Annotated in this window: 87 protein-coding genes (1 of these 87 only partly in view); 41 read left to right on the forward strand and 46 right to left on the reverse strand. The window is 45.7% G+C overall.

Annotated elements, in window-relative coordinates; translation table 11 throughout:
* On the reverse strand, positions 1-869 hold the 5' portion of the coding sequence (locus BT112_RS12665) for a Glu/Leu/Phe/Val family dehydrogenase (protein ID WP_072317757.1). 439 nt of this gene lie to the left of the window's left edge; only the first 869 of its 1,308 coding nucleotides appear in the window; its start codon is at positions 867-869; the stop codon falls past the left edge of the window.
* 296 nt (positions 870-1,165) lie between these two features.
* On the opposite strand from BT112_RS12665, the gene BT112_RS12670 reads away from it, so the two are divergent.
* Genes BT112_RS12670 through BT112_RS12680 form a run of 3 tightly spaced genes read left to right on the forward strand, consistent with a single transcriptional unit; the run spans position 1,166 to position 3,596 of the window.
* Positions 1,166-1,924, forward strand: coding sequence for an alpha/beta fold hydrolase (locus BT112_RS12670; protein WP_072317758.1), 759 nt, complete (start codon positions 1,166-1,168; stop codon positions 1,922-1,924).
* A gap of 12 nt (positions 1,925-1,936) precedes the next feature.
* The gene (locus tag BT112_RS12675; RefSeq protein WP_072317759.1) at positions 1,937-3,184 is read left to right on the forward strand and encodes a sterol desaturase family protein; all 1,248 of its coding nucleotides are present in this window, start codon (positions 1,937-1,939) and stop codon (positions 3,182-3,184) included.
* Between the two features lie 10 nt (positions 3,185-3,194).
* Positions 3,195-3,596 carry an RrF2 family transcriptional regulator gene (locus tag BT112_RS12680; protein WP_072317760.1) on the forward strand — a complete coding sequence of 134 codons (402 nt, stop codon included), beginning with the start codon at positions 3,195-3,197 and terminating at the stop codon, positions 3,594-3,596.
* 274 nt (positions 3,597-3,870) lie between these two features.
* Here the strand turns inward: BT112_RS12680 and BT112_RS12685 are convergent, their stop codons facing one another.
* From BT112_RS12685 to ccsA, 8 genes are all read right to left on the reverse strand, one after another.
* Positions 3,871-5,037, reverse strand: a complete 1,167-nt coding sequence (locus BT112_RS12685) for a formylglycine-generating enzyme family protein (RefSeq protein ID WP_072317761.1) — start codon at positions 5,035-5,037, stop codon at positions 3,871-3,873.
* Entirely contained in the window at positions 5,034-6,758 is a 1,725-nt protein-coding gene (locus BT112_RS12690) for a sulfatase family protein (RefSeq protein ID WP_072317762.1), read from the reverse strand. The genes BT112_RS12685 and BT112_RS12690 overlap by 4 nt, the downstream gene beginning before the upstream one ends.
* Before the next feature lie 51 nt (positions 6,759-6,809).
* Positions 6,810-8,189 carry a sulfatase family protein gene (locus tag BT112_RS12695; protein ID WP_083564924.1) on the reverse strand — a complete coding sequence of 460 codons (1,380 nt, stop codon included), beginning with the start codon at positions 8,187-8,189 and terminating at the stop codon, positions 6,810-6,812.
* A 26-nt stretch (positions 8,190-8,215) separates the two neighbouring features.
* Positions 8,216-9,640: a RagB/SusD family nutrient uptake outer membrane protein gene (locus BT112_RS12700; protein ID WP_175545796.1), complete on the reverse strand. Its 1,425-nt coding sequence runs from the start codon at positions 9,638-9,640 to the stop codon at positions 8,216-8,218.
* 23 nt (positions 9,641-9,663) lie between these two features.
* The gene (locus BT112_RS12705; protein ID WP_072317765.1) at positions 9,664-12,735 is read right to left on the reverse strand and encodes a SusC/RagA family TonB-linked outer membrane protein; all 3,072 of its coding nucleotides are present in this window, start codon (positions 12,733-12,735) and stop codon (positions 9,664-9,666) included.
* A 782-nt stretch (positions 12,736-13,517) separates the two neighbouring features.
* A complete protein-coding gene (locus tag BT112_RS22230; RefSeq protein WP_217652392.1) occupies positions 13,518-13,718 on the reverse strand; it encodes a winged helix-turn-helix transcriptional regulator in 201 nt (66 codons plus the stop codon).
* A gap of 167 nt (positions 13,719-13,885) precedes the next feature.
* Positions 13,886-18,373 (reverse strand): AAA family ATPase, encoded by a 4,488-nt coding sequence (locus tag BT112_RS12715; RefSeq protein WP_072317840.1) that lies wholly within the window; start codon positions 18,371-18,373, stop codon positions 13,886-13,888.
* 223 nt (positions 18,374-18,596) lie between these two features.
* Positions 18,597-21,773 (reverse strand): cytochrome c biogenesis protein, encoded by a 3,177-nt coding sequence (gene ccsA / locus BT112_RS12720; RefSeq protein ID WP_072317766.1) that lies wholly within the window; start codon positions 21,771-21,773, stop codon positions 18,597-18,599.
* A 568-nt stretch (positions 21,774-22,341) separates the two neighbouring features.
* Between ccsA and BT112_RS12725 the strand changes: the two genes are divergently transcribed.
* Positions 22,342-23,181: an SDR family NAD(P)-dependent oxidoreductase gene (locus BT112_RS12725; protein ID WP_072317767.1), complete on the forward strand. Its 840-nt coding sequence runs from the start codon at positions 22,342-22,344 to the stop codon at positions 23,179-23,181.
* A gap of 7 nt (positions 23,182-23,188) precedes the next feature.
* Positions 23,189-24,100, forward strand: coding sequence for a helix-turn-helix domain-containing protein (locus tag BT112_RS12730; RefSeq protein WP_072317768.1), 912 nt, complete (start codon positions 23,189-23,191; stop codon positions 24,098-24,100).
* A 178-nt stretch (positions 24,101-24,278) separates the two neighbouring features.
* Here the strand turns inward: BT112_RS12730 and BT112_RS12735 are convergent, their stop codons facing one another.
* The 3 genes from BT112_RS12735 to BT112_RS12745 all read right to left on the reverse strand — a co-directional run bounded on the left by BT112_RS12735 (position 24,279) and on the right by BT112_RS12745 (position 26,492).
* Complete coding sequence (locus BT112_RS12735; RefSeq protein ID WP_072317769.1) at positions 24,279-25,154, reverse strand: alpha/beta fold hydrolase; 876 nt, start codon at positions 25,152-25,154, stop codon at positions 24,279-24,281.
* A gap of 10 nt (positions 25,155-25,164) precedes the next feature.
* Entirely contained in the window at positions 25,165-25,722 is a 558-nt protein-coding gene (locus BT112_RS12740) for a TetR/AcrR family transcriptional regulator (protein WP_072317770.1), read from the reverse strand.
* A 155-nt stretch (positions 25,723-25,877) separates the two neighbouring features.
* Complete coding sequence (locus tag BT112_RS12745) at positions 25,878-26,492, reverse strand: RNA polymerase sigma factor (protein WP_072317771.1); 615 nt, start codon at positions 26,490-26,492, stop codon at positions 25,878-25,880.
* A gap of 113 nt (positions 26,493-26,605) precedes the next feature.
* On the opposite strand from BT112_RS12745, the gene BT112_RS12750 reads away from it, so the two are divergent.
* From BT112_RS12750 to BT112_RS12765, 4 genes are all read left to right on the forward strand, one after another.
* Positions 26,606-27,769, forward strand: coding sequence for a FecR family protein (locus tag BT112_RS12750; RefSeq protein WP_072317772.1), 1,164 nt, complete (start codon positions 26,606-26,608; stop codon positions 27,767-27,769).
* Positions 27,770-27,933: 164 nt separating this feature from the next.
* Positions 27,934-31,278 (forward strand): SusC/RagA family TonB-linked outer membrane protein, encoded by a 3,345-nt coding sequence (locus tag BT112_RS12755; protein WP_072317773.1) that lies wholly within the window; start codon positions 27,934-27,936, stop codon positions 31,276-31,278.
* A gap of 16 nt (positions 31,279-31,294) precedes the next feature.
* Positions 31,295-32,677, forward strand: coding sequence for a RagB/SusD family nutrient uptake outer membrane protein (locus BT112_RS12760; protein ID WP_072317774.1), 1,383 nt, complete (start codon positions 31,295-31,297; stop codon positions 32,675-32,677).
* Positions 32,678-32,970: 293 nt separating this feature from the next.
* The gene (locus BT112_RS12765; RefSeq protein ID WP_072317775.1) at positions 32,971-35,748 is read left to right on the forward strand and encodes an MGH1-like glycoside hydrolase domain-containing protein; all 2,778 of its coding nucleotides are present in this window, start codon (positions 32,971-32,973) and stop codon (positions 35,746-35,748) included.
* A gap of 148 nt (positions 35,749-35,896) precedes the next feature.
* Here BT112_RS12765 and BT112_RS12770 read toward each other — a convergent pair whose 3' ends face one another.
* Positions 35,897-39,244, reverse strand: coding sequence for a polysaccharide lyase family 8 super-sandwich domain-containing protein (locus BT112_RS12770; protein ID WP_072317776.1), 3,348 nt, complete (start codon positions 39,242-39,244; stop codon positions 35,897-35,899).
* A 329-nt stretch (positions 39,245-39,573) separates the two neighbouring features.
* Between BT112_RS12770 and BT112_RS12775 the strand changes: the two genes are divergently transcribed.
* Both BT112_RS12775 and BT112_RS12780 read left to right on the forward strand, forming a co-directional pair.
* Positions 39,574-39,879 (forward strand): hypothetical protein, encoded by a 306-nt coding sequence (locus BT112_RS12775; protein ID WP_072317777.1) that lies wholly within the window; start codon positions 39,574-39,576, stop codon positions 39,877-39,879.
* Between the two features lie 10 nt (positions 39,880-39,889).
* Positions 39,890-40,180, forward strand: coding sequence for a hypothetical protein (locus tag BT112_RS12780; RefSeq protein WP_139276186.1), 291 nt, complete (start codon positions 39,890-39,892; stop codon positions 40,178-40,180).
* Here the strand turns inward: BT112_RS12780 and BT112_RS12785 are convergent.
* From BT112_RS12785 to BT112_RS12805, 5 genes are all read right to left on the reverse strand, one after another.
* On the reverse strand, positions 40,177-41,067 hold the full coding sequence (locus tag BT112_RS12785; RefSeq protein ID WP_072317779.1) for a diacylglycerol/lipid kinase family protein: 891 nt from the start codon (positions 41,065-41,067) through the stop codon (positions 40,177-40,179). The two genes, BT112_RS12780 and BT112_RS12785, sit on opposite strands and share 4 nt — an antisense overlap.
* The gene (locus tag BT112_RS12790) at positions 41,067-43,046 is read right to left on the reverse strand and encodes an LTA synthase family protein (RefSeq protein ID WP_072317780.1); all 1,980 of its coding nucleotides are present in this window, start codon (positions 43,044-43,046) and stop codon (positions 41,067-41,069) included. Before BT112_RS12790 ends, BT112_RS12785 begins: the two co-directional genes overlap by 1 nt.
* Before the next feature lie 54 nt (positions 43,047-43,100).
* Entirely contained in the window at positions 43,101-44,402 is a 1,302-nt protein-coding gene (locus tag BT112_RS12795; protein WP_217652394.1) for a sensor histidine kinase, read from the reverse strand.
* Positions 44,403-45,080 carry a response regulator transcription factor gene (locus tag BT112_RS12800; protein ID WP_072317781.1) on the reverse strand — a complete coding sequence of 226 codons (678 nt, stop codon included), beginning with the start codon at positions 45,078-45,080 and terminating at the stop codon, positions 44,403-44,405. It lies immediately after the preceding gene.
* Positions 45,081-45,158: 78 nt separating this feature from the next.
* Positions 45,159-45,956, reverse strand: coding sequence for a phosphatase PAP2 family protein (locus BT112_RS12805; protein WP_072317782.1), 798 nt, complete (start codon positions 45,954-45,956; stop codon positions 45,159-45,161).
* A 144-nt stretch (positions 45,957-46,100) separates the two neighbouring features.
* Here BT112_RS12805 and BT112_RS12810 point away from each other — a divergent pair, with 144 nt between their 5' ends.
* The 3 genes from BT112_RS12810 (at position 46,101) to BT112_RS12820 (ending at position 49,676) form a co-directional block, all read left to right on the forward strand.
* Entirely contained in the window at positions 46,101-46,496 is a 396-nt protein-coding gene (locus BT112_RS12810) for a barstar family protein (protein WP_245777040.1), read from the forward strand.
* Between the two features lie 101 nt (positions 46,497-46,597).
* Positions 46,598-46,873, forward strand: a complete 276-nt coding sequence (locus BT112_RS12815) for a hypothetical protein (RefSeq protein WP_072317783.1) — start codon at positions 46,598-46,600, stop codon at positions 46,871-46,873.
* Positions 46,874-46,991: 118 nt separating this feature from the next.
* Positions 46,992-49,676: an alpha-L-rhamnosidase gene (locus tag BT112_RS12820; RefSeq protein ID WP_083564916.1), complete on the forward strand. Its 2,685-nt coding sequence runs from the start codon at positions 46,992-46,994 to the stop codon at positions 49,674-49,676.
* A gap of 24 nt (positions 49,677-49,700) precedes the next feature.
* On the opposite strand, the gene BT112_RS12825 is transcribed toward BT112_RS12820, so the two are convergent.
* From BT112_RS12825 to BT112_RS12845, 5 genes are all read right to left on the reverse strand, one after another.
* Positions 49,701-50,072 carry a DMT family protein gene (locus BT112_RS12825; protein ID WP_072317784.1) on the reverse strand — a complete coding sequence of 124 codons (372 nt, stop codon included), beginning with the start codon at positions 50,070-50,072 and terminating at the stop codon, positions 49,701-49,703.
* Between the two features lie 285 nt (positions 50,073-50,357).
* Positions 50,358-51,494 carry an efflux RND transporter periplasmic adaptor subunit gene (locus BT112_RS12830; RefSeq protein WP_072317844.1) on the reverse strand — a complete coding sequence of 379 codons (1,137 nt, stop codon included), beginning with the start codon at positions 51,492-51,494 and terminating at the stop codon, positions 50,358-50,360.
* 75 nt (positions 51,495-51,569) lie between these two features.
* On the reverse strand, positions 51,570-55,949 hold the full coding sequence (locus BT112_RS12835) for a CusA/CzcA family heavy metal efflux RND transporter (protein WP_072317785.1): 4,380 nt from the start codon (positions 55,947-55,949) through the stop codon (positions 51,570-51,572).
* 89 nt (positions 55,950-56,038) lie between these two features.
* A complete protein-coding gene (locus BT112_RS12840) occupies positions 56,039-56,440 on the reverse strand; it encodes a hypothetical protein (RefSeq protein WP_083564917.1) in 402 nt (133 codons plus the stop codon).
* Positions 56,441-56,636: 196 nt separating this feature from the next.
* Positions 56,637-58,658: a DUF3857 domain-containing protein gene (locus BT112_RS12845; protein ID WP_083564918.1), complete on the reverse strand. Its 2,022-nt coding sequence runs from the start codon at positions 58,656-58,658 to the stop codon at positions 56,637-56,639.
* A gap of 361 nt (positions 58,659-59,019) precedes the next feature.
* Here BT112_RS12845 and BT112_RS12850 point away from each other — a divergent pair, with 361 nt between their 5' ends.
* The 5 genes from BT112_RS12850 to BT112_RS12870 all read left to right on the forward strand — a co-directional run bounded on the left by BT112_RS12850 (position 59,020) and on the right by BT112_RS12870 (position 62,958).
* Positions 59,020-59,952 carry a helix-turn-helix domain-containing protein gene (locus tag BT112_RS12850; RefSeq protein WP_072317786.1) on the forward strand — a complete coding sequence of 311 codons (933 nt, stop codon included), beginning with the start codon at positions 59,020-59,022 and terminating at the stop codon, positions 59,950-59,952.
* A 98-nt stretch (positions 59,953-60,050) separates the two neighbouring features.
* Complete coding sequence (locus BT112_RS12855) at positions 60,051-60,812, forward strand: SDR family NAD(P)-dependent oxidoreductase (protein WP_072317787.1); 762 nt, start codon at positions 60,051-60,053, stop codon at positions 60,810-60,812.
* A gap of 192 nt (positions 60,813-61,004) precedes the next feature.
* Positions 61,005-61,352 carry a YciI family protein gene (locus BT112_RS12860; protein ID WP_072317788.1) on the forward strand — a complete coding sequence of 116 codons (348 nt, stop codon included), beginning with the start codon at positions 61,005-61,007 and terminating at the stop codon, positions 61,350-61,352.
* The gene (locus tag BT112_RS12865; protein WP_072317789.1) at positions 61,342-62,568 is read left to right on the forward strand and encodes a DUF6596 domain-containing protein; all 1,227 of its coding nucleotides are present in this window, start codon (positions 61,342-61,344) and stop codon (positions 62,566-62,568) included. Before BT112_RS12860 ends, BT112_RS12865 begins: the two co-directional genes overlap by 11 nt.
* A 45-nt stretch (positions 62,569-62,613) precedes the next feature.
* Complete coding sequence (locus BT112_RS12870) at positions 62,614-62,958, forward strand: cupin domain-containing protein (protein ID WP_072317790.1); 345 nt, start codon at positions 62,614-62,616, stop codon at positions 62,956-62,958.
* Between the two features lie 47 nt (positions 62,959-63,005).
* Here BT112_RS12870 and BT112_RS12875 read toward each other — a convergent pair whose 3' ends face one another.
* A complete protein-coding gene (locus BT112_RS12875; protein WP_072317791.1) occupies positions 63,006-63,572 on the reverse strand; it encodes an RNA polymerase sigma-70 factor in 567 nt (188 codons plus the stop codon).
* 219 nt (positions 63,573-63,791) lie between these two features.
* Between BT112_RS12875 and BT112_RS12880 the strand changes: the two genes are divergently transcribed.
* From BT112_RS12880 to BT112_RS12910, 6 genes are all read left to right on the forward strand, one after another.
* Positions 63,792-64,934 carry a FecR family protein gene (locus BT112_RS12880; protein WP_072317792.1) on the forward strand — a complete coding sequence of 381 codons (1,143 nt, stop codon included), beginning with the start codon at positions 63,792-63,794 and terminating at the stop codon, positions 64,932-64,934.
* Between the two features lie 176 nt (positions 64,935-65,110).
* Positions 65,111-68,749, forward strand: coding sequence for a SusC/RagA family TonB-linked outer membrane protein (locus BT112_RS12885; protein ID WP_083564919.1), 3,639 nt, complete (start codon positions 65,111-65,113; stop codon positions 68,747-68,749).
* Between the two features lie 10 nt (positions 68,750-68,759).
* Positions 68,760-70,262 carry a RagB/SusD family nutrient uptake outer membrane protein gene (locus BT112_RS12890; RefSeq protein ID WP_072317848.1) on the forward strand — a complete coding sequence of 501 codons (1,503 nt, stop codon included), beginning with the start codon at positions 68,760-68,762 and terminating at the stop codon, positions 70,260-70,262.
* 37 nt (positions 70,263-70,299) lie between these two features.
* Positions 70,300-71,283 (forward strand): zinc-binding metallopeptidase, encoded by a 984-nt coding sequence (locus BT112_RS12895; protein WP_072317793.1) that lies wholly within the window; start codon positions 70,300-70,302, stop codon positions 71,281-71,283.
* A complete protein-coding gene (locus tag BT112_RS12900; protein WP_072317794.1) occupies positions 71,280-72,656 on the forward strand; it encodes a DUF4302 domain-containing protein in 1,377 nt (458 codons plus the stop codon). The genes BT112_RS12895 and BT112_RS12900 overlap by 4 nt, the downstream gene beginning before the upstream one ends.
* Before the next feature lie 283 nt (positions 72,657-72,939).
* A complete protein-coding gene (locus tag BT112_RS12910; RefSeq protein ID WP_072317796.1) occupies positions 72,940-73,380 on the forward strand; it encodes a hypothetical protein in 441 nt (146 codons plus the stop codon).
* A 123-nt stretch (positions 73,381-73,503) separates the two neighbouring features.
* Here the strand turns inward: BT112_RS12910 and BT112_RS12915 are convergent, their stop codons facing one another.
* The 3 genes from BT112_RS12915 to BT112_RS12925 all read right to left on the reverse strand — a co-directional run bounded on the left by BT112_RS12915 (position 73,504) and on the right by BT112_RS12925 (position 76,019).
* Positions 73,504-74,076, reverse strand: a complete 573-nt coding sequence (locus BT112_RS12915) for an NAD(P)H-dependent oxidoreductase (protein WP_072317797.1) — start codon at positions 74,074-74,076, stop codon at positions 73,504-73,506.
* A gap of 94 nt (positions 74,077-74,170) precedes the next feature.
* Positions 74,171-74,986, reverse strand: coding sequence for an AraC family transcriptional regulator (locus BT112_RS12920; protein WP_072317849.1), 816 nt, complete (start codon positions 74,984-74,986; stop codon positions 74,171-74,173).
* Between the two features lie 184 nt (positions 74,987-75,170).
* A complete protein-coding gene (locus tag BT112_RS12925; RefSeq protein WP_072317798.1) occupies positions 75,171-76,019 on the reverse strand; it encodes a DUF2911 domain-containing protein in 849 nt (282 codons plus the stop codon).
* Between the two features lie 220 nt (positions 76,020-76,239).
* Here BT112_RS12925 and BT112_RS12930 point away from each other — a divergent pair, with 220 nt between their 5' ends.
* Together BT112_RS12930 and BT112_RS12935 are read left to right on the forward strand one after the other, a co-directional pair.
* Entirely contained in the window at positions 76,240-76,662 is a 423-nt protein-coding gene (locus BT112_RS12930) for a thiol-disulfide oxidoreductase DCC family protein (RefSeq protein WP_072317799.1), read from the forward strand.
* Positions 76,663-76,716: 54 nt separating this feature from the next.
* Complete coding sequence (locus BT112_RS12935) at positions 76,717-78,153, forward strand: arylsulfatase (RefSeq protein ID WP_139276188.1); 1,437 nt, start codon at positions 76,717-76,719, stop codon at positions 78,151-78,153.
* Here the strand turns inward: BT112_RS12935 and BT112_RS12940 are convergent.
* From BT112_RS12940 to glmM, 3 genes are read right to left on the reverse strand one after another with little or no spacing between them, the layout of a single operon-like run.
* A complete protein-coding gene (locus tag BT112_RS12940; protein ID WP_072317801.1) occupies positions 78,150-79,652 on the reverse strand; it encodes an aminotransferase class V-fold PLP-dependent enzyme in 1,503 nt (500 codons plus the stop codon). The two genes, BT112_RS12935 and BT112_RS12940, sit on opposite strands and share 4 nt — an antisense overlap.
* Before the next feature lie 11 nt (positions 79,653-79,663).
* The gene (locus tag BT112_RS12945) at positions 79,664-80,140 is read right to left on the reverse strand and encodes a GNAT family N-acetyltransferase (protein WP_072317802.1); all 477 of its coding nucleotides are present in this window, start codon (positions 80,138-80,140) and stop codon (positions 79,664-79,666) included.
* A 12-nt stretch (positions 80,141-80,152) separates the two neighbouring features.
* Entirely contained in the window at positions 80,153-81,550 is a 1,398-nt protein-coding gene (glmM, locus tag BT112_RS12950; protein WP_072317803.1) for a phosphoglucosamine mutase, read from the reverse strand.
* Between the two features lie 297 nt (positions 81,551-81,847).
* On the opposite strand from glmM, the gene BT112_RS12955 reads away from it, so the two are divergent.
* The 4 genes from BT112_RS12955 (at position 81,848) to BT112_RS12970 (ending at position 88,469) form a co-directional block, all read left to right on the forward strand.
* On the forward strand, positions 81,848-82,438 hold the full coding sequence (locus BT112_RS12955) for an acyl carrier protein phosphodiesterase (protein WP_072317850.1): 591 nt from the start codon (positions 81,848-81,850) through the stop codon (positions 82,436-82,438).
* A 70-nt stretch (positions 82,439-82,508) separates the two neighbouring features.
* Positions 82,509-84,203, forward strand: a complete 1,695-nt coding sequence (gene ggt / locus BT112_RS12960) for a gamma-glutamyltransferase (RefSeq protein WP_072317804.1) — start codon at positions 82,509-82,511, stop codon at positions 84,201-84,203.
* Positions 84,204-84,434: 231 nt separating this feature from the next.
* A complete protein-coding gene (locus BT112_RS12965; protein ID WP_072317805.1) occupies positions 84,435-87,236 on the forward strand; it encodes an outer membrane beta-barrel protein in 2,802 nt (933 codons plus the stop codon).
* Between the two features lie 276 nt (positions 87,237-87,512).
* Positions 87,513-88,469, forward strand: a complete 957-nt coding sequence (locus BT112_RS12970) for a Fic family protein (protein WP_072317806.1) — start codon at positions 87,513-87,515, stop codon at positions 88,467-88,469.
* 45 nt (positions 88,470-88,514) lie between these two features.
* On the opposite strand, the gene BT112_RS12975 is transcribed toward BT112_RS12970, so the two are convergent.
* Positions 88,515-88,865 carry a 4Fe-4S dicluster domain-containing protein gene (locus BT112_RS12975; protein ID WP_072317807.1) on the reverse strand — a complete coding sequence of 117 codons (351 nt, stop codon included), beginning with the start codon at positions 88,863-88,865 and terminating at the stop codon, positions 88,515-88,517.
* A 167-nt stretch (positions 88,866-89,032) separates the two neighbouring features.
* Here BT112_RS12975 and BT112_RS12980 point away from each other — a divergent pair, with 167 nt between their 5' ends.
* From BT112_RS12980 to BT112_RS13005, 6 genes are all read left to right on the forward strand, one after another.
* Positions 89,033-90,094, forward strand: a complete 1,062-nt coding sequence (locus tag BT112_RS12980) for an acyl-CoA reductase (protein ID WP_072317808.1) — start codon at positions 89,033-89,035, stop codon at positions 90,092-90,094.
* Positions 90,095-90,183: 89 nt separating this feature from the next.
* Positions 90,184-91,251 carry a 3-phosphoserine/phosphohydroxythreonine transaminase gene (serC, locus tag BT112_RS12985; protein WP_072317809.1) on the forward strand — a complete coding sequence of 356 codons (1,068 nt, stop codon included), beginning with the start codon at positions 90,184-90,186 and terminating at the stop codon, positions 91,249-91,251.
* A 65-nt stretch (positions 91,252-91,316) separates the two neighbouring features.
* Positions 91,317-92,279, forward strand: coding sequence for a D-2-hydroxyacid dehydrogenase (locus BT112_RS12990; RefSeq protein WP_072317810.1), 963 nt, complete (start codon positions 91,317-91,319; stop codon positions 92,277-92,279).
* A 101-nt stretch (positions 92,280-92,380) separates the two neighbouring features.
* Positions 92,381-93,004: a DUF937 domain-containing protein gene (locus tag BT112_RS12995; protein ID WP_072317811.1), complete on the forward strand. Its 624-nt coding sequence runs from the start codon at positions 92,381-92,383 to the stop codon at positions 93,002-93,004.
* A gap of 127 nt (positions 93,005-93,131) precedes the next feature.
* Complete coding sequence (locus BT112_RS13000) at positions 93,132-93,839, forward strand: SDR family oxidoreductase (protein ID WP_072317812.1); 708 nt, start codon at positions 93,132-93,134, stop codon at positions 93,837-93,839.
* A gap of 140 nt (positions 93,840-93,979) precedes the next feature.
* Positions 93,980-95,194 (forward strand): RsmB/NOP family class I SAM-dependent RNA methyltransferase, encoded by a 1,215-nt coding sequence (locus tag BT112_RS13005; RefSeq protein ID WP_072317813.1) that lies wholly within the window; start codon positions 93,980-93,982, stop codon positions 95,192-95,194.
* Here BT112_RS13005 and BT112_RS13010 read toward each other — a convergent pair.
* Positions 95,191-95,604: an acyl-CoA thioesterase gene (locus BT112_RS13010; RefSeq protein WP_072317814.1), complete on the reverse strand. Its 414-nt coding sequence runs from the start codon at positions 95,602-95,604 to the stop codon at positions 95,191-95,193. The genes BT112_RS13005 and BT112_RS13010 overlap by 4 nt on opposite strands.
* Before the next feature lie 204 nt (positions 95,605-95,808).
* Between BT112_RS13010 and dnaA the strand changes: the two genes are divergently transcribed.
* The 3 genes from dnaA to BT112_RS13025 all read left to right on the forward strand — a co-directional run bounded on the left by dnaA (position 95,809) and on the right by BT112_RS13025 (position 98,523).
* Entirely contained in the window at positions 95,809-97,236 is a 1,428-nt protein-coding gene (gene dnaA, locus BT112_RS13015; protein ID WP_072317815.1) for a chromosomal replication initiator protein DnaA, read from the forward strand.
* Positions 97,237-97,315: 79 nt separating this feature from the next.
* Positions 97,316-97,780 carry a low molecular weight protein-tyrosine-phosphatase gene (locus BT112_RS13020; RefSeq protein ID WP_072317816.1) on the forward strand — a complete coding sequence of 155 codons (465 nt, stop codon included), beginning with the start codon at positions 97,316-97,318 and terminating at the stop codon, positions 97,778-97,780.
* A 17-nt stretch (positions 97,781-97,797) separates the two neighbouring features.
* Positions 97,798-98,523, forward strand: coding sequence for an SAM-dependent methyltransferase (locus BT112_RS13025; RefSeq protein WP_072317817.1), 726 nt, complete (start codon positions 97,798-97,800; stop codon positions 98,521-98,523).
* A 179-nt stretch (positions 98,524-98,702) separates the two neighbouring features.
* Here the strand turns inward: BT112_RS13025 and BT112_RS13030 are convergent, their stop codons facing one another.
* The 4 genes from BT112_RS13030 to dapF all read right to left on the reverse strand — a co-directional run bounded on the left by BT112_RS13030 (position 98,703) and on the right by dapF (position 101,962).
* Positions 98,703-99,329 (reverse strand): peptidoglycan-binding protein LysM, encoded by a 627-nt coding sequence (locus BT112_RS13030; RefSeq protein ID WP_072317818.1) that lies wholly within the window; start codon positions 99,327-99,329, stop codon positions 98,703-98,705.
* A gap of 214 nt (positions 99,330-99,543) precedes the next feature.
* Positions 99,544-100,587: an endolytic transglycosylase MltG gene (gene mltG, locus BT112_RS13035; protein WP_072317819.1), complete on the reverse strand. Its 1,044-nt coding sequence runs from the start codon at positions 100,585-100,587 to the stop codon at positions 99,544-99,546.
* 39 nt (positions 100,588-100,626) lie between these two features.
* A complete protein-coding gene (locus BT112_RS13040) occupies positions 100,627-101,151 on the reverse strand; it encodes a GNAT family N-acetyltransferase (protein ID WP_072317820.1) in 525 nt (174 codons plus the stop codon).
* 34 nt (positions 101,152-101,185) lie between these two features.
* A complete protein-coding gene (gene dapF / locus BT112_RS13045) occupies positions 101,186-101,962 on the reverse strand; it encodes a diaminopimelate epimerase (RefSeq protein ID WP_072317821.1) in 777 nt (258 codons plus the stop codon).
* A gap of 311 nt (positions 101,963-102,273) precedes the next feature.
* Between dapF and BT112_RS13050 the strand changes: the two genes are divergently transcribed.
* Complete coding sequence (locus BT112_RS13050; RefSeq protein ID WP_072317822.1) at positions 102,274-103,659, forward strand: trypsin-like peptidase domain-containing protein; 1,386 nt, start codon at positions 102,274-102,276, stop codon at positions 103,657-103,659.
* Positions 103,660-103,767: 108 nt separating this feature from the next.
* On the opposite strand, the gene BT112_RS13055 is transcribed toward BT112_RS13050, so the two are convergent.
* From BT112_RS13055 to BT112_RS13100, 10 genes are all read right to left on the reverse strand, one after another.
* Entirely contained in the window at positions 103,768-106,098 is a 2,331-nt protein-coding gene (locus BT112_RS13055; protein WP_072317823.1) for an ATP-dependent helicase, read from the reverse strand.
* 241 nt (positions 106,099-106,339) lie between these two features.
* A complete protein-coding gene (locus tag BT112_RS13060; protein ID WP_072317824.1) occupies positions 106,340-106,780 on the reverse strand; it encodes a molybdenum cofactor biosynthesis protein MoaE in 441 nt (146 codons plus the stop codon).
* A gap of 51 nt (positions 106,781-106,831) precedes the next feature.
* Positions 106,832-107,059: a MoaD/ThiS family protein gene (locus BT112_RS13065; RefSeq protein WP_072317825.1), complete on the reverse strand. Its 228-nt coding sequence runs from the start codon at positions 107,057-107,059 to the stop codon at positions 106,832-106,834.
* A gap of 39 nt (positions 107,060-107,098) precedes the next feature.
* A complete protein-coding gene (locus tag BT112_RS13070; protein WP_072317826.1) occupies positions 107,099-108,289 on the reverse strand; it encodes a molybdopterin molybdotransferase MoeA in 1,191 nt (396 codons plus the stop codon).
* Between the two features lie 11 nt (positions 108,290-108,300).
* The gene (gene moaA / locus BT112_RS13075; RefSeq protein ID WP_072317827.1) at positions 108,301-109,281 is read right to left on the reverse strand and encodes a GTP 3',8-cyclase MoaA; all 981 of its coding nucleotides are present in this window, start codon (positions 109,279-109,281) and stop codon (positions 108,301-108,303) included.
* 9 nt (positions 109,282-109,290) lie between these two features.
* Positions 109,291-109,890 (reverse strand): nucleotidyltransferase family protein, encoded by a 600-nt coding sequence (locus BT112_RS13080; RefSeq protein ID WP_072317828.1) that lies wholly within the window; start codon positions 109,888-109,890, stop codon positions 109,291-109,293.
* A 41-nt stretch (positions 109,891-109,931) separates the two neighbouring features.
* The gene (locus BT112_RS13085; RefSeq protein ID WP_217652395.1) at positions 109,932-111,089 is read right to left on the reverse strand and encodes an XdhC family protein; all 1,158 of its coding nucleotides are present in this window, start codon (positions 111,087-111,089) and stop codon (positions 109,932-109,934) included.
* A 24-nt stretch (positions 111,090-111,113) separates the two neighbouring features.
* Entirely contained in the window at positions 111,114-112,280 is a 1,167-nt protein-coding gene (locus BT112_RS13090) for a cysteine desulfurase family protein (protein ID WP_072317829.1), read from the reverse strand.
* A 176-nt stretch (positions 112,281-112,456) separates the two neighbouring features.
* The gene (locus BT112_RS13095; protein ID WP_072317830.1) at positions 112,457-114,307 is read right to left on the reverse strand and encodes a monovalent cation:proton antiporter-2 (CPA2) family protein; all 1,851 of its coding nucleotides are present in this window, start codon (positions 114,305-114,307) and stop codon (positions 112,457-112,459) included.
* 236 nt (positions 114,308-114,543) lie between these two features.
* Positions 114,544-115,245, reverse strand: coding sequence for a helix-turn-helix domain-containing protein (locus BT112_RS13100; protein WP_072317831.1), 702 nt, complete (start codon positions 115,243-115,245; stop codon positions 114,544-114,546).
* Between the last annotated feature and the right edge of the window lie 98 nt (positions 115,246-115,343).

The following is a 115,343-nucleotide window of genomic DNA, read 5'->3' on the forward strand; positions in this document are numbered from 1 at the left end:
AGCTCGCTATGGTCAATCTCCTGCGCCCCCGGAAAGCCGGACAATGTTTCATGTTGACGAACATGCTCCAAAGCATTGTCTATATCTATACCATCCTCGTGATAGTAAGCCGCGGACAGATCTGAGATCCCCAGTATCCTCACCCCCTGGTCCCGCAGCCATAAAGCAGTATGCTTTCCTACGTTTCCGAATCCCTGGATAACGGCAGTGGCCCCTTCGGGTTCGATACCCAACCTTTTAAAAACTTCGAGCACCGTAATCATCACCCCCCTTCCCGTAGCAGACTTTCTTCCTCTGGAACCTCCGAGAATAACAGGTTTTCCCGTTATCACTCCCAACGCACTATTCCCGGTGATCTTATTGTATTCATCCAGTATCCACGCCATTTCCCGTTCTCCCGTTCCCATTTCAGGTGAAGGTATATCGGTTTCTACCCCGAATACCTGGCTCATCGCAGCTGCATATCCCCTGGAAAGCTGTTCTTTCTCATTGTCCTTTAACGAACCCGGATTGCATTTTATACCCCCCTTGGCTCCGCCAAAGGGAAGATCTGCCAAAGCCGTTTTGAAAGTCATCCAGGCTGCCAGGGCTTCGAGTTTGTCTTCATCGATATCCGCATCATAGCGTATACCACCGATCGACGGGCCGAGTATATTGGAATGGATAACACGATACCCCTCATACACCCTTATACTCCCGTTATTCAGCGCTACGGGCACGGTAACGTGGACTTTCTTGACAGGCCGGGTCAATATGTCCCGTAATTCATCGGAAGCCTTGATGGCCGTCAGCGATTCCTCTATACTATCTGCAATGACATCGAACAGTTTACTGTCTGTACTGACGTATGTGTTCTCTTTTCTGTTCATGGTATGATATATTTGATGGTTACTACGAATACTTAAAAAAAATCCCCGTCCTGAGAACGGGGATTCTGAAATTAACACCAACACTTTAGTTACATAATCGTGCATGGCACTCTCCCCTCTCCAAAACTGAGATAGCGCATACAACACATTATATAAGTAAAGACAAATAGCATAATGGATTACCTTTTCTGGTACAAATATAAAACTATATTTTAAATCTACAAATCCTATAGAATAAATATGAAATACTTTTTTTTAATATATTTGTTCTGTGTTTCATTTCTAAAAACTATATCATGAAAAAAAAGGAATTCATTAAACCGCTGAAAATAAACAGGAAGAAGGATGTCGTTTTGCTTCATGGCCTTTTCGGGGAGCTGAGCAACTGGGAATCTGTCAAAAATCATCTTCTGGACAATTACAATATATACGTACCCGAACTTCCCCTGTTTACGTCCCTTACCGGCAAAAACAACCTCCGTAATCTGGTTTTGTTCCTCGAAGATTATATTGAACAATCCGGTATCCACTGCCCGGTACTGGCCGGAAATTCATTAGGCGGCCATGTCGCGCTGCTATATACCCTTAAACATCCGGAAAAAGTAAGTTCGCTGGTGCTTACCGGCAGTTCCGGGCTATATGAAAACACCTTCGGGGATACTTTTCCGAGGGTCAATGATTACCGCTATATCCGCAACAAGGTTCTGGATGTTTTTCACAGAAAGGAAGTTGCCGACGACCTCCTGGTTCAGAAAGTATTCAACACCATACAGGATAAAAGAAAGGCATTAGCCATCATAGCGCTGGCAAGGGATGCCAAAAGACAAAATCTCAGGGACCGGTTGCGGAATATCGAATTGCCCGTACTCCTTATATGGGGAATGCAGGATATCGTAACCCCCATCTCCGTGGCCGAGGAATTCTATCTTTCCTTTCCCAAGGCCAGCCTTCATCTCATCAACGAATGCGGTCATGTGCCCATGATGGAACAACCTCAGGCATTTAACGACATCCTGCGCGAATTCCTGGAAAACAGAACGGTAAAATCTGCCTAAACCCGAAATGTGATGAAAGAACTGAACTATGCCGCCTTATTCATACCGTTGTTCTTCCTGTTTGTCTGGCTGGAACGACTGTGTATCTCCCATGCCATGAAAAAGAAGAATGCCGTGCTGGAATCTTCGGTTTCCAATATCAGTATAGGGGTGGCGGAACGACTTATCAACCTGTTTACCGGCATATTATTTTACAACCTGTTTCACTATATCTATCACCATTTTGCCATATATTCCATTCCTTCCTCCTGGTGGGTATGGGTACTGTTGCTGCTTACCGCAGACCTGGTATGGTACTGGTATCACAGGCTGGGACATCGTATCAACCTCTTCTGGGCCGCTCATATTGTACACCACCAGAGTGAGAATTTCAACTTTACCGCGGCGGCCCGTATCACCACCTTTCAGGCATTCATAAGATATGGTTTCTGGGCCGCTTTGCCACTTATAGGGTTTCATCCGGATATGGTGATCTCCATATTACTGGTACACGGAATATACTCCTTCTTTACACACACCGAGGCCATCCCTTCGCCGAAATGGATGGAATATGTCTTTATCACTCCCTCCCTACACGGCGTGCACCACGCCTCCAACAAAAAATACCTGGACAAGAATTTCGGGGACGTCTTTGTGTTCTGGGACAAGATATTCGGCACCTTTCAGCAAGAAGAGGAAAAACCGGTTTACGGACTCACACACCCGTTGAACAGTTACAGCTTTCTCTGGCAGCACTTCCATTATTTTATGGAGATCGGCGAAGCCTTTCGAAGGGGAAAGAACACCAGGGAAAAATGGGATGCCCTGTTCGGGGGGCCTGAAAAGATGGACCAGGACATACGACCCTACCTGGAAACCCGGTTTATGCAACATAAGGTACGTTCCACTCAAGCGCTCCACGAATCGCTCAGGATATACCTTATCCTGCAAATACTCAGTTGTGTAGTGCTCCTTACCCTGACCACCTTCTACTTTGATTTCCTCGGAATAACCTCTAAAGTGTTTATACTGTTCCTTACGCTCCTCACACTGATCAACTGCGGGGCTTTAATGGAACAGCGGAAATGGATCTTCTATCTCGAAATAGCCAGGCTTCATGCCTTTTTACTATTCTTGTTCCATATCAATGACCAGTTGGATATTTACCCGGTAATGGCCATATCCATGATATTGGCACAGTATATCCTGCAGGTCAAGAAAAGATATTACCGCTGGTTATATTCCGGCCGCACTTCCTTACGCAATTTTTTTAACCCTTAACCATTTTTATATGTTATCACGAAAAGCCAAATATGCCCTTAAAGCCGTAGTATACCTGTCGGATTGCCCCAGGGAGTTACCTGTTACCACAAAGGAAATAGCAGAATCTGAAGGGATTCCCTTAAAATTTCTGGAAGCCATACTCACCATACTCACAAGAAATAATATCCTGAGAAGCTATCGCGGCATACGGGGAGGTTATACCCTGGCCAGGTCTCCCGAAGATATTACCGTACTGACCATAATGCGTATCATAGACGGCCCTGTCGCCCTGACAAGCTGTAGTTCTGAAAATTACTATCAGACCTGTGAAGAATGTGTCGATGAGGCAAATTGCAAAATAAAAAAAATGTTCAAGGAACTCCGGGAATCCATGCTGCCCATCCTGGAAATGTCCATTGCCAAAGTCTGATCGCTTGCTTTCCGAGGAGAACCCATAATATCTGAAGCTTTAAGGGCAGGATCACTGCCTGAAAAGAAATAAAAATATTAAGCGTATGTTTGATCCATTAAAATACTATATACATCATAGCATAATAATATCTATTCAATTTCCGTACATACTTAAAACTTTCCCCCAGGTATAATTTTTGGAAATCACATCGAAGATAAGTCTCCGGTATCCTGCAGACCGATCTGTTATATGATATGAAACATGCTTTAGATTTATCACTCACGTTACACGCTTACAGATCTTTTATATCCGCTACACACCGGAACCCGGTATTTTCCAATCCGGTATCGGGAGAGGACATCATTCTTGCCGACACCCTATAACCGGAACAATAAGACGCGTTACACATAAAAGATCCGCCACGAACTACTTTGAGATTCTTATGTGGTTGGTATGATGAAAAGCTCTCAGATGGCCCTTTGGGGTTATAAGACAGCCTGTCTGCAACCGAGTAATAATACTCTTCACCATAATTATCCTCACACCATTCCCAAACATTTCCGGCCATATCGTATAAACCAAACCCATTCGGTTCGAAAGACTTCACCGGTGCCAGTGCAGGATAACCGTCGTATTCAGTATTGTGATAAGGAAACACTCCGTCCCAAATATTGGCTTTAGGCTCTCCTTGATAAGGTTCCTCGTTGCCCCAGGGATATATATTCCCTTCCATACCTCCGCGGGCTGCGTATTCCCATTCCGCTTCGGTAGGTAACCGTTTACCTGCCCATTTGGCATAAGCCTTTGCGTCGTGCCAGGATATCTGAACTACCGGGTAGTTTTCTTTACCTTCAATCGAACTTTCCGGTCCCTGTGGATGTTTCCAATTTGCACCCCTTTTCCAATCCCACCATTTTGAAGGGTTGTCCAGAGGTACCGGTACCTCTGTTTTTTTGAAAACAAGAGCTGCGGCCAGGAGTAAACTATCTGCTGGTTTAGGTGTTCCTAACGGAAGTTGTTGCTTTATTTCATCCCATGATACATCCCTTTCTGCTGTAGTTATATATCCGGTTGCTTCTACAAATTTTTGAAACTGAGCATTAGTAACTTGTGTTTTATCCATATAAAAGGAAGATATCTTTACCTTATGCACAGGATATTCGTCTGCTCTTCCTTTATTGTCTCTGGCTCCCATCAAGAAAGTTCCTCCTTCTATGCGAACCATTTCTTTTGACAATTTCCCGAGATCAGGGCTATCATAGACCTCAATACCTTTTTGTTCGGGAAAACCGGAAAACCTATCGGATAGGTTTATGTGACATCCGGTAATCTGCCCAACCTTCTCTGAAAGCCCTGAATCTTCTGTATTTCCTTTATTCGTCTCTTTATACCCAATACTACAGGATTGTATCAGCATTGTAACAAAACACAGCATTAGTACTAATTTTTCTTCCTTCATTTTAAGTGATATTCTGTTAAAAAGGGAGTATATCCTATACGCATTGCATTAATTTCTAAAATATCTCCTTTATGGAGAAGGATATATTCTCCCTGATACACATTCCAACTCCCGGAAAATTCCTGTTTTACTCCCATCTTTGTATATCCGAAGACCAAGGGCATATCCCAGGAATTTAACCTATGTAATTCCTGTCTTGGTTTTTCTCCGACCTTCACTATTCTATATCCTATTGAAGTTCCTTTAGTGGGGGCCCATAAAAGCACGCCTTTCTCTGTTTCTATTATTTGAACAGGTTTTGTTTCCGGAGCTTTGTCCAATCCATTCCACATATAATGACTCACCATCTCTATTTCGGGAATAGAGGACAAATCGCCTATGTGGGCTGTCCACTCCCAAAAAGCCTGCCTTAACTCCAATAATTTATCCCTGTATTGCGACACTGCGGCAAGATTTTGCAACTCGTCCTTATCCTCCGTAACATGATACAATTCTTCCTTTACTCTCGGTGTTTGGAACCAATCGGAAAGATATGGGTTCTGTAGGATTCCTGCTTTATTCCTATCTAAAATCTCCTTCATCATAGGAATACCTTTACGATATTTAAGATCCTGATACTTGGGACGATCTGTATAATAATTATAGACATACCTATACGCGGTATCGCGTACGGATCTTACACGATCCACTTCGGAATCCATACGATCTCTAGCCGCATAAACATACTTCCGCTTCGGGCTATTGTTGTTCGCTCCCAAAAACGGACGTCCCTGTAGATATTCCGGGAGCTCCACACCGGCCAAGGATAATACCGTTGGAGCAAAATCTACAGAACTTACGAGCTCTTCCTCTACCGTACCGGCATTACTGGATTTAGGAAATTTAACAATTAGTGGTATATGAGTTCCCCTTTCGAGAACCTCCCGCTTCGTCCATGGCAAATTGCCTCCGTGATCGCTGAAGAAAAAGATATACGAGTCTTCATAAACTCCATCTTGTTTTAACTGTTCTATGAGCTCACCTACATGTTCATCCAGGGTTTCTACACGAGTAAACAAATTAGCTATGTCCTTACGTACAGTTGGAGTATCTTCATAATATTTTGGTATATATTGTGCTACTTCCTTAACAAGAAAATGTAAACTATCGGGATAATGCATTAATTGGGATTCATGAGTAATAAAAAAATTATAAACACTAAAGAAAGCCTGTCCCGGTCCTCTATTTCGATAGGATGCTGCCGGGCTACTTTCGTCCCAAACGGTTACCGGTGCTTTAAACTGGTAGTCTTCTTTCATATTATTACTGCTGTAATAACCTTTTCTACGCAGATACTCCGGAAAAGCCTTTACTTCCTCCGGAAGGACAGCATCGTACATTGGAATCCCTTGTGGCATAAACCTGGCCTTTATGGCACGGGTTCTCATATGCTGTGTTCCTATGGAAACCGGGTGCATACCGGTAATAATTCCGGAGCGGCTGGGCGCGCATACCCCAGCAACCGTATAGGCTCTGGTAAATAAAACACCATCTGCTGCCAGTTGGTCTATGTGAGGTGTTTTCACCAGCTCATTTCCGTAAACGGATAGGTGCTCCGGAGATAAATCCTCAAAAGTTATCCAGATGATATTAGGAAGATCAGAGGTCTGTGCCCCTATACAAATACTGATATTTGTAAGTAGCAAAGCACTAATTAATAAAGCCTTCGATATTTGTTTCATTTTTTATAAGAGTTGGCAGTATCAAAGATCCCAAAACTCCATATTTCGGATCTATTTCTCCAGTTGATTTTCTACAGGTTTTACAGTTCGCTTATGTTTTTCCAGTAAGCTCTCGAATTCTGCTATAAGTTCAGGATGTTTTGCTGCAACATTAACTCTTTCAGACGGATCATGACTGATATTGAACAATAATGGGGGATTGTGTATGGTCTTATCCTTATTACGGGCATACGCTTCTCGGGTAATAAAATGTACTTTATAATCCCCTTTGCGAACGGCGTACACCTCTTCATCCCTGTAATAGAATGTGACATCTCTCGGACTTTTACCTTTACCGAACAAGGCGCCGGATATATCAAAACCATCGTATAAACGATCGTCTGGCAACGCTATGCCGGCAAGCGCGGAAAAGGTAGGGAAAAAGTCCAGAGTACTTCCCTGACCCTGTACTACGGAAGGCTGAATTTTTCCAGGCCACCAGAAGATGGCCGGTTCCCGCATTCCCCCTTCATAGGTTCCGCCTTTACCTCCTTTTAATAATCCGGCGCTTCCCCCCTGTTCTTCAAAAATCAGCCAGGGGCCGTTATCGGACGTGAAAATAACAAGTGTGTTTTCGTCCAGCCTATTCTTTTTCAAAGACCGTATGACTTCGCCCACACTCCAGTCTATTTCTTCAACGACATCGCCATATACCCCCCTGCTGCTCTTTCCTTCGAATTCTTCAGAAGGGAAAAGAGGTACATGTGGCATCGAATGTGCGAGATACAGAAAGAAAGGTTCCTTTTTATGGTTTTCAATAAATTTCACAGCCTCCTCAGTATATCTTTTGGTAATCGTTCTCTGATTCGCAGGGCGTTCAATCTCTTCCGTATTCCGGATTAACGGCACATTAAAATATTCCGGTTCCGCCTCCTTGACCGTGGAGAAATACTCTCCATCTTTGATCCTGTCCATATCATTGCTGTATGGGATCCCGAAATAATAGTCAAATCCGTGGGCTATAGGTGTATGTTCCGGTAAATGCCCGAGATGCCACTTACCAATGATGCCCGTAGCATAGCCTCCTTTTTTCAATTGCCGGGCTATGGATATCTCCTCCTGAGGCAATCCTCCGCCGGAGTCGGGGAACAAAACCCTGCGATTTTCACTCGCCATACCACTGCGTACGGCCAATCTCCCCGTAACAAGTCCGGCCCTGCTGGGTGTACAAACGGGAGCAGAAGCATAAAAACTTGTCCATTTCTGGCCTTCGAAAGCCAACCGGTCCAGATTGGGAGTGGCAATGGTCGGATGTCCGTATACCCCGAGGTCTCCGTATCCCAGGTCATCGCAAAATATCAGTACGATATTCGGCTTTTTGCCTTTCTGGGCAAATCCGGAAATTCCGGAAGCAAGCAGCAGTGCCAACAGGAAATATTTTATATTTTTCATATTGTTTATCATTTAGCGTTTATAATTCAGTAACCTTCGTTTTGTCTTAAATTGGGATTTGCGCTGATCTCTGTCTGAGGGATAGGGAAAACCACGTGATGCGCATCTGCTCTCTTACCCCTGGCCACTGCCTTTGAGACAAAAGTTCCCATTCGTATCTGATCTTCCCTTCGTTTGGCTTCGGAAAAAAACTCCCATTCCCGTTCCTGATAGATCCGCGCTCTCAAGGATTCTTTGGTAAAACCTCCCAGTGTTACGGGGGCGGCCTGATCCTGGTTGGCCCGTTGCCAAACCTGGTTCAACAAATCGACAGATTCCTGGTTGGGACCGTGAAGTTCATTGAGAGCTTCCGCCAGTGACAGTAAAATGTCGGAATAACGGATCACGGGAATGTCGTTGCCCATACCGGGCCCTGAAGCCCCGGGGTCGAATTCATATTTCAGGCTCAGGGTTTTATCACTGCCGAAAAGCTGAATATGCTCTCCGGAAGTATTGGTGTATTCTTTAACAAAAAGATCTTTACGCCTGTCGGTTTCCAGATATGAATCCACAAAATCATCAAAAAAATAGGTTCTGGCAGCATACACACTCTGATTGGCAGCCAGCGGATAATCGGTTGGAAAAGAAAGAGCATTAATAAACTGCGCACCATTCAGGGCATGACGCGGAAAAGTCCATAACAACTCATTATTTCCTTCGTTATCCAGCCGGAAAACATCGTTGTAATCAGGTAGCAATTCATACGGTCTTTCCAACTGAATAATTTCCCTGGCTACCTCAACGGTCTTCTCCCATTGCCTGGTATTGAGATAGAACTTACACAACGCCCCGAGAGCCGCTCCTCTGGTGGCCCTCCCATAGTCGTCCTGTCTTTCGGGTAACTGACCGGCTGCTGCCCGAAGGTCATTTTCGATAAAAGCTCTTACCGCTTCATCCGTAGCTCTCCCGGGATAATAATCCCCGGCAGTCTCGGGGGTTACCAGCGGAACGGGTCCGAACCAGTTATACAACAGGGCGTAACTGAACCCGCGAATAAAGGTAGCTTCTGCAACTATATTTGTTTTCAGACCTTCCTCCAAATCTGTTTCAGGGATACCTGCTATCAGGAGATTGGCATCCCTGATGGCTTCATAGGGAACACTCCAGCACTGATTAAAATAATTGAGGTTGGCATCCCAGGTAAAATTCGTCAGGGGATTGAGCTGCGCTTCAACATTACCTCCTTTGTTCCAGGCTTCTCCCGAGGGCATCGTAGAGGTAAAATAATATCCTACCCCTCCGAGCCCCATGGCCAGTAAAGACCCCTCTCCGTAGGCCGAATGAAGAACAGCATTCGCCCCTTCTTCCGAATTAAGGGCATCCGAACCGAGCTCCGAATACACTTTTTCATCAAGGGCAGATTCACAACTGACAACAAATAAAACGGCGGTCAAATATGTTAAACGGATCATTTTCATTGCTTGTATTATTATAGTTAAAAACTGAGATTAACCCCGAACATCCATGTTCTGGCGAGCGGGTAACTGCTATAGTCTACTCGTGCGTTGCTCCTTCCGAAAGAATTGGCCTCGGGATCAAACCCGGTGTAATCGGTCCGGGTAAACAAGTTCTGCCCGGCAATATAAAATCTCGCGGAATCAACTATTTTTTCAGGACGGAGCGTATAACTCAGCTGAATGTTCTTCAGCCGGAAATAAGTGGCGTCCTGCAACACCAGTGTATTGACTTTACCTCCTCCATAAGAAGACGGTTCCACGCCCGAGGGCCATCTGGCGGAAGGGTTTTCCGGTGTCCAGCGGTCCAGCACCTGTCCGGCCAGCCGGTTTCTCCGGAAATTCCCGGGATACATACTTTCAATGACATTGATATTCAACAGATCTCCTCCATGTTGCCCCTGAAAAAAAACATCCAGCTGAAAGTCTTTGTAATTTAATGAGGAATGAATGCCATAGGTGAAATCGGGGTAAGGATCGCCGATAATAGTCTGATCGGCCGTGGTAATGGAACCGTCGCCATTTATGTCCCTGAATACGGGATATCCGGGTTGCGAATTAGGCTGGGGAGACTGGGCAATATCATCATTTTCCTGGAAGATCCCCGTGACCACATAACCGTAATAAGAGAAAGCCGGATGTCCCTCTTTCAAAATAGAAGTATTGCCCACATTAGCCACACTTCCCGTATAGATGTCCCCGATCTCTCCCAGATCGGTTACCTTATTTCGTATCCGGGAAAAATTGACCGAAGTATTCCAGGTAAAATCATCGCTCTCCACCAATACGGCACTTAGCTGGGCTTCGATCCCGGAGTTCCTTACCTCACCGATATTGGACAGTATGGTACTATATCCGGTAGACTGTGGCAAAGGCTGGTTTAATAAAACATCCGAGGTGTTTTTTACAAAATAGTCCAGCGCTCCTGTCAGCCTCCCTTTCCACAATCCGGCATCGACCCCTATATTATACTGTTCGGTAGTCTCCCACTTCAAATCGGGATTAGCGATGCGGGAAGGCCTTAACGAGGTAACTGCTCCGTCGTTGATAATGGCAGTCGTAGAAGACTCGTAAGTAGAAAGCGCCGCATAGTTACTGATCTCCTGATTACCGGTCTGCCCCCAGCTGGCCCTTAATTTCAGATTGCTGAAGACCTCCGGGACAAATTCTTCTTCGGTGAGTTTCCATGCCAGTGCCAGGGAAGGAAAATAACCGAACTTGTTATTGTCTCCGAAGCGGGAAGAACCATCGGCCCTCAGAGTGGCCGTAAAGAGGTACTTGCCGTAAAGCTGGTAATTGATCCGCCCGAGATAGGATATCAGGCTGTTTTCTTCATGATTACTGTACAGGTTATCATTATTCGTATCGCCGAGTGAAAGATTATCGGTCCCCAGATCATCCGAAGGAAAACCGGTAATATTCCCGCTGAAAGAACGGGTATTAAACTTTTGATAGGTAACCCCTCCCAAAGCATCTATACTGTGATTTTCATTGAATGCACGGGTATAACTGACCGTGTATTCAAGTAACACGTTCGATCGCTCCAGAGTGGAAATATTGGCTATCCCTCCGGCGGCATCTCCCCGAAAAGTGAGTGTCGAATTGTATAAATCCCTTCTGGATGTCTGCCTGTCCGAACCGAAATTGAGCCTTGTTTTGAGCGCATCCGTAATCTTATATTCGAAAAACACATTACCAAAGGTCCGGTTCGTTTTACTTTTACTGGACACCCCTTTAATAAGGCTTACCGGGTTGTTAATGGTAAGATTGGAAGACTGGTTGAACGAACCGTCATCGTTATAAACAGGTGCTGTAGGATCATATAACAATGCGGTATAAATAGGTCCCGCATCTTCATTCGTACTCATTCCGTCCACACTGTTATTGTCATCCACCAGGCTCGTGGTCAGGTTAATGCCAAAATCAATTTTGTCGTGTAATTTACGGGTAAGGTTTATTCTGCCTATATATTTTTGTATTCCCGAATTATCGATGATGCCCTGTTGGTCGAAATAATTAAAAGAGGTATAAAAGGTAGTTTTGTCATCGCCCCCGCTAACAGAAAGGTTCTGGCTATGTACCGGGGCAGACCGGTATATCTTATCCTGCCAGTCCACTCCATTTCCGATCGCCTCCCTGTCCTCATCCGTAAATATGATCGTTCCGCCACCATCCTGTGAAATACCGTTAATCCCATGCATATATTGTCCGGCAGAGAGCAGATCCATTTTTTTAGCGACAGATTGTACTCCTATATAAGCATCATAGTTTACAGAAATGCGCTGCGCACTTCCCCGTTTTGTGGTGATCAGGATTACACCATTTGCTCCACGGGATCCGTATATTGCCGTAGCCGAGGCATCCTTCAGGATCTCTATAGACTCTATATCATTAGGATTTAATGAATTAAGAGGATTTCTGGGATTGTTATTTACAGCCGTCCCTGCAGCCCCGCCACCGGCCAGCATTGGGCTGTTATCTATAGGAAAACCGTCAATCACATACAGCGGCTCATTACCGGCATTTACCGAACTCGCTCCTCTTATTCTTATCGACATGCCCCCTCCCGGTTCCGAACTCGTCTGCGACACTTGTACCCCTGATACCCGGCCCTGTATCATCTGATCCACGGAAACATTCGACCCGGGATTAAAATCTTTTGCTTTAAGAGATGATACTGCTCCTGTTAGATCACTTTTTTTCTGGGTACCATACCCCACGACGACCACTTCGCTGAGCTGTTCCACATCTTCCTCCAGGGTTACATCAAGAACAGATTGCCCCGAAACCTCCTTTTCCACCGTCTCAAAACCAAGGCTGGAAAAAACCAGGAAATCCCCCGCCTGTGCCCTAATGGTGTAGTTACCGTCGAAATCGGTGACCGTCCCTACGCTCTTTCCTTTAATACTTACGTTGACCGCCGGTAAGGGCATACCATCCGAAGCCCTTACGGTACCCCTGATCTCCGCAGGGGACTGCGACCAGGCCTGCCCTATGACCGATACACAAAAAATTATGGTGTACAGGGCCTGAAATACTTTTTTAGAATACATTTTGAATATTTTGATTTATGGTTTCCGAATGGGAAAATCCGGACAATAGTTACCCTGAGCGATAAAAAATCACTCTTTAAACATACAGGCACTTTTTCCGGAACAGTGCCCTTCAGATATTGTGAAAAATGATAAATCCGGATTTCGGCTTCGTTAAAATCCGTAGGAAAATACGATCAACACATCCACATGCCGTATAACCCTTTTGCGAAGTACATTTTAACAGGTCGGACGAACTTACGGATAAAACCACTGACATAGGTCCTGATACGGAGTAGAGAATCTGTTTTCATAGCAATTGTTTTCTTGTAAAGAATAGAATGTGTCAAATGTACAATATTTTTTAATTATCACATATATCCTATAGAATAAATAGGATAATTTGATAAACTCTTTTTGTTATATTTTTAACAGCCAAATAAATGGACCTTTATATACCTGAAAAACTGCAAATTATGTAGTTTAGTATTTTAATTAAACTACACATATCCCTATTTTAGCCTGCCGGAATCAGGATCTTTCGGGCGTACCATATCCCTAAAAGACATTTTTTCCATTAGAAGAGCCAGTCTCCCGGAGAAATATCTCTGCGCAGGCCTGATGAAAATGGACGAGACCCGGTCGATCCTGAAAGATTTTAGCCCGGACCGACATGGCTGGATTATAACTTTTAAAGATATGATTAAAAAATCGGGATTGTTGTAAACCGCAAATATCATGATCAGATGTCAGGTTCCAAGAACTATCTCACGATGATATAATCCCCAAGTAATACAGTTCTCTCAACACTTTTTCCAATGACATGCCATGTGCGGGGTAATGCAAGACTCTATTTTGGGAGGGAAACTGGCATACACCTTCCTGCTGACCGATAGATTTGCTTTCGGAAATTTTAATTCTTTGGACAGTGTTTTATCAGTAATCCCGGGCACCTCGCGGGAAACGCATCGGCCCGCCGGAAAGTGCAGCACTGTTTTGCTCATGGTCTCTTCAACCGTATTTCATATTTCCCGGGATGATACCGCGGATATCGGGATCAATATATTCGTCCTTACCCTGGCAGGTTTTGTAGCCCGCGTAAGATCACCAAACAGCGGTAAATACTGCGTTTTGAGGCTTACGAAAGAGCATCTGTATTCATCAGGCTACATCACTCCAGTACCAGGCCCACACCTATTTTCTCCAACAAATAAGGGTTGTGGTCTATTACGATAAGGTCATTCTCCGCACTGAGTTGCTGCAATACCCCGTATAGCAGATCTATATCAGTATAATGCAGTCCTATACTCGGTTCGTCCAGTATCAGTAACTGATCTTTCGTCCTGTCCTTTAACCACCGGAGCAGCAACAAACGTTGCTTTTCTCCGGACGACAGTGATTTTACCGTCTGGTCGAGCCGTATATGAGAAAGTCCTATACCGCACAAAGTCTGCAATTGCCGTACTACTGCGGCCGTACCGGGATAAGGAGCCATCCATGCGGACAATTCGGCAATATTCATCGCCAGGATAGCTGCAATGTGTTTTCCGTCTATGGTATATTCCAGAACAGCATCCCGATAGCGTTTTCCTTTACATACATCACAGGTTTCCACTTGCCTGGCGGCTACATCCAGACTTGTTTCCACGATACCGCTTCCGAGACAATGGGGGCACTGGCTGGTTTTGGTTTTATACGAAAAGTACGCGGCCTTACTGCCTGTTTCCTTTGCAAATACTTTGGTGATGACTTTTAGTATATCCAGGTAATCAACCAGTAATGTACTGTTATAGGCTTGTAGTTTTTTAGGTTCAAAATAATGTACACCCCGGTACGGTTTGGGAAAGTCTATACGCTTGCAGTGTACGGGACGATGCTGTTGCAATCCCGGCATGACGACCTCTTTGAGCAAAGTAGTCTTCCCGATACCCGACTTTCCCGTCAGGGCTGTAATACCGCCTACGGGGATGTCTATCCGTGCTTTTTGGAGACGGTGACGTGCGATGCCTTCTATATGAATATACGCTTTGCCTGGCTGTAAACGTACTGCACTGCTTTTTGTTTTTATATAAGGGTGACATACTTCGGAAGCCAGGTATCCGGCGACACTTCCCTGAAAAACAATTTCACCTCCCATGCTCCCTGCTTCCGGGCCGATATGCACGAGGTGATCGGCTGCCTTGATAATGGCTTTATGATGCTCGATAACGATAACCGTATTCCCTTTGTCCACGAGTGTTTTCAGCAATGCAATAAGGTCCGGGATGTTGTCTTGCGATAAACCTGCCGAAGGTTCGTCCAGCAGATAGGTAATACCGTGTAACGGACTGTTCAGCTGTTTGATCAGGGAAACCCGCTGCTGTTCGCCCCCACTTAACGTATCGGACTTCCGACCGAGTTGCAAATGATTGATATGCAATTGCCGTGCCCGCTCCAGGATATGTTGCAGGTGTTCCTGTAACTTCGCTGTTAACTCCGCATCTACAGTATCGCCCGGGCGGATATGCAGCCATGCTTCGAACTCCTGCAGGCTCATCGCCTTGATATCCCGCATAGACCGGCCGCCCAGGGTTATTACCAGACGTTCGGGCTGTAATCCGCTACCCTGGCAGTGACTACAGATCTCCGGGGTCAATAAAGCTTGTAAGTGCCGGATGTTTTTGTTCTTACGGGTGAGAACGTACTCATCCGACAAATACGTAAACAAACCTTTCCACACCATTTTTACCTGTTGGGTCCCCGATCGTGATTTGGTTTTAAAAGTCCAGTCTGCTTCCCAGGTTTTATCCGGAATTCCGTGAAATATTATCCTGCGTTGCTCCGGGGTCCAGACCTTAAAAGGCGTGTGCAGACTAAAACCGTATACCTTTCCTATTTCGCTGACGATCGCCATATACTGTCCGCCTGCCTGCCCGTAGTAATACAGGGCTTTGTTGTGCTCAAAGAGCCCGTCGGCAATGCTCAGGTTTTCATCCCATACTATTTTGGACAAATCGGGAAGCAACTCTTGTCCCATGCCGTCACAAACACCACATTTTCCGAGTTCGTGTGCATTGGAAAAATGACTGGCCGACCATGGCTTGCCTTCGTATTGTGCCTTACGCGAAAAAGCGAAGCGCAAACTCTTATCGATATCTGTCTGCCGGGATACATCCGAACGTCCGGAAAATTGCCGGTCTTTCCGGGTGATACAGATCGTCGGGGTCAGTCCCGAGATATGGTCTGCCTCAAACTGATAGTCTACCCCGACACGGTTTTGCTGATAACTCGAAAACTGTTTGCTCATCTCCTGCAATCCGTAACCGTGCAGGGTATCGATCACCAAAGAAGATTTCCCCGAGCCCGATATTCCCGTAACCACCGTGAGTCGCTGTTTGGGTAACGAAACATCGATGTCTTTCAGCGCATGGGTCCGTGCTCCTTCGATATGGATGGTAGCAGTAGCCGAGCGTTCGGGAACACGCTCATCCGACGTTGTTACGGTTTCCGCATTGGGCACCCATATATCACAACCCGATTGAAACAAGGGATGATTTTCGAAACATACGATGCCTGAAGTTTCCTGTTTTAACTGATGTAAAGCCTTTAGCAGTTGTACCACATTTTGCTGGTGCAAGCCTACACTGGGCTCTTCCAGTAACAAGATGGTTTGCCGGGCAGGCTTCGCAAAGTGCCTGGTAAGTTTAATACGCTGTGCTTCTCCTCCGCTTAAGGTATTGGACGGTTGCCCGAGTTTGATGTATCCCAGTCCCAAACGCTGCATCAAAGCCAGAATGCCGGATAACTTCTTTTCGTGCCGAAAGAAATCATAAGCTTCTGTGATACTGAGATGATAAATCTCCGCAATATTCTTGTTGTTCCAATGTACCTGAAGCACTTCCGGCTTAAAGCGTTTTCCGTTACATTCCGGACAGGTCTGGTTGATCGTTCCCATGACGCTCATGGAAAGGGTTATGACACCCGCTCCTTCACAACGGGGGCAGCGTCCTGCCTTGTTGTTAAAGGAAAAGGCACTTTTCTTCAGCTCCAAGGCCCCGGCTTCGTCCGTTTTGGCCAGCAGATCCCGGATCTTGTCCGCCATACCGGTATAGGTCGCCGGATTACTGCGCGGGGTTTTGCCTATGGGCTGATCGGATACGGTGAGTAGCTGCAACGCTTTTTCTTTGCTGTATGCTCGTATGGTCTCTGCTATAGTTGCCGTTTTCCTACTGACTACGGATAGCTGCTTTGCTTCGGGGCGAAATGCCGTTTCCGAAAGTTGCTGTCGTTTGCTATGGATACCAGTGGTGGGAGAACGCAATTCGGCCAATGTCGGGCTTTCTATGTCCTTTGCATTCAGAAAATCTGTTCGCTTGCCGTTAAAGATCACTTCCCCGCCTTCTACCCCGGCTTTTGGGCCCAATTCTACGATCCAGTCGGCTTTCCGGATGAGATCCAGATCGTGCTCTACGACCATGACGGTATTTCCCCGGCTGATCAGGCGCCGTAAAATACTGTACAAATGCTGCTGATAGGCGGGTGATAGCCCGATGGAGGGTTCGTCAAACACATAAAGGATGCCTTGCAAGCTACTGTTTACCTGCTTGATGAGCTTAATGCGCTGCCCGTCTCCACTGGAGATGTCCATACTGGGCGTGCCTAAACAGTAGTGGTCCATCCCTAAACGGATCTGATCGTATAATGACGTACACAATTTGTGGACCAAAACCTGCTCTCCGGCCTGATGTTGTGCATTGCGGAGCCGATGGTAGAGTGATGGTAAGGGCAACTCCATCCACTCCCGGAAATTCAGTCCTTTCCACCGATATTTAAGATGTTCGGCCTTGATACGTGCCCCATGGCAACCGGGACAGGTCTTTGCACTGGTAAACCGGAGAATACTCGGATTTCTATCGAGCCGGAGTATATCGCTCATCACGGGTAAGATACCTTTGTAATAACCGACCTCCCGGGGTTTTGCTTTAAAACCTTCCCAACGCAAACGCGATTCCAGGCTGTGTTTGCCATAGTACACCTGTATGCGCTCGCTTCCGTTCCAGATCACCTCCTGCTGTTCTGGGGTCAGGTCTTTCCACGGAATATCTACATTAAATCCATGTGCTTCACACACCTTGTTCAACTCTTCTACGGTAACCTGAGAATACACAATATACCCGTTGGGCAAAGTGGTTACCAGGGCTCCTTCCCGCAGCGTTTTGGTTTCGTCTCCTACCAGTTTACGGGTATCGATATATTCGGCCTCACCGATTCCCCGGCATACTTCACAGGCGCCCCGGGGATGGTTGAACGAAAACAGGGATTTGCTCATACTTTCTTCCCCGGAATAACGGGCGAATAAAATACGGAAGAGGGGTGTCAGTTCCGACAACGTACCGAATGTAGCATTGATCGACTGAAAACGCCTGGATTGTTCTACCTTGATCACCGGGGGTAACCCGGCGATATCATCGACTGACGCTGTGGGTATCGAAATTGCGTTTTGATGATTGTACGCGGGCAGACTCTCTAAAAAATACCGATAGCCTTCATTGCCTATCACCCCCATAGCCAGGGAGGATTTTCCCGAACCGGAAAGCCCGGTAACCACGATTAAACGGTTTTCAGGAATGGTTAAGGAAATGTTTTTAAGGTTGTTCTGATAGGCGTTACGAATGCGCATGTAGAAAGTTCTTTTGCTGTGGAAGTCTACAAAGGTAGTAAGATTTTGAGAGTTGAAAAGGATATGAACCGGGATCGTAAGGATTGACTTGGAATAAGGCCAGTAAAATCTTTTCAGAATCCTGTATGAAAATCCGGGTATCGCGGAGATGCCGGATATGGAGCGTAGCCTTTCTAAACCGGACATTACACAGGCTTACAGTTTTTATACTATCAGGAAGATTTTACACTGTTTTTTTATAAACTGTCCGGTATCTCCAATAACTGATGCCTCCAAGTATCAGTAATCCGAAAACAATATATTTTACATAATCCGGTGTAATCGCGGCAGCACCCGATTGAGCATAGCTATGAAGACCAACCAGGTAGAAATTAACACCGAAATAAGTCATCATAATACTGCCATAGGCCGCTACACTCATAAAATTATAAATCCACCTTCCCCTTAAGCCAGGTACTAATCGCATGTGTAATATAAAAGCATAAACCATAATGGATACTAATGCCCAGGTTTCTTTGGGGTCCCATCCCCAATAACGCCCCCAACTCTCATTGGCCCATTGTCCTCCCAAAAAATTACCAATAGTGAGCATTATTAAACCTACCGTCAGGGCCAGTTCATTGATAATGGTCAACTCCTTCAGGTTAATTTCCATTCGTTTTTTGTTCTTTTTGGTCGTCAGTATAATGAGAATTAATGAAACTACGCCCAGGATCATACTCACGGTAAAGGGACCGTAACTGCCTACTATGATAGGTACATGGATCATCACCCAATAACTATCCAATACAGGCACCAGATTGGCAATGGAAGGATCCACCCAACTCTGGTGCCCCACCCAAAGCAGCATGGAAGCCACAAAAGCGCTTGCAGCCAGGGTTAAATCACTTTTTCTGGTAAATAGTAATCCCATCCCCAATGTGGCCCAGGAAACGTACAAAATACTTTCGTAAGCATTACTCCAGGGGGCATGGCCCGAAATATACCAGCGTAATACCAGGCCTGCTGTATGCGAAATAAAAAATAAGATGATCAACCCTTTCAGGAGGTAGGTTGAGCCCCTCCAGATTTTCCCGTCCTTAAAAATCCTGAAAATGAGAATTAAGAACAAAAGCCCCCCAACCATCATGTAGTATTTGTACAGACGGTTGAAGATATCCAACTTGTTGTGAATGATTTCGGCTTTTATCTTTTTCTCAGACAGCATCACTTCTGAACCATGATTTCTTTGATTTTGTTTAATGGATTCCAGCAGTTTATCAGGTTCCGAATAATCTCCTGTTACAATGGCACTCCGTAAAGTATTTATATAATACGGCAGGCTATTTGTCATAAAACCGGCATACAGGGAATCTTGCACCGGATATTGACCGGAACGGAATTCTAAAGCAGAAATCCATTTGTTGTTCTCATCATTAACCAATGGAAATATTTTCAATATAGCTCCGCTCAATGCCATTTCCAACAAGGAGAGGCGTTCATGGACTTTGATAAAGTCCTTTTGGAATTCATTAGGATTTGTCGTAGAACTGGCATCGTCAAGGTAAGGTCCTAATTTGTACATGCCTGTAGCATCGAACAAATCAACCGGTTTAATGTATTTTTTCGTTTTCTCTACGCCCAATACCTGGCGAATACTATCATTTTGCCATTGACCGACTTTGATAAATTCGGTATGGTACCAAAGGGCCGGATTTATCATCATGGAAAGGAATACCTGATCGGAATTCATATCCCTGAATTTGTCATTACCACTGAGCTTACGCAACAATTCCGAAGTAAACGTATGCAAAGGCTTCATACGCCCTCCTTCATCCTGGATGACCAGTTCTCCAAATTTATCGGCATGCTCCTTAGTCACGGTGGTGGCCCGGATAAGCGAATCTATTTGTACCTGAGTGGGTAAGGTGTTATGGTTTTCCTCATGTGCCGGTTGTGCAAATCCCTGAAAACATCCCATCAGTAATAATATCACTGCTGCCATTTCTGCCTTTTTCTTTTTTACGTTTTCCAATGCTCTGCCCAGGTCCTTGAATCGGGTGTTACCGAAAAACATAATTCCCATCAATCCGGCATAAAGTAAAAAGTAACCTATATAAGTAATCCATGTTCCCCAGAAATCGTGATTAACACTCAGGATCGTCCCCTTTTCATCCGGCATAAAACTGGATTGAAAAAAGCGGTATCCACCATGATCGAGAATGTGGTTCATATAAATATCATAAGCAAAGGAATGCTCATCCTCGATAGTCACTTTGCTCATAAAGGATTTGTAAGCATTGACCGTCCCCGGATACTTTTCCGCGATAAAGTCATTGAGTTTTACACCAAAAGGTAATTGATACAGTTTAGAACCGAATCGCAACGAAAATTGCAGATCTCCTAAAGTAAACGGAGCGGCAAAATCTGAAAATCCCTTACTCCCCAGTAATTTCTTTTCTACGGTTTGTCCGTTGGCCGTTACGGCAACTACCAGCGCATCCTGAGTCTGATCTGTAATTTCATTATCGGCGACTTTCACCACACCATAGTGTCCTTTGCGTAATGGTTCCGGTAATACAAATTGCATTCCGGCCATTGTATAGAGCGAACGTAACTGTACTTCCTGAAGGCTGTCCTTTAGCACTTTTCCCTGCCACTGATCAGCCATTCTTATAAAATCACCTTCAAAGGGAGATTCTATAAAATATCCTCCCTCCCCGCTGTACAGGTTAATAGCGCCCTTGGTCTTTTTATTAAGAGCAAAAAGCACATTATGGATGCTGACGACGGTTCCGTTCTCTAAAAAATGTTCATGTCGTTGCCCGTTTCCTGCCTCGACAATTTTTAGATATTCCTGACCATTTTCGTCGGGAATAAGATCTTCCTTAGCACCTTTGATAAAATCGACATATTCAATTCTGAATTCCTTCCCGTTGAAATCATCATTCCAGGGCAAACTTGACCTTTTCCCTTCCGGGGAAACCAGAATATGGTCTTCTAAAATCTTACGCCTGGGCTGTCCCTCAATCTCGCCTTCGATATAGGCTGTGAGGTATGTTTTATCCGAAAAAAATACATGTTCCGTTTGGCCCTCCCTAATGGGCATCATGCCCTCGTAACTGATATATCGTGTTACAAAAGCTCCCGCAATAATCAGTATCCAGGAAAGGTGTAAGATCAAAACAGGCCATTTTTTCCATTGCAGAAGATTGTACCTGTAAATGTTTCCTAAAAAATTAATGACAAAAAACACCATTATGGCCTCGAACCAGGTCGCATTGTAAATATAAATACGGGCAGTTTCGATGCTGTACCAGGTTTCTATAAAAGTTGCCGTGGCCATTGCAAAAGCAAAAAGAAGAAATAGAACGGCCATTAATGTAGTGGAGAACAAGGTTTTCTTAAGTAAATCGCGCATGAGGTCCATTTTATCAGATTGTAAAATTACGTCATAGAATGCACTTCTGACAAGAATGAGCCTTACAATTTAATCTGTGAAATCCTCCTGAAGTTCCGCCTTATTACCGCCGGACTACTACATTTCACTGCGAATACCCCATAGATTCGGATTAGGTATTTTCCCGTGGAAAGCTCTAAAACGGCCATTAAAGCAATCCCTTGAACACCGGAAGGATTTCGGTTATCGTATAACCATATTAGGTTGATAGCCAAAGGAAATAATATTGCCATTTAAGAGAATAGTTTAGCCGCTAACCCATTCCCTTAAATAGCTCTATTCAGGCTTACCCGGACATCCATAATCCCGTAGTTTCCTTCATCGTTCCGAGAAATACCGATAGGCTAATACTTGCGGATTATCGCACCAGTGCTAACCCGGTCGAAGGGTAATCTATCCGAAATATGCTTGTACAAAACGTTTGCAGTGATTACACAAAAAACTATAATCCTGAATTCAAATACGTTTACCCTCGATTTGAATACTTTATAATGGGGTACGCCCGGTAATTTTGTAAAAAACAAATAATATGAATACTCAGAAAGAGAACGTATGGTTTATCACAGGAGCTTCCCAAGGAATGGGGCTTGCAATAACAAGAGCAGCTTTAGAAAGCGGGGGGAAAGTCATTGCAACTTCCCGGAATACCGATGCGCTTTTGGAAAAAATCGTAAATCACCGGGATAATATACTTCCCCTAACGTTAGATATTACCAATGAAAAAGATGTGCAAAAGGCCATTTCCAAAGGTGTAGAACATTTCGGACGAATAGATATAGTGATAAATAACGCAGGTTATAATCTATTAGGAAATATCGAAGAGCTGAATGATTTTGAATTCCGGAAAACCATGGATGTAAATCTTTTTGCTGTGACCCATATCATTCGAAATGTTCTCCCGGTTATGTGCAAACAAAAGTCGGGACATATCATTAATACAGCATCAATTATGGGCTATATGAGTTATCCCGGAAACGGAAGTTATAGTGCTTCCAAATATGCGGTTATCGGATTGTCTGAGGCACTTGCGCAGGAGGTCTCGCCTTTCGGTATAAAAGTGACGATCCTGGCACCAGGAACATTTCGCACAAATTTTATGAGTGAGGACTCCCTCAACGTTGCGAAAAATAAAATCGATGTCTATAATTTAGAGGAACAGACAGCACAGTTTACACGTTTTGACGGTAAACAATTAGGTGATCCTGAAAAATTAGCGGAAGTCGTACTTAAAATTACTGAAATGGCTATTCCTCCTTTACACCTTCCATTAGGTTCGGATAGTTACCATGCCATCTTAGAAATACGTAAAAATGAAAAAAAAGAAATGGAAAAATGGAAATCCTTATCTTTATCTACCGATTTTAAATAATTAAAGTGTGAAGAAAGCTGCTCCATATAGAATTGAGTCTATTTCAAAACTTCACCGTTTATTCGGTTTACCTAAGCCTGATCATCCCCTGATCAGTGTAATTGACTTTGAGCTTCTGAAATTTGATGACAATAAGATCTGGAGCAGCTTTTATTATGATTTTTATTGTGTAGCCATTAAAAAAGGAACTTCGGGAAAATTCAGGTATGGGCAAAGTTCTTATGATTTCGATGAGGGCGTAATGAGTTTTACCAAACCAGGTCAGATTTTTTCCGTTACCAATCCTACGGATGATCCGGTATCAGGGTATATGATGATTTTTAAAGCCGACCTGATCAGGCATTACACTTTGGGAAAAGTAATCGGAGATTATGGTTTCTTCTCCTATTCCACCACCGAAGCCCTGCACCTTTCTGAAAAAGAAGATAACATCATAATATCCCTGCTTCATCAAATGCAGGATGAACTCAAAAACAACATCGACCATTACAGCCAGGACTTAATTGTTTCTCATATTGACCTGCTCCTTCATTATGCAAAGCGCTTTCACAACAGGCAGTTTATCACACGAAGTACCGTCCATAACGATCTTGTAGTAAAAATGGAAGAATTGATTGATGCCTACTTAAAAAACGATACCACACTCTCGGGCCTGCCGACGGTGAACTTTTTCGCTGAAAAGTTAAACGTTTCCCCAAGTTATTTGAGTGATTTATTAAAAAATGCCACAGGTAAAAGCGCTCAAACACACATTCAGGAATCCATTATTGACAGAGCCAAAGAACTACTTTCCACGACCCGGTTAAGCGTCAGGGAAATCGCTTATGAACTCGGGTTTGAATATCCCCAGTCATTCAGTACCATGTTCAAGAAAAAAACGCAACAAACTCCCCTGGAATTCCGAGCACTGTTTACTTGAGCAAAGTACTACTTTTAACATCAGATGGTGTTTAAAAGCTTAATCTGTCTTAGAGATGTTCCAGGATCGGATGCTTATTGTCCGGAACCGGGCTTTTTTGGTATCGGAAGCTTATAGTACAAGACCTTCCCGGATTTATACCTGTCGGATTACTCCCGGTACATCGGTATCCTTCGGTTCATTCCAGGAAATCTGAGATTGCCTTCGCTATTTGTACGGGTTTTTCTTCGTGAAGAAAATGTCCGGTTCCTTCTACTTCCATCATTTGATATGATAAAAAATAGTGAGACAGAAAATCGTCCAGTATCCCGAAATTGGATGATGATGCAATCCCCAGGGTCGGATTCGCGATTTTCGGATAGGTTTTCTGATCGGAAATATCCTGACCAAAGGCCTGATACCAGGCATTGGATGCCCTTATGTTTTCTTTGCGGTTATAATGTTGCATATACACCGCACGGTCAAAATCACCGATAGCTTCCGGGTTAATGAGTAACTTATCGAGAAGGTGATCCAGCAACAATCCGAAACGGCCTTCCAGCAATTGTTCAGGCAGGTCTTTTACCTGGTTAAAGGCTACCCACCAGGGATATACCGGGGTTCCTACGGGTAGCATGGGAAGCCTGTACATGTTTTCATCGGGCGGTGGCGTATCCAGAAGAATCAGTTTGCCTGTCCTTTCCGGATAATTGGCCGCAAAGGCATAGGCTACATTGGCCCCGATATCATGTCCGGCTATATGAACCCTATCATATCCTAAAGCTATGACTAACTCCTTGATATCGCCCGCCATATCCTTCTTGGAATATCCTCCCGGGGGCTTATCGCTATCTCCCATCCCACGCAGGTCTACAGCAATTACCGTATATTTTTCAGCCAGGACAGGCATTATATGACGGAAAGACCACCAGGTCTGAGGCCAGCCCGGTAACAAAACCAATGGCGCTCCGTTTCCTCCGATGACACCGTGAAGGTTTACACCATTCACTTTTTGAGTATGGCTGTAAAAACCCGGCATTTTTTTGATCAGATGTGCTGTGGTATATAGATTCATAGGAATATGTTTATTCTTTTAATCCGATAGCTCCTTTAAAGGATATCCAGGCAAACTTTTTACAATCATTTCTGGCCACATCTCCGGCCTCTACAGCATAAATTGCAGTTTCGATAATAGCCCCGAACAAATTAAAAATCCAGGGGATCGTCAATGCATTCGTCACGCGTTGTTCCTCCCGGAGTTCTGCAATGATTTTTAACCATTTTGCTTTAACGTCATCGGATTCAAATTCCTTTTGGCGCTCCAACTCCGAAAAGTTACTGCGTTCATAGCTCCTTTTTATAAAAGCATAATGGATTCCCTGCTCTATCGCAGCAAAAAGCATATTTCTCACTTTCTTCACGGGGTCCTTATCACTTTCATAAGCTTCCGTCATAGCCTTATTGCAATTATCAAGCATCTCCTTTTTGCAGCATGCCATCAAATCCTGGCGGTTTTTAAAATACCGATGCAGCGTTCTCCGGGAAACACCGGCTACTTGGGCCACTTTCTCCAGATTTTCCGACCCGTTGTTCAGAAAGCACTTTACTGCCGCAGCTATAATTTTTGTTTTCGTATCTGGCATGGCGCAAATATATGTAATATGTCACAAAAATGTGATATTTAATGTTAGAAATAAATTATTGATAGCAATAACTGACTTAATATGCCTTAAGAGAAACGTAGTAAAAGAATTTAAAATTGCGGCCAAAGCCCCCCTATACCGACAAAACAGCCGTGTTACACGGTCTTCAGCGTAAGCCCCGTATTTAAATTTCCGGTATGGAGTAAAAACATAAAAATATGATGTACCGTATTTCCGAGAGCCTTTCTCAATATGGAAAATGCCTTGGTGATATGTCCTTCTACAGACTTGATAGAAATATTGAGGTATTCCGCTATTTCCATATTGGTCAACCCCTCCTGTTTACTCAACAAGAAGGCTTCCCTACACTTCGGGGGCAGGTTATCTATTTCTCTTTTCACTATGGCAATCAGTGCTTCCATCGCATTATCCGGCTCTTCGTGGATGTAATCCCGCAGAGAATCGATATGTATTTTTTCCAGGGCGAATGCAGGCCTCATTTTACGGTAGTGATCTATAAAGTTGTTGTAAACACTTTTGTATAAATAATTTTTCAGGTCGAGATCATCTTTCAGTTCTTTTCTCTTCTTCCAGACCCTGATCAGTACATTCTGCACAATATCTTCCGCGGAGTCATGATCTCCTACCAGGGTAAAAGCATAGGTACACAGGGTATGATGATACTTGTTCACTAAAAACGAATAGGCTTCGGACGTGCCGTTTTTCAGCCCCCGTACCAGGTGTTCCGTATTGTTAAGATCATGTTCCATTGACAAAAAATTACATATCTGCCTGCAAATATTATAAAAATATCAAAAAAAAATATCAAAAAAGCAAGGGTTCTTCCGAAATGATACGTTTCACTAATGAAATCTGATACGATATGGCTATTCAGGCACTGAGATTAATAGTAAAATACTTTACCCGTCAGGCCTCCCTTTCCGAACTTGACAAACTTTCGGAAAAAATGAAGGACCCGCATACCCGGGAGGAATTTGAGAATTATGCAAAAATCAATTTTATCATTGACTATAATATCAAAAAATTTAATACTGCGAAATCCAGGGAGCAGCTCCTGGCATTTATAGACCGTGAAAAGCAGGCATCCCGATTGCGCCGCGCTGTTCACCTTATGAAATATGCGGCAGTTTTGCTTCTCTTCTGCGGGGGAGCTTACCTCGTATACGAAGGTTTTTACGAAAAAACTTCCGGGAGCATTACGACAACGACCATCGAAGTCAGCAACATTAAACCCGGCTCAGACAAAGCCATCCTTACCCTGCAGGACGGATCGCATGTGGACCTGACAACAGAAAACATAACCACAGCAACGCTTAAAAACAACGGTAAAACCCTTTCGTATAACGATAGATACGCAGACGATACTACCCCTGTCTATAATTATATCACTATTCCCCGGGGAGGACAGTTTCAGATAAAACTCTCCGACGGTACCAGGGTATGGCTGAATTCGGAGACCAAACTGAAATATCCGGAGGCTTTTATCAAAGGCGAAACAAGAAGCGTTGAATTGCTCTACGGAGAAGCCTATTTTGATGTGGCTCCTGCGTCGCGGCACACGGGAACAAAATTCAGGGTAATCCACCCATCACAGGAGATCGAGGTACTGGGTACGGAATTTAACGTAAGGGCCTACCGGGACGAATCTCATATCGCTACTACCCTGGTAGCGGGTAAAGTAGCCATCAGTACGGGAGACATCCATTATATCCTCAGCCCGAACGAAAAGGCCAGTCTTGACCTCAGGGACCATAAAATGGATATTTCAGTCACCGACGTTTCCGATGAAATATCCTGGAAGAAAGGGATATTCAGTTTTACGGGCATGTCCCTCGAAGCTATAGCGAAAGTGCTGAACCGGTGGTATGACATTCAAATTATTTTCACCAATCCCGAACTCAGGAACGTAAAGTTTAACGGGATGATCAGTAAAAAAGAAAACATCGAGGAAATTCTCAATCTAATCGTATCAACCAATTCCATCAATGCCTATGAGATAAAGAACAAACACGTGTACATTAAATAAGCAGAGGGAACAAAGTCTATACCTGGACAGTAGTGCGCTTTGGTTCCCCCCGTTGCTTCAATCGGTCAAAATAATATTAACCCATCAAAAACATAGTCAAATTTATGAAAAATAGGTTAACTATAATCCTTATTCCCTATGGGAAAAGATTACTTACATGCGTAATGAGAACACTAATACTTCTCCTGTGCTGTTCTGTATTCGGCTTTACACCAGGCAAATCGTTATCACAGCACAAATTCATACACATACAAAACGACCAGGTCGTCGCTATCGATGTGGTATTTGATATGCTGAAGGACCAGACGGACCTTACGTTTATATACCCGGAAGATTTCTTTAAAAATGTTCCGGAGGTACATTTGAAAAAAGGAAAGATACGTGTCCATAAGCTTCTTGAAGATCTTTTTCTGAACTCCGGTTTTGAACTTCGTTTCAAAGGAAACAAAATTATAATTACGGCCGGAAACATTCCCGGCGCACAGCAAAATCACCCGGTCAGCGGAACCGTCCTGGATACCGGGGGGATACCGCTGGCCGGGGCCAACATCCTGGAAAAAGGGACAACCAACGGGACCCAGGCCGATTTTGACGGTAATTTTTCACTGGACGTATCCGGCAAAAATGCCATACTTGTCGTGTCCTATATAGGGTTTACCTCCCGGGAAATCAACGTAAACGACAGATCCGTCATTACCATAACCCTATCCGAGAGTGTAGCCAGCCTGGACGAGGTACTGGTCGTGGGCTATGGTACACAGACCAAACGGAAAGTGACAAACGCCATTTCCTCCATCACCGCAGAAGAGCTGGGAGAAACATCGAACGATGCTTTTTCGAGGGCACTCACCGGGAAAATGCCTGGGGTACAGGTACAGCAGACCACCGGGGCACCGGGAGGAAATATTGTGGTTCGTGTCAGGGGCGGCGGTTCTTTATCGGCAAGTAACGACCCACTTTATGTCATCGACGGATTTCCGGTAGAACAGACCAACATCGGAGGGTCCGATCAGGGTTTTAACCCGCTCTCTTCCATTAACCCCAATGATATCGAATCCATACAGGTACTCAAAGATGCTTCGGCATCGGCCATCTACGGATCACGGGGAGCCAATGGGGTGGTCATTATTACGACCAAGAGAGGAAAATCGGGAAAAAACAGTTTGGATTTCAGTGTCACCACCGGCGTACAATCGGTTATTAACAAAATGGACCTGCTCAATGGCGACCAGCTTCTGGACCTGGTTCGGGAGGCCTATGTGAATGCCGATACTTCAACCTCTCCCGGAATACCATTTCCCCGGTTCCTCGATAACGAAAGTCAATACCGGGGGATCAATACCGACTGGCAGGACCAGATCTTCAGAAATGCGATCGTCCAGGATTATCAACTCTCCGCTTCCGGAGGAAGTGAGGATTTTAAATATTTTGTCTCCGGGGCCTATCACGATGAAGACGGCGTCGTATTGTCTTCCGGCTTCAAACGCTTCACCCTGCGAACCAATTTTGACGTCAACATTACCGATCGTCTGAGACTCGGAACGAGCATTACCCCGAGTTATTCCATCATGGACGAAGTGAATGCCGAAGGACACTGGGCAGACAACGCGGTCATCAACGAAGCCGTCATTTATTACCCCTTTCTCAAACCTGACGAAAGCGCCGAAGAGTTTGTAAATAACGATCCTAATTTTACCTGTTGCGGCACGCCAAATCCCGTGCTTACGGCCAAAGAATACGATGCCGAAAGCAGTCAGTTGAGACTTTTGGCCAACACCTATCTCGAAGTAGACCTTGCAGACGGACTAAAAGCTAAAACAAGCTTCGGGGTAGACTTTTTCGACTTTGAAAGAAACGAGTTCAACCCGGCCATCATTAAGCGAAATAATGATGATAACTCTGCAAATTCACGGAAATTATCCCAGCGGAACTGGCTTACGGAAAACACCTTGACCTATGCCAAATCCTTTGGCAAACACAGTTTTGATGTCCTCGGCGGGTTTACATACCAGGAAGAAAGGGAACAGAACAATTATATTGCGGCAAACGGTATCCTCGGAGATGCCATACGGACCATCAACGATTTCAATACGGTAACGGAAGCTTCGTCTTTTGTTCAGAAATGGAGCCTTGTGTCTTTGTTGGGGCGGATGAATTACGCGTATAACGACAGGTATTTTGTCTCTGCCGCCATACGACGTGACGGCTCTTCGAGGTTCGGTGCCAACAGGAAATATGCGACTTTCCCCTCCGTATCTTTGGGATGGCTGATTTCCGAGGAAAATTTCCTTGCAGATTCCCAAACCCTGAATATGCTCAAATTACGGGCGAGTTACGGACAAACAGGAAATAACCGGATAGGAAACTATTCTTCTTTCGGCCTGGTGAGCAGTTCCAATTACGTCCTGGGTGCCGGTAACGGCGTCGGGGTAACCGGGCTGAACCTGTCGACGATCAACAACCCTAACCTCACCTGGGAAACCACGGAGCAATACGATATCGGGGCGGAAATCGGGCTCTTTCAAAACCGGATCTTTGTCGTGGCAGATTATTTCAACAGCGAAACATCGGCCCTGTTGCTCAATGTGCCCATACCGAGGATCACCGGCTTTGGCTCTGCGCTTCAGAACCTGGGAAGGGTTAAAAATACAGGATGGGAATTTGGCGTGAACACCAGGAACTTCGTAGATACGTTTACGTGGAGTACCGATTTTAATATTTCCTTCAGCGATAACAAAGTCCTGGAACTGGGCCCCGAAGGCGATCCCATACGCTCGGGCAGCGGCGCAGGCAGTATCTACATTACGGAAGTAGGCGGACAGATCGCCTCGTTTTCCGTATATGAACAGATCGGTATCTTCCAGACCCGGGAAGAAATAGAAAACAGTGCCACCTGGGCCACGGGTAACGGCACTTACCCCGGCGACGTCAAGTACAAGGACCAGAATGGCGACGGGGTGATCAACAGTGACGACCGGGTAGTCATCGGCAGCAATAACCCGGATTTCGTATGGGGGCTTACCAATAGCTTCTCCTATAAGAATTTCGATTTGCGGGTCGTGATCAATGGCGTATCGGGGAACCTCGTACACAATGTGGCGAGAAGGTTCTACAACAACCTCGAAGGAAACCAGAACCAGACCGTCGAAGCCCTGAACCGATGGAAATCCCCGAGCGAACCGGGAGACGGTACCACCCCGCGGGCAAACCGTTCCACCAGTGGTAACAACAACGTAGCTGAATCTTCCCGATGGGTGGAAGACGGGTCCTTTACGCGGATACAGAACGTAACACTCGGCTATACTTTTCCGGGCAGCTTTACGCAAAAAATACATATAAGTTCTCTACGGATTTTTGCCGACATCGCCAACCTGGCTTATTTCACCAAGTATACCGGGTATAACCCCGAAGTCAGCCTCAGCGGGGGAAATCCGCTGAACATGGGTTCCGATTACGGTACCTATCCCCTGTCCCGAAGAGTCAGCATCGGCGTAAAAATCGGACTATAACCATAAAAACACCAAAATGAAAACAATAAAGATACTAATAGTGTTTGCCATGTCCGTGTCTATTGCCGGATGTGATGACAAGCTGGATCTGGCCCCGGAGTCACAACGCAGTTCCGGGAATTTTTACCAGACCCCTACAGATTTCGAACAGGCCATATTAGGGGCCTATAGCAGCCTGCGCGGAGAATTCGGAGATATCGTGCTTTACGGAGATATTCGGTCGGATAATACCAAACCTTTTATCTCGGGTTCCGTAACCACCAGAGCTGATTTTGACAATTTCTCCATTTTACCTGCCAACGGCGCTATCGAAAGCAGGTGGAATAACAGTTATAATGCCATCAGCAGGGTCAATGCCATCCTCGACAGGATTGATGCCATTGAAATGGAAGAGCCAACCAAAAACAGGATCAAAGGGGAAGCCCTGTTTATACGGGCACTGGTATATTTTAACCTCGTGAGGATCTATGGTAATGTTCCGCTTGTTTTACACGAAATACAAGGCCCTGAAGCCCTTGAGTTTCCACAGAGCAATCCTGCGGAAATATATATACAGATTGTGGAAGACCTGGACCGGGCGGTGGAGTTTCTCCCGGTGGAATTACAGGGAGCCGATGTCGGCAGAACGACCAGCACGGCTGCCAATGCACTTCTGGGTAGGGTCTACCTGACTACCGGTAATTTTGAAGAAGCGGAAACCGCCCTCAGAAAAGTAACTGCCCTCGAAGGAAGTGTCGTAGATTTGCTGGAACACTACGCCGATGTCTTTGACATTACCAACGAATATAACAAAGAAATCATTTTTGCCGTCCGCTGGACAAACGACGGCGTCAACGGGAATGGGTTTAATTTCGCCTATACCTACATCAACGAACCGGATAACAGAGCCACTACAGACCTCTATAACGCTTATGAGGCTGACGATGTACGCAGAGAACAGACCATCAATGCCACGGTCTCCCTGACCGATACCCTGATCTATAAATACGGGCCCGCACCCAGCGGACTGGGAGAAAGCGACTGGCCCGTCATCCGCTATTCCGATGTGCTTCTGATGTTGTCGGAGTCCCTGAACGAGCAGGGTTATGTGCCCGACGGTGAAGCCTTCTCCCTGCTGAACAGGACCAGGAAACGTGCGGGACTGGACGAACTGACTACCGAAGAAGTTCCGGGTCAGACGGAATTCCGCCTGGCCATAGCGCAGGAACGCCGGGTAGAGTTTGCCTCCGAGGGCCTGAGATGGTTCGACCTGGTGAGAACAAACAGGTATGTTACGGTAATGACAGCCAAGGGATTTAAGGTAGAAGAACACCACAATCTCTTTCCTATACCCGAAACGGAAATACTCAAGGTAAACAATGAAAATATCCTGAAACAGAATCCCGGGTATCAGCAATAGTTTGCCGAAATGACCTCGGATTTATAAAAAAGGATAGGGACCGGGAAATTTATCTTCCCCCTATCCTTTTTTTGTTCGGCAAATACGTTCATTTTTCGACCAGGCGTGTCATATCCTTATTGATGCGTAAGATCCCCGTAAAAAACGTATGCCAATAAACAGAAAAACATATATTTTGCGAAAAAACAGGAAAAACAGATGTCGGGGACTTGTCCTGAAATCTGTTTTTTTACGGTGACCCAAACCGGATATCAGCACGGGAATCCGAAACTCTTAAACTACGATCACCTCCTATGAAAACCACACCACTACTCCTTGTAACCGTTATATTACTGCTTGCCCCCGTCCTCTTACACGCACAATCCGGAGGAGAGACCGCAATACCGGCATTCTCCCGGCAGCACGATCTGAACCTTCCTCCATGGGGACCTTATACCAAAAACTACATCGGCCTTTCCCATATTCCCGATGCGGATCGGGGAGTACGTTTTGACCTGAGTGTTTTTCCGGGCTTTTACCGGCGTAAGGTAGAAGTGCCCAATGTGATGTTCGAGACCAACTACCACCCGTGGGAAGCCACGGCAGCCCTGGATTTTTTCTCGTTCCGTCATGAACTGGAATGGAAAGACAGGGTCTACGCGGATATCTCATACCTGAAAATTTCCGATGACAGTTCCAGGCTGGTCCGGATGGAATTGGTCAATAATACCGATATAGATCAGAATCTTACCATGAATTTTATGGCTTCGGTTCATTTTCCTTCTTTGCGGGAATACCAGCCCGATACCCCGCTGTACCATGCGGAGGTTGTCCTCCCTCCTGCGGGAGTATGGATCGATGCTACCGACTACAGCCAGATACATTTTACCCGGAAGACACCACAGGACAACCTGGTTTATAACGGTATGCTTAAAGGTGAGATCAGGGCCAACAGACTGGTCTCCGGAAGCGGTATAGGCCACGGTTTTGGAAAGGCAAAAGGCGATAAAATACGATTTGAAATCGCGGATCTAAAAGTACCGGACAACGACGTAGTGTTCAGGTACCGCATCGGGAAAGATGAAAAAGTACGTGTCGTATTATCGGGAGTATTAAACGATACCATAGCGATGACAGGTACCGGAGCATTTGAATTGCTATCCGTGCCCCTACACCAAAAGGGGGTTAAAAACACTTCTTTGACGATCACATCCCTGGGAGGGGCAGAAATTCAGTGGGACGGCATTGCTATCGTCCCCAAGGGAAGTAGGGCACAATTAAAATTCAGGGACCACCAATGGAACAGCACCCCGGAAATTATAATACCCTCCGTAAAAAATACCGTTATACTCAAATATAAAGACATCGATCAGTATTACGGGATACACTGGACGTATGACGATTATGTCCTTCGGGAAGTATTGGACAATGATCTCGATGTGTATTTCCGGAGAGCGACGAACAATCATGTCGCCACCAAACTTCGCGGGGATAATAAAGGACATTACACCAACGTATTTATGAAGCCTGTCTTGCTTAAACCCCGCTCCGGGAAGATCCTCTACGGGCGGGTGTATACCGGAAATCTGCAGGAGGTGACGAATGCGCTCCGGGCCGGGCAGTGGGATAAGGACCGTCTGGAACAACATTACCGGGAATTAAAGTCGAAAACCCGGAGCGCAAATTTGCTACCGGATGGAAAACCTTACCTGTTCGGCGATCAGCTCATGCGGGCTACTATCGCCACCAATGTCGTTTACCCCGTGTACACCCAAAAAAGTTACATCAGGCACCGTACCCCGGGACGGTGGTGGGACAGCCTGTACACCTGGGATTCCGGTTTTATAGGGCTGGGACTCCTGGACATGGATACCGGACAGGCTATAGATAACCTCAGGGCCTACCTGATGGATACGGACAATCCGTCTGCTTTTTTACACCACGGAACCCCACTTCCGGTACAGCATTATCTGTACCGGGAAATCTGGAACCGGACGCAATCCCTGGAATTTCTCAAAACCTTCTATCCTCAGTTAAAAAGATATCACGACTTCCTGGCCGGACATGAAGGTAGTTCTACAACAGATATACTGCATTCCGGATTGCTGAAAACATGGGACTACTTTTACAATTCCGGAGGCTGGGACGATTATCCCCCGCAAGCGTTTGTGCATAAGAATAAATTGCAAAGCTCCACATCTCCTGTGATCAATACGGCCCATGCCATACGTACAGCCAAAATCATGAAACAGGCTGCTATACTCCTGGGGCTGGATAAAGACGTTAAAGCATACGACAGGGATATACAACGGTTTTCCCGGGCCCTGCAATCTTTTTCATGGGACGAAACTTCCGGCTATTTCGGTTATGTAACCCATACGGAGCACCATACACCTGCCGGAATATTAAAAACAGCAGAAGGCGAGAACCTCAATATGGGATTGGGTGGGGCTTCTCCCCTCATCTCCGGGATTTGTACGGAAAAACAGCAAGAACAGTTACTTCAAAAACTCCGCAGCGATCAACACCTGTGGAGTAAGGCCGGGCTGTCCGCGGTAGACCAATCCGCTTCTTATTACCGTAACGACGGCTACTGGAACGGTACCGTATGGATGCCCCACCAATGGTTTTTCTTTAAAGCAATGCTCGATATGGGAGAAGCAGATTTTGCTTACCGGATAGCAAAAACCGCACTGGAGACCTGGAAACGCGAAACCGAAGCTACCTATAATTGTATGGAGCACTTTATCATCGATACGGGCAGAGGAGCCGGATGGCATCAGTTCGGTGCACTCTCCAGCCCGGTGGTCAACTGGTTTTCGGCCTATTATAAAAAAGGGATCATTACTACGGGTTATGACTTCTGGATCAGGGAAAAAAAGTTTGCCCCCGATCATTCGTCCCTGCATGCCAAACTGATACGGGCCGAAAAAAAAGACGGGTATTCTGCGGTTATAGTAACCATGCAGGAAGATAGAAAATACCAGGTAAAGGTGAATGGCAAGGTGGTCTCTTATGACATGCCCCATAACGGATGCCTGGTCATCCGGGTTCCCAACAGATCAAAAGAAGTATCCCTGGAAATATTATAGAAGAGGGCGTTCGGTTTTAATTTTTAATGTAGGGGCGAATACACGAGGATTTTTGTTACCGGGAACACCGGATCTTCCCGGTTGATCAGGAAAAACGAAGACCGTACATCTCCTGTAAAAGTACGATGCACGGTCTTCGGATACTTCTTTAAGGCTTTACGACCTTCTTTGTGACTTCGGTCGTATCTCCCGATATTACCACGAAATAGAATCCCGGGGCGAAACCGGTCAGATCCAGCTCATATCCGGTCGTATTCAGCCGATCCGTCTGCTGAACGAGCCGACCGTCCTTGCTGTAGACCTTAACAGACCGGATAATCACATCCGAACTGATCGTGCCTTTTCCGAAAGACAGCGGATTCGGGAAGAGTACGGTGTTTTCTTCCGTCGTCTGCAGCTCCTGCACCTCCGGCAGCATAGAAACCCTGGCAGAAGTATCCGGAAGACTTTCATAAGTACAGATAATCTCCGGATGTTGCGCGGCAGACAGTGCTTCGGAGGAAACAAAACCGGCATCTGTAGTTTGCCCACCAACGGTCGATACCAGTACCAGCGACAGCAATCCGCCCGACGACAGGCTATTCACCGCCGTGGTGATATCCCAATCCGTATACCCCGGGGTCGCCGTACCCGGACGGGTATCCAGTACGGTCGTTCCGGCCGGCTTGTTGTTCCAGGTAATACCGCTCTCCGTCCAACTGTTATCCGGGACGAGACTCAGCTGCCATTGCGAACTCTCGGCAGTAGTGTTACCGTAACTGCAATACAAACGGAGCACTGCATTACTTACGGGGAGTTGTGCACTGTCCAGATCGAATTGCAGGTACACTTCTCTCGAATATCCCGTACCGTCCTTTTTAAGTATAAGGCTTGTATTTCCCCCGTAATTGGTATCTGCATAGCTCCCGTCTCTCACAAAAGCATCGCCTACAGCTCCGTAAGTTGCCGTCGCCATATCCATGTACCCGAAGATATCCACCTCGGTAATACTGTTCCAGTCGTTGGAGGAATTGCCATGCCCGATAATACGCACATACCTTCCGGAAGTATCCGGAAGGTCATAATTTTCCTGTGCAGTCGTATTTCCTGCCGATGTTCCGCTATAGATATCCGTCCAGCCGGTGCCATCTGCCGAGACCTCCACATCAAAAGAAGACGATCGCTGGTCTCCGAGATACCAGCCGACCCCCAGCCCGGTTATGGTGTGTACAGTGCCGAGATCGAAACGTATCCACTGGCCGTCGCCTTCTGCGGACCAACGGGTTCCCAGGTTATCATCGATGGTATTCGCGGGAACATTCCCGTCGTCTGCACTGGCCGTAACCTGTATGATGGGCAGCCCGGTAAGGATCTCCCCGGCTTCGGGCGTGTTTTCATCTATGACAACGTATGCGGTTGCACCGCTGTGGGGGGCAGCCGGAAGGGGACATTCCAGTTGCCGGGTTCCTGGTATACCCGGTACGTCTGCAAAAAGGGTTACGGTACTCTGCTGCTGAGCCGGATCGGCTATATACACCTTTACCTCTTCTTCTTCCAATCCCTTCAGCATCACCGTACAGGGACGGTCGACAGTGAGGGAGACATCGCCGTCCGAAAGCGTTCCTGCCTGGTAAAAAACGACCTGCATCATATCGGCATCTTCATATTTCACCGCCTGCACTGCCGGTGTGTTCTCCACGATACGGATACGCGAGAGGTCGTACGACTGCATATCTGCCCCGGAAGCCATCCCCGGAACAACGATATAAGCATACGTAGCATCGGAAGGTGCCGTGCCGTGATCTACCCACATCTTAAACACATCTCCAGATACCATATCGTCCGGATAGCTATGGTTGATGCCATACCAGCTCCCGCTTTGTTCACGGTTACTGACCCGTACGTTCCCACCCTCCGGTATGAAATAGCCGATGCTATCGTGCAGTATCCATTGCGGATCGGTATAAAACACCTCGGTCTGCGAGGTTTGTACCCCGGGGCTTCCCCCCGTGCCGGAGACCAGGACATCGCCGCTGAGCCAGCACTGATTGATCGTCGTGGTAATATCGGCAGTGCCGGAACCGTTGATTCCCGCTCCGAGACACACTACGGCATCATCGAGAAAAAACCAGGCCTTTCTTGCTGTGGTATTCTTAAAGTTCAGATGATAAGCCGTGATGCCATACACACTGTCCGTGACACCCCCTGCAAAAGCCGTACTTCCCGCTTCTCCCCAGGTAGCCGTAGGCGGTACCTCGGTATAAGCTGCCGAAGTCGTACCCGGAATCTTATCCCATTCCCAGACAGGCATAATATTGTAGTACTCTCCGCCTCTGCGCTGAATATTGGTAGCGCCATCCGGCAGAAAAACACCTTTGAGATTTTCCTCATTACCGCTCTCCGTCCTGATGGTCCGGGATGATACCGTACGGACATTAAAGAGATAGCCCGGTCTTTGATGTACGGTGTAATCGCCCCTGTAAAAATGTTTATGCCAGGGGACTACCATATAACCGGGGGCCGCGGCTCCGGATGTTCTGGCAATAGCGGCATTCCAGGCGGCATTATTCGCAGGATCGACTTTTTTAGCCCTCTCCAGACGGCCTTTTTCGCCACTTTTCCGAAGTATGTTCGGCCGACTTATCCCCCGGCCTTCCGTACTGAAGTCGATATAACTTCCGCGGATAGTGCGCAGATACGTGTCCTTGTAATACCCGGAGAGCAATTGTTTCTTTTGGGGGGACAACGCATAGGGCGTATCCCGTACCCAGTCGGCTATACGGTATTCCCCGTCGAGAAAGACCGAACCGTAACTGGATATCATGAGCTGGGCACCATGCTGCATATAGGAATTATCGTGCTGAAGCCCTTCTCCGGTGGTCAGCACAATCGGGTAAAATGCTTCATCTATGGCTACCTGCATGATGTCATCATCTTCGAGCAGACAGGCACGGTAGAGGTAATGTATCGCAATATCCAATTTGTTTGCTCCGGTCCAGGAAGCCGGGTTACCCCGGTTCATCTGTGCTATAAGACCGGCTTCCAACGCAGAAGGAACGGGCGTGCTCCCGGCTCTTAACAAGAGTAATATTTGTCCCAGACCCTGCGGACTCGAAATCTGGTTATACCACCAGTTATCGCTCTGCGGATCGGTGGTATCCCAAAAATCCAGAGCATTGACGATAGCGGTATGCAAAGTACCGCTTCCGTAATGACTACTCGCCGGAATGGTATAGGCCCTCGCCATATCCTTTAACCGGACAAGATGCACATTCGCGGGCCACATGGTCCGTGCGTCGCTCTGATAATCGATATCCGTCCAGGAACCATCGGCCTGAACCGTATTCAGGTAGTCGCTGACAGTGGCATCCAGCGAACTCACAGCCCCTGTAAGCAGTAACTCGCTCCGGATGCGGCCGGAAATACTGTCATAAACCGCTTGTGAAAATGCCTCTTCGTGAATTCCGTACCACAACAAAAATGTAAAGAATACTTTTAGCGTAATTGTTTTTCTCATAGTAAAAGTTTTGGTTATCGGTTATAATTTCAGGTAAATGAATACCCCTGGTGTTTGTACCATTTCCGGGCTTGAACGCCGTAGCAGAGCCCGATATGTTATCGAGCACATTTTTAAAGGTTATCAACGCCTGATAAATGATTTTATAAATATATCAATTTTTTTGCTAACAAAGTGTCTTATACTTTCCGATATCCCTGACTACGGGAAACCCGGTATTTTTGATACTGTTTCAGGTCCCCTGATACTTTTTCGGTTACTTTGGCACTGTAAAATAAAGTACAGGGCTGTAAAAGTTTTCGTAAGTGTCCTGCCTTACCTCTGTTTTTATGCAAAAGACTGCTTATGAACAACGTTTTCTCGTAATACTCATCGCGGCACTGTGTATAGGAGCTGCTACGGGTATCTATGTATTGCTGTCGGATGATTTCGGGAATATGGAATTGAAGATCACGTTAACCACCCTGGCACTCATCGGGTACAGCCTGTCCGGGCTCTGCGTTTCCTCCTTATATGAAAAAGAAAGGTACCGCGTTTTTGCACTTGCCGGCATCGCAACAGCGGTAAGCGGCTACCTGCTCAACCTGTTGGCCGTGTGGGAAACGATCGACATAGACCACACAAGGGAGTACTGATTATGATGGTTTGGCTACCGTCTTTGCTCATATCGCATTGCTCCTGCACCTGAAACCCGTGAACAATGTTGTGATGTCCCTTCTCTTCATTACTATAGTCTTTATTATCCTCGTAGGTATCATGCTGATTCTTCCCATTACAGATAACTTCGGACGCATAGACGAATACTACCGGTTCCTCGGTGTTTTCGGGATCCTTGATGTATTGGGCACCATCATCACGCCTGTGGTCAATACAATAGTTGCAAAGCCGGAAACCAGAAAAACGGACTATCCATCCGGAAAAGACATGGCTTCCTAAACCGATCCGCTAATCACAGACAGAGCGGCGTGCAGTAATTCTATGGTAATAACCCCGGTGGGCAATATTTTGTATTCTCCGTCCATCTGTAAACCGAAAAAGCTGTGATCATTTCGATTCAGCCTCAGTTGCCGGGTCTGATAATTGACAACACCTTTCAGGCTTACATGTTTTTTGAACAACATCAATATGCCAAACAATAAAAACCTGATCTTATTCATATTGGGAACTATAAGAACATCGAGAAGACCATCCTGTAACGAGGCTCCCGGGGTAAGGCTGAAACTATATCCCATTTCGTTGGAGTTGGATATAAAGATGAGATAAGGGTCCTTGTAATACTTGCCGCCGTCTACGGAAACTTCGAGAGGACACGCTTTCTCACGGCCGAAAAAAGCCTTGATGCAGGCTTTGGTATAGGCTGTTAATTTACGGCTACCGGCTCCTTCATAATTCCGTATGACCTCTGCATCAAAACCCACTCCTGTATTACTGAAAAAATAGGCGCCGTTACAACATCCCACATCGATCCGTGCGGACAGTTGCTTTTTTATAATGTCCAGGGCCAGGGCCTGGTCGGCCGGGATCCTCAAATGAGAAGCGAGTCCGTTTCCCGACCCCAAGGGGATTATTCCGAGGGGGATATCAGTATTTACGAGTACCGAAGCCACCTCATTTACTGTTCCGTCTCCACCGCAGGCCACAATAACCGAGGCCCCTTCTTTGAGGGAAGCTATTGCCAGGGCTATCGCATGTTTTTTACGTTCCGAATACTTCACCACCACGAGATATGCATCCCCCGGAAAATAGGTATCCAGCAAGGCATTGTCCAGGCCGTTGTTTCCCCGGCCCGCTATCGGGTTGACTATAAAATGGATGTTTTTCATTATTCCTGATTTTTCATATCGAGTTTTCCTCCGGTATAGAGCGACTCGGCAACCTGATAGAACGAAATGGTCTCCAGTAGAAAATCCGGGTCCGGCTCCTGTTTCAGCAGGGCATCGGTATGCGGGTCCCACCGATAAAAATTAGCCGTTTTCCGGTCGCCCAATACCATAATCCGGTCGCCTTTGAGCAATCCCAGTTTTCTGTAATTTCCCACAAAAGCACGCTCCTGTCCCGAAGGTACAGTATGTATATCCTCCCCGAAAAATGACGAGGTGTACGACCAGTTGAGGTATCCGAACAAGGTCGGGAACAGATCGATCTGCGAACACAAGCCCGACTGTCTGGCGGGCGTACTTCCCGGAAGGTTGTAAATAAGTGCCGGAATATGATAATTGTCCACATCCAGTTCCCAACGCCCTGCACTGCTTGCACAATGGTCGCTCATAATCACCAGGACCGTATGTTCGAACCAGGGTTTCTTCCGGGCCTCTCTGACGAATTCTCCTATGGCATAATCGGTATATTTCACGGCCCCTTCTCTGCCCGTCCCGGAAGGGATATCTATTTTTCCTTCGGGATAGGTATAAGGTTTATGGTTGGAAGTCGTCATGATAAAATCGAAAAAAGGCTTTCCCTGTGCCTCCTGTATATCGGCTTGCCGTATCACTTTCCTGAAAATATCCTCATCACAAACCCCCCAGGCATTTTCGAAAGTTACTTCTTCATCGTTTATATTGGTGCGGTTTGTACGGATGCCGTCCCCCATCAGAAACCCGCGTCCCCGGTCTACGATATCAAATCCGTTTCCGCTGAAAAAAGCATTCATATTATCGAAATACCCGTCACCTCCATAGAAAAAATGCCTGGTATATCCCTGCTGCCTGAAGACCTCTCCTATGGTAAACATATCCGTATGATGTGCCCTCTTTACAATACTCCTTCCGGGTGTCGGCGGGATGGAGAGCGTTATGGCTTCCATGCCTCTTACGGTTCTCGTTCCCGTGGCGTACAGGTTTGTAAAAAGTATACCCTCGGCTGCGAGTGTATCCAGATTTGGGGTCAGGTTTTTCCGGTTTCCGAAACTCCCCAGAAACCGGGCACTGAGACTTTCCACGCAAATAAAAATAACATTGGGTTTTAGTGGGGCCTTGGCGCTATCGGGACGGTTGATATAACGGTAAACCGGGTTACTCCCGGCGTCTGTAATACGGTCCCGGTCTTTATATCGGTTTGCTACTTCTTCAAAAGCCTGTTTTTCGGGGAGCGTCCGGTAAAATTCCGGGTAAGAGAGTTCGTTGTTACGAAAGGCAGCAAAGAACGAAAAGATACCCGCTTTGGACAACTCGTTATCGTACCTGTTCGAAGACCATTCGGCATCTTCGTTAGAAACAAATATGCCAAAAAGCAACAGCAATACCAACCATGGCGCCCCGTTCATAGCTCTTTTCCCGAGGGTATCGGCCGATAAAAACACCTGATGGAAAACAGAAAAGCGATATACCGTAAACAGCGTGGAGGCCATAAGAATGAGCATAGCGCATATCAGTACCGGTATGGGATAAGATTCGTTAATATTCTTTACCACCTCGTAGGTGTAAATGAGGTAATCTACCGCGATAAAATTAAACCTCCTGTGAAATTCGTCCCAAAAGGTAAATTCGGCAAAAAAAGAAAAGTAAAGCAGTAATACGCCCAGGCCGAATCCCGTATAGGTCATGATCCGGTCCGGCAGACTTCCCGTCCATTTTGCAGGCATCAGGATAAGGTACAACGCGTAGGGTACGGCGAAAAAAGAAACCGTGCCGAGATCAAAAAACAGACCGGTACCGAATATTCTGAACAGATCGATGATCCCGGTATCGGTCTCCCGGAAGTCCCATATCAGAAGACTACATCGTACGATAAAGGAAAGTAACAGGAAGAATACGACAAAGACACGCAACAGTGCAAAGCGGCCCGTAAAAAAATAGTGTTTCATACTTTACAAACTCAGAATTCGGTTGTAAAAGTAGAAGAGGAATCTAAAGAAAAATTAAAGTTTTGCCTTCGGGGTTTTCACACTTAGGAGTACCGGATCTCCCGGGACCGTGACGGTGAAGACATGCATATTTTTTACAAATGCATATGCAATATCAAATTGATATAGGTCGCATATTTTCTTTACGATAGCCAGCCCCAGCCCGGTAGACCTGACACTGTTATTCTCCCGGTAAAACCGCTCGAATACCTGATCGGCATGCACTATGGCCCGATCTCCGGGATTGATCACCGTTAAAGTTAAAAACGTTGTTTCCACACGAATGTTCCCGGTATCCGAGCAATGTTTGATAGCGTTGGATATAAGGTTATTACACAATATTTCAGCGAGATGATAATCCATCTTCACCACGAGCGTGTCCCTGCAGACCAGCTCAATCTTATCGTTAGAAAGGCCTTCGAAATCCGCAATTTTATCGCGTATCATTTCGGAAAGATCGATCTCTCTTACAAGGTTAAACTGATTATTCTCTATTTTGGTGAGTAAGGTGAGCCCTTTATTCATCTGGGTAACCCGCTTGATGTCTTTCTGTATGGAGGTGAGTTGTTTATACTGTTCGTCACTTAACGGGGCCGAATTAATGATATTGTCCACCTTCATCTGTATAATGCTCAGCGGGGTCTGTAATTCGTGCGATACGTCTTCCGTAAATTGCTTCAGGTTGCGGTAATCGTCCCGTACTTTCTCGGTGAGTGTTTTAACCTGTTTGTTGAGCTGACTGAATTCGCGTATATCCGGATCTTGCAGTTTCAGCGGTTCTTTATCAATAAGTGAAAAATTCCCGATCTTTTCCAGAGTCTCAAAAAAAGGCCGCCAAAGGTAAGCGTTCCCTGCCCTGTTCAGGTAAAACAAGAGTATAAATACCAGGGCAATAATCAATACATACGAAAAAATTATAGCTGCCAGTATCTTTTGGGACTCCAGTACGTAATCCCGTACGGTGATCCGGTAGGTCCTGTTTCCTGCGGTCCTGAAACTCACAAGCTCGCGAAACAGTTCCATTTTGCCCTGGGTATCGTCGTAAAGCAAGGTATCCCGGAGTATTTTTTGTCCGGTTGCGGCAGCTTCGACTACTTCGATCACCGGAGGCATGGAATAAGGAGCTTCTCCTTGCTGTAGCGAAGTTTCAATACGGTCGGTAATCGCATATAACTCTTCTTCGATCTCCTGCTGCAATATATGCCGTACGTAAAAGTAAAGCACTACTGTACTGCAACACATCAGTAAAAAACTGAGCATGACGAAAATTCGCGATGTTTTTTGAAGAAGTCCTGTTTTTTTCCTGGCTTTATCCATCTAATCGTCCATAAATTTATATCCGCTGCCATAAGCCGTCCTGATATATTTTGCCCCGGCCCCGGTCATTTTTTTTCTCAGGTTATTGACGTGTACATAAATGAAATCGAAATTATCGGCCAGGTCACTGTTATCCCCCCATAGGTGTTCGGCGATGATTTCTTTGGAAAGCACCCTGTTCTTATTGGTCATAAAAAAGAGCAGCAGGTCATATTCTTTCCTGGTGAGGATAATTTCTTTTGCCTCCACCCAAACCTGCCTGGCTGCCGTATCTACCGAAATTTCATTAAAATTAAGGACATGTCCACCGTCAAATTTCCGTCGCCGGAGTACAGCCCTCATCCGGGAATTCAGTTCGGCCAGGTGAAAGGGTTTGGTCAGGTAATCATCGGCACCGAGGTCCAGCCCTTCCAGCTTATCGTCGAGAGCATTGTTTGCCGAGATGATGACAACCGCTGTACCGTGTTCTCCGCTTGCTTTCAAAGCTTTCAGCACATCGATCCCACTGCCTGTTACCAGATTGATATCGAGGACGACAATATCGTATGTGTACAGGGAAAGCCTGTAAGACGCTTCGTCGTAATCTGCTGCAACCTCACATACATACCCTTCTTTACGCAAGTATGCAGCAACCGACTCCCGAAGCGACAATTCATCTTCTGCTATGAGTACTTTCATATCACTAAAATTACTATTTCTTTTTGATACAAGGACCGGGACCGCAAACCCGGACCGGAAAAACTGCTCCCTGTTGCGCTAAAACCGAATGACAATTCCCACTCCGGCTTCCCTGCCATTATAAAAAGGGAAAAAGGTAGAGTCGTACCTCTTTTCTTCCGCTACCTCCTTACCTGCTTTTTTTTGGAATAACGGATGTATCCAATACGCTATTTTTGTGCTTAGTATGCCTATGCCCGCCCCCGCTACAACATCGCTGAACCAGTGTCGGTCATTGTAAATCCGGAAGAAACCGGTACCCGCAGCCACGGCATACCCGGCAATACCATACCATACCGACCTGTACTTATACTCCTGCCACAAAAACTCCGCTCCCATAAAGGCCGTCGCCGTATGCCCGGACGGAAACGAATTACGCGTCGTGCCATCGGGTCTCTTAACACGCATTACTGTCTTCAGACCAAACACGGAAGCCCCCATAATGGCATAGGCTGTAGCGAGTATTACGGTCCTGTCTTTAAAATCATGCCTTCCGTGAATTCCGGAAAGATTGAGTCCGTAAACGGCAAGGGCCGGGGAATACTGGGAAATATCGTCTATGGTAAACTTCTCATCGATATGTTCATTGATCTCTTCCTTGATCCCTCCGTTGATAGTCATGAGTGTATGACTCTCGGTAGCAACGAGTCCGTAACCTATCATAACCGCCGGGACTACAACTGCCTTATACTTAAATTTTAGTGCTGTGCTGTCCCTGTCTATAGCCCCGGAAACCGATAAAACATTACCCTGGGCCCGGGTTTGTACATACATCATCCCCATACAGATCGTAAGAAACCAAAGGAAATTCCCGGTACCGTATTTTAATCCTTTCATATTTGTTTTTTTCGGTCGCACCCCGCACCACCCGTTTATAAAGATCGCCGTGTAAATGTAACCGTGAATTCTAAAGAGAATATAAAGCGGGACTTTAGGAAGCAGACTTTTTTATAAATTGGCCCTTAAAAATACACTACCGGAGTGCACATCAAAAACATAGATATACAAGGGCGGCATATACACGACATTCCTTCTTTTTACGAGGAGATAAACCGGGTATTTATGGCCGGGGAAGACTGGAAGATCGGCGAAAGTCTCGATGCGCTCGATGACATCCTCTACGGAGGTACGGGGAAGATATCGGGGAACGAACCCGTAAAACTGACCTGGTATGATTTCGACAAAAGCAGGTTGGCGCTGGGTATGGACACTACCGTTACCTGGTACAGGGAAAAACTCAGATATCCGGAAAAATTCAACTCCACCCTGATCCGGGAAAGACTCACAGCCCTCGAAAACGGACAGGGTCAAACCTTTTTCGATATCGTTATGGAAATCATCGCGTTGCATACCAACATCACGCTCCACAAACATTAATCTCCCTGAAAACCGTTATTTTAGACGCTATACCCTGCAAATCCGTGAAAAGATCATGGTTTTCTCCCCCGGGAGTTCTATTTTTACCCGAAAATCAGCGTATGATTATCTTCAGAGGATGGGGTATATTAGCCCTTCTTATTCCTGTTTTTTCCATAATCGCAGGCCTGCTTCTTTTTAGCAATGACGGTAATGCCTCCCGGAAACTTCTGATGGGCAGTATTATTTTTTCGGGGATATTGACCCTGATCTCCGGGATACTGCTGAAGCAAAAAACGAACAGGAAGCACGACCTCTATTACATCCCGCTGAATATATGGGGGATCATCTGGCTTGTGCTGGGCGTTGTCGGAATGATATATACCTACATGGCATAAACCTCGCCTGTGCTATAGAAAAAGATCTTCCGTCTTTACCATATTCCGCCCCCGTGTTTTTGTGTATATTTACAGGGTGTGCCTCCGGGCAGTATATAACACTGTTAAACCCGATCTCATGAATCTCCGTAGGAATATCCTCTTTTTTCTTTTTGTACCGGTATTACTGTCCTGTAACCATAAGGAGCCTGCCCGCCCGGTGAACCTTCGTACCGAACATCTCAGTACTCCCCTGGGTATAGACAATCCGAACCCGCGTTTTACCTGGCAAATAGCACAGGGAGCGCGTTCCGTATTACAGGAATCCTATACTATTTATGTAGGTACAGACTCGGCCGATGTAGCCCGGCGTAAGGGAAATTACTGGAAAACCTCAAGTCGGGACGGGGTATGCCATACGGTGTATGACGGCAAGCCCCTGCAACCTTTTACCAAATATTACTGGGGAGTGGAAATCACCGATAATCACGGTGTCCCCGGAGTGTTATCCGTGTCCGGTTTTGAAACGGGAATGATGGACACTTCCGGCTGGAAAGGACAGTGGATCACGGATACCACGGATATTTCGCTCAAACCGGCTCCTTATTTCCGCAAAGCATACAGGCTGCCCAAAAAAGTAAAAAAAGCACGCGCCTATATCGCAGCCGGAGGGCTTTATGAATTGTACATCAACGGCCAAAAAACAGGTGATCACCTGCTCGACCCGGTCTATACCAGGTTCGACAAGAGAAACCTATATGTCACTTACGATGTTACGTCCTCGTTCCGGGATGAAGATATAGTCATCGGTGTCTTACTCGGAAACGGATGGTACAATCACCAGTCTACTGCCGTATGGGATTTTGACAAGGCCGGTTGGCGGGCCAGACCGAGGTTTTGCCTGAATATCCGTCTGACCTATGAGGACGGCAGTACGGAGACCCTCACTACCGATACTTCCTGGAAAACATCACTCAGCCCTGTAGTATTTAATAGTATTTATACCGCAGAACACTACGATGCCCGTAAAGAACAACCCGGCTGGGACCGCCCCGGATTTGACGATGCTTCTTGGGATGCGGCCATAGCCGTAGCCGCGCCGTCAGACAAGATCACGGCACAGGCTCTTCCCCCGGTAAGAAATATTTTGGAAATAACCCCGGTACGTATGGATAAGCGGGACGATAAAACCTATATTTTCGACCTGGGCCGGAATATTTCAGGGATTACCAGGGTCAGGGTACGGGGAGAGAAAGGCACACGGGTATGGGTAACCCATGCGGAGCAACTGGACAGCACGGGCCATATCGACCTGTCCAATATCGATGTCCACTACAGGCCCAAAGATACTCTCGACCCTTTTCAGACCGATATCTATACACTCCGTGGTAACGGAGAGGAGGTTTTTACGCCGCGTTTCAATTACAAAGGCTTTCAATATGTAGCGGTAAAGAGCGACCATCCCATAGTACTGGAACCGGGCAGCCTTACAGGTATTTTTATGCATACCGATGTGGCCCCCGCAGGAGAGATCAGAACTTCCGATACCCTCGTTCGCAAAATATGGGAAGCCACCAATGCCTCTTACCTCTCCAATCTCTTCGGTTATCCTACCGATTGTCCGCAACGCGAAAAAAACGGCTGGACCGGTGATGCCCATATCAATATACAGACCGGCCTTTATAACTTCGATGCCATAACCGTCTATGAAAAGTGGATGGCAGATCATCGCGATGAACAACAACCCGACGGGGTGCTCCCCGCTATCATCCCCACCTGGGGCGGATGGGGTTACGACTGGGGTAACGGCCCCGACTGGACCAGTACCATAGCTATTATCCCCTGGGAACTCTATCGTTTTTACGGTGATGACCATATCTTGCGCGACATGTACGAACCGATAAAAAAATACGTAGACCATATCACTGCGATCAGCGATAAGAACGGCCTGACAGACTGGGGACTCGGAGACTGGGTGCCTGTAAAATCCGTAACCCCCAAAGAACTGACTTCCTCGATCTACTACTACATCGATGCGCACATTCTTGCCATGGCGGCCAAACATTTTAAAAACGATAGAGACCACCAGAAATATTCTGCGCTCGCCGAGCGTATTAAAAATGCGATTAACGACAAATATCTCGACCCCGAAACGGGTATCTACGGAAGTGGTTATCAGACCGAACTCAGTGCCCCGCTGTACTGGGGTGTCGTACCCGATGCACTACGGCAGAAGGTAGCAGACAGGCTGGCGGAAGCGGTGCACCGGGCTGACGATCATATCGATGTGGGGCTGCTCGGAACCCGTACCATACTCGGAGCCCTCAGCCAGAACGGTTATGCCGATCTGGCCTTTACGGTAGCCACACAGGAGACATTCCCTTCCTGGGGATGGTGGATAAGAAACGGGGCTACTACCCTCTATGAAAACTGGGATATCCACGCGGCTTCGGACCTTTCCCGGAACCATATCATGTTCGGGGCCATCAGCGGCTGGTTTTATACCGGACTGGGTGGGATTTTCCCGGATGAGGAAGAACCGGGGTTCCGGAATATCATACTGTCACCCCATTTCGTAAAAGACCTTCCGGACTTCGAAGCCCGGCATGAAAGTCCTTACGGAACCATTATTTCCTCGTGGAAAAGAGAAGGAAATACGATACGATATACCTGTAGTATTCCTAATGGAAGTACGGCCCGGGTAACACTGAACGGCCGAAAGGTAACCCTTGACGGAAACAGGATCGCCCCCGATCCAAATTCGGAGTCGTCATGCTCTATGTCCCTAAGGCCCGGTACGTATACGTTCGTTATAAAAGAATAGCGAAGATACCGAGGCAACGGGCTTTTATTTTTTGAAGATAAAATATACGGCCAGTACCAGGAAAACGCCACCTATAAAATGGTTCCAGCGCAGGGTTTCGCCTTTAAACGCAATGACGGAAAAAACGGCAAAAACCACCAGCGTAATAACTTCCTGCATTACCTTGAGTTGCCATAAGCTGTATGGCCCGCCGTTTTCGGAAAATCCCATCTTATTGGCCGGTACCTGGAAACAATACTCAAAAAAGGCCAGGCCCCAGCTGATAACGATTATACTGAACATCCCCAGTTTGGAAAACCACTTCCACTCCGAAAACTTCAGATGTCCGTACCAGGCTATGATCATAAAGATATTGGAGACAATAAGCAGAAGTGCAGGTAAAAGATATCTCTTCATTTTTAAAAATTTATTCGAAAGTACATTTTAGTTTTATATCACGTTACGCTTTTTTTCAACCGCATAAAAAAAATCAGGAAGATCAGCCTTATTTACAGCTCCTGTAAAGTATGCGCTCCGGATTCCTACCCGGTGCTAATGAAAAAGAGGCTGTCTAAAAAGTCAAGGCAGCCTCATTTTTATTCGGGTAGGTATCCGAGAAAAATCTCAAATACGCAAATCTCAGGGGGTTGAAAAAACTTTTTAGACGCCCTCGCTGTGTAAACCTTTTTTTGACGGCCTGTTTTATTCTTCTTCGCTGTTCATCGCTTTCATCAGCAATGTATACGCATTTTTTACCACGAGCTTCGAAGTGAGTGATAACCGTTCCGAACGGATCTCCCGCAGACCGTTATGTTCTATACCGGTTTCTACAGGGATCATTTCATACTGGTCGTTACCCTTTGACTCAAAGACATAACTTTTTCCCTGCCAGTTAACCACTCCCTCCACGGATAACACCATGGCTTTCTTATTATCGATACTGATCTCGGCATTCAGGAATAGTCCCGGAAGCAAGGCATCATCATAGTTCTCGGGTTTACAGATCACCTCGGCTGCCCGGTCGTTGTCCAGACTCTGATTGAGGTACAGGACCTTAGCCGCATATTTCTTATCGGGACTACTGTTGGAGAACACTTCGACTTGCTGTCCGGCTTTTATAAACGGTACATCTTTTTCGAAAGCATTAAGCGAAAAAACGACATCCTTCATATCGATCACTTCAAACAGCATTTCCGTGGAAGACACATATTTCCCTACATTGACATTGACCTTGGACACCAGTCCCGTCACCGGAGACCGTATCGGCAGGGAACTAATGATCCCACCGGCGGTCAGCCTTCCGGGGTTTATACCGAGCAGTTCGAGTTTTCGCCCCAGTGAGGCCATGGATATCCTTTGTGTTTCCCGTTCTGTACTTACCTGCTCAAAAAGCTTGTCACTACTCGCCTTCTTGGCATTGAGTTCTTTCTGTCTTGTATATGCTTTATCGGCCAGGTAAAACTGCTCTTTTGCGGTCAGGTAATCCTGTTGTAACTGGATATACTGCATGTCCTCTATAACCGCAAGTACGTGCCCTTTTTGCACCTGCATTCCTGACATGACATTCGTTTTTCTGATGTAGCCTCCGAGTGGTACGGTAACATTCACCTTACTCTGGGGAGGGACAACCACCGTACCGTGCAGGTCTACAATGCCACTGACCTCCTTCTCTTCGGGAGTATCAACCTCTATACCGGCATTTCCGGCCTGCTCCGGGGTGAGTTCCAATATTCCCTCGGCAACAGGTGAGCGTTCGGGTGCTTTCGCTGTCTTGTTCTTTTCACTGCACGAGACCATAACCGATATGGCCACTGCTAAAATTGCTATGTATTTTTTCATCTGTTCCATTTTTTTACCTGCAGAAAAATCTGCGAAAAATTGAGGTCTCTCCAAAGACTTTATACGTATGCGCAATTACAAATTATTCCAGGTTAATACGGCAATTACAGCCTTGTTATAATTATTTACGGTATCCAGGTACTCGTTCTTTATGGTAATTGCCTGGTTTACCACAAGTACCCAGCGCAGGTAATCGATATCGCCGTTCTCGAGCTGACTGTTAGCTGCATCTATAATAGTCTGGGCGTTGGCAAGCCCTTCGCTTTCGTAATAATCAAGGCTTTCTTCATATTTCTGTAATTCTTTGTAGGCATTGGATACTTGTGCGGAAATCTCGGCTTCCGTAGCACGGGCACTGGCTGCATAGTGTTCCCATTCGGCCCGTGCCGCTTTGTTTTTGGCCGTCTGGCTCCCAAAGAAAAGCGGAATACTCAGACCGGCAGTAACATAGCCGAAACGGTCACTGCTGTTAAAGAAGACTTCTTCACCGGCTTTATTGGTCTGTGCCCCCATAATACTGATATTGTTATACCCTAAGGTAATATCCGGAAGCATACGTGCCCTTTCCGTCTTCCAGTTCCATTTTGCCGCTTCTGCCCTGCTCTGCGATAACCGTACTGCCGGGAGGTTCGCTGCATCGTGTTGTTCCGGCAGACTGCCTGTATCTATCTTTAAAGCTGCAGATGCCGGAATGTGCTCTACACTGTCCTGCAATACGGTATTAAAAGATTTACGGGTTATTTCAATATCCCGGGCCACCATATTGAGCTGGTTGGTATAATACTGGCGTGCAGATCGCGAAGCACTTTTTTCGATGATATTGGTTTCTCCGACCTCAAACCGAAGCTCCGACTTGTCCTCCATCAGGTGATAAATACTATCGGCATAATGCAACAGTCGGCGCTTCTCTTCGAGCCATAACAATTCGTAAAATAATGTACGTACATCGGCCCTGACCTGCTGATCGGTAAGTCTGGCCTGGGCCCTGGCTACTTCGTATTCGCCCTGCAACGCCTTTTTCTTTCGGGTATACACCGTCGGAAAGCTGAAGGTCTGGCTTACACCGAAACGGGTATCGTTGTAGACACTGTTGAATTTACCGTAGTCCATATCTATTTCGGTTTTCGCAATATCAAAAGCGGATTTGCCGAGCATAGCCCTGGAAGTCTCGTAATAGGTCGCTGCCTTTACACGATGGTTATTCTTCATAGCTACTTCTATAGATTGCGACAGGGACAATACAGGTGCTTCCTGGGCATATAAACTCCCCGAACCGGAAAGCAGACCGATGAGCAGTACAGCAAACCCTTTTCCTTTTTGCTTCTTCATTTTCATGAACTTACCGGTATGATATGTCATCAGATAGATTGCCGGCAATACGAAAAGTGTCAGCAGCGTAGCTGTAATAAGTCCGCCTATGACCACCGTAGCCAGGGGACGTTGTACTTCGGCCCCTGCCCCGTTACTGAGCGCCATGGGCAAAAACCCGAGTGAAGCCACCGCAGCGGTCATCAATACCGGGCGCAGTCTGTTTCGCGTACCCTGCATGATGATGTCCATCGGTGAGGTGACCTCTCCCTTTTTACGGATACGGTTGAATTCGGAAATCAGAACGATCCCGTTGAGTACCGCAACCCCGAAGAGCGCGATAAACCCTACCCCTGCGGATATACTAAAAGGCATACCCCGCGAGGCCAGAGCAAATACCCCGCCTATGGCAGACAACGGAATGGCCGTGAAAATGATAATTCCTTCCTTGAGCGATTTAAAGGCAAAGTACAACAGGATAAAGATGAGCAATAAGGCTACCGGAACAGCTATGGAAAGCCTGCTCTTGGCCTGTTGCAGGTTTTCGAATGCTCCGCCGTAAGTGATGTAATATCCGGGATCGAGTTTCATCTGTTCTTTTACTTTTTGTTCGAGTTCGTTCACTATACTCTGCACATCCCTTCCGCGGACATTAAAACCGACAATAATACGACGTTTGGCATTTTCCCGCTGTATCTGGTTCGGCCCTTCCACTTCTTCTACGGATGCTACCTGATAAAGCGGAATATGTGCCCCGGTGGGTGTAGAGATCAGCAACCGGCGGACATCATCTATACTCTTACGCCTTTTGTTCTCTACCCGAACCACAAGGTCAAACCGCTTTTCGCCTTCGTAGATATTACCGGCCACGGCTCCTGCAAAAGCAGCGTTCACCGTCTGGTTTATATCCTGTACATACAAACCGTACTTCGCCATTTCAGCCCAGTTGTAGTCGATGATGATCTGTGGCATCCCGGTCACTTTTTCCACATACAGATCGGCTGTACCGCCTACCGTCCGGCTGATATTTCCGAGTTGTTCTGCATATTCGGCAAGTTTGTCCAGGTCTTCTCCATAGATCTTACACACCACGTCCTGCTTAGCCCCGGTCATCAACTCATTAAACCGCATCTGCACCGGGAACTGGAAGCCCGTAGTTACCCCCGGAGCTACTTCCTGTACCGTCTTTGACATCTTTTCTGCCAGTTCCGGGAAAGAAGAGGCACTGGTCCATTCGGACTTATCCTTTAACACGATGATCATATCCCCACCCTCTATCGGCATCGGATCGGTCGGGATTTCGGCACTCCCGATCCGGGAAACGACCTGCTCGACCTCCGGATATTTTTTGCGGAGTTCTGCCGAAATTTTCTGTATAGTCTCGGTAGTAGTTGTGAGGTTTGTTCCGAGAAGCAAACGGGTCTCCACGGCAAAATCCCCTTCTTCCAGCTGCGGAATAAACTCGCCTCCCATGTTGCTGAATATAAAAACGGCAATTGCAAATAAAGCCAGGGCAACGACCAAAACCGCTTTCCGTACTTTTAATGCTCTTTTCAGCCACTTTTCATAGAAAGACTCCAATACGGCCATAGCCTTATCTGAAAAGTTAGGTTTATAACTTATTTTTTTACTGATAAACAGGGAACTGACCATGGGTATATATGTCAGCGACAGGATAAAGGCCCCTAAAATTGCAAAGGCCACCGTTTGCGCCATAGGCTTGAACATTTTCCCTTCGATACCCTGCAGCGAAAGAATAGGCAGATACACGATAAGAATGATAATCTGCCCGAACACCGCAGCATTCATCATACGCGAAGCCGAACCGGATACATCCTTGTCCATCTCCTCCTGAGCGATCACTGTAGCCCCCTTATACTTTTTGGAGGTATGCAAATGGTGAAGAATAGCTTCGACTATAATCACGGCACCATCAACGATAAGACCGAAATCCAGGGCCCCGAGACTCATCAGGTTTCCGCTGACACCGAAAAAATTCATCATAATTATGGCAAAGAGCATGGAAAGCGGGATCACGGAAGCCACGATAAACCCAGCCCTGAGGTTCCCGAGAAACAGCACCAGGACCAACACTACGATAAGTGCGCCTTCGATAAGGTTTTTTTCCACGGTTCCGATAGCGTTATCCACCATCTTGGTACGATCCAGAAATGGAATAATACGCAGGCCTTCCGGGAGAATCTCCTGAATTTCGGCTACCCGTTGTTTTACATGATCCACAACATCATTGGCATTCTCTCCTTTGAGCATCATCACGATCCCCCCGACAGCCTCTCCTGTATCGTCTGTGGTCAGCGCGCCGTAGCGTATAGCTGAAGAGATGTTTACATCGGCAACATTCTTTATGAGTATGGGTGTCCCGGACTGCGTATTACGGATTACGATATTACCGATGTCTTCGAGGCTCTGTGCCAGCCCGATACTTCGGATATACAATACCGTAGGCCCTTTTTCTATGTAAGCTCCCCCGGTGTTCTGGTTACTTCTGTTAAGTGCGGTAAAAACATCGCTTATGGTAAGCTCATGAGCTTCGAGCCGAGCCGGGTTTACCGCTACTTCATATTGTTTAAGCTTTCCTCCGAAAGTAGAAACATCCGCCACCCCGGCAGTACCGAGTAATTGTCTCCGTACCATCCAATCCTGGATCGTCCGTAACTCTGTCAGCGAGTACTTATTTTCAAAACCGGGTTCCGGTTTGAGCACATACTGATATATTTCTCCGAGACCGGTAGTTACCGGGGTCATTTCGGGAGTATTCGCATTTTCATCGATCTCGACTTTTTGCAGGCGTTCCGCTACCTGTTGCCTGGCCCAGTACACATCTGCTTTCTCATTGAAAACAATGGTCACTACAGACAAACCAAAGCGCGAAATACTACGGCTTTCCTGGAGCTCCGGAATATTGCTCATAGCCTGCTCTATGGGAAAAGTAATCAGCCGCTCTACATCTTCTCCTCCCAGAGAAGGGGCTGTCGTGATGATCTGTACCTGGTTGTTCGTTATATCCGGTACGGCATCGATAGGCAGTTGGGTTACTTCATACACCCCGTAGATGATCCACAATAGTGTAAATATCCCGACAGCCAGTTTATTCTTTACAGAAAACTGAATTATTTTATCAAGCATAATTTCTTAAGATTGGATACATAAGAGAATATGGTTCCGGCATATCGTATTATCCCGAACCATTTTCAAAAAAATAAACCGATATGAAATTATGCCATAGGAGGCTTGATGAGATCTCCCAAATGGGGATTGGACTGAAGTATTTTTTTGTAATTGATCTTTCCTACGGAAAAGAAGGATATCAGTGTAAAAGGACTGCTATAAGCACGAACAGACACATAGACGTGATGCCCTGACCCATGATCCATTTTTTTAAAAGGAAGCTGCATATCGCGGTCGTCATCGTCGTCATCGATATCCTGACCCCAGTAGTGCATGGTGAGAAAGTCGAAAAAGTCCAGTTTGTCATGCGCACCTTCCTGATGTTCCGCATAATGCTGGAGAAGCACGGGAATTTTGGTCAACTGGTGAAAAAAACAACAGTTGGCATGCATTAACAACACGAGTATGTATATGGAAAGGCTTCTCACTCCGGCAAAAATAATGGCCAACGGTTTATAAACAAAATTAAATAAGCCAACTTTACGTTATTTTTCCAAATTGAAAAAAAAGGGATTGAAAATAAGAAAGATATAAAATATCCAGGCCCGTTTACACCATACTTTATTTCTCAGAATACATTAAAAAAGGGAAAAGACATGATTTCTTTTCCCTGATATGTACATCGATCCCGACACGATCTTTCGGTTATCTAAAATTCTTTTTCAAATTGAATTTCAGCAAATTGATCAGACCGGGTTCGATAATGTCGATCCCAAGTCCGAAATTGCTGTCTGCCACAACCTGGTGAGCATACCTGAAATCTTCGAAATCTTCGAACGGGATTTCCTGGTTTACTACAGGATCATAGGTGATAAAAACACTTGCCCCGTTCTTTTCGATCTTTTTTCGGCTTTCATAGGTAAAGAACTTATTGTTTATAGTACTTTCCTGTATAGTGTACCGCTCCTTCATATCTATCTTCTGGTCGGTATAAAGATGTATTTCATAACGTTCGCTATCAAAATTATGCCAGAAGGTCATATCCTTATGAATAAAATCACGAGCCGTATTTTTGAGTACGCTCCTGTCAAAATACATCAGGAAACGGTTTCCCTTGGCATCGGTATAATACGGATTGTCTATCGTGGCCGAATACTGTACCGTAAGTTCGTTCAGGTCTTTATCGTCTTTGATGATCCCGATAGCGGCATCCCGGAAAATCACCCTCGGATCGGTATTATTCCTGTCGTTGTTGTAATTGAGGTTGTGAAACATAATATTGTTCCAACTATCTATAATTTCCCGCTTATTGGTATTCTTAAAATATCGCCTCATGTTATTGGCCCGGTTATACCGGAAGACGGTGGTAAGCTGTAACGTTCCTATGTCCTTTTCCACACGAAACTCCACGTTTTCGTCGATGCAGTATTTCGGGAACCTGAAGGGTTCCCGCGATTGTAACTCCTGCCCCGGTTTTATTTCGAGATAGTGTAAAAAGTTTATGAAATTGCGGTTTTCGATAAAGCCGGAATCATCTCTTGTCGTCGCATCCACAAAATAGGCCTTTCCTTTATAATCGACCTTGACCACTACGTGATTAAACGACAATAAAGACGGCAGATAGTATTTGAAATAAAAATCGGTATTATAATTCACCAATACTACCGAAGAGGCTATTCCGAGGTGATCCAGGATTACTTTTAGCAAAACGGTCTTTGCTTTGCAGTCTCCCTGTTTGTTGGTGTAGGTTACCGAAGGCCATTGTGGCTTGTGCCCGTTCATTTCATGTGCATTGTAGACATAGTATATATGATTCTGCACAAAATCGAGGGCATATTTGAGTTTTTCATCCGCATCTCCGATAGCTGCGAGTTGTTGTACCAGTTCGGGAGCAAATTGATCGAGAGATTCGCGCCGATAGGCCTCTTCATAAAACGGGGCTATATAATCGGAAAGGTCTTTCCAGTTGCGCTCTGTTGCAAAATCTATAAACGGTGAGATCTCCCTTGCCGTGTCGGTATCGTTGATATACTCCTGCTGGCGGAATTCAAACGTCTCTCCGCTTTTCAGGTATCCGGTTTCGGGCTCCTGTACATGGCCTTCCTTATTCCGGAAAAATGCCTTTTTATAGGCTATCGTTTTATCTCTATTATTGATAAAGCTAAAATTGTATTCTCCGTAGGCCCAGTAGCTGTGGGAGCCCACCCAAACATATTTGAAGAATTCCTTACGCATAAAATCGCGGTCGGTAAACACCTTTTCCCGGGAATCTTCCAGGATCAGTACATCATACAGCCGCAGGTCGCGGATCGATACGTTGATCTTCTTCGTACTGTTGAGTATTCCGCCACCACTCCGGTTTTCATCGTCGAGCACCTTGATACCGGTATCCGGGATCTTGTCGATAAGCTGCCCGTCGCGTAAAACACTGATACGGTGTATCCGGTAACGCTCATTTTCTTCCAGTACCATATCGTAAGCCGAAGCATACTCCAGGTTCGCAGGTTCGTTGAGCGTATAGGCCATACAGACGTAATCTGATTCCCTCTCATTTTCGGTATAGAAGATCTTATTCAGAAAATAGCAGTAGTCACGTCCTTCTTCGGCTTGTTTTCCGGAAAAAGCAGATTCCTTTATTTTGGATTTCAATTGTTCGTCATCCATTTGCTCTATCCAGCTTCCGGGCTTCCCGAAGGCGAATTTCTCATCGTTCCGTATAGGTTCCATAAATTGTACAGACAAGTTTAATTATAAAAAGGTCGTTTCGGAAAACCAGATCTTACCGGACTAAATTCCTTAAAAAAACATTAGCGGTATTCCGGGCGGGCCTGACCTCGACAAAAATAGTAAACTTCATCCTACGGGGACCTCTTACTTTCTTTACAAAACGTTAAAACATGGCAATTATACCGGAAATCAGGGATGAAATACAGCAAGTCATTACCGGTACATTTCCTTTCTTTTTGTGGTAACAACAAATCGCCGGCAGTAAAACCATAAAAGATCTTTGTCCCCTGTATACCACTCCGTCTTTTGGCTATGCATCGCTAAACAAATAATATTGTATATTTGATTTATACAAAAAAATATGAAAGAAAAACACACCTCACTGGACGAGTTTTACAAACAGGCTGAAGCCTTTACCGGAAAACCCCTGGAAAGCCTGCTACCCAACGGTATACAGCAGGATGTGGGGCATTTTAATATTTTTGATATCGCCGAGACCATACGTTCTGTAAAACGCAGACATACCATGCCTTACAACCGAAGAGCCTACTACAAGATAAGCCTGATCCGGGGAAAAAACCGGGCGGAATATGCAGACAAAGTAATCCACGTCCGCCGGAATGCTCTGTTGTTCGGGTCTCCCAAAATACCGTATCACTGGGTACCTGAGGACGATGAGCAACAAGGAGCCTTCTGTATTTTTACCGAAGCGTTTATGGTAAAAAACAAGACAGGAATTATCCTGGACGAACTCCCCATTTTCCGGTCGGGCGGCTACCCGGTTTTTGAGATTACGGAGCAACAGACCGGGGAAATCGGACAGATTTTTGAGAAGATCAAAGGAGAAATGATCTCGGATTACGAATACAAATACGACCTGCTTCGCAATTACGTCATGGAACTCATCCATTACGGACAGAAACTTCAGCCTGCAGCTACTTTGTATTCGGGTAAGAATGCTTCGGCACGTATTCTTTCACTGTTTGTTGAGTTACTGGAGCGCCAGTTTCCTATAGAGTCGACAGGACAGCGATTAAAACTGCGGACTGCCAAGGATTATGCAGACCGCCTGGCCATCCACGTCAATCACCTCAATAAGGCCCTGAAAGAAAATACGGGGCAAACCACCTCGGGGATCATACGAAGCCGGATCGTACAGGAAGCCAAAATACTCCTCAGACAAACCGAATGGAACATCTCGGAAATCGCTTACAGTCTCGGGTTTGAAGAAGTCGCTCATTTTTCCAATTTCTTCAAAAAACAAACCGGCGTATCCCCCTTGCAGTTCCGGTAAGGTCTTTTTATTTGATTTTTGCAAATATCAGATCGATCCTGACAACACCGCTCCCTGCCAAATGTATGAACTTTGTTCTATCAAAATTAAAAACAGATATGAACACTCAAAAGATTGCCCTGATTACAGGAGGCAGCCGTGGACTGGGAAAAGACATGGCGCTCCGTCTCGCCCAAAACGGTGTAGATATTATCCTCACCTATAACAGTAACCGTGAAAAAGCAGAAGAGGTCGCCGACGAAATACGTAAGCTCGGACAAAAAGCCGCTATCTTTCCTCTGAATACGGCCGATACCGGCACGTTTAACAAATTCTTTGGCCAGGTGTCCGATCACCTCGAAAAAGAAACGGGCCGTCCCAATTTTGACTTCCTGATCAACAATGCCGGTACGGCACTGTACGCACCCTTCTCCGAAACCACGGAAGAGCAACTGGACGATATGATCAATATTCATTTCAAAGGCGTTTTTCTTCTCACTCAAAAAGCATTACCGTTTTTAAATGACGGCGGAAGAGTTATTAATATTTCATCGGGGCTCGCGCGCTTTTCACTTAACGGTTCGTCGGCCTATGCCTCCATGAAAGGCGCTATAGAGGTTTTGACGAGATATCTCGCCAAAGAACTCGGACCGCGAAAAATAACGGCCAATGTCGTGGCTCCCGGTGCTATCGAAACAGATTTCGGAGGCGGACATGTCAGGGATAACAAAGAAGTAAACGACAATGTGGCCGGAGCTACTGCTCTCGGACGGGTAGGTCTCCCGGAAGACATCGGGGGTGTCGTAGCATTTTTATGCTCCCCGGAAGCACGGTGGATCAATGCACAACGCATCGAAATATCGGGAGGAATGTATATTTAAAATTACGTGTACGGCAACATTTATAAGCCTGAGTAAGCCCGGTCCCGCACCGGGCTTTTTTCGTGGATGCGCTCGCGGGACCTCCAGGAGTTTTTTTTAACCGGAAACTATATTATTTTTTATTTTTTTTCCCGAAATTGTCCAATTCCGGGAGGTGTTATTGTCTTTAGGGTATAACAAATCTATACAACAATGAAAAAATTTCTTTTGTTATTACACGAAAATGCAGGGACCCTGCAGCACTTATCTCCGGCGGAGATGGAAGCACTGGCCAAAGCACATTACGAATGGGCAGCGAAGCTCGAAGAAGGCGGGCACTTTATTTCGGGAGACGGACTCGAAGAGGGCGGGGTACGGATCACCGGGAAGAAACCGGTAGTACAGGACGGCCCCTATATGGAAAGTAAGGAAATCGTAGGGGGGTATTACCTCTTACAGGCCCGTGACCTTGACACTGTAATCCGGATTGCAAAGGAGTGCCCGACCCACCTTTGGGGCGGCACTACCGAAATAAGACCGATCATGGAATATGAGCTCTGATCCTCACCCGGCAATAGCTACTGATTACCGCATGCTTTACGGAAAATTGTATGCCGCTTTTCTGCAACAGTTCGGGTCGGCATATTCGGCCTGTATCGAGGATGCCATACAGCATGCGTTTTACAGGAGTATTAAAACCTGGGGGACAGAAAATATTCCGGAAAACCGGGAAAACTGGCTCTATATCGTAGCCCGGAACGACCTCCTTAATCAGATGCGGCATCAGGGCAGGTTTGTAAAAAACACTACCGTTATAGCAGAAACTGTGCACGAAGATCTCCCGGCGGGGGATCTTCGCCTGCAGACACTACTGTTCCTGGCAGGCCGGCGGAATATTAATACAAAAGCAAAAGTACTGTTTGTACTGAAAAACATTTTCGGTCTCAGTGTCAGCGAAATAGCGCAAAATACGCTACACGCTTCCGAAGCTGTTTACAAGAGTATCAACAGGAGCAGAAAGCTACTGTACAACAGTTCGGGCCCGGGCGAAGTACAGGAAGCAGCAAACCGTGCTTCCGACCGGGAAATAGCCCTGGTAGAAGAGATCCTCTACGGGGTATTCAATATAGGTTTCGATTCTTTCCGTGAAAAATCAGAAATGATTATTAATCCCGACCTGTGTGCGGAAGCTCTGGCCCTGGCAGGGATATTACACCGGAAATACCGGAGAACCCCGACATCCAACCTCATCGCACTTTTTTGCTTTCATATTTCCAGGATTCCGGCAAAGACCGGAAACCATCGTTTTGTCCCGTTTTTTCAGCAGGACAGAACACAATGGGACCGGGACTTTATGGCTATGGGTTTCCGCTATCTTAAAAAGCCGGACGAATTACAACAGTACTATATCGAAGCCCTGATTGCCGGGAAGTATATGACGACATCGTCGTATGGCAAAGATTTCTGGCAGGAGATCATCCGGCTGTACAATATGCTGCTTCAATGTACCGATTCTCCCATAGTACGGCTCAATGTATCGTATTGTTACTACCGTGCCGGAAACGATGCGGAGGCTATACGCCTCCTGAACCTCGTTGCCGGCGTTCTGCCCGAAAACCATACGTACCTCACGCTCGTCCGGGCCGCCATTTATAAAAATAAAGACCCCGAATATGCGAAAAGCCATCTACGGGAGATCAGGGAAAAAACACGACAAAAAGTACGCCGGGAGCACCTCTCCGATTTCCCGGGTTTTGATACCTTTGATACCATCTGAGCTCACCGCAATTAAGGATATACACGCTAATATATTTTAAGACTTATGAAAATAACCCTTGACAATGCCATACATTACACCTGGGGCGACGGTTGTGACGGATGGTTCCTGTTGAAGTCTCCGGGCCTCACGGTCATACAGGAAAAAATGCCTCCCGGTACCGAGGAGAAATTGCATTATCACAACAAAACCCAGCAATTGTTCTATATTCTCAGTGGTATGGCCACCATAATCATCGACGATAACGAATATCGGGTTGCACCCGGGGAAGGTTTTCATATCCCACCCGGAAAAAAACACCGTATCCGAAACCGGGAAGAGAGCGATCTTCATTTTATCGTCATTTCCGAACCGGAATCGCACGGAGACAGAATAAATGCGGAAGACTGATAAATTATCCGCAGCACATATAACGTGATGATCCCCGAAAAGGTCTGCTACAGCCTTTTATTCAGAATCAGGGCCATGACAAGGGGGTAATCTTTCAGGCGTTCCCTGAGTTTTATAAGCGCTATCCGCATCTGCGATTCTACTGTTTTTACCGATATATTCAACTGTCGGGCGACTTCTTTATAGGTGAGCCCTTCTTTTTTGTTCAACAGGAAGATACGGCGGCATTTCGCAGGAAGCTCATCAATGGCTTTTTCCAGGACCTCCAGTTGTTGGATCAGGTCGGCCTCGCTTAACTGTGTCACCTCTTCAAGCGCTTCTTCCCGGAGTTGCTCTGCATAGTTGAGCGTTTTTTTATGTTGCCAGTAACGGTCTACAAATAGATTATAGGCTGTACTGTACAGGTAACTTTTCAGGGATGTTTTTATCTGAAGCTCTCCCCTTTTTTCCCACAACTTTACAAAACTGTTTTGTGCAATATCCTCGGCCTCACTCCTGTCTCCCGTGTATTGCATGATATAAGCTACCAGCGGAATATAAAACGTATTAAAGATTTCCGTAAATCCTTTACTGTCGCCATATTCCAAAAAAGATGCTGATGCTTTTTTATCCATATATCCTGAAACTGCTTTGCACTGTCATAACCGGGTGATATTCCGGGCGCACATTATTTGATCCTGATAAAAATATCAAAAATAAACTGAGAGGGGGTAGTTTGTGAAATATTTCACCATTCCACTTTCGCAAAGATTAAAAAAAAATAAAAATTTTTTAAGGGTTTATTATGTTTTTCCGGTCTAACCTTAAAATAGTCTTTTGAATTGACATAATTTATGGAAGATATCATAATCAAATATTTAAATCATACCATTGCAGACCGTGAATTGGAAAGTCTTGAGGAATGGCTGTCCCGGGACAAAAAAAATGAGTTGTATTTCAAGGCATTCATCAAAGACCACTACCTCATAGATACCTGGTCCGGTGAACTCCCGGATGCCACATTACCGGAGACCATTCGCAATAAGGCAGGGAAAAAGAAAAAGAGACCTAAAGTCATTTCCCTGATAAAACCGATGCTGAAATATGCAGCCATCGTGGTTGCGGGACTTGGTGTATACTATATGCTGTTTATAAAGCAGCAGGAGGGAAAGCTGGATTACAGCCCCGATCTCGTTACGCTAAAACTCAGTGACGGTACGGTCAGGGAGCTCCGTAACAATGACCACGCCGAAATCACGGACAAGCAGGGGCACACGATAATCAATCAGCAGGAAGACCGCCTGGATTACCTGCATGAAAAGTCCGATGCCGGAGACCCGCTCGTTTACAACGAACTTACGGTACCCCGCGGGAGACGTTTTAACGTACTGTTGTCGGACAGTACGGAAGTTTTTCTCAATTCCGGATCAACCTTGCGCTTCCCGGTTTCCTTTCGGGGTGAAAAACAACGACAGGTGTACCTGAAAGGGGAAGGCTTCTTTGCCGTATCCAAAAACCCGGACAAACCTTTTTTCGTTCGTACGAAAAACATCGTAGTCCAGGTACTCGGCACGAGATTTAATGTTAAAGCTTATGACGAAGAAAACGTAACGAAAACATCCCTCCAGGAAGGATCGGTGCTGGTAAACCCTGTGAACACCCCGGAAAAACCGGTGATTATCGTCCCCGGCGAAGCTGCATCTTATCATAGCAGTGATAAGAGAGTCACCGTTGAAAATATCAGTATAGAAAATGATATCGCATGGACCAACAACCGACTCGTATTTATCAGCGAGCCTTTTTCGGAAGTCATCAAAAAAATAGAACGCAGTTACGGAGTACGGATCGTCAACGAAAATAAAAACTTAGAGAACGTACGCTTTTACGGTGATTTTAATGTCGATAAAGAAAGTGTCGAAGATGTTCTCAAAGCATTTACGACCATAAAAATCTTTGAGTATACGCTAAAAGGCGACCTGGTAACCATTAAAAAATAGCCTCCCTCCTTATGCAACCGTCTCTATCCGAACAACCTTATCATTTAAAAACAGTTGCCTATGATATAAACCGATACTAACGAAAAAAGGGAAAATGCGCCAACATTTCCCCTTGTACACTTCATTAATGATTTACTTATTCCACACGAAACCATTAAAAAAAGCTTATCAAAGTTATGAAAATAAAACATTTAAAAGTGAAGCTATCACTCTTTTTCATCTTGTTTTCTATCTTCCATATTACGGCCTATTCGGGATACGGGCAGAAGAAAATAGACCTCGACCTGGAAAATGTTCCGGTCAAAGAGGCCCTGGAGGAAGTAAAAAAGCAAACAGGCTACAGCTTCTTCTACCGGGAAGATATACTCGATCCGGAACAACAGGTGTCCCTGCATGTAAAACAGGTTGTGCTCAATGAGGCCCTTTTCCTGATACTCCGGGGAATGCCGATCTCCTTTACGATCCGGGACGAAAGGGTTTTTCTCATGGAAAAAGAAAACGGGAATTCTGTATTCTCCGGCACTCCGGCACCGTTATCGCAATTTCAGGTATCGGGAGTCGTAACGGATACCGAGGGCGTCCCCTTACCCGGTGTCACCGTTATCGTGGAAGGTACCGCAAACGGTGTTACTACCGATTTTGACGGGAATTATACCATAAGCGCCAAAGAAGGGGATATATTGATCTTCCGCTACCTCGGCATGCGTTCTCAAAAAGTCACCGTATCGAAAGATACGATAGACGTAGCATTAGAGCAGGACATTTCCGAACTTCAGGGTGTGGTCGTTACCGGTTATCAGGATATCGACAAAAAAGTATTTACCGGGGCATCGCAGACCATCAAGGCCGAAGAGATGAAAATTGACGGTATTGTCGATGTAGGCCGTATGCTCGAAGGGCGTGCCGCCGGGGTGAACGTACAAAACGTCACAGGAACATTCGGAGCCGCACCGAAAATTACCATACGCGGAGGGTCGTCTATCTTCGGAGATACCAAACCGCTCTGGGTCGTGGACGGGGCCGTACAGGAGGAGATCGTCAACCTGTCTTTTGATCAGTTGGTTTCGGGGGATGCGACCACATTGGTAAGTTCTGCTATTGCCGGACTCAACGCCAATGACATCGAATCTATCGAAATCCTAAAAGACGCTTCTGCCCTTTCGCTGTACGGGGCACGTGCGCTCAACGGTGCCGTGATTATTACCACGAAAAGCGGTAAACGAAATGCAAAAAGTACCGTGTCTTATCAGGCAGAATTTACCATACGGAGCATCCCGGTATACAGCGATTACAATTTGCTGAACTCCCAGCAAACGATGGGTGTGTATCAGGAAATGGAAAGAAAAGGTTTTCTCAACCTTTCTTCCTCTACACAGGGAAGGTACGGAGGTGTTTACAATATTATGTACAGGGCCATAAATAATCCCGATCCGGTAACCGGTGAATTTAATGTGGTCAATACCCCGGAAAGCAGGAACCAGTTTCTCCGACAGTATGAAATGGCTAACACCGATTGGTTTAAGACGCTGTTCCGATCGACGCCTACGCAAAACCATACGCTCAGTTTTTCGGGAGGGGGAGAAACATCTTCGCAATACGCTTCTATAGGATACTTTACCGACCCCGGATGGAGCATTGCAGACCGCATCCGAAGGATTACCGGAAACCTCAGAAACACCTATCATTTTTCCGATGTCATAACTGCCGGAGTTTTGGTACAGGGATCGATACGGGATCAAAAGGCTCCGGGTACGTACAACCGTCAAACCAATACGGTGGATGGCGAATACACCAGAGATTTTGATATCAATCCGTTTAGTTATGCATTGAATACCTCGAGAACCCTGAGACCCCGGGACAATAACGGCAACCTGGAATATTACCGGTTCAACTGGGCCCCTTTTAATGTACTCAACGAAATGCAGAACAATGCTATAGATCTCAAGGTGCTGGATTTAAAGCTACAGGGACAACTGGAAATCAAGTTCAATAAAGACCTGAAATATAACTTCCTCGGCTCGGTACGCTACGTAAAAAGCACCAAGGAACATAATATTTCCGAAAATTCCAATGTAGCAGCAGCCTACAGGGCCAACGAAACCAAGGTGGTGGCAGACCAGAATATATTTCTTTACAGGGACCCCGACAATCCCCTGGCCCTTCCCCAGGTAGCGCTACCCAACGGTGGTATCTATAATCTTGCCGAAGACAACCTGCAAAGCTTTTATTTCAGAAATGCTCTTGATTACTCGAAAACGCTAAATAACAAACACGATATCAAGCTATATCTCGGACAGGAATACCGCTACACGGACAGGGGCAATAACTTCTTCACCGGGTTCGGTTATCAATACAGTCGGGGGGGAATCCCATTTACCGATTACAGGATATTGCAAAAAAACCTGCTGGAATCTAATGACTATTTCGGAAAAACGGAAACCAGGGAAAGAGGTGTTGCCTTTTTTGCACAAGGCACCTATGCCTTTGATAATCGATATATCATCAGTGCCACCGGGAACTATGAAGGATCCAATCAACTGGGAAAATCCTCCAATAGTTCCAGATGGTTACCCACATGGAATATCAGTGGTAAATGGAATGTGAGCAATGAAGATTTTTTAAATGACAACCGCATCATTTCCAATTTGTCTGTCCGGGCTGGGTACGGCTTAGTCGCCGGATTGGGAACTGCCAGTAATGCCCTGGCCATATTCAGGAACGGCATAAGCAACAGGTTTAATCCGAATGACCGGGAAAACATTATCCTCCTGGACCAATTGGAAAACAGCGAACTCACCTGGGAAAAACTACATGAAGCCAATATAGGTATCGATCTCGGACTATTCAATAACCGCATTTCGCTAAGTACCGATATCTATCAGAAAAAATCGTATGACCTTATCGATTTCGTCAAAACCTCCGGGATTGGCGGAGAGTATATCAAGCTCGCCAATAATGCGGATATGACGACCAAAGGGATAGAGGTCGTCTTGTCTGCCAGGAATATCGTAACACAGGATTTTTCCTGGAATTCCACATTGAATTTTGCCTGGTTTGATCAGAAGATCACCAAAATACAAAGTCAGCCCAACACATTTAACCTGGTACGGGATGTTGGAGGAAATGTTGTAGGATATCAACGGAACTCCATTTTTTCTTTCGATTTTGCCGGTCTTAACGACGAGGGGATCCCCACTTATAATTTTGCAGACGACCGCAATTCCGTAACAGGTATCGATTTTCAGGAAATAGAAGGTATTATGGATTACCTGAAATATGAAGGTCCTGTAGAGCCTAATATGACAGGGGGACTCTCCAACATTTTCAGATACAAAAACTGGGAACTGAGCACGCTTATCACCATGCAGGCCGGAAATAAAATAAGGCTCACTCCCGTATTCAGCGATTCCTATACGGACCTCAGTGTATTCCCCGAAGAATTTAAAAACAGATGGCTTATACCGGGAGATGAAAATACAACCAATGTTCCGGTTATTGCTTCGAACCGGACCATCAACAATTACGAAAGCAGGGCCTTGTCCCGGGCCTATAATGCTTACAACTATTCTACGGAAAGGATCGTGGACGGCTCTTTTGTACGAATGAAAAATATAGCATTGACCTATAATTTTCCGAAAACATTGACCGAACAGCTCGGAATGCGATCTTTTCTGTTACGGATCCAGGCCACAAATCCCTTCCTGATCTATTCCGATGCTGCCCTTAACGGCCAGGATCCCGAATTTTTCCGGTCAGGAGGGGTAGCTTATCCCATAACCCGGCAATATACTTTAACATTAAATGTAGGTTTCTAAACAAAAAATGATGAAAAGATATATACAATACATCGTTCTGAGTATGGGGATTTCGGTGCTCCATAGCTCCTGTAGTTCTTTTTTGGACGAGGTGCCTGACAACCGAACGGAAATAGACAGCAAAGAAAAAATTGACGAACTTCTCGCCGGAGCTTATCCGACCGGAACTTATTTTCTGTTTGCAGAAAGTATGAGTGACAATGCTGCGGATAAAGGACCAAATGCTATCACCAATGATCGGACAAATACCGAGATGTTTTTCTGGAGGGACCTCAACGACGAAACTGAGGATACGCCTACGTACTATTGGAATGCCTGCTACAAAGCCATAGCACAGGCCAACCACGCCCTTGTTGCAGCAGAAGAACTGGAAAAAAACAATGGGGAAGACCTGTCGCCGCAACGGGGCGAAGCCTTATTGGCCCGTGCCTATGCACATTTTATGTTAGTCGCGTTTTGGTCGAAACCCTATAACCCGGATACGGCAGACTCCGACCCGGGTATTCCCATTGTACTGGAACCGGAAACCGTGGTTCTGGAAGATTATGAAAGAGGTACCGTAAAAGAAGTTTACGAACAGATCGAAAAAGATCTGGAACTCGGCCTGGAGCTTATCTCCGACCATTACGAAAAGCCTAAGTTTCACTTTACCGTAAATGCGGCAAAGGCTTTTGCCTCCCGCTTCTATGTATTCAAAGGCGAATGGAACAACGTCATAGCATACGCCAATGACGTGCTGGGCTCGGATCCCGCCGTAAACCTTCGACCCTGGAACCAGGAAACTTATACAGGCCTGGGCACCTCAAGAGAATACGGCATTCAATATCAGTCGTCCGGAGAAAAATCTAATTTACTGATAGCCTCGGCAAAGTCTACATATACAAGACTGTTTGATGATGAAAGATATGCCCTGAGTGCAGGATTAAGTACTTCCCTCTTTTTCGGAAACACAAATCCCACGGGAGGTCGATGGAGTTATCCGGTTTTCTCCAGCGGAGATTACAACAACAATGTTCCGAAATTTACGGAGTACTTTATCACTACCAATATCAGTGCCCAGACCGGTCTCGCCTATCTGATGTGCGTCCTTTTCTCTTATGACGAGGTCATCCTTAACCGGGCAGAGGCCCTGGCAATGACCGGAAGAGAAGATGAGTCCGTCAGGGATATCAATAGCTTTTTGTCTAAAAAAACAGCAGATTATTCTGAGGCTACGCATACCATAAACAAAAATAATATCGATACCTTTTACAATGCAGAGGACAATGAATTTTCTCCGTTTTATCCTATTCCGGAGTCCGCCGAGTCCCTCATAAAGTGCCTGTCCGAATTGAGAAGATTAGAGTTTTATCACGAAGGTATGCGATGGCTGGACCACAAAAGGTGGAACATGGCGGTTACCCACGAAGATTATTTCGGAAATGCTACCGTGCTCCCCAAAGACGATCCGAGGAGAGAATTACAAATACCGGCGGTTGCCAGGGCAAGCGGAATAAGTCCGAACCCCAGGTAAACATTCCTGAACACATCTTAACAAAAACATCAGAAAAATGAAACGAATACTCAAATATATATACATTTTGGCCCTCATAATCCTGTGTGATAGCTGTTCCGGAGAGGAACCGGTTTCTTCGGAAAGTGTTTTGGATACCGAAACCCCTGCACTTTCCGAATTGGATATTTGGATCAGGGAAAACTTTGTAGCCCCATACAATATAGACATTCTTTATAAATGGGATGACAACCAGGTAGATCTCAATAAATACCTGTACCCCCCTACATTAGAAAATGTACGCCCATTACTGGACGTAGTGCTTGAGGTATGGATGAAGCCTTATAATGAAATTGCGGGTGAGGACTTTATTAAAAACATTGCTCCCCGGCAGTTGATTTTGGTCGGGGGATATAATGTCAACGAATCGGGTACCATAACCCTCGGATTTGCAGAACAGGGGTTAAAGATAGCGCTCTTCAATGTAGATCAGCTCGATTTGAGTGACCTGGAAGATACACAACAGTACTTTCATACCATCCAACATGAATACTGCCATATCCTTAACCAGACCAAACCTTATGATCCTTCCTATGCGAAAATCACACCTTCGGGATACACTTCCCAGTGGTTTGGAAACGGCAGCAGCTATTCCCTTCGTACAGCCCTGAAAAAGGGATATATCAGCAGGTATGCGAGAGCCAATGATTTTGAGGATTTCGCCGAGATGGTCTCTGCCATGCTCATTATGTCCAGAGAAGAGTTTGATAACCAGGTAAACCTCCTTGTCAATGTCATAAACGGACAACTGGAAGAACTCGAGGAAGATGCAGACGATGACGCTTCCGTACAGTCCGATATAAACGACCTGAAAATAGAGCTCGAAGAAGCTAAGAAAGGAGTAGCCTTTCTCAGACAGAAAGAAGCTTTTGTCGTGGACTATTTCAAATCGGAATGGGATATTGATATCTATGAATTGCAGCAAAAGACGACCACTGCAATGAAAGACATCGTAACTAACCATAAAACTGCCGGAAAATGAGAACAATAATCAAAAATGTATATGTCCTGTGTGTGATTTCAATTTTATTTTGTGCCTGTAAAAATGACGATGACCAGGAACTTTTTAATGAGACGGCTACAAAGAGAATCAGTGAAAGGGAACAGGAACTCAAAAATCTTCTGACTTCGGCTCCCCACGGATGGAAAGCTATATACTTTACAAATCCCAACCGGTTCGGAGGGTTTACGTTGTTAATGGATTTCGATGAAAAAGGTTATGTGAAGATGGCTTCCGACATCGATGAGGATACCGAAGAGAAGACAAGTATATACGATATTAATCTCGGAAATACGGTAAAACTTACGTTCTCAACTAAAAATCACATCCATAAACTCAATGACTCCTATGTCCCGGAAGTACTCAAAGGAACCGGATTCGAAGGCGATAACGAATTTAGTTTCTATGGTGCCAATGAAGACATGATAACGTTCCGGGGCGTTAAAAACAATGTCGAAATTACTTTTGAGAAAGCTACGGCAGAAGACTGGGATAATCTTATTGTGCAAAACAGGGGAATGATAAACAACATCATCTCCGGCCCCGAAGACCCTGTTTACCAGGTCATAAAAATCACGAAAAACGGGAAGAGTACCCTGTATAATTTCAACTATAATGCGCTGATGCGGTTTGTAAGTTCCGAAACCCCGACGGATGACAATAAACTTACAGAGCTATCATTTGGCGTAGGTTTCACCCCCGAGGGCCTGGTCCTCAATCCGCCTCTGGAAATAGGATCGGATACATATACGGACTTTACATGGGATGAAGAAAACAGAACATTTGTATCCCGGACCGAAGGCTCCGTCGCCGAGATCATTTATTCGAACGAACCCGCTTATATCAATAACGATTATAAAGACCTCGGAACTACGGCATATTCTCTGACATACCGGGGAGATCTGACCGATAATGCACTTTCCAATGCGATGAATTCCTCTGTTTTTACTATGCTTATAGCCGAAATAAACGAGGAATTGAAAAAAAGGAATCCCATATTCGAAATAGACCGGGTTGCTCTGATATTCAATTTGGCAGGAGAAACGGACCCGGAACGTTCGAACCTGCTATTAGTCCGGGTCGGAGGGTTTAACTGCAATTATAATATCAGTTACACCTATAAAGACAAGAAGGTCGTTTTTACATATCACGGGCCGCAAAATGACAATGGGGCCTATATGGAAGAGAATCTCAACCCTGGTTTGATAGACCTGATCTGTTCCCCCGAAGGTTTTTATGTAAGCCGGGAAGGGCGGTTTGAATCTCAATATACCAACCCGGCCTATTCGTTGACCAGTGCCGCGGATGCCCGGTTCCGTTTGCTCATGCAGGGTAATTATTACTCTAATGATTAAATAGTGTGACAAACTATAGGCAGAAAGATTTTACGGGTTTTTGATAAAAAGACAAGAGGAGATCATAGCTGATTTCCTCCTTTACTCCGAAAAATTTCTCCATGTTTTGTTTTAGGTTTAGTGCAAAAGAGCCATCCTCTTGGGGTGGCTTTTTTAAAACCATCCCAAGTAGCTTACGGGGATAAAGCATACGGTAAAAAAAATCGTATATTAACCTCATCATTCATTTAAAATGATATAACTTCATCATTTCACAAACTTTTTAAGCCATGATACGGAAATTATGAAAATAAAAAACATACTCACCTGCCTGTTTATGGGCTTGGTCCTGCTCTCCTGCTCGGGGGATGATGATGCGTCGGGAAATGATGTCAGCATAGACACTTTCCGCTATACTGTTGAAACCGTGGAAAATCCCGGAACCCTGACACGGGGAAGCAAAGTAAGGTTTGAAGTACGTACCTCGTCCATACGCAATTCGTATTACAACGTCACCCTTTTTCTCGAACCGGAAAACGGCAAGGGACAGAATCAGTGGTACTTCAATAAAAATTTTCCGGCTTCTCAGTTCATCAGTGAAGAAGTCCTGATACCGGAAAGTGCTACACCCGGCAATTATAACATAGGAGTTTCCGTCCAGGAAATAAACGGCAGCGGTTCGGACGATGACATGCTAAACATTCCGTCTTACGCCAGAAAGATCAAAAAAGTGACTATCCGGTAAATTCCCTTTATCCGGCACACTATTTCCAAATACATCCTTAACTTGCTGATTGTACCGTAACAGAGGCTCGCCATGTTATTTTTAAAAAGACCATCTCAGACCTTAACCGGGAATGCGATAATTTCATATATATACCTCAAGTAAACACTCATTCCACTTTTTGAGTTCGGTTTGCGTTACCCGGTCTGCTTTGTCAAAGTAAAAATGTTTTACGATTTCCAGTCCGCAATAGCTGTAAATCCCTTCATCGGAAGTAAGTGATAAGGCTTTATCCATTCCTGTTTGCCGATATTCTTCCGCAGATTTTCCATGCGTATTTACAATCACAACTTTTTTCCCGTGAAGAAGCCCTTTCTGCACCCCTTTGTCATACCGATAGGCAAAACCATAGCTGAATACCCGGTCTATATATCCTTTAAGAATTGCCGGAAGACCGGTCCACCATATCGGATAAATGAATGTAATACAATCTGCCTGTGAAATATATTCCTGCTCGGTTTTTACGTCGTGAGCGACAGTTCCTATCCGTTGTCCCCTCATGTCTTCCGCCGAAAGTACCGGATGGAACTGAAGCCGGTACAGGTCTCTTACCTTAACCTCATTACCGGTGTTTTGCAGATGATTTTCCAGGTTATTCTTCAACCATGCATTTGCGCTTTCCGGATTGGGATGCGCGTAAATAATCAAATGTTTCATATATTTATTTTTATCGTTTATCAATAGTCGTATGGAATATTGATACCGTAAAAGTAGACCACATGAAAATCCCGGAATTGTAAGAAAACGAAATTTAACCTAAGGGATTGCAGATCTCCCTCTGGAATTTGAGATAGCTTACCGGGGTAAGCCCCAGGTAATATTTGAAATCGTGAATAAGCTGGCTCTGGTCATAATATCCGCATGTGTGGATCAGATCAAACCAGTTGATCTCCTGTTCTCCGGAAGTATACTGCTCCAACATTTCGATAGCTCTTAAAAAACGGTAGTACCGGTGTATTTCCTTTGCAGAATACCCCAATTGTTTTTTATGCAGTAACTGGATGTTCCTTTCGGTCTGCCCGGTCTCTTCGGCCAATGTCTTTACAACATCGAGATTTTTATGTTCAAAACGGGTCAGGCGGTTTATGAGCGGATGTCTGTCTCGTAAATAGGGACGGGAAAAATCGAGAATAAAATCTACCCGCTTTTTATGGACCGTTATTTTTTTCAGTTCGGACCACAACCAGGAGAAACAATGATCCGTCATGAGATGATCCGGGTGTACCTTTATGCTTTTTTCCATTAAAGCATTCCCGAAAAAACGATAAAAAGCATCCCCCTTAAAATTGGCGACCAGGATTTCCGAGCCGGGGACAAGGGTGTAATCAAAAGCTTTTTTTACAGGTCCGAGCAGTAAACATCCTTCAACAACTGTTTGTTGCTCTCCCGACTGTATTGATATCTTTTCGCCAAAACTGAAAATCAGTATGATTTGATACGAAGGCAAAAAGCTTTTCCGTATAACTTCTCCCGAATGGTTTGCCGCAAAATAGAAATGCGTAAACACCTCCCGGAATTCGGAAGGTACCGGAATTCGGTGAGCTTTGAATGTTTCGGAATCCGACATTTCTGATTGCTGGTTAGCCCTGTTAGCCGGTAAACTAACGGAGCGTTTTTTTGAGAAAAGAATGGAATCAGCAGGATAATCTGAAAATATCATTCCGGACATATCGGGGAGGCAGGAAGTTTATCACACCTATAACATCCCGATTCGCCCGAAATGATAAGTCAGCCATCAAGAGAAGAAAAGACTATCGGGCTCCCCACTCCTTTAATGCATCGTTATTCAGCTTTACATAATCCGGATTACCCGCCTTTTCAGCACCTGCAAGCGATTGTTTTGCTGCTTCTACAGCTCCGGCCTTATCGCCCGCTTTATAATAGATCAATGATTTCTGACGCAACATCCAGTACGGAGGATTTTCTTGCATGGACAATGCCTTATCGACCCACGTTTTTGCCTGATTAATATCTTTTCCCTCTTCGAGATAATAGACCGCAGCAGCAAAATAATCCCTGGCCGAAGGGCCATTGAGCGTGTTTTCTATGCTTGCCATGGCTTTGGTTTCGGTAGGTACTTCGATCTCAATACCTACATAAACATTTTCCCAGAGTATACCCAGTTCTACGGAATTATTGGTGATGTCGCCAAACATCATAGTAAATGTCTCCATGTCAAAAGGCATGCTTTGAGGTGTGGCTTTTGTTTTCAGGGCCACTTTGCTTTCATCCCACTTCTGAGGATTTCCCCAGTTGTCGGTATCACTGTAGAAGATCACCTCCCACGAAGCCTTACCGGGAATGGTGTACAGCGCATAGCTGCCCTTTTTCAGGATCTTCCCTCCTATTTTTACATCATCCCCGAATGTGATTTTGGTGTTCTCATTGGCTCCGGTACGCCATACCTCACCGTAAGGTACCAAATTTCCGAAAACTGTCCTTCCACGCATGGCCGGCCGGGAATATTCCAGCTTTATATCGGTAAGTCCTACCTGTTGCTCTACTTTGGAAGACGGACTCGGTGCAGGCGTTTTTACCTGGGCAGTGGCCATCACAGAAGCTAAAGCGAGGCCGCACCATAATACAATGTGTTTTTTCATGGTAATGCTGAATTAGTTATTATTGATTTGAAAATATTTTGCCCTAAAGATAGTGAAGAAATACAATTCCGGAAGTGTAAACTTCCCCGGTAATCCGGGTACGGACCTATACTCCGCCCACCGGGAAATTCGATAAAACCGGCAACCCTAATAAAGGTAATAGTACAGGCATATTCCGTACCCTTTTGCACATCTTTTTGCAGTATCTTTGAAATCAGTTATGAATACTACCTACGACAATAAAAAAATTATCCTCTTTGACGGGGTGTGCAACCTGTGCAACCAATCGGTACAGTTTGTGATTCAACGGGATAAAAAAGACCGGTTCAGGTTTGCTTCGTTGCAAAGTGAAACCGGGCAGCGCCTGCTTGCGGAACGGGGTATAGACCGGGAAACTACCGATTCGATCGTCCTTATAGAACCCGGGGTTGCTTATTACCTCAAATCGCAGGCGGCTATAGAAATAGCTTCGGATCTCGGTAGTGGATGGCCGATACTTCGTATTTTTGAGTATATCCTTCCGTTGTCACTTCGCGACCGTATCTATGATTTCGTAGCCCGAAACCGCTACAAATGGTACGGAAAAAAGGAACAATGTATGATCCCCGCCGACCCCGGCCTCAAAGCAAAATTCCTGGAATAAGAGCAATAGTTCACGAACACATTTTATTTTTATACCTTTAAGGAAATAATTAAAATGATGTTATTTTTCAATATTCGTGTACTGTGCTATCTCCTTCCGTGGAGTTTATTATTAATGGCCTGCCAGCATAAATCTTCAAGGGAAAATCCGGATCGTGTTCTGCCCGGCGAGCCTCCCAATATTATCTTTATTCTTGCGGACGATATGGGAATCGGCGATCTCGGGTGCTACGGACAGCAACGTATAAAAACTCCACACATAGACCGGTTGGCAGCAGAAGGAATGCGTTTTACGAATTTTTATGCGGGGAGTACCGTTTGTGCGCCTTCAAGGGCGAGTCTGATGACCGGGCAACATACCGGCATCGTTCATATCCGCGGAAACGGGGAATATCCGCTGCGACAAACCGATACCATTATTCCCCAACTTCTGCAGCGGCATGGGTATACTACCGGTATGTTCGGTAAATGGGGACTTGGACTGCAAGGTTCTACGGGAGACCCGCGGCATAAAGGCTGGAATAGTTTTACCGGGCACCTGCATCATGTAGAAGCCCATGACCAGCAACCGGACTCCCTATGGCGTATAAAAGAGGGGAAGTTGCTAAAGTTTGCCATCCCGGAAGGTCGTTATGGCAACGAGATATTCACCGAAGATGCTCTTGACTTCATCACAAAACAACCAAAAGACAAGCCCTTTTTTCTGTACCTGTCTTTTACGCTTCCGCATGCAGAGCTCCTTGCACCTGAAAAATACATGCGTCCTTACCTGGACGCATCGGGTCAGAGTATTTTTGCTCCGGAAACCGCCTGGGCACCCGGCCAGCATTACGGCCCCCAACCCTATCCCAAAGCCGCTTATGCTGCTATGGTAAGCAGTGTCGACTCTTATACCGGACGCATTATGCAATGTCTGAAGGCCAAAGGCATTGATAAAAATACCCTGGTGATCTTTGCGAGCGACAACGGTACACATATCGAAGGGGGGCGCAGCCCCGAAGATGTTGCCTTCTTTAAAAGCAGCGGGCCTTACAAAGGGGTGAAAAGAGCAGTATATGAAGGCGGAATACATGAGCCTTTTATCGCCCGCTGGCCTGGTAAAATAAAACCGGCACAACGCAGTGACCACATTGCAGCATTCTGGGACGTGTTACCTACATTAACGGAGATAGCAGGGATTCCCGGTAAACCCGCCGGAATAAACGGTATCTCCTTTGTTCCCGAATTACTGGGACAAACGGAACAATCGCAACACGAATACCTTTATTGGGAATTCTATGAGCAGGGAGGTAAACAAGCTGTCCGAAAACAAAAGTGGAAAGCGGTAAGGCTCAATGTCAGGAAAAACCGAAACGCACCGCTGGAATTATACGACCTGGATACAGACCCCAGAGAACAATACAATATAGCCGGGGAGCATCCGGAAATTATCAGGGAAATGGAAGAAATAATGCGGGAAGCGCATACGCCCAACCCGCTATTTTCTTTTTAAAACTCAAACCAGGCGTTCACTTCTTTTTTAGTATCCGCACTATAGGTTTTATGGAGAAACTCATTCCGGGATTTGTCATACACATAATCCTCAGCCCACTCCGTATGATGTTCCGCCAATGCCCGGATCGATTCGCATACGTAGCGTATCTCATCACAGCTCAGGGTAGGATGAATGGACATGCGTATCCATCCCGGTTTTTTGATAAGGTCGCCCAGCGTAATTTCTTCTACCAGTTTACTCGATGTCTCCTGGTCTACATGAAGCAGATAATGCCCGTAAGTCCCCGCGCAGCTACATCCTCCCCGAGTCTGTATCCCAAAACGGTCATTCAGCAATTTAACGCCGAGGTTATAATGCAGGTCATCGATAAAAAAGGAAAGAACCCCAAGCCTGTCCTTGTGCTGCGGGGCCAGGATATTTACATGGGGGACATCCGAAAGAAAATTGAAAACCTGTTCCAGGATCTCATGCTCTCTGTCCAGTATATTTTTCACACCCATATCTTCTTTCAGGCGAATGGAAAGGGCTGTTTTTATGGCTTGCAGAAATCCGGGGGTCCCCCCGTCTTCCCGTTCTTCGATATTATCGATATACTTATGCTCTCCCCAGGGGTTAGTCCAGGTTACCGTACCTCCTCCGGGAGAATCGGGGATCATATTTTTATAGAGTTTTTTATTGAAGACCAGTACACCTGAGGTTCCCGGGCCACCCAGAAACTTGTGTGGCGAAAAGAATATGGCATCCAGGGCAGCTTCCTCGTCTTCCGGGTGCATATCGATCTCCACATAAGGTGCGGAACAGGCAAAATCCACAAAACAAACCCCGCCATGACGGTGCATGACTTTGGCGATATCGTGATAAGGTGTCTGTATCCCGGTTACATTACTGCAAGCAGTAACCGAAGCGATCTTCAAAGGCCTGTCGCGATGTTTTTCGAGAAGTTCGAGCAGGTTATCCATACAAAACAATCCTTCATCATTTGCAGGAACTACTTCTACTTTGGCCACGGTCTCAAGCCAGGAAGTCTGGTTGGAATGGTGTTCCATATGCGTAATAAATACCACAGGGCGCATATCGTCCGGTATTTGCGTATGTTTCCGTAGGTTTTCGGGGACTTTAAGTCCGAGAATACGCTGGAATTTATTAATAACGCCGGTCATACCACTTCCGGAAGTGATCAGGATGTCATCCTGATTACCGTTTACATGTTCTTTTATGATATGTCTTGCCTTATGGTAAGCCAGGGTCATAGCCGTTCCCGAAACCGTTGTCTCCGTATGCGTATTGGCTACATAAGGCCCAAAATCGTGTAACAGCTTTTCTTCTATCGGCCTGTATAAACGGCCACTTGCCGTCCAGTCCGTATACACAATACGTCGGGTACCGTATGGCGATTCGAATTCCTGGTTTATTCCTATGATATTATCCCGGAACGGTTTGAAATACGCTTCGAGTTCTGTCCTGAATATTTTAGATTCCTCTGCTGTAGCTACCATAAAACAATATATTAACTATGTGTGGTGTATGTGTGTTTCATTGAATTCAATTCCATATGCAGTATGGGATAAGGCTTTCCCGTACTGTCCAGTTCCGATCTTCCCGTAACCTTGAATCCCATATACTCATAAAAACCCCTGGCCTGAAAATTTGCTTCGTTGACATCGACCCGGAAAGCTCCCGCTTCGGCAATAGCATAGTTCAGAAGTTTTTTCCCGAGTCCGGTTCCACGGGTATCGGGATGTATAAACAACATTTCTATACTCGATCCGGAAATACCTGTAAAAGCCAGAATGCTATCGTCCTGTCCCTTAATAACCCGCACATCCAGCATTTTCAGATATGTACTGCGTATCAGGGGGCGGAAAAAACCGATATCTTCTTCTTTAAGAAAATGGTGTGTGGCCCTTACCGAGGCTTCCCACACCTCCACGATCTCATCGAAATCCTCCTCTTCCGCGGAAACGACGACATAAGTATCTTTCATACCCATCTGCTTTTAACCATTAACGGCTACCAGGTCTTCGATCTCCGAGATAATTTTATCAGCCAGCGCATTTGCTTCTTCCTGGCTCTTCGCTTCCGTATAGACCCTGATAATAGGCTCGGTATTGGACTTTCTCAGGTGTACCCAGTTTTCGGCAAAGTCTATCTTTACTCCATCTATGGTAGATAGCTCCTCTCCCCTGTATTTTTCTTCCATCCCTTTCAGAATAGCATCCACATCGATCTGCGGAGTCAATTCTATTTTCTTTTTACTCATAAAATACGACGGATACGAGGCACGTAGCTCACTCACCTTAATGTTCTTCTCAGCCAGAAGCGAGAGAAAAAGCACTACCCCGACCAGGGCATCTCTGCCATAGTGGAGTTCGGGATATATGATCCCCCCGTTACCCTCTCCTCCTATAATGGCCTCGGTATCTTTCATTAGCGCAACCACATTGACTTCACCTACGGCACTGGCCTGGTAACTTCCGCCATGTTTACCGGCAATATCGCGCAATGCCCGGGAAGATGACATATTGGAAACTGTGTTTCCGGGGGTTTTACTCAAAACATAATCGGCACAGGCCACCAGGGTATATTCTTCTCCGAACATTTCCCCGTCTTCACTGATAAACGCCAGGCGATCCACATCCGGGTCGACTACAATACCAAAATCGGCTTTCTTTTTAACCACGAGTTCCGAGATGTCGGTCAGGTGCTCCTTAAGAGGCTCCGGATTATGCGGAAAATGCCCGTTGGGTTCGCAGTACAAAGGCGTAACATGGACTCCCAGTCTCTCCAGCAACCTCGGAATGGCAATGCCTCCGGTAGAATTTACGCCGTCTACTACCACGTGAAATCCGGCAGACTTTATAGCCTTGGCATTGACCAACGGCAATTTTAATACCTCGTCGATATGTATATCTATGTAAGCTTCATTGCGTGTCACTTTACCGAGATGATCCACATCGGTAAAATCAAATTTTTCCTCTGCCGCAAGCTCGAGTATTCTGGCTCCCTGTGCTGCATTGAGAAATTCTCCTTTGTGGTTCAGCAGCTTCAGGGCATTCCATTGTTTCGGGTTATGACTTGCCGTAAGTATAATTCCCCCATCGGCATGCTCCAGGGGTACGGCTACCTCTACGGTCGGAGTTGTGGACAGATCGAGTTTTACGATATCAATCCCCAATCCGGTCAGGGTCTGAATAACCAATCCCTGTATCATTTCACCCGAGATACGGGCGTCTCTCCCGATAACGACCTTGAGCTTTTCCTTACCCCGGTTCTCTTCTTTCAGCCAGGTTCCGTAAGCTGCCGCAAACTTCACCGTGTCTATAGGAGTTAGATTATCTCCGGGTACACCTCCTATGGTTCCCCGTATTCCGGATATGGATTTGATTAATGTCATGAATATAAAGTGTTGTTGTTTAATACCTGTTTTTTGAAGGGGAAAACGGGATCCCGTTTTCCTTTATTGCCTTTGAAAACAGAACAAATATACAATTATATGCTTTCGGAATGTGATTTTGGATTATCATTTCGTCCGATCGGATATACCCGGGTATCGATTCCCCCCGTCAGCTCGGTCTGCTCCGGACTTTTATTTTCTTTCATCAATATCCAAAAAATATGTATTTCTCCGGTTCGGTATAAAAAACAAAAAAACCTCCTGCTTACCACAGCGCTTTATTCGTATATTCGAAAAATGAATTTTTTAGCACACATCTATTTATCGGGTGACGACGAGCTGCTACGGATCGGAAATTTTATTGCCGACAGTATTAAGGGCAACAAATACACGATGTTCCCGAAACGCGTTCAGCAGGGCATATTGCTTCACCGGCAGATCGATTCTTATACGGACCATCACCCGACGGTAAGACAGAGCACGCGGAGGCTTCACGCCAATTACAGCCATTACAGCGGGGTCATTGTCGATATGTACTACGATCATTTCCTGGCTGCTAACTGGGGCGATTATTCCGATGTGCCCCTGGACGTTTTTGCCGATGAGTTCTACACTACCCTGGAAAACCACCGGGATATACTTCCGGAGCGGACCCTGGGGATGCTGCCGTATATGAAAAGAGAAAACTGGCTCCTGAGTTATGCCAGCCTGGAGGGTCTCGAAAGGATACTCACGCAAATGAACCGGAGAACAGCCTATAAATCGAACATGCACCTGGCCGTACATGACCTGCGGGCACACTACACCGCCTTTCAGGAAGAGTTTACTGTTTTTTTTAAAGAGTTGCTTATATTTACCAGGGCAAAGATCCGCGAGGCAGATCAGTAAAGCGGATGGGAAAAACGGAAAAGGGGGAGCTTTAAAAGCGTTAAAATCCGTTCAACCAAAAATTCAATTCATGAAGATAACATATCTCAAGGCCTGTCTTTACTTTTTCAGTGCTGTTCTTGTTTTCGGATGCAAGACCAACAACGGGACATCCGGATTGATTACCGATAAAGCCATGGTCGTGTCGGCCCGTGAAGAAGCTTCTGCCGTAGGTGTGGAAATTCTCAGAAAAGGGGGAAATGCCTTTGATGCCATGGTCGCTACGGAACTTGCCCTGGCGGTGGCCTACCCATTTGCCGGAAACCTGGGCGGAGGTGGTTTTATGGTATATCGTACTCCGGATGGCGAAATAGGCGCACTTGACTATCGCGAAAAAGCTCCCTTAGCCGCTCATAAAGACATGTATCTCGACAGCCTGGGAAATGTCATTCCCGAAAAAAGTACGCTCGGTGCCATGGCCATAGGAGTTCCGGGAACAGTAGCAGGCGTTGCGGAAGTACACCGCAAACTCGGCTCTTTACCTTTCCGTGAAATTCTCGAACCGGTTATCGCCCTGGCCGAAAAAGGGGTTGTCGTTACCGAAAACCAGGCAAAGCGACTGGAGCGAAACCGTAACCTCTTTATTGAAGTCAATGGAGACAGTACCTTCTTTGCCAAACCATTTCGCAGCGGAGATACCATTAAATATCCGGCGCTTGCCCATACGCTGAGACGTATTCAGGAAAACGGGAAAGACGGTTTTTACCGCGGAGAAACCGCTAAGAAACTGACTGCCCTGATCCGGCAAAAAGGAGGTATCATTACCGAAGAAGACCTGGCGAGATACCAGGCCAAATGGAGGATCCCTGTTATTTTCAACTACAAAAACCTCAAAGTCATCTCCATGTCTCCCCCCAGCAGCGGCGGAATCACACTCGGGCAGATCATGCAGATGATCGCGCCCTTTCCTTTGCAGGAATACGGACACAATTCGGTTCGGAGCATACAGGTGATTACAGAAGCGGAACGGCGGGCTTATGCCGACCGGAACTATTTTTTGGGCGATCCGGATTTTACAGATATTCCTCAGGGTACCTTGCTCAGCGAACGATATCTCCGTGGGCGTATGGCCGATTTTTCTTTTGGACAGGCTACCCGTTCGGACGAGGTATCTCATGGAAAAATTCAGGTTACGGAAAGTAATGAGACCACACATTATTCGATCGTGGATGCCTTTGGCAATGCTGTTTCCGTAACTACAACCCTCAACGGGGCCTACGGTTCTAAAGTTTACAGTGACGAACTCGGATTTTTTCTCAATAACGAAATGGATGATTTCAGTGCCAAACCGGGAACGCCCAACATGTTCGGGCTTACCGGTGCCGAAGCCAACAGTATAGCTCCGGAAAAGCGTATGCTGAGTTCCATGACCCCTACTATCGTAGAGAAAGAAGGAAAGTTATGGATGGTTGTCGGGACACCGGGCGGGTCTACCATTATTACTTCCGTACTGCAAACCATACTCAATGTATGCGAATTTGATATGGGCATGCAGGAAGCGGTAAATGCACCCCGGTTTCACCACCAATGGCTCCCGGATACCATCACTTTTGAACCCGGGGCATTTTCTCCGGCTATTCTCGACAGCCTGAAACAAAAAGGTTACTTTATCAATGAAGACCGTACTCCCATATTAGGCAAAGTCGATGCCATTCTTGTCCGTCCGGACGGCAAACTCGAAGGTGGTGCGGACAAACGCGGAGACGATAAGGCAGCAGGCTATTAATCCGCTCCGATAACTTTTTCTTTCTAATCCTCCCCGGAAATATTGTCTTTAGCATTTAAAATATTGTTAAAACCGGACCCCTGCTTAAACTTCTTTATGTTACCGGGGTCTAAGAGCGCAAACGGAAGCATTAAACTTCTGTTAAAAAGTATTAAATTATTATAACACGATAGGAAATACCTGATAATACCAGTAATATAGCTTAATCGTTTTAACCAACAATCAACCGTAATGCATTGTAAATTTCTACTCATTGTAGTGGCTTCGTTTTGGGCCTCTATTGCTTTTTCACAAAACACCATAGAGATCAAAGGTAAAATTGTGGATGCCATGGACCAGTCTCCGCTCGAATCTGCAACCGTGTATATTTCTTCCCAGAAAGACTCTACGGTACTGGACTATACCATCAGCAACCTGTCCGGTACATTTTCGCTCGAAGTCCGAAAAACTGCAGAACCGGCATATATTAAAATATCATTTATAGGCTACCGTTTATATTCCAGAGCTCTGGAAAACCTCAATGATCCGATCGATCTTGGCGTTATCCAGCTCCGGGAAAATGTCGACGAACTCTCGGAAGTCGTAGTCGAGGGAGAAGCGGCTCCGATACAAATAAAAAAAGATACGCTGGAGTTTAATGCAACCTCCTTTAAGGTTCGTCCCGATGCTAACGTTGAAACCTTACTGAAACAGCTTCCCGGTGTGGAAGTAGCCTCGGACGGAAAGATTACGGTAAATGGTAAAGAAGTTAATAAAGTTCTCGTAGACGGAAAGCCCTTTTTTGGAAATGACGGACAGATTGCCACGAAGAACCTGCCTTCGGATATTATTGATAAAATACAGGTATCGGACACCAAAACCAAAGAAGAAGAGCTCTCCGGAGAGGATGCGAGTTCCGACGAAAAAACCATTAACCTCACCATTAAAGAAGGTAAAAACAAGGGATACTTCGGGCGGGCCACAGGAGGTTACGGCACGGACGACCGCTATGAAGCCAATCTGTTTGTCAATTACTTCAACGGCAGTCAGCGTGTCAGCCTGCTCGGGGGAAGTAATAATATAAATAGTGTAGGGTTTTCGATGGATGAGATATTCGATGCTATGGGAGGCGGACGAAATGTCTGGGGCAACAGCGGAGGCGGCATCAATGTTAACGGCGTATCTTTCGGGTCTACCGGATCGGGAATTACGACCTCTCATCTCGGAGGGCTTACCTTCGCAGACGATCTTTTAAACAAGAAGATGGAAACCGATGCAAGCTATTTCTTTACACAAACCAACCGCGAAAATGACAACCGTACGGAACAAACCAACCTGACCCCGGAAGGTGAATTTACTTCCAATTCGGAAAGTTCTACGGAAAACGAATCGAGGGATCATAATTTCAATGCCAATTTCGAGTACAAAATCGATTCCCTGACCTCTATAGGGTTCTCCCCTACCATAACACGTACGGATTCGGACTTCAATTCGAACCAGACCCAGTTTTCTGTAGATGAAAACGGAGACCTGCTCAATGAAAGCGAATCTGTAAACAACAGTTCAAGCACCAGAAAATCATTTCGTTCCGACCTTTTCGTAGTCAGAAGGTTTAACAAAAAAGGCAGGTACATGAATTTGCGGTTCGGCAATAATAATTCTTCCGACGGTTCGGAAGGGATAAACCGGTCGTCAACGATCTTTTACCAGAATGACGATCCGGATGATATCCGTAACCAGAAAGAGATCAATGACAACCAGACCGATAATTATAACCTGAACCTGAGATATACCGAACCCATCACAGACTCACTGAGCCTGACCGGGGAAGTGAGTTACGAAAATAACAAATCGACAAACAACAGGGAAACATTCAATTTTGAAGAAGCTACGGATGATTATACGGGACGTAATGATCCGCTCTCCAACTTTATCGAATCCAAAACCAATACCCTGACCCCGGAAATCGGTTTACGGCTCAGAAAAAGCAAGATACACGCCCGTTTGAATCTCGGGACCAACATTACGGATTATGACAATACCTCCCTTTACCTGGGAGAACAGACCAAACTCAAGGAACAATACATCTATCCTTCGGTACGTGCCAACCTCCGTTATGACCTTTCCAAGGGAAAATCTTTTTTCGTCAACTACAACTATCGGGTAAACCTGCCATCGGCTTCCCAGTTACTTCCCGTAGAGGATTTATCGAACCCTTTGAGCACGACCATAGGTAACCCGGACCTCGATCCTACCCGCGGGCATTCGGTTTATTTCAACTATAACAATTACGATTTTGCCAAAAGAACCGGTTTTTTTGCCTATGGTAACCTGAGTTATGACGAAAACAAGATCGTAAATGTCACTACTTTTGATGAAAACTTCAAAAGGACCACCACATTCCAGAACCTTAACGGCACGTATAGCGCCATGTTGGGTATGAACTGGAACACAAGCAAAAAGAAAGAAGAACACACCTTTAAATATCGTGTGGGGATCAATAGCAACCTGTCCATGAACCGGGGAATTACCAACAATGAAAAGTTCCAGGCCCATAATCTGAGCCTGAGCCCTTCGGCCGCATTCACCTGGGAATACAGCGAACTGTTCACCCTGGAACCCAGTTACGGATTTAGCTATAACGAATCGAGATATACCAATTATACCATAGACCGGACATCTAACTTCCGCCATTCCTTTAAAATACTGACGACTTCATACTGGCCGAAAAATATCGTTTTCGGAAATGATTTTGGTTACACCTACAACTCTAATATCGCCGATGGTTTCCGGAAATCATTCTGGCTGTGGAACAGCAGTATCGGGTATAATTTCATGAAGGACAAAATGACTTTCAAAGTCAAGGTATATGACCTGCTCGACCAGAATGTAGGTACGATGCGAAACATTACGGATTCTTACATACAGGATGTGGAAAACACAGTGTTAAAACGGTATGTCATGTTCTCCCTGAGTTGTAAACTGGACAAGTTCGGGGGTAAAAAAGAAGGTCCGGGAGGACGCAGGGGTCGTGGAAGGTTCCGGGGATTCTAAACGGACGGGAATAAAAAAAAGAGTTCCGAATATCATATTTGAAGCTGCCTGAAACAGGGTCATAAGATCCTGCCCACAGGCAGCTTTTTATTTTTACAGGATACCTTATTACCAGCACAGGCTGAACCCGGGTTTTGGCAAACTCAGAACAGGCTGACGGAATTCCGCCGTTTGTCGCTTCCCATTGTCAAAACGGGATGCTTTTCGGGCTTTTATTTTGCATTTTAATATCGGATAAAACTTTTAAAACCACAAACGATTTTATACCTTTGAGGTATGTGGGAGATTGACAAAACATACCGTAACGATTTGCAGGAAGTCTTTGACAGACTTTTAGAAAAAAAGGAAGTCCTCCAGAATCAACGTCACTTACCTGCTGTTGCCCTGCGCAAAATCCGCGAAAGCCTCATGATCGAGTGGACATACAATTCCAACAGTATAGAAGGAAACACCCTTAGTCTCCGCGAGACACAAATGGTTCTTCAGGAAGACATTACCATAAAAGGAAAATCGCTGCGCGAACACTTCGAGGCCAAGAACCACGAAAGTGCCATAAACCACTTATACAAGCTTGCCGAAGGCACATCGTCTCCTTTGAGCAGTTCCGAGTTGTTATCGCTTCACGGGTATATACTGCGCAGTATCGAAGACGAATGTGCGGGCCGTCTTCGCAACGGAGGGGTTCGTATCTCCGGGGCCAATTTTACACCTCCTAATGCCAGAAAAGTTCCGGACCTGGTCGAAGAGCTTATTACCTTCGTGAAAACAAATCCGGAAGCACTCAACGATATAGAGCTCGCTACTGTTTTTCATCACAAATTCGTATGGATACACCCGTTTTTCGACGGCAACGGCAGAACCGTTCGTCTGGCTATGAATCTCCTGCTCATGCGCAAGGGGTTTCCTCCTGCCATCATCCTCAAAAACGATCACAAAAAATATTATGAGGCTCTCAACCAGGCCAACCGGGGAAAATATCACAAATTGATGTTACTCGTCTCACAAGCCCTCGAACGCACCTTGAATATTTATATCGGCGCATTACCGGGCAGTGATTACGAATATAAAGAAATATCCGACCTTGTCGAAGAAGAAAATATGCCCTACGGGCAGGAATACATCAGCCTGCTTGCACGGCAGGGTAAGATAGATGCTTATAAAGAAGGCAGAAACTGGCTTACCACCAAAGAAGCCGTACAGCAATATATAGCTCGTAGAAAAAGAAAACGCTGACCTCAGAAGATCAGCGTTTATCATATAGTACAGTAATACAACTCCCTATTCGGGGTGCATAAACCGTTGTTTGCCCAACAACTCCTCTTCTGTTTCTACGTGATCCTCATCCGGAACACAACAATCTACGGGACATACCGCAGCACATTGCGGTTCTTCGTGGAATCCTTTACACTCGGTACATTTATCAGGGACGATATAATAGATTTCATCGGAAACGGGTTCCTGAGCTTCATCAGCATTTACAGATTTTCCGTCCGGCAACACCACATCTCCTCCGAGTGATGTACCGTCACTGTATCTCCAATCGTCTGCTCCCTCATATATAGCCGTATTCGGGCATTCCGGTTCGCAAGCGCCACAATTTATACATTCATCTGTTATGATAATTGCCATGATTTCTTCCTTTTTCGTGTAACTTTGTCCAGCAAAAATAAGGCGAAAAGGAATTCTATACAAAAAAAGTAGACTTTTCATGGTCTTTGCTTTCGACCGGGGACATAAAAGACCGTATAAGGCACTGAATATCCTCGTTTTTTTACTAAAAAATAATTTTTAAGCCTATGCATGTACTGCAAAAAAACATAGACGCTTTTGTTAAATTGGGGGCATTTCTCGAACAGTTCTGTGATACTACACCTGTCAGAAAAGAAGGTATTGCCAATAACGATATGTTTTATGATGGTTTTCTGCACCAGTTAAAACTTGCCGAAGAGCACAACGGATGGTTTATCCGGGAAAACCTGTCTTTTGCCATGAAGCAATGGAGCCTGGCCCTGACCCGGGAACATCTCCTGGAGTGGCTTTCGGGATATGATACCCGCCACATAACCCCTAACCGTGTGGCTGTAATTATGGCGGGAAATATTCCCCTGGTAGGGTTTCACGATTTTCTGGCGGTTCTCCTGCTCGGACATTCGGTAGTGGTAAAACAGTCGTCCAATGACAGGCACTTGTTGCCTTACCTTTCGAAGTACCTGGAATACGCAGAGCCGACATTAAAAGGCCGGATCTCATTCACCGAGGATAAACTCGAAAATTTTGATGCGGTCATAGCTACGGGAAGTGATAATACCGCACGGTATTTTGAATATTACTTCGGAAAAAAACCGAATATTATCCGGCGAAACAGAAATTCTGTCGCTGTCCTCACCGGTAAGGAAACCCCGGAAGAACTCAAGGCCCTCGGGGAAGACATCTTTCGTTATTTCGGCCTTGGTTGCCGGAATGTCTCCAAGATATTTGTCCCGGAACAGTATAATTTCGATCAGTTTTTCAAGGCTATATACGCCTATCGCGATATTATTGAAATCCCCAAATACGCCAATAACTACGACTATAATAAGGCCGTGTACCTGATGAGCCTTTTTGAGATGCTCGAAAACGGGTTCCTGATGCTCAAAGAGGACGAAGGCTATGCTTCTCCGATTGCGACCCTATTTTATGAAACCTATGAGAACGGGCAGGAATTAAAGAAAAAACTGGAGGTCGATTCGGAGAAAATACAATGTGTGGTTTCTAATGGGTTTATCACGGGAGAGACAGGTTTCGGAAACACGCAAAAACCTGCATTATCAGATTATGCGGACGGTGTTGACACTATTGAATTCCTGTTAAGAATATAACAAATATTTATCGTTTTTATAACTGTTTTTCCTCGTAATTTTAGCATTTTTGCATAGAACATTCAACACAACATTGTCAAATCCACATGATGAAAAAACACAATTTTAGCGCAGGTCCCTGCGTGCTTCCTCAGGAGGTACTCAAAAAAGCCTCAGAAGCAGTTATCAATTTCAACGGTTTAGACCTTTCCCTGATAGAAATCTCCCACAGGAGTAAAGATTTTATAGAAGTTATGGAGAATGCCCGTTCCCTGGCCATCGAATTGTTAGGCCTGGAAGGAAAGGGATATAAAGCACTTTTTCTGCAGGGAGGTGCCAGCCTTGAATTTTTGATGGTTGCTTACAATCTGCTGGAGAAAAAAGCCGCTTACCTGAATACCGGTACATGGAGTAGCAAGGCCCTCAAAGAGGCCAAGTTTCTGGGGGAAGTCGCAGAGGTAGCTTCGTCCAAGGATGCCAACTTCAATTATATCCCAAAAGGATATACGATTCCCGAAGATGCGGACTATTTCCATTGCACCAGCAACAACACTATTTTCGGAACACAGATCAAGGACTTCCCGCAAACCGCTGTGCCGTTGGTTTGTGACATGAGTTCGGATATCTTCTCCAGACAACTCGATTTTTCAAAATTTGACCTGATCTATGCCGGTGCCCAGAAAAACATGGGGCCTGCAGGAACCACTCTTGTGGTTGTTAAAGAAGAAGTTTTAGGCAAAGTATCGCGTGCCATTCCATCCATGCTCGATTATAAAGTTCACCTGGATAAAGACAGTATGTTCAACACCCCTCCTGTATTTGCCGTTTACGTTTCCATGCTTACCCTGCAATGGCTCAAAGATCTGGGAGGTATCGCTGCTATTGAAAAAATCAACAACGAAAAAGCCTCACTGGTGTACAATGAAATAGACCGCAACCCGCTTTTCAAAGGTTTTGCAGCCAGAGAAGACAGAAGTTCGATGAATGCAACCTTCAACCTTGTCGACGAAGCGCATAAAGATGCCTTTGATGCGTTGTGGAAAGGAGCCGGCATCAACGGTCTTAACGGTCACCGAAGTGTAGGAGGATATCGTGCATCCATGTACAATGCGCTTTCCGTAGAAAGTGCCAAAGTACTGGTAGAAACTATGCAGGAACTGGAGAAAAAAGTCGGGTAACCCTATCGTAAACAACCCTTATTAAAATTTCATTCCCGTTTGCCGGGAATACAAAAAAAAGAGATATGAAAGTATTAGCTAATGACGGAATTTCAAAAAGCGGAGTTGAAGCTCTTGAAAAAGCAGGTTTCGAGGTCATCACAACCAAGGTAGCTCAGGAACAGCTCATCCCTTATATCAACGAAAACAAAATCGATGTTATCCTGGTGCGTTCGGCTACCAAGGTGAGAAAAGATATGATCGATGCCTGCAGCAGCATCAAAGTTATCGGACGTGGTGGTGTAGGTATGGACAACATCGATGTGGAATACGCAAGGTCCAAGGGACTCAGCGTTATCAATACTCCGGCTTCCTCATCGCAATCTGTTGCAGAGCTTGTTTTTGCACACCTTTACGGCGGAGTACGTTTCTTATACGATGCCAACCGCAATATGCCGCTGGAAGGCGAAACCAAATTTGCCCAGCTCAAGAAGGCATACGCAGGCGGTACGGAACTCCGCGGTAAGACCCTGGGGATCGTAGGTCTGGGACGTATTGGTATCGAAGTAGCCAAAATAGCTATCGGGGTAGGTATGAAAGTTATAGCTGCCGATAAATTTGTAGATAAAGCGGATGTTATTGTCGACTTTTTCGACGGACAGTCTGTAAAGGTAGAAGTAAAAACACAACCGCTCGAAGAGGTTTACAGGCAATCTGACTTTATTACCCTGCATGTTCCGGCTCAGAAGGAATATGTGATCGGTAAAAAAGAACTCGCCCTGATGAAGGACGGTGTGGCTATCGTCAACGCTTCCCGCGGAGGTGTTGTGGATGAGGTTGCCCTGGTAAGTGCCCTGGACAGCGGTAAAGTATCTTTTGCGGGACTTGACGTGTTTGAAAACGAGCCTACACCTGAAATAAAGATATTGATGCACTCCAAAATCTCCCTGACTCCTCACATCGGAGCTGCCACTAATGAGGCACAGGACAGAATAGGAACAGAACTGGCACAACAAATAATAAGCATTTTAAAGTCAGAAACGGTCTAATTATCGATTTTCCGGTAATTCCTGCAAATCCTTCCACGCCTTGTGGGAGGATTTTTTTGTATATTTAGAATTCAATTTTTTAATCCTAAAATATACAAGCGATGAAGAATATAACTGATTTACTGAATGGTGATCTCGGAAAACAGATCATCCGTGGGGTGAGCGATGAAGCCGGGACTTCGGAAAAGGAAACTTCCGGTGTGCTGGATCTCGCCTTACCGGTGTTGATGGGCGCCCTGCAAAAAAACGCATCTTCACCCGAAGGAGCTGCCAATATTCTGGGCGCTATTTCCGGAAGCAAACACTCCGGCAGTATTCTCGAAAACCTCGGTGGTTTTTTCGGGGGTGGAGTCGATAAGGAAGACCAACAGGACGGAGAAGGTATTTTATCACATATCCTCGGTACCAAACAAACTGCAACAGAGCAAGCCATCAGTCAAAAAACCGGTGTAAATATCGGTACTGTGAGCAAGATCATAAAGATAGCTGCACCGATACTTATGGGATATCTCGGACAACAGGCAAGAAAACAAAATGTCAGCTCTTCAGACGGACTTTCCGGGCTTTTGGGGAACCTTCTGGGCGGACAGTCTTCAGCAAAGCAAAACCTCCTCACTTCGATACTCGATGCCGACGGTGACGGCAGTGTTATAGATGATATTACAGGGATGGCTCTCGGTGGCAAAAAAAACGGCGGATTACTGGACGGACTGTTTGGCAAATAACGCTTCTTTTACATTTGTGAAATGACTTGGCAGGATATTATAAAGGATTTCTTTATAAAAGGAAGTCATTCGTTTTCTGTCTTTTTAAATTTTCAGTAACTTGAAAATTGTAAAATACCATACAACGATGAAAAACAAAACAGCATACATTACAGGTGGATCAAAAGGAATAGGACTCGGAATTGCGGAGGCATTGCTCCGCGAAGGCGTAAAGGTCGCTATTTCCTCCCGCAACAAAGACCAGGGAATGACCGCCATGAAGCGTATAACAGATAACAGCGATGCCTATCTCGTTATCGAATCGGACGTTACCGACTACGCTTCGGAGCAGGCTGCGATAAAAAAGGTGATCGATACCTGGGGCACGCTGGATTATGTTATTGCCAATGCGGGTGTCGGGGTCTTTGCTCCTATCGACGAATTGGCTCCGGAAGACTGGAACCACACCATAGCTACCAACCTTACAGGAGTTTTCAATACGGTAAAAGCAGCGATTCCCGAACTAAAAAAAAGCAAAGGATATATTGTTACCATAGCCAGTCTGGCCGGCACCAATTTCTTCGCCAAAGGCGCGGCCTATAATGCAAGTAAATTCGGGCTTGTAGGATTTTCGCAGGCCATAATGCTCGATCTCCGTCCTTATGATGTCAAGGTCACCACCATTATGCCGGGATCAGTGGCCACTCATTTCAACGGTAATACCCCGGATGCTTCCGATAGCTGGAAAATACAACCCGAGGATATCGGGCAACTGGTCACAGACCTGCTCAAAATGCCGGCCAGGACACTCCCGAGCAAGATCGAAGTTCGCCCGAGCAAAACATCGAATAGTTGATAAAATCCGACCGGTATCCTCCAACACATACAGATTTCCGGACCTTATACCCTGTTTTCCGGCTATTTTACCGGAAATCTGTTTTTACCCATGAAAATCCCGATTATCTTAATATCTTTGCCGACTAATTTTTTTCACCTATGCGACTCCACAGAAACCTGGTTTTTACCGTAATTGATGCTCTCGATTTTATTTTTAACCAAGGGGAGTATGCCGACAAAGTGGTTGCAAAGGCATTGAAAAAAGACAAACGCTGGGGAAGCAGTGACCGGCGATTTGTAGCGGAAACCATCTACGATATCGTCCGCTGGAAACGCCTTTATGCAGAGATTGCCGATGTGAAAGAGCCCTTCAGCCGGGACAACTTCTGGCGGATATTTGCCGTCTGGGCCGTTCTTCGCGGATATAAAATACCCGACTGGAAACAGCTGGAAGGCACGCCCACCCGCCGTATCAAAGGACGGTTCGAGGAGCTTTCCAAAATCCGAAAATTCCGTGAATCCATCCCCGATTGGATGGACGAGACCGGTGCAAAAGAGCTCGGAGAAGCTACCTGGGACAAGGAAATTGCAGCCCAAAACGAGCAGGCAGACGTGGTACTTCGCGTCAATACCCTGAAGACCAATGTAAAAAGTCTCCAAAACATCCTCGCCGAACAAGAGATCAGAACCAAGACTTTAAAGGCGTATCCCGACGCACTCATTCTGGAAGAACGCGCCAATGTTTTTCTTACGGATGCCTTCCGGGAAGGACTCTTTGAAGTACAGGATGCCTCTTCCCAAAGGGTAGCCCCGCTTCTCGACGTGCAACCGGGAATGCGTGTGGTAGATGCCTGTGCCGGAGCCGGCGGAAAAACCCTGCATCTCGCCTCTCTCATGCAAAACAAAGGGCAGATCATTGCCATGGACCTGTACGAGAGCAAAATGAAACAGCTGAAAACCCGTGCCAAACGCAACGGTGCCTTTAATATAGAATACCGCATCATCGAAAACAATAAGGTGATCAAGAAACTACACGACAAAGCAGACCGTGTACTGATCGATGCCCCCTGTAGCGGGCTTGGTGTACTGAGGCGAAATCCGGATACCAAATGGAAACTGCAACCGGAATTTATAGACAACATTCGTAAGACACAACAGGATATCCTTCAAAGTTACTCCAGAATGGTCAGGCCGGGAGGTAAACTCGTTTATGCGACCTGTTCCGTCCTCCCATCGGAAAACCAGGAGCAGATCCGTACTTTTCTGAAAAGTGAAAACGGAAAAAACTTTCAGCTGGAAAAGGACCATAAAATACTTGCTTCCGTTTCCGGGTTTGATGGTTTTTATATGGCCCTTTTACAGAAAAAGAGTTAGTCGAAACTCATTTTTTCTTCTATTTTTTTCAGGATGTGATCGGGGCATCTGACAGGTCTTCCGGACTTCATATCCACAAAGACAAGCACGGTATTTCCGACTGTTAAAACCTCCCCGTTTTCGGCGTAAATTTTGTAGTCGAACACGATTTTTACACCCGGTTTTTCCACCAGGGTGGTCTTTACCAGAATAAGGTCGTCATAACGGGCCGGTTTTTTAAATTCCACATGCAGGGAAACCACGGGAAGCATCACACCTTTTTCTTCCATTGATTTATAGGAAACCCCGATGTTTCTTAGCCATTCGACTCTTCCTATCTCCATAAACTGGGCATAATTTCCGTGATAGACCACGCCCATCTGATCGGTTTCACCATATCGAATTCTTATCGGAATTTCATGTGTTTTCATAAAAAAATATCGTATATTTTACGTGTTAAGATAAGGTAATATTAATGTTAATAGGCATGCGAAAAAAAAACTGAAAATTCAACCGGTATTTCATTTTTTTTTTCAATTTTTTGTTCACATATTTGTTCAACCTAAGGCGGGAAGATATAGTATTTTCGATCTTCTTCATAATCACTAATCTAACTGAATAAACTATAAGAGGTAATGAATTTGACTGCGCAATCGGTATGGGACAATTGTCTATCATTCATAAAGGATAACATTCAGCCCCAAGCTTACAAAACCTGGTTTGACCCGATAAAAGCTGTCAAACTTACCGATAACGCTCTGAGTATCCAAGTTCCGAGTAAGTTTTTTTACGAATGGCTCGAAGAGCACTATGTAAAGCTGCTCAAAGTAGCCCTTACAAAGGAGTTGGGAGAGAGTGCCAAACTGGTGTACATTATCAAAATGGAAAACACCTATGGCAACCAACGCCCGTTCACCGAAAAGATACCCAGCAGCAACCGTTCGAATTTGCAACCTCAGGAACTGGATGTTCCTGTTAAGCACAAGAACCCGGAGCTGAAAAATCCGTTTGTAATACCCGGTATCCGGAATATCAAAATCGAATCTCAGCTAAACCCCAATTACAACTTCGATAATTTTCTGGAAGGGGACTCCAACCGTCTTGCCCGTTCGGCAGGATTGGCAGTAGCCAACAAACCCGGTGGGACGTCATTTAACCCCCTGCTGATCTTCGGAGGTGTCGGTCTCGGAAAAACCCACCTTGCCCACGCTATCGGGGTGGATATCAAAGATAAATACCCGGAAAAAACCGTATTATACATTTCTGCGGAAAAATTCACTCAACAGTATATAGAGTCGGTAAAGAAAAATACCCGAAACGATTTTATTCATTTTTACCAGCTTATCGATGTACTCATTATCGATGATGTACAGTTTTTCTCCGGAAAATCCGGAACACAGGATGTATTTTTTCATATATTCAACCACCTGCACCAAAACGGCAAACAGGTTATCCTTACCTCAGACAAGGCCCCTGTAGACATGCAGGATATCGAACAACGACTGTTATCCCGTTTTAAATGGGGACTGTCCGCCGAACTCCAGACTCCCGATTACGAAACGAGAATCTCTATCCTCAAAAATAAACTGTACCGGGACGGTGTGGATATGCCTGAAGATATTATCGAATACGTCGCCAAAAATATCAAGTCCAACGTCAGGGAACTCGAGGGAGCTATTATCTCCCTGATTGCACAGTCTTCCTTTAACAAGAGAGAAGTAACCATAGAGCTCGCCACACAAATTGTTGAAAAATTTGTAAAGAATACCAAGCGGGAGGTTTCCATAGATTACATTCAGAAAGTGGTATCCGATTATTTCCAGATGGACGTTGCTACGCTACAGTCCAAAACCAGGAAGCGGCATATTGTGCAGGCGCGTCAGCTCGCTATGTTTTTTGCAAAAAAATACACCAAGGCATCCCTGGCAAGCATCGGCTCCCAGATCGGGAAACGCGATCATGCTACAGTGCTCCACGCCTGTAAGACGGTTGACAATCTCGCCGAAACAGATAAACAGTTCCGGAAGCACCTGGAAGACCTTACCAAAAAGTTCTCGCAATAAAATCGTGTCAGAACTTACTACCCCATCTCTTTTTTTTTGCGCATAAATTTCAATATTGTCACTACAAGCTCATTTACGTATGAAAACCAAGATCCTCATGGTATGCCTCGGTAATATATGTCGCTCTCCCCTGGCGGAAGGTATTTTACGTGCTAAGGTGGCTTTGGAAAATGTCATTGTAGATTCTGCCGGCACGGCGGGTTATCACGTGGGTGAAGCACCGGATCCCCGATCTGTGGACATCGCCCGTAAAAATCATATCGATATCAGCACACAACGGTGCAGAAAATTCACGGTTTCCGATTTCGACGAGTTCGATTATATTTTTGTTATGGACAACTCCAATTACGAAAACGTAACCGCCCTCGCCAGAAATGCAGAAGACAGGAACAAGGTAGATCGTATTCTCAACCTTGCTTATCCGGGTAAAAACCTGGAGGTTCCCGACCCTTATTACGGCGGCAAACGAGGTTTTAGTGACGTGTTTGACATGCTCGACAACGCCTGCAATATACTCACGGAACGTTTGGCTCCGCAATCTTAATATTCCATATCACTGTTTTGAAACCAGCACGAGACACACACGGTAAAGTTTTCCTGATCCCTACAACACTTGGAGAACAGGACCCTTTGCAGGTACTTCCCGCTTCCGTAAAGCGTACTGTAGAAGCTGTAGACCATTATATCGTAGAAAACGAAAAGACAGCGCGGAGGTTCATCAAAAGTATATGCCCGGACAAACCGCAACATTCCCTTCACATCAGTGTTCTTAACAAGCGTACGGAACCCGCAGAGATCCCTGCTTTTCTCGATCCGTGCAGCCAGGGGATTTCCGTAGGGGTGATATCGGAAGCCGGCTGTCCGGGAATTGCAGATCCCGGAGCTGATGTTGTGGCTCTTGCCCACGAAAAAGGTATTCGCGTGGTTCCCCTTACAGGTCCTTCTTCTATTCTGCTTGCACTCATGGCCAGCGGGATGAACGGACAAAGTTTCGCCTTTAACGGTTACCTGCCTATAGATAAAGCAGCCCGAAAACAGGAGATCAAAAAACTGGAAAAACGTTCTTCAGAATTACAGCAGTCACAAATATGTATAGAAACCCCCTATCGTAACGAACAATTTCTGGCCGACCTCTCTACCACACTCAAAAATGATACGAAAGTATGTGTGGCCTGCGACATCACGCTCTCTACCGAATTTATACGCACCCAGACAGCCGCGCAATGGAAAAGGAATACGGAGAGCCTTCATAAAAGGCCCTGTATCTTTATATTTCACGCCCGGTAACATTGCTTTTTGATTACTTCAGATGGGTTTCCCGGGCAAGTCCACATGACTACTGTACGCTCTACAACGCCCCCATGCCATAGTTTTTTTTGACCTGAAGAGCTTATATATAAAAAGTTAAAATCCCGGAATTTCAAAGAAGCCCGGGATTTTAAAAAACTATGTCTAACAACAAATAATTAAATTTTGGCTCTCCGGTCCGGTAAGATATACGAGGTATCATATCCGGAGAATTTTCTCATGTAGTACCTTATGGAAGCTCCGTTAGCATCCTTAAATCCCCTGGCTCCTCCGGAGCGAAGATAAGCTTTTACATTACCCGGACCTGCCAGATGCGCGGCAGCAAGTATCCCTGATTCCGTAACATAAACGCCTCCTATATTTTTTCCGACACATCTGACGATATCCCTTCGGAGCACCCACTTGTTCCTTGCGGTATTGGCAATAAAGGCACGCTCCTGTAATTCCGGATCACTCAGAAAATCGGAAGCATTATGAACTCCGATGAGTTTTAAAGTAGAAGCACCAAACTGATACTTCCCTATATACCCCAGATGATTGGTAACAAAATAATTCCCTCTCGACTCTTTGAAACCCAAAGCTTCCTTAAAACCTACAAAAGATTTCCCGAGAAAGGGAGGAGTGGTTCTGCTTAGCGGTTCGTCTGCCGTAGGAACCGTGGTCAATAACGGTCCGTTTACTTTGAACTTATCATTAACTTTTACTTCTCTGGTAGACGTAAACCCTAAACTAATAAATGTTAAAAGAATAATTAAAACAGAATATTTCAGAATATTCTTTCCCATCGAATTTAATTTCTTCGAGACTTACAGACCGGAAAAAATCCATCTCTGCCTTCCGGAGAAAAACAGAAATCGTGCTCGAAATTAGCGAGGGCAAATATACGATTTTTTTATTAAACTGATATTCAAAATGTTAAAGTATTCTAAAAACGAGTTTAGGAGGTTTTTGCCCTTTATTATACTAAATATAATGGAAAAATCAATAGAAAAAGTTTTTTTACCGGTTCACATTTTGCTTGTTCAGCCAGTTCACATATTCTCTTTTATTGGCATTGTGCTGCGCAAGTGTTTTTGAAAATTTATGATAACCGGGCTGATTGATATCGGCCACAAAATAAAAATAATCGTGTTTCTCCGGGTGCAGCACGGCATCTATGGCGGAAATATCGGGCATAGCTATGGGTCCCGGCGGAATTCCGGCATACTTATAGGTATTGTATGGAGAGTCTATCTCGAGATCTTTATACAACACTCTTTTGATGACGGTATCGTAATCGCCGGTATGTCTTCGCAAGGCATAGATTACCGTGGGGTCTGCCTGCAGCAATATATTTTTCCGGAGCCTGTTAAGATAAACCCCGGCCACTCTCGGCCGCTCGTCCACCCTTGCAGTTTCCTTCTGTACGATAGCGGCCAATGCCATGACCTGAGCTTTTGTCAGATTTTGAGTGCGGGCACGGGCCAATCGTTCCTCATTCCAGAACCTGTCGTATTCTTTCAGCATACGCTCCCGAAAGTCCATCGCTGAGGTATTCCAGAAAAACTCATAGCTGTTGGGAATGTACATGCCCAGCGCCTCATCTTCTTTAAACTGAATGCTATCCAGAAAAGCCTTGTCCCGGAAAGCTTCTACCAGCGATACACTGTCTGCCTCTATCTGGGCAGCAATACGTCCTGCGAGCTTTTCCAGGGTTTCCTGATTATTGAATGATACCTTTACGGGAGTATTTCTGCTCCGCAGGGTATTGACGATATCGTTGTTGCTCATTCCCTTTTTAATCACGTATTTTCCGGCCTTGGGGGATGAAGCATATCCTTTTCTCTCCGCTACTTTTTCGAAAGTACCGATATTTTTGAGCAAGGGTTCTAACTGATCCCTGACCTCACCGAAGGGTGCCCCGGTAGATACATAAATGTAAGCTTCTTCGTTATTAAAAGCAGTATTGGGCGCAAAGATTGCCGTATATATACGATATACGAATACCAGACCAACGATAATTCCCAGGAGTAAAACAGCTATTATTATTTTTCTTATATACATGATCAATATATCATTCGGGCTCCTCCGGAGTGCCCGGCATTATTTTTTTATTTTCTGAAAGAGCAATTCGTCCCTGAAATGGCCACCGGAAAAATTCCAGTCTTTTTTCACCCCTGCCTTTTCGAAACCGAGATTGGAAAACAAGCGTATGCTCGCCGTGTTGTCTGCTGCAATATTCGCATAAAGCTGGTGAAGTCCGAGGTGTACAAATGCGTAATCCATTAACAGTCCGAGTGCCTCGGTACCCACCCCTCTATTTCTTTTCTGATCATCGAGGATGACAATGCCTACTCCTGCCCTTTTATTCTTCGGGCAGAAATCGAACAGATCTATAAAGCCAAGCAGCGTATTATCCAGTCCGGAAATAGCCAGGCGTAGCTGTTTTACCTCATAAATATCTTTATGGCTGTTCCTGAGATACTCCCTGAGTATATAACGCGAATAAGGTACCTGGGTTTCACTCACCTCCCAAATGGTTTCGTCATTCTCCAGCAGATAGAGAAAATCCAGGTCTTCGGGTTCGAGGGCTCTCAAAAATATGTTCTTTCCGGTCAGGGTCTGCATCTTCATACCAATTTAAACAGGGATCACCGTGTATCTATATATCTATTTTGCCTTCGAAAACCCGCGTTGCAGGACCTTCGAGATGAACATTTCTGTATTTCCCGTCTTCGGTCTCAAAAGATACCGTAAGTACCCCTCCCGGCGTCTGCAACTTTATAGAATTGCCACTGGTCTTTCCGGTACTGTGCATAGCTATGGCTACTGCAGTTACACCTGTCCCGCAGGAAAGGGTTTCATCTTCCACACCTCTTTCGTAGGTGCGCACCTTAAACTCATCCTTGCTTACAGGACTCACAAAATTGATATTACTTCCGGCTTTACCGTATTTGCCATACCGGAGTTTTTCGCCCTGGGTTCTTACATCAAAATTATCCAGAGCATTTACCTCCTGTACATGATGCGGGGAGCCGGTGTTGAGAAATGTATAGTTTTCGAATACGGTTACCGTATCCACATCGGTCATTTGCAGGCGTACCCTTCCGTCTGTTACGGATGCCTTATGCATCCCGTCTATAGCGATAAAACTGGTCGATTCACCAATAATCTCCAGGAAATTGGCAAAGGCCACAATACAACGTCCTCCGTTACCACACATGGTACTCTCTCCGCCGTCCGCATTGTAATACACCATGCGAAAATCGGTGCTATCGTCATTTTCGAGTAATATCAGCCCGTCAGCACCTATGCCAAATTTTCGGTCGCACAACCTGGCAACCAGTTTGGTATCATTTTTGGGGAATTCTCCCTGGCGGTTATCGATCATAATAAAATCGTTTCCCGTTCCCTGGTATTTATGAAATATCAAGTGCATTCATTTGTTTTTAAGTCGGTCGACCGACGGTTGATCATCTATGGCAAATATACAATTTAACAGTAATTATATGCCTGTTAAACTGCCGTTAAAGTTGAAATGTTAAAATAATAAACGCTTAAATTTGAATGTTAAAATTCGGCTTTCGGGCAAGGTTCCGGAAGGTAAATTACAAAAACACTTGATTATTCCGGCAAAGAGTTTACGCTGTTAAGTACAGCAGGCAAGCACCGGGACATTCCGGGCCCCACCTCTTCGACCGGTTCATAAAACAACACGTATTAATAACATAAATCATAAAATCAAAACCTATGAAAAAATTTATCGGTTTACTTATGGTGTCTGTCCTGGGAGGATTGTTTACACTCGGGATCTACAAAACTTTTTTTGAAAAAGGGGAATTCGTTGTCGAGCATAAAGACAATACACCGAATTTTGTCACGGCGAGTTACCACCCTTCTGCGCTCGCTGCGGCCGAAACTACAGATTTTACCGATGCGGCAGAAAAAACAGTGCATGCCGTAGTGCACGTTACCAACAAGATCACAAGCAGGGGGCCTTCGAGTATACAAGACCTGTTTTTCGGGAATGCCCGCGAACGTACCCAGGTAGGAACCGGTTCGGGGGTGATCATTTCTCCGGACGGTTATATCGTAACCAATAATCACGTGATCGACGGAGCCAGTGAGCTTTCTGTTACACTGAACAATAACAAGACCTATACTGCCGAACTTGTGGGGTCTGACCCTTCTACGGACATCGCCCTGATTAAAGTGGATACGGAAGAGGAATTGCCTTATCTCGCTTTCGGAGATTCGGATCATGCCAAAGTCGGGGAATGGGTACTGGCAGTCGGAAACCCTTTTAACCTGACCTCTACGGTAACCGCTGGTATTATCAGTGCCAAATCGCGCGATCTGAGTGGTAGCAACAGCCAGTCCTTTATACAGACGGATGCTGCGGTAAACCCCGGTAACAGTGGCGGTGCCCTGGTAAATACCAATGGTGATCTTATCGGTATCAATACGGCTATCACTTCGCGTACCGGAACCTATATAGGGTATGCTTTTGCGGTGCCGAGTAATATTGCCAAAAAGGTGGTAGAAGATCTCCTCGAATTCGGAAATGTACAAAAAGGACTGCTTGGGGTTTCCATCCTTACCAAAAATTCTGCGTATGCCATAGAAAACGGATTAAATGATATCGAAGGGCTGTACGTAAACAGTGTGGAAGAAGATTCCGGCGCAGAAAAAGCGGGTATTCAGCAAGGGGATATCATTAAAAACGTAGACAACATCAAAATAGTTAAGTTTGCAGACCTGACCGGATATCTCAACTCCAAAAGGCCGGGAAATGTTATCCAGGTTACCATAGCGCGTGAAGGCAGCACGAAGACTATTCCTGTGACTCTTACCAAAATGAATAGTTTTACATTGAACGAACTGGGTATGCAGGTGAAGAATATTTCGGATAAGGACAGGAAAAAGTACAAGATCAAAGGAGGCGTAAAAATTACGCGTACTGCTCCTTATCTCAATAATGCCAATCTGGAAGGAAGAATCCTCGTAGGTATTAACGGAAAAGAAATCCGGAATGCGGAAGAGGCAAAGCAAATTGCGGCGACCATTAATCCCAACGAAAGAAATGTGATGATCATTCTCAATGAGAACGGTGAAGCCGAGCGTTATCTCTTCTGATGCGCTTTGGAATACAGCATAAAAAATCCCGGACCTCATTCTTTAAGGTCCGGGATTTTTTTGTGGTGTTGGTATCTCAGGTTTTTCTTACCGACGGGAAATATACTGCTACGCGATAATATCGAGTTTGGCAAAACGCAGAAGCAGTTTTTTCAACTCCCCGTTATCGAACTTTATTTCGGCTTTCCTGTCATTGCCTACGCCTTCCAGCTTGATAACCTGTCCGTTCCCGAAACGGGAATGCGATACACGGCTACCGACCTCCAGGTCTGAGGAGACCGCATCGCCGTTACCTACCGGGCTACCCAGGTCGGGTTTAACTTTTCGCAATTTCCGAAGCTGGTTTTCGGAAGGCCCTTTTTTATCCGGTGGTGTTCCGCTTACGGGCTTGTTCTGTCTCAGTTTACTTTTGTCCACATCACCGAAAATATCCGCATCGATCATCGGTTTGTAGCGATAGGAAGAATCGAGCGGAGGGGTCAGGTATTCCAGAAATTTTTCGTCGATCTCCTCGATAAACCTGCTCGGTTCGGCATCGATGAGTTTTCCCCAGCGATACCTGCTTTGGGTATAGGTCAGGTACGCCTGTTTTTCGGCCCGGGTCAGGGCTACATAAAACAGTCTTCTTTCTTCTTCGAGTTCACTTCTGGTATTCATACTCATGGCAGAGGGAAACAGGTCTTCTTCCATTCCTACGATATAAACGTAAGGAAACTCGAGTCCTTTGGCCAGATGTATGGTCATCAGGGCCACACGATCGTCATCGGAAGTATCGTTATCCAGGTCTGTGGCCAGGGCGACATCTTCGAGAAATTCGGCAAGCGACCCGGTAGCCCCGTCGATCTCCTGCTGGCCTTCCACAAAATCCCGGATACCGTTGAGCAGTCCCTCTACGTTTTCCATCCGGGCAATACCTTCGGGGGTACCGTCTTTTTTAAATTCGAGTAAGATCCCAGTTTTCTTGGCTACGTGTTCGGCCAGGACAAAAGCGTCCGCACTCTGAGCGGTTACCTGAAAACTCTTGATCATCGTTACGAAATCTTCGAGCTTCCGTTTGGTTCCGGCATTGATCTTGAGGTCTATCTTATCCAGGTGCTCCATGACCTCAAACACCGAGCGCTTGTAATGATTGGCCGCCACGGTAAGTTTTTCAAGCGTGGTCTGCCCGATCCCCCGGGCCGGAAAGTTAATCACCCTGTTGAGCGCTTCTTCGTCTTTAGGGTTAATAACCAATCGCAGATAGGAGAGTACATCTTTTATTTCCTTACGCTGATAGAAAGACAAGCCCCCGTAAATCCGATACGGGATATCGCGTTTCCGCAAGGCATCTTCTATAGACCTGGACTGGGAATTGGTCCGGTACAGCACCGCAAACTGGTTGTTGGCAAGCTGTTGCTGCATTTTGATCTCGAAAATCGATCCGGCTACAAACCGGCCTTCCTCGGCATCGGTAATACTGCGGTTGACCTTGATCTTCCCTCCTTCTTCATTGGATGTCCACACGACCTTATCGAGCCTGGTCTTGTTTTTCTCGATCACGGAGTTGGCCGCTTCCACAATGTTCTTCGTAGAGCGGTAGTTTTGTTCCAGCCTATAGACCTTTACATCGTCATAGTCGCGCTGGAAATTCATAATATTATTGATATTGGCCCCACGGAATGCATAAATACTCTGTGCATCATCCCCTACTACACAGATATTCTGGAACTTATCGCTCAATGCCCGGACGATCAGGTACTGGGAATGATTGGTATCCTGGTACTCATCGACCAGTATATACCGGAAACGTTCCTGGTATTTGGCGAGGACTTCCGGAAAGCGGGTAAGCAGTTCGTTGGTCTTTAGCAACAGATCGTCAAAATCCATGGCTCCAGCCTTAAAGCAACGCTCTACATAAGCGGCATAAATATCTCCCATTCTGGGTCTTTTGGCCATAGCATCTGCTTCGACCAGGTCCGGATTATTAAAATAGGCCTTTACGGTGATCAAACTGTTTTTATAAGACGATATACGGCTCTGCACCTGTTTGTATTTGTACACATCCTTATCCAGGCCCATTTCCTTGATGATGGCATTGATAAGGCGCTGGGAGTCCTGCGTATCGTAGATAGTAAAATTACTGGGATACCCGAGCTTATCGGCCTCGAACCGCAGTATTTTGGCAAAAATGGAATGGAAAGTCCCCATCCATAGATTTTTGGCCTCACTGTTACCGACGATATCGGCAATCCGTTTTTTCATTTCCCGGGCAGCCTTGTTGGTAAAGGTAAGCGAGAGTATATTAAAAGCATCCACGCCTTTGCTCATGAGGTAGGCTATACGGTATGTCAATACCCTGGTTTTTCCCGATCCTGCTCCTGCAATAACCATGAGGGGGCCTTCCACGTGAAGTACGGGTGCCCGCTGTGCATCATTAAGTTCCTGTAAGTACTTTTCCACTGTTAATCCGATCTTTTTCGAATGCTTATTTCCGGCCTGTAGTTTTCCCGTCTTCCGGCGGGAGATCAGGGCCGTTTAACCGTCCCGGAAAGGACAACTTTGAGCATATTGAAATCAAAGCGTGAAATTAGTTATTCTCCCCTTATTATTAAAACTATTTTATGTTCTTTTCTGCCTCCTGCAGAACCGAAGAGCTATTCCTCAAAGACCGGGAAATCCGAAACCCCTGTTTTCACCGGGATCAGTGATTTATTTTCCAGCGGTATCCTTCATCCGTAAACAATTCTTTTCCCCATACGGGCAGTTCTTCCTTGATCCGCTCCACGAGTTCGTTACAGGCTTCCGTAGCCGCTTTGCGATGGGGAGAGGACGTAAATACGAAGAGGCAGATCTCCCCGGTCTGTACTTTTCCGAGACTGTGATGTACATGCATGCAGGTTATGGGATACCTGGCGAAGATTTCTTCCCTGATCTCATGCATCTTCTTCAGGGCCATGTCTTCATAGGCCGTATATTCTATGGCCGTAACTTTTTTACCATCGACATCGTCGGCCCGCACCTGGCCGAGAAAGATGCTGTGAGCGCCTATCCCTGTTTTACTGCTGTGTTTTGCTATACTGTCTCCCACAAAGGAAGCGGGGATGGCCCCGTGTTGAAAAATGTTTTTAAGCGTGTGTTTCATAATTCGAATAAAAAATATCGGAAAAAATACGGGAGTGCCCTGATCTTCCTGTTACCCTCCGGAAAAAGGCGGTAAAAGACTGATCTCACAACTTTCGGACAGGAGCGTATTTTCGCGCACGATCTCCTTGTCGATAGCGATCAGGTATTTCATTTTTTTCAGGGCCGGATAGTTTTCTTCCAGCCTCTTTACCATCGTATCGGTATCCGGGATATCACGCATACGTACAAAAGAATCTCCAAAAATGTCCGTCAGTTGTCCGAAAACCAATATTTTCATTTTTTTGTTTTAAGGTATTATCTGAATAGTTGTTTATTTTCAGCGATACACGGGAAGAAGATGTACATCTACGGTCTCCCCTTCTTCATACATCCTGGCCTCTTCCCCCAACCGGATAAGGCAGTTTGCCGTAGCAAACGATCTCAACCGAAACGATTCCTGTCCCTGCAGCGGTATGACCTGCCCACCTGCGTAACTCCCTTTGAGAAATTGGGTGAGTGTATTCTTTTTGTTCACAGTAGTTCCGAGAGTGGCCCGGACCCGGGTGAGTTTCCTTTCTGTACCGGAAAGCCGTTGCAATACCATCCAGACGTACTCATAATAGCAAGTGAGCACCGATGAAGGATTACCGGGCAGGCCGAAAATCACTTGTTGTTCTTTAGTACCGAAGTACAGCGGTTTTCCCGGTCGTTGTCTCAATTTATGGAATTTCCGGGTTACCCCGCACCGAGTAGCCGCTTGCACGACAAAATCATAGTCTCCTACACTGACGCCACCGGTGAGCAATATTACATGGTGTACCTTCAGGCACTCATGTATAGTTGCAGAAAGTTTTTCCAGATTATCCTCAACGGTGTACACCATTACGTCGTGCATACCGGTTTCACTCAAGGCTGCCCTGAGCATAGAGGAATTGGATTCGTATATCTGTCCGGGTTTTAAGGACTCCCCCGGTTTTTGCAATTCGTTCCCGGTAACGATAATGGCTATCGAAGGCCGGGGATGTACGTTGACTTCCCGGATACCTACACCCGACAAAAAACCTATCCCTGCGGGAGTTAATAGCGTTCCTGCGGGCAGGGCCAGTTCTCCCTGCCGGATCTCCTCCCCCTGTTGCCGTACATTTCCGCCCGGTTGCAGGCCTTCATCTGCTATATATAACAAATCTCCCTGTTGCCGGGTCTTTTCCTGCATGACTACCGTATCGGTCCCTTCCGGCACCCGTGCTCCTGTAAATATACGTACTGCTTTTCCCGTCTCTGCACGAATGCTTCCCGAGTCTCCAGCAGGAACTTCACCCTTTACCTCCATCGCCTCCCCTTTGGTCCGGGAATTGAAGGCAAAGGCATAACCGTCCATCGACGACTGGTTAAAGGGAGGTATATCGCAGGTGGCATACGTGTCTTCTGCAAGTACACACCCTACCGCCCTGTCTACATCCACCTGTACACCCGGTAAGGAAGTAACATTGTCTTCTAATATGTTCAGTGCTTCTTCTACGCCGATCATTTTTTCTGTTTTTATCCCCCGATGCTTATCATGCTGCGGTTATCGATCTTTTCCCCATCCAGTTTTTTAAAGTCTTCTCCCATTTGCCCGCCTAATCCTCTGGCCTTCTGCAAAATATTGGACCGGATGAGGAATTCCAGATCTTCTCCGTTTCGCAAGGCAGACAACAAATCGGTTTCTCCCCTGGAAAACAGGCAGTTTTTCATTTTACCATCGGCCGTAAGTCTCATGCGGTTACATCCGCTGCAAAAAGGGGCACTCATGGTACTGATCACGGCAAACGTTCCTTTATGGCCCGGAACCCGGTACTTTTTTGCCGTATCATGAGGTTCTTTTTGGAGATGTTCATAAGGGAACTCTGTTGCGATAACCTCAAGCATCTCCTTCCAGGTAAAGACCTGGTTGCTCGTCCACCGGTTACCGTTAAAAGGCATAAATTCGATAAACCGGACATGCACGGGGTAGTCGCGGGTCCAGGATACAAAATCCAAAAGTTCGTTATCATTGAGTCCTTTCATGATAACGGCATTGATCTTTACATGAAAGCCCCTGCGGACGGCCTCGTGAATATTATCCATGGCCAAACGAAACTGCTTTCTCCTGGTTATCCATAAAAATTTTTCGGGTTTCAGGGTGTCCAGACTGATATTGAGGGATCGTACTCCGCATCCTTCGAGGATATCCATATAACGGTGCAACAAGGTAGCGTTTGTTGTCATGGTCAGGGTTACCGGAAGATCCGAAAGTTGTTTCAGAATTTCCGCGGCGTCTTTACGGGCGAGGGGCTCTCCCCCGGTAAGCCTTATTTTTGTAACTCCCATATCCACAAACGTCCTGGCTATACGGGTAATTTCATCGACCTGCATCAGCCTGGATTCGGGCGTAAAATCATAGTCTTCCTCCGGCATACAGTAAAAACATCTCAGGTTGCATACATCCGTCAGTGATATACGCAAATAATCATGTGTTCTATGGTATGTATCCTTTATCATATATCTGTTTTACATTATAATTTTCGTCAGACGACGGTAATCTTCCAAAGTATCCACATCGACAGCTCCTCCGGGAAAACCGATGGTTTCCGTTTTGTATTTCCGCATCAGATCCCGTGCTCCATGTTCTCCTTCGAGTTTTATCAATTCCGGAAAAAGATCCCTGTGAAATACGGCGGGAACGCCTTTTCTGGCCCTGTAATAACTGGCCACTACCGGAGCTCCTGTCGTTTTCTGTTTTTTAAAGAGGTGGTCCAGATGTTCCGAAGTTACAAAAGGCTGGTCACATAACATAATCAGGATACCTCCGATCTCCCGCCCGGTATTATTCAGCAAATACGCTGTACCCAGGGCTATGCCCGAGGCCATTCCCTTCGTATATCCGGGGTTCTCTATAAACACGGCTTCCCTGCCTTTTACGGACTCCCGGATACGTTCTGCATACGCCCCGAGGACCACCACTACCCGGTCTGCTATAGACGCCAGGGCTTTATCGATAGCGTGCTGTAAAAGGGATTTCCCTTGATATTGCAATAATTGCTTGGGCCTTCCAAGCCTTTCGGAGCTTCCTGCCGCAAGAATTATAATATGATATGCACTACGGTCCATAACTATGGTATCGGGTTATTACTATGGTTTTGCACGGCGTTCTACGTCTTTATCACCTCTATCTTTATATCTCGATCTTGCCTGTGAATACTTCCTTTGATATCTCTGAGGTGCCCGCCCTGTTTCCGATGAAATACCGCTTTTATTTCGGCGATTGCGGAAAGGGCTATTTCTTCGGACGTTTCCGCCGCGATATCCAGTCCCACCGGGCTGAATACATTGGCAGGCACCCCGGTAATCTCCATACCTTCTTCCCTGAGTTCTTCGAGCATTCGCATACGCTTTTTCTCCGGTCCCAGCATCCCTATATACGGAACATTTCCGACCAGCAACTGTCGTAAAAGGGCTTTGTCGTAATTGTAATTATGTGTCATCAACAGCACAGCCGTACGTTGATCCACGGCTATACGCTCCAGAACTTTCTCCGGTTCTCCGATAACAATATTACAGGAGGCAAAACGTTGTTTGCTCGCATAATCAGGTCTGCCGTCTGCCAGTGTAACATCCCATCCCAGGAGACCTGCCATATCCACGACAGGAAATATATCATTCCCTGCCCCTGCGATCACAAGGCTTATCGCCGGAGGAACGAATTGTAAAAAAACGTGTATTTCCTCCTGTTGCCACTGGTACCGGTATATAACCGATCTCTCCATCTTCAGTACATCATAACACTCCGGCAATATCGTACGGGGCATTAAACTTTCCCCGGTATTCCCGCGCACTTCGGTTTCCTTTACCAGAAGTTGTGTACCCTGTAAACTGCTCCTGTGATCTTCGAGAGAAAAAAGGGTGAGTAATACGGCAGATTGTCTGTCTGCAGCCAATTGTCTGAGCAACGCTACGGGATGAGGTTCGGAAGAAGCCGATACAGGTTCTATCAATACCCTGATGATCCCGTTACATCCCAGGCCTACACCAAAAATAGCATCATCCTCATCAGAGGTATCGTAAGTAACCAGCATGGGATCGTCCTGCATGATAACCAACAGGGATTTGCGCAGGGCATCCCCTTCCAGGCATCCGCCACTGATAGCCCCGGTCAGTTCGCCTTCTTCGGTAATGAGCATCCGGGCACCGGGACGACGATAGGAAGATCCTTCGACATCCACCACCGTAGCCAGGGCCGTTCTCTTTCCCTGTGCCGAAGCGCGATCGTAAGACGCTATAATCTCTCTTATTTCTTTGGTCAGGCTCAATATTACTTTCTTATTTTTCGGTTATTACACTTCGGGTTGTCCCTGTAGCTGCTTTTCCCTTCTGTTCCGTATTCTCCCCGCTATGGTCTCAGCGGCAAAAATCACCTCCTGTTCTGTGGTAAATCTCCCAAGGCTTATACGGATCGAATTTCCGGCTTCTTCGGGCGTTCTTCCCATGGCACGGAGTACATGCGAAGGCGAATGTACATTTCCGGAACAGGCACTTCCCCTGCTCACAGCAAGATCCATGGCCAGCGACAATACAAAATTTTCTCCTTCAATACCGGTGATACCCATATTGGATACATGAGGAAGCCTGTTTTGTAGGTTCCCGTTCACCCGTACTCCTCCAAGGGCACATAATTTTTGCTCCAGTATAGTACGCAGTGCTTCCAGGCGGCGGGCTTCTTCGTCCATATAACGTGCGGCAAGGGCAGCAGCTTTGCCAAAACCCACTATGCCGGGAACATTCAATGTACCGCTCCGTATCCCTTTCTCGTGCTGACCTCCGTGTATCAGTGGTATCATACCTTTACGGAACTCCTTGTTCATATACAACACACCGACTCCCTTAGGCCCGTAAATTTTATGGGAAGAGAACACCAGACAGTCTATATGATCTTTTACTACGTCTACTCTTATTTTCCCCACGGCCTGGGTCGCGTCACAGATCAGCGGTATACCTCTTTTCTCCGCGATCCTGCCTATAGCTGCCACCGGATTTATATTTCCTGTTTCGTTATTGGCATACATCATCACTATAGCTGCCGTATCGGGACGAATGTTATTTTCGAGTTCTTCCAGATCGTGATTTCCATCTTCATCGACATTCAGGTAACTCACCCGAAGCCCTTCTCCCTGCAGATATTCACAGGTGTTCAGCACGGCTTCATGTTCCAGGGGCGATGTTATAATATGCTTTTTCCGGGACGTCATCAGGCTCTTCAAAGCCAGGTTCAGGGCTTCGGTTGCCCCTGAGGTAAAGAACATATCGGATGTATTGCCCCCGACAAGCCCTGCGACCTTCTTACGGGAGAACGCCACGGCCTCATCTGCAGACCAGCCATAGGCGTGATCCCTGCTGGATGCATTGCCGAAATTTTCCGAAAAAAACGGAAGCATCGCTTTAACCACCTCCGGATCGCAGGGGGTCGTAGCATTATAATCGAGATATACGGGTCTTGCAGGCATCTTTTGTATGCTTAAAACGTATGTATTGTGATCTCCTCCATTACCATAGCAAATTTGTAATGTGACAGATGTAAGCTAAATATATCGTTTATTTCCGGCTTAATCAACTTTTGTCGGGAAAGGTGCAAAAAAACCAGGGAGATTTACCAAATATTTAACAAGAGTGCCAAATATCCTCAGGAAGTCTGGTATTCCTTTTCGGGGCGTTCTCCCCGAAATTCGTCCTGATCGGCCTTCATGAGGATATCCAGCTCCTGCATTTTTTCACGGACTGCGGCAATATAGGCTTCGTCGTTACGTATACTGGACAGGTATTTTAATGTTTTCTCATCGTGTACAAAAAAGGTTTTGGCAGCCCTGACAGCTTCGTGCTTCTTATGTCCCAGTATTTTCAACGCATCTACGCCGAGCCGGAGACTGGTATCGAGACTTTCACGATAAATATGCATCATTCCCGCATTCATCTGGTTATATGCTTCGTCCCGGTCTTTGGCACGGACCAGCATATATAAATGCGGAAAATGTTTTTTTACCGTTTCGATAAGTACCATACGTTTCTCTTCGTCTCCTATGGCAATAATCAGTATTTGTGCCTTGCCGGCACCGGCAATTTCCAGTAAATCGTGACGGGTTGCATCCCCGAAATAGACCTTAAACCCTACTTTACGCAAGAAATCGACATTATCGCTATCATAGTCCAACACCGTTACAGGAATATTATGGGCCTGTAAAAAACGTCCTATGGTATTACCGAAATGTCCGTAACCGGCGATAATCACCGGGTTTTCTTCGGCTTCCACATCGGTATAATCTTTGGTATTGTCATCCGTACTTACAGCACATACCCGGGGAAGAATGAGTTTTTCATTGAGCATCATCAGCAAAGGGGTAAGTGCCATGGAAATAGCTACGATAGCCATCATCAGGCCGTTTAACGTATCGGGGATGATACCTTCTCCCGCGCTGAAACTCAGCAGTACAAAAGCAAATTCTCCGACCTGCGCCAGGCCGAAACTAAAAATAAAATTCTGTGCCATACGTATTTTGAAGATTTTTCCCAACACAAAAAGAATGATGGCTTTAAGTGTTATGATACCCAATACGGCTCCTGCGATCGTCCCGGGCTGCTCCACCACCAGATCAAAGTCTATAGTAGCTCCTACCGTCATAAAAAAAAGTCCGAGAAGCAGTCCTTTAAAAGGATCTATGGCACTTTCGAGTTCATGCCTGTAGGCACTGTTGGCCAGTAATACTCCCCCCAGAAAAGCGCCCAGGGCCGGACTCAGGCCTACTGCATGCATCAGGAGTGCTATACCTACTACAAGCAGCAATGCCATGGCGGTAAACATTTCGCGCAGGCGTGTTTTGGCCATGATACGGAATATGGGGTACAAAAGATATTTTCCGGCAACAATAACCACAGCCACCGCCGCGATAACAGCAAGGGTTTGTCCCCATGCAGGAAGATGACTCAGCAACGTCGTATCGCCTTCGGTTACGGTCTTTCCGGATACGGATAGCAGCGGAAGTATGGCCAGAATAGGAATAATGGCCATATCCTGGAACAGGAGAACAGCAAATGCACTCCGCCCGGCTACGGTTTTGTTCCACCCCTTCTCTTCCAGTATCTGTAATACAATGGCTGTAGAGGACATGGCTATGATCATTCCCAGGGTCAGGGATACCCGCCAGGAATAACCGAGCAGGCTGCAAATACCGAACACAATCAGGGTCGTACCGAGGAGTTGGGCGCCTCCCAGACCTATGATACGACGTCTCAACCGCCATAAACGGAGCGGTTCAAGTTCGAGTCCTATGACAAAAAGCATCATAACAACGCCAAATTCGGCAAAATGCATTACATCCTGGCTCTCTTCTCCTACCAGTTTCAGAAAAGAAGGGCCTATAATAATGCCTGCCAGAAGATATCCCAGGACAGCACCCAGTTTGAAATACTGTGCTATCGGCACCATAAGTACGGCGCCTGCCAGGTATATGAAAGCCTGAATAAAAAAGGATTCGTGCATCGGATTTAGAGCGGATTAGTATTAGACCCCTTTTTGGATTCCCGACATCCCGGAAAACCAGTAAAAACGATTTCAAGTTACAAATAAAAAAGGAAAGATATTCCCTTTCCTTTTTCACCTGATCCTCCTCATCCGAACCGGCTTGCACCAGCTTATTTACCCAAGAAGCCTGCCCAAAACCTTTTTGGAAGACATGGCTGCTACGGGTATCGGGATCTGCATTAGAAAACCGATAGTTATTCCTCTACAAAATCCTGATAGAAAAGACTGCTTACCTTCCAGACCTCCGTGATTCCCCCGATACTTATTCCTATTCCATCGGGCAACAATCCCGGGGTGTTTCCGGTGAGGTATATTCTATCAGCGTTATTTTCTTCTTTACGCACTATTCCTACCAGTATGCCCTGTTCCTTATTTACGATTACATACATTTTTCCAGTTATCAGGTCTTTTATATTTTCCATCGGAGTACCCACTGCATAACAAACTCCCCTGAATGCAGATGACGGTTGCAGAGAGGACGTCTGGAAAGCTCTGAAATTATCCCGGGCCGGAAAAGGAAATCTGTACCTCGGTAGTGTCTCCAGGAATTTTACATTCTGATGTTGCGACACATACTGATATTGTCTTTCCCGGGGCACTGCGATAATATCCTTCTCCAAATGAGGCTCGTACACATTATTGGAAAACAACGTATTGAGGTCCAGTTTATACTGTTTACCAAAAGCCACGAGACGGCTATAGTCCAGACTGTTTCTCTTTTTCCATGTAGAAATCGTATTGGATTTTACCCCCAATACATCGGATAGTTCCTTATTAGTCCGAAGTTTCAGGAGCTCCTTCAGGTTTCCCAGTACTTCCTTTACACTCAATGCTTCTTTTCCGGGGACTACATTGTTTTCAGTAATCCGGTTGTTTGTTTTTTCTTTTTTCGTCATATTATCTTCACATTTAGCAAATAGTCCGAAAACATGGTCTTAAATGGATGGGGTGAGTCCCTGTTTCGGCATAACGGATATAAAACCCTTCACTATTT

The organism is Sinomicrobium oceani (assembly GCF_900119185.1).
GTDB lineage: Bacteria > Bacteroidota > Bacteroidia > Flavobacteriales > Flavobacteriaceae > Sinomicrobium > Sinomicrobium oceani.

Coding starts and splice junctions, on each gene's coding strand:
- BT112_RS12925 (WP_072317798.1), bottom strand. CDS start 76,019: ATGAAAAAACACATTGTATTATGGTGCGGCCTCGCTTTAGCTTCTGTG.
- BT112_RS12855 (WP_072317787.1), top strand. CDS start 60,051: ATGAACACTCAAAAGATTGCCCTGATTACAGGAGGCAGCCGTGGACTG.
- BT112_RS12675 (WP_072317759.1), top strand. CDS start 1,937: ATGAAAGAACTGAACTATGCCGCCTTATTCATACCGTTGTTCTTCCTG.
- BT112_RS12890 (WP_072317848.1), top strand. CDS start 68,760: ATGAAAAGATATATACAATACATCGTTCTGAGTATGGGGATTTCGGTG.
- BT112_RS12900 (WP_072317794.1), top strand. CDS start 71,280: ATGAGAACAATAATCAAAAATGTATATGTCCTGTGTGTGATTTCAATT.
- BT112_RS12685 (WP_072317761.1), bottom strand. CDS start 5,037: ATGAAGGAAGAAAAATTAGTACTAATGCTGTGTTTTGTTACAATGCTG.
- BT112_RS12795 (WP_217652394.1), bottom strand. CDS start 44,402: ATGGATAAAGCCAGGAAAAAAACAGGACTTCTTCAAAAAACATCGCGA.
- BT112_RS12725 (WP_072317767.1), top strand. CDS start 22,342: ATGAATACTCAGAAAGAGAACGTATGGTTTATCACAGGAGCTTCCCAA.
- BT112_RS12885 (WP_083564919.1), top strand. CDS start 65,111: ATGAAAATAAAACATTTAAAAGTGAAGCTATCACTCTTTTTCATCTTG.
- BT112_RS12955 (WP_072317850.1), top strand. CDS start 81,848: ATGAATTTTTTAGCACACATCTATTTATCGGGTGACGACGAGCTGCTA.
- BT112_RS13000 (WP_072317812.1), top strand. CDS start 93,132: ATGAAAAACAAAACAGCATACATTACAGGTGGATCAAAAGGAATAGGA.
- BT112_RS13095 (WP_072317830.1), bottom strand. CDS start 114,307: ATGCACGAATCCTTTTTTATTCAGGCTTTCATATACCTGGCAGGCGCC.
- BT112_RS12700 (WP_175545796.1), bottom strand. CDS start 9,640: ATGATCCGTTTAACATATTTGACCGCCGTTTTATTTGTTGTCAGTTGT.
- BT112_RS12870 (WP_072317790.1), top strand. CDS start 62,614: ATGAAAATAACCCTTGACAATGCCATACATTACACCTGGGGCGACGGT.
- BT112_RS13020 (WP_072317816.1), top strand. CDS start 97,316: ATGAAAACCAAGATCCTCATGGTATGCCTCGGTAATATATGTCGCTCT.
- BT112_RS13070 (WP_072317826.1), bottom strand. CDS start 108,289: ATGATCGGCGTAGAAGAAGCACTGAACATATTAGAAGACAATGTTACT.
- BT112_RS12965 (WP_072317805.1), top strand. CDS start 84,435: ATGCATTGTAAATTTCTACTCATTGTAGTGGCTTCGTTTTGGGCCTCT.
- BT112_RS12690 (WP_072317762.1), bottom strand. CDS start 6,758: ATGAAACAAATATCGAAGGCTTTATTAATTAGTGCTTTGCTACTTACA.
- BT112_RS12875 (WP_072317791.1), bottom strand. CDS start 63,572: ATGGATAAAAAAGCATCAGCATCTTTTTTGGAATATGGCGACAGTAAA.
- BT112_RS12745 (WP_072317771.1), bottom strand. CDS start 26,492: ATGGAACATGATCTTAACAATACGGAACACCTGGTACGGGGGCTGAAA.
- BT112_RS12980 (WP_072317808.1), top strand. CDS start 89,033: ATGCATGTACTGCAAAAAAACATAGACGCTTTTGTTAAATTGGGGGCA.
- ggt (WP_072317804.1), top strand. CDS start 82,509: ATGAAGATAACATATCTCAAGGCCTGTCTTTACTTTTTCAGTGCTGTT.
- BT112_RS12750 (WP_072317772.1), top strand. CDS start 26,606: ATGGCTATTCAGGCACTGAGATTAATAGTAAAATACTTTACCCGTCAG.
- BT112_RS13080 (WP_072317828.1), bottom strand. CDS start 109,890: ATGGACCGTAGTGCATATCATATTATAATTCTTGCGGCAGGAAGCTCC.
- BT112_RS13060 (WP_072317824.1), bottom strand. CDS start 106,780: ATGAAACACACGCTTAAAAACATTTTTCAACACGGGGCCATCCCCGCT.
- BT112_RS12815 (WP_072317783.1), top strand. CDS start 46,598: ATGATTATCTTCAGAGGATGGGGTATATTAGCCCTTCTTATTCCTGTT.
- BT112_RS12865 (WP_072317789.1), top strand. CDS start 61,342: ATGAGCTCTGATCCTCACCCGGCAATAGCTACTGATTACCGCATGCTT.
- BT112_RS12705 (WP_072317765.1), bottom strand. CDS start 12,735: ATGTATTCTAAAAAAGTATTTCAGGCCCTGTACACCATAATTTTTTGT.
- BT112_RS12805 (WP_072317782.1), bottom strand. CDS start 45,956: ATGAAAGGATTAAAATACGGTACCGGGAATTTCCTTTGGTTTCTTACG.
- BT112_RS12825 (WP_072317784.1), bottom strand. CDS start 50,072: ATGAAGAGATATCTTTTACCTGCACTTCTGCTTATTGTCTCCAATATC.
- BT112_RS12990 (WP_072317810.1), top strand. CDS start 91,317: ATGAAAGTATTAGCTAATGACGGAATTTCAAAAAGCGGAGTTGAAGCT.
- moaA (WP_072317827.1), bottom strand. CDS start 109,281: ATGATAAAGGATACATACCATAGAACACATGATTATTTGCGTATATCA.
- BT112_RS12945 (WP_072317802.1), bottom strand. CDS start 80,140: ATGAAAGATACTTATGTCGTCGTTTCCGCGGAAGAGGAGGATTTCGAT.
- BT112_RS12830 (WP_072317844.1), bottom strand. CDS start 51,494: ATGAAAAAATACATAGCAATTTTAGCAGTGGCCATATCGGTTATGGTC.
- glmM (WP_072317803.1), bottom strand. CDS start 81,550: ATGACATTAATCAAATCCATATCCGGAATACGGGGAACCATAGGAGGT.
- BT112_RS13090 (WP_072317829.1), bottom strand. CDS start 112,280: ATGCCTGCAAGACCCGTATATCTCGATTATAATGCTACGACCCCCTGC.
- BT112_RS12765 (WP_072317775.1), top strand. CDS start 32,971: ATGAAAACCACACCACTACTCCTTGTAACCGTTATATTACTGCTTGCC.
- BT112_RS12790 (WP_072317780.1), bottom strand. CDS start 43,046: ATGAAACACTATTTTTTTACGGGCCGCTTTGCACTGTTGCGTGTCTTT.
- BT112_RS12775 (WP_072317777.1), top strand. CDS start 39,574: ATGCAAAAGACTGCTTATGAACAACGTTTTCTCGTAATACTCATCGCG.
- BT112_RS22230 (WP_217652392.1), bottom strand. CDS start 13,718: ATGAGCAAAACAGTGCTGCACTTTCCGGCGGGCCGATGCGTTTCCCGC.
- BT112_RS12915 (WP_072317797.1), bottom strand. CDS start 74,076: ATGAAACATTTGATTATTTACGCGCATCCCAATCCGGAAAGCGCAAAT.
- BT112_RS12970 (WP_072317806.1), top strand. CDS start 87,513: ATGTGGGAGATTGACAAAACATACCGTAACGATTTGCAGGAAGTCTTT.
- BT112_RS12860 (WP_072317788.1), top strand. CDS start 61,005: ATGAAAAAATTTCTTTTGTTATTACACGAAAATGCAGGGACCCTGCAG.
- BT112_RS12670 (WP_072317758.1), top strand. CDS start 1,166: ATGAAAAAAAAGGAATTCATTAAACCGCTGAAAATAAACAGGAAGAAG.
- BT112_RS12895 (WP_072317793.1), top strand. CDS start 70,300: ATGAAACGAATACTCAAATATATATACATTTTGGCCCTCATAATCCTG.
- BT112_RS13030 (WP_072317818.1), bottom strand. CDS start 99,329: ATGGGAAAGAATATTCTGAAATATTCTGTTTTAATTATTCTTTTAACA.
- BT112_RS12785 (WP_072317779.1), bottom strand. CDS start 41,067: ATGAAAAACATCCATTTTATAGTCAACCCGATAGCGGGCCGGGGAAAC.
- dnaA (WP_072317815.1), top strand. CDS start 95,809: ATGAATTTGACTGCGCAATCGGTATGGGACAATTGTCTATCATTCATA.
- BT112_RS13065 (WP_072317825.1), bottom strand. CDS start 107,059: ATGAAAATATTGGTTTTCGGACAACTGACGGACATTTTTGGAGATTCT.
- BT112_RS12845 (WP_083564918.1), bottom strand. CDS start 58,658: ATGGAACCTATACGGAACGATGAGAAATTCGCCTTCGGGAAGCCCGGA.
- serC (WP_072317809.1), top strand. CDS start 90,184: ATGAAAAAACACAATTTTAGCGCAGGTCCCTGCGTGCTTCCTCAGGAG.
- BT112_RS12935 (WP_139276188.1), top strand. CDS start 76,717: ATGATGTTATTTTTCAATATTCGTGTACTGTGCTATCTCCTTCCGTGG.
- BT112_RS12735 (WP_072317769.1), bottom strand. CDS start 25,154: ATGAATCTATATACCACAGCACATCTGATCAAAAAAATGCCGGGTTTT.
- BT112_RS12835 (WP_072317785.1), bottom strand. CDS start 55,949: ATGCTTGATAAAATAATTCAGTTTTCTGTAAAGAATAAACTGGCTGTC.
- BT112_RS12975 (WP_072317807.1), bottom strand. CDS start 88,865: ATGGCAATTATCATAACAGATGAATGTATAAATTGTGGCGCTTGCGAA.
- BT112_RS12760 (WP_072317774.1), top strand. CDS start 31,295: ATGAAAACAATAAAGATACTAATAGTGTTTGCCATGTCCGTGTCTATT.
- BT112_RS12910 (WP_072317796.1), top strand. CDS start 72,940: ATGAAAATAAAAAACATACTCACCTGCCTGTTTATGGGCTTGGTCCTG.
- BT112_RS12800 (WP_072317781.1), bottom strand. CDS start 45,080: ATGAAAGTACTCATAGCAGAAGATGAATTGTCGCTTCGGGAGTCGGTT.
- BT112_RS12740 (WP_072317770.1), bottom strand. CDS start 25,722: ATGCCAGATACGAAAACAAAAATTATAGCTGCGGCAGTAAAGTGCTTT.
- BT112_RS12820 (WP_083564916.1), top strand. CDS start 46,992: ATGAATCTCCGTAGGAATATCCTCTTTTTTCTTTTTGTACCGGTATTA.
- BT112_RS12920 (WP_072317849.1), bottom strand. CDS start 74,986: ATGTCGGATTCCGAAACATTCAAAGCTCACCGAATTCCGGTACCTTCC.
- BT112_RS12930 (WP_072317799.1), top strand. CDS start 76,240: ATGAATACTACCTACGACAATAAAAAAATTATCCTCTTTGACGGGGTG.
- BT112_RS13040 (WP_072317820.1), bottom strand. CDS start 101,151: ATGCAGACCCTGACCGGAAAGAACATATTTTTGAGAGCCCTCGAACCC.
- BT112_RS12755 (WP_072317773.1), top strand. CDS start 27,934: ATGAGAACACTAATACTTCTCCTGTGCTGTTCTGTATTCGGCTTTACA.
- BT112_RS12880 (WP_072317792.1), top strand. CDS start 63,792: ATGGAAGATATCATAATCAAATATTTAAATCATACCATTGCAGACCGT.
- BT112_RS12770 (WP_072317776.1), bottom strand. CDS start 39,244: ATGAGAAAAACAATTACGCTAAAAGTATTCTTTACATTTTTGTTGTGG.
- BT112_RS13010 (WP_072317814.1), bottom strand. CDS start 95,604: ATGAAAACACATGAAATTCCGATAAGAATTCGATATGGTGAAACCGAT.
- BT112_RS12680 (WP_072317760.1), top strand. CDS start 3,195: ATGTTATCACGAAAAGCCAAATATGCCCTTAAAGCCGTAGTATACCTG.
- BT112_RS12695 (WP_083564924.1), bottom strand. CDS start 8,189: ATGAAAAATATAAAATATTTCCTGTTGGCACTGCTGCTTGCTTCCGGA.
- BT112_RS12940 (WP_072317801.1), bottom strand. CDS start 79,652: ATGGTAGCTACAGCAGAGGAATCTAAAATATTCAGGACAGAACTCGAA.
- BT112_RS12715 (WP_072317840.1), bottom strand. CDS start 18,373: ATGCGCATTCGTAACGCCTATCAGAACAACCTTAAAAACATTTCCTTA.
- ccsA (WP_072317766.1), bottom strand. CDS start 21,773: ATGCGCGATTTACTTAAGAAAACCTTGTTCTCCACTACATTAATGGCC.
- BT112_RS13100 (WP_072317831.1), bottom strand. CDS start 115,245: ATGACGAAAAAAGAAAAAACAAACAACCGGATTACTGAAAACAATGTA.
- BT112_RS13050 (WP_072317822.1), top strand. CDS start 102,274: ATGAAAAAATTTATCGGTTTACTTATGGTGTCTGTCCTGGGAGGATTG.
- BT112_RS12850 (WP_072317786.1), top strand. CDS start 59,020: ATGAAAGAAAAACACACCTCACTGGACGAGTTTTACAAACAGGCTGAA.
- dapF (WP_072317821.1), bottom strand. CDS start 101,962: ATGCACTTGATATTTCATAAATACCAGGGAACGGGAAACGATTTTATT.
- BT112_RS13005 (WP_072317813.1), top strand. CDS start 93,980: ATGCGACTCCACAGAAACCTGGTTTTTACCGTAATTGATGCTCTCGAT.
- BT112_RS12995 (WP_072317811.1), top strand. CDS start 92,381: ATGAAGAATATAACTGATTTACTGAATGGTGATCTCGGAAAACAGATC.
- mltG (WP_072317819.1), bottom strand. CDS start 100,587: ATGTATATAAGAAAAATAATAATAGCTGTTTTACTCCTGGGAATTATC.